Annotated in this window: 104 protein-coding genes, 1 pseudogene and 1 riboswitch (2 of these 106 only partly in view); of the genes and pseudogenes, 46 read left to right on the forward strand and 59 right to left on the reverse strand. The window is 60.7% G+C overall.

Going from position 1 to position 112,582, the window contains the following annotated elements; translation table 11 throughout:
- From pilW to ACYF6X_RS01875, 9 genes are all read left to right on the forward strand, one after another.
- Nucleotides 1–719, forward strand: the 3' portion of a protein-coding gene (gene pilW, locus ACYF6X_RS01835) for a type IV pilus biogenesis/stability protein PilW (RefSeq protein WP_063990649.1). It extends 31 nt beyond the left edge of the window; only the last 719 of its 750 coding nucleotides appear in the window; its start codon lies beyond the left edge, outside the window; the stop codon is at nt 717–719.
- Nucleotides 709–1,683 (forward strand): cytoskeleton protein RodZ, encoded by a 975-nt coding sequence (gene rodZ, locus ACYF6X_RS01840; RefSeq protein ID WP_063990535.1) that lies wholly within the window; start codon nt 709–711, stop codon nt 1,681–1,683. The genes pilW and rodZ overlap by 11 nt, the downstream gene beginning before the upstream one ends.
- A 45-nt stretch (nt 1,684–1,728) precedes the next feature.
- On the forward strand, nt 1,729–2,850 hold the full coding sequence (ispG, locus tag ACYF6X_RS01845; protein ID WP_016929756.1) for a flavodoxin-dependent (E)-4-hydroxy-3-methylbut-2-enyl-diphosphate synthase: 1,122 nt from the start codon (nt 1,729–1,731) through the stop codon (nt 2,848–2,850).
- Between the two features lie 139 nt (nt 2,851–2,989).
- On the forward strand, nt 2,990–4,264 hold the full coding sequence (gene hisS / locus ACYF6X_RS01850; RefSeq protein WP_025159556.1) for a histidine--tRNA ligase: 1,275 nt from the start codon (nt 2,990–2,992) through the stop codon (nt 4,262–4,264).
- A gap of 13 nt (nt 4,265–4,277) precedes the next feature.
- The gene (locus tag ACYF6X_RS01855) at nt 4,278–4,898 is read left to right on the forward strand and encodes a YfgM family protein (protein ID WP_033635592.1); all 621 of its coding nucleotides are present in this window, start codon (nt 4,278–4,280) and stop codon (nt 4,896–4,898) included.
- Nucleotides 4,899–4,909: 11 nt separating this feature from the next.
- The gene (bamB, locus tag ACYF6X_RS01860; protein WP_033635590.1) at nt 4,910–6,091 is read left to right on the forward strand and encodes an outer membrane protein assembly factor BamB; all 1,182 of its coding nucleotides are present in this window, start codon (nt 4,910–4,912) and stop codon (nt 6,089–6,091) included.
- 255 nt (nt 6,092–6,346) lie between these two features.
- A complete protein-coding gene (gene der, locus ACYF6X_RS01865) occupies nt 6,347–7,837 on the forward strand; it encodes a ribosome biogenesis GTPase Der (protein WP_019452357.1) in 1,491 nt (496 codons plus the stop codon).
- Between the two features lie 98 nt (nt 7,838–7,935).
- Nucleotides 7,936–8,892 carry an AEC family transporter gene (locus ACYF6X_RS01870; protein WP_047730075.1) on the forward strand — a complete coding sequence of 319 codons (957 nt, stop codon included), beginning with the start codon at nt 7,936–7,938 and terminating at the stop codon, nt 8,890–8,892.
- A 12-nt stretch (nt 8,893–8,904) separates the two neighbouring features.
- The gene (locus ACYF6X_RS01875) at nt 8,905–9,126 is read left to right on the forward strand and encodes a zinc ribbon domain-containing protein (protein WP_130018142.1); all 222 of its coding nucleotides are present in this window, start codon (nt 8,905–8,907) and stop codon (nt 9,124–9,126) included.
- 4 nt (nt 9,127–9,130) lie between these two features.
- On the opposite strand, the gene ACYF6X_RS01880 is transcribed toward ACYF6X_RS01875, so the two are convergent.
- From ACYF6X_RS01880 to ACYF6X_RS01890, 3 genes are all read right to left on the reverse strand, one after another.
- Nucleotides 9,131–9,472, reverse strand: coding sequence for a protealysin inhibitor emfourin (locus tag ACYF6X_RS01880; RefSeq protein ID WP_033635587.1), 342 nt, complete (start codon nt 9,470–9,472; stop codon nt 9,131–9,133).
- Nucleotides 9,472–10,497 carry a M4 family metallopeptidase gene (locus ACYF6X_RS01885; RefSeq protein ID WP_130018143.1) on the reverse strand — a complete coding sequence of 342 codons (1,026 nt, stop codon included), beginning with the start codon at nt 10,495–10,497 and terminating at the stop codon, nt 9,472–9,474. Before ACYF6X_RS01885 ends, ACYF6X_RS01880 begins: the two co-directional genes overlap by 1 nt.
- 62 nt (nt 10,498–10,559) lie before the next feature.
- Nucleotides 10,560–11,642 (reverse strand): LacI family DNA-binding transcriptional regulator, encoded by a 1,083-nt coding sequence (locus ACYF6X_RS01890; RefSeq protein ID WP_130018144.1) that lies wholly within the window; start codon nt 11,640–11,642, stop codon nt 10,560–10,562.
- A gap of 359 nt (nt 11,643–12,001) precedes the next feature.
- On the opposite strand from ACYF6X_RS01890, the gene ACYF6X_RS01895 reads away from it, so the two are divergent.
- Both ACYF6X_RS01895 and ACYF6X_RS01900 read left to right on the forward strand, forming a co-directional pair.
- Entirely contained in the window at nt 12,002–13,312 is a 1,311-nt protein-coding gene (locus tag ACYF6X_RS01895; RefSeq protein WP_063990531.1) for an MFS transporter, read from the forward strand.
- 11 nt (nt 13,313–13,323) lie between these two features.
- Nucleotides 13,324–15,690 carry a glycoside hydrolase family 31 protein gene (locus ACYF6X_RS01900; RefSeq protein ID WP_130018145.1) on the forward strand — a complete coding sequence of 789 codons (2,367 nt, stop codon included), beginning with the start codon at nt 13,324–13,326 and terminating at the stop codon, nt 15,688–15,690.
- A gap of 3 nt (nt 15,691–15,693) precedes the next feature.
- On the opposite strand, the gene xseA is transcribed toward ACYF6X_RS01900, so the two are convergent.
- Entirely contained in the window at nt 15,694–17,070 is a 1,377-nt protein-coding gene (gene xseA, locus ACYF6X_RS01905) for an exodeoxyribonuclease VII large subunit (protein ID WP_055312720.1), read from the reverse strand.
- A gap of 170 nt (nt 17,071–17,240) precedes the next feature.
- On the opposite strand from xseA, the gene guaB reads away from it, so the two are divergent.
- The 3 genes and pseudogenes from guaB to ACYF6X_RS01920 all read left to right on the forward strand — a co-directional run.
- A complete protein-coding gene (gene guaB, locus ACYF6X_RS01910) occupies nt 17,241–18,704 on the forward strand; it encodes an IMP dehydrogenase (RefSeq protein WP_033635581.1) in 1,464 nt (487 codons plus the stop codon).
- A gap of 102 nt (nt 18,705–18,806) precedes the next feature.
- On the forward strand, nt 18,807–20,384 hold the full coding sequence (gene guaA / locus ACYF6X_RS01915; protein WP_130018146.1) for a glutamine-hydrolyzing GMP synthase: 1,578 nt from the start codon (nt 18,807–18,809) through the stop codon (nt 20,382–20,384).
- A gap of 225 nt (nt 20,385–20,609) precedes the next feature.
- Nucleotides 20,610–20,741: pseudogene (locus ACYF6X_RS01920) on the forward strand (type II toxin-antitoxin system Phd/YefM family antitoxin); the annotation flags it as partial.
- A gap of 205 nt (nt 20,742–20,946) precedes the next feature.
- On the opposite strand, the gene ACYF6X_RS01925 reads toward ACYF6X_RS01920, so the two are convergent.
- Nucleotides 20,947–21,309, reverse strand: a complete 363-nt coding sequence (locus tag ACYF6X_RS01925; protein WP_060388328.1) for a winged helix-turn-helix transcriptional regulator — start codon at nt 21,307–21,309, stop codon at nt 20,947–20,949.
- Between the two features lie 122 nt (nt 21,310–21,431).
- On the opposite strand from ACYF6X_RS01925, the gene ACYF6X_RS01930 reads away from it, so the two are divergent.
- On the forward strand, nt 21,432–22,265 hold the full coding sequence (locus ACYF6X_RS01930; RefSeq protein ID WP_130018147.1) for an enoyl-CoA hydratase/isomerase family protein: 834 nt from the start codon (nt 21,432–21,434) through the stop codon (nt 22,263–22,265).
- A 14-nt stretch (nt 22,266–22,279) separates the two neighbouring features.
- Here the strand turns inward: ACYF6X_RS01930 and ACYF6X_RS01935 are convergent, their stop codons facing one another.
- Both ACYF6X_RS01935 and ACYF6X_RS01940 read right to left on the reverse strand, forming a co-directional pair.
- On the reverse strand, nt 22,280–24,061 hold the full coding sequence (locus tag ACYF6X_RS01935) for a hybrid sensor histidine kinase/response regulator (RefSeq protein WP_063990527.1): 1,782 nt from the start codon (nt 24,059–24,061) through the stop codon (nt 22,280–22,282).
- The gene (locus ACYF6X_RS01940) at nt 24,058–24,690 is read right to left on the reverse strand and encodes a response regulator transcription factor (RefSeq protein ID WP_130018148.1); all 633 of its coding nucleotides are present in this window, start codon (nt 24,688–24,690) and stop codon (nt 24,058–24,060) included. Before ACYF6X_RS01940 ends, ACYF6X_RS01935 begins: the two co-directional genes overlap by 4 nt.
- A 175-nt stretch (nt 24,691–24,865) precedes the next feature.
- Here ACYF6X_RS01940 and ACYF6X_RS01945 point away from each other — a divergent pair, with 175 nt between their 5' ends.
- Nucleotides 24,866–25,180, forward strand: a complete 315-nt coding sequence (locus ACYF6X_RS01945) for a putative periplasmic lipoprotein (protein ID WP_025303891.1) — start codon at nt 24,866–24,868, stop codon at nt 25,178–25,180.
- A gap of 196 nt (nt 25,181–25,376) precedes the next feature.
- On the forward strand, nt 25,377–28,439 hold the full coding sequence (locus ACYF6X_RS01950; RefSeq protein WP_406880158.1) for an autotransporter outer membrane beta-barrel domain-containing protein: 3,063 nt from the start codon (nt 25,377–25,379) through the stop codon (nt 28,437–28,439).
- Nucleotides 28,440–28,580: 141 nt separating this feature from the next.
- Here ACYF6X_RS01950 and rluF read toward each other — a convergent pair whose 3' ends face one another.
- Nucleotides 28,581–29,450, reverse strand: coding sequence for a 23S rRNA pseudouridine(2604) synthase RluF (gene rluF / locus ACYF6X_RS01955; RefSeq protein ID WP_074026985.1), 870 nt, complete (start codon nt 29,448–29,450; stop codon nt 28,581–28,583).
- A 212-nt stretch (nt 29,451–29,662) separates the two neighbouring features.
- On the opposite strand from rluF, the gene ACYF6X_RS01960 reads away from it, so the two are divergent.
- Together ACYF6X_RS01960 and ACYF6X_RS01965 are read left to right on the forward strand one after the other, a co-directional pair.
- Nucleotides 29,663–30,043 (forward strand): putative T6SS immunity periplasmic lipoprotein, encoded by a 381-nt coding sequence (locus ACYF6X_RS01960; RefSeq protein WP_063990523.1) that lies wholly within the window; start codon nt 29,663–29,665, stop codon nt 30,041–30,043.
- 55 nt (nt 30,044–30,098) lie between these two features.
- Nucleotides 30,099–30,359: a DUF1158 family protein gene (locus tag ACYF6X_RS01965; protein WP_107227820.1), complete on the forward strand. Its 261-nt coding sequence runs from the start codon at nt 30,099–30,101 to the stop codon at nt 30,357–30,359.
- A gap of 6 nt (nt 30,360–30,365) precedes the next feature.
- Here the strand turns inward: ACYF6X_RS01965 and ACYF6X_RS01970 are convergent, their stop codons facing one another.
- Entirely contained in the window at nt 30,366–30,815 is a 450-nt protein-coding gene (locus ACYF6X_RS01970) for a winged helix-turn-helix transcriptional regulator (protein WP_033648951.1), read from the reverse strand.
- Between the two features lie 95 nt (nt 30,816–30,910).
- On the opposite strand from ACYF6X_RS01970, the gene ACYF6X_RS01975 reads away from it, so the two are divergent.
- Nucleotides 30,911–32,140 (forward strand): MFS transporter, encoded by a 1,230-nt coding sequence (locus ACYF6X_RS01975; protein ID WP_130018150.1) that lies wholly within the window; start codon nt 30,911–30,913, stop codon nt 32,138–32,140.
- Here the strand turns inward: ACYF6X_RS01975 and ACYF6X_RS01980 are convergent.
- Entirely contained in the window at nt 32,117–32,797 is a 681-nt protein-coding gene (locus ACYF6X_RS01980) for a methyltransferase (protein WP_130018151.1), read from the reverse strand. The genes ACYF6X_RS01975 and ACYF6X_RS01980 overlap by 24 nt on opposite strands.
- Nucleotides 32,798–32,898: 101 nt before the next feature.
- Nucleotides 32,899–33,324: a GNAT family N-acetyltransferase gene (locus ACYF6X_RS01985; protein ID WP_060424902.1), complete on the reverse strand. Its 426-nt coding sequence runs from the start codon at nt 33,322–33,324 to the stop codon at nt 32,899–32,901.
- A gap of 142 nt (nt 33,325–33,466) precedes the next feature.
- A riboswitch (TPP riboswitch) is annotated at nt 33,467–33,563 on the forward strand.
- A 35-nt stretch (nt 33,564–33,598) separates the two neighbouring features.
- Here ACYF6X_RS01985 and thiM point away from each other — a divergent pair.
- The 3 genes from thiM (at nt 33,599) to ACYF6X_RS02000 (ending at nt 35,733) form a co-directional block, all read left to right on the forward strand.
- Entirely contained in the window at nt 33,599–34,390 is a 792-nt protein-coding gene (gene thiM, locus ACYF6X_RS01990) for a hydroxyethylthiazole kinase (RefSeq protein ID WP_060423150.1), read from the forward strand.
- On the forward strand, nt 34,390–35,190 hold the full coding sequence (thiD, locus tag ACYF6X_RS01995; RefSeq protein ID WP_033635564.1) for a bifunctional hydroxymethylpyrimidine kinase/phosphomethylpyrimidine kinase: 801 nt from the start codon (nt 34,390–34,392) through the stop codon (nt 35,188–35,190). The genes thiM and thiD overlap by 1 nt, the downstream gene beginning before the upstream one ends.
- A gap of 84 nt (nt 35,191–35,274) precedes the next feature.
- On the forward strand, nt 35,275–35,733 hold the full coding sequence (locus ACYF6X_RS02000; protein WP_084827272.1) for an inhibitor of vertebrate lysozyme family protein: 459 nt from the start codon (nt 35,275–35,277) through the stop codon (nt 35,731–35,733).
- A 39-nt stretch (nt 35,734–35,772) separates the two neighbouring features.
- On the opposite strand, the gene gutQ is transcribed toward ACYF6X_RS02000, so the two are convergent.
- From gutQ to ACYF6X_RS02090, 18 genes are all read right to left on the reverse strand, one after another.
- A complete protein-coding gene (gene gutQ / locus ACYF6X_RS02005; RefSeq protein WP_107227825.1) occupies nt 35,773–36,744 on the reverse strand; it encodes an arabinose-5-phosphate isomerase GutQ in 972 nt (323 codons plus the stop codon).
- The gene (gene srlR / locus ACYF6X_RS02010) at nt 36,737–37,510 is read right to left on the reverse strand and encodes a glucitol operon DNA-binding transcriptional repressor SrlR (protein WP_033635559.1); all 774 of its coding nucleotides are present in this window, start codon (nt 37,508–37,510) and stop codon (nt 36,737–36,739) included. The genes gutQ and srlR overlap by 8 nt, the downstream gene beginning before the upstream one ends.
- Nucleotides 37,511–37,593: 83 nt before the next feature.
- A complete protein-coding gene (gutM, locus tag ACYF6X_RS02015; protein ID WP_033648849.1) occupies nt 37,594–37,950 on the reverse strand; it encodes a transcriptional regulator GutM in 357 nt (118 codons plus the stop codon).
- A gap of 46 nt (nt 37,951–37,996) precedes the next feature.
- The gene (gene srlD, locus ACYF6X_RS02020) at nt 37,997–38,776 is read right to left on the reverse strand and encodes a sorbitol-6-phosphate dehydrogenase (RefSeq protein WP_033648848.1); all 780 of its coding nucleotides are present in this window, start codon (nt 38,774–38,776) and stop codon (nt 37,997–37,999) included.
- 10 nt (nt 38,777–38,786) lie between these two features.
- Nucleotides 38,787–39,149, reverse strand: a complete 363-nt coding sequence (srlB, locus tag ACYF6X_RS02025; protein ID WP_004941520.1) for a PTS glucitol/sorbitol transporter subunit IIA — start codon at nt 39,147–39,149, stop codon at nt 38,787–38,789.
- 22 nt (nt 39,150–39,171) lie between these two features.
- Entirely contained in the window at nt 39,172–40,152 is a 981-nt protein-coding gene (srlE, locus tag ACYF6X_RS02030) for a PTS glucitol/sorbitol transporter subunit IIB (protein WP_130018152.1), read from the reverse strand.
- A gap of 15 nt (nt 40,153–40,167) precedes the next feature.
- Nucleotides 40,168–40,716, reverse strand: coding sequence for a PTS glucitol/sorbitol transporter subunit IIC (gene srlA / locus ACYF6X_RS02035; RefSeq protein WP_004941528.1), 549 nt, complete (start codon nt 40,714–40,716; stop codon nt 40,168–40,170).
- A 261-nt stretch (nt 40,717–40,977) separates the two neighbouring features.
- Complete coding sequence (locus ACYF6X_RS02040) at nt 40,978–41,505, reverse strand: hypothetical protein (RefSeq protein WP_130018153.1); 528 nt, start codon at nt 41,503–41,505, stop codon at nt 40,978–40,980.
- Nucleotides 41,506–41,842: 337 nt separating this feature from the next.
- Complete coding sequence (gene fbaB / locus ACYF6X_RS02045) at nt 41,843–42,892, reverse strand: class I fructose-bisphosphate aldolase (RefSeq protein WP_033635553.1); 1,050 nt, start codon at nt 42,890–42,892, stop codon at nt 41,843–41,845.
- Nucleotides 42,893–43,098: 206 nt separating this feature from the next.
- A complete protein-coding gene (locus ACYF6X_RS02050) occupies nt 43,099–43,785 on the reverse strand; it encodes a GntR family transcriptional regulator (RefSeq protein ID WP_025303872.1) in 687 nt (228 codons plus the stop codon).
- Nucleotides 43,786–43,883: 98 nt separating this feature from the next.
- Entirely contained in the window at nt 43,884–45,215 is a 1,332-nt protein-coding gene (locus tag ACYF6X_RS02055) for an MFS transporter (RefSeq protein WP_060441146.1), read from the reverse strand.
- Nucleotides 45,196–46,701 carry a mannitol dehydrogenase family protein gene (locus tag ACYF6X_RS02060; RefSeq protein ID WP_130018154.1) on the reverse strand — a complete coding sequence of 502 codons (1,506 nt, stop codon included), beginning with the start codon at nt 46,699–46,701 and terminating at the stop codon, nt 45,196–45,198. The genes ACYF6X_RS02055 and ACYF6X_RS02060 overlap by 20 nt, the downstream gene beginning before the upstream one ends.
- A gap of 52 nt (nt 46,702–46,753) precedes the next feature.
- Complete coding sequence (locus ACYF6X_RS02065) at nt 46,754–48,043, reverse strand: MFS transporter (protein WP_130018155.1); 1,290 nt, start codon at nt 48,041–48,043, stop codon at nt 46,754–46,756.
- Nucleotides 48,044–48,134: 91 nt separating this feature from the next.
- On the reverse strand, nt 48,135–49,151 hold the full coding sequence (locus tag ACYF6X_RS02070) for a Zn-dependent oxidoreductase (protein ID WP_130018180.1): 1,017 nt from the start codon (nt 49,149–49,151) through the stop codon (nt 48,135–48,137).
- A gap of 5 nt (nt 49,152–49,156) precedes the next feature.
- Entirely contained in the window at nt 49,157–50,371 is a 1,215-nt protein-coding gene (gene manD / locus ACYF6X_RS02075) for a D-mannonate dehydratase ManD (protein ID WP_130018156.1), read from the reverse strand.
- A gap of 169 nt (nt 50,372–50,540) precedes the next feature.
- On the reverse strand, nt 50,541–51,446 hold the full coding sequence (gene yegS, locus ACYF6X_RS02080) for a lipid kinase YegS (protein WP_063990506.1): 906 nt from the start codon (nt 51,444–51,446) through the stop codon (nt 50,541–50,543).
- 466 nt (nt 51,447–51,912) lie between these two features.
- A complete protein-coding gene (gene trhP / locus ACYF6X_RS02085; protein ID WP_063990505.1) occupies nt 51,913–53,265 on the reverse strand; it encodes a prephenate-dependent tRNA uridine(34) hydroxylase TrhP in 1,353 nt (450 codons plus the stop codon).
- 300 nt (nt 53,266–53,565) lie between these two features.
- The gene (locus tag ACYF6X_RS02090) at nt 53,566–53,904 is read right to left on the reverse strand and encodes a YegP family protein (protein ID WP_016926703.1); all 339 of its coding nucleotides are present in this window, start codon (nt 53,902–53,904) and stop codon (nt 53,566–53,568) included.
- Nucleotides 53,905–54,242: 338 nt separating this feature from the next.
- Between ACYF6X_RS02090 and ACYF6X_RS02095 the strand changes: the two genes are divergently transcribed.
- Together ACYF6X_RS02095 and ACYF6X_RS02100 are read left to right on the forward strand one after the other, a co-directional pair.
- Nucleotides 54,243–54,506, forward strand: coding sequence for an antitoxin (locus tag ACYF6X_RS02095; RefSeq protein ID WP_063990504.1), 264 nt, complete (start codon nt 54,243–54,245; stop codon nt 54,504–54,506).
- A gap of 3 nt (nt 54,507–54,509) precedes the next feature.
- The gene (locus tag ACYF6X_RS02100) at nt 54,510–54,899 is read left to right on the forward strand and encodes a type II toxin-antitoxin system VapC family toxin (RefSeq protein WP_130018157.1); all 390 of its coding nucleotides are present in this window, start codon (nt 54,510–54,512) and stop codon (nt 54,897–54,899) included.
- A gap of 7 nt (nt 54,900–54,906) precedes the next feature.
- Here the strand turns inward: ACYF6X_RS02100 and baeR are convergent, their stop codons facing one another.
- The 6 genes from baeR to ACYF6X_RS02130 are packed head-to-tail and all read right to left on the reverse strand — an operon-like array spanning nt 54,907 to nt 65,892.
- Nucleotides 54,907–55,623: an envelope stress response regulator BaeR gene (gene baeR / locus ACYF6X_RS02105; protein ID WP_130018158.1), complete on the reverse strand. Its 717-nt coding sequence runs from the start codon at nt 55,621–55,623 to the stop codon at nt 54,907–54,909.
- Nucleotides 55,623–57,005 (reverse strand): envelope stress sensor histidine kinase BaeS, encoded by a 1,383-nt coding sequence (baeS, locus tag ACYF6X_RS02110; RefSeq protein ID WP_107227832.1) that lies wholly within the window; start codon nt 57,003–57,005, stop codon nt 55,623–55,625. The genes baeR and baeS overlap by 1 nt, the downstream gene beginning before the upstream one ends.
- Nucleotides 57,002–58,432: a multidrug transporter subunit MdtD gene (mdtD, locus tag ACYF6X_RS02115; protein WP_165384386.1), complete on the reverse strand. Its 1,431-nt coding sequence runs from the start codon at nt 58,430–58,432 to the stop codon at nt 57,002–57,004. The genes baeS and mdtD overlap by 4 nt, the downstream gene beginning before the upstream one ends.
- 10 nt (nt 58,433–58,442) lie before the next feature.
- Nucleotides 58,443–61,523, reverse strand: a complete 3,081-nt coding sequence (gene mdtC, locus ACYF6X_RS02120; protein ID WP_130018159.1) for a multidrug efflux RND transporter permease subunit MdtC — start codon at nt 61,521–61,523, stop codon at nt 58,443–58,445.
- On the reverse strand, nt 61,520–64,639 hold the full coding sequence (locus tag ACYF6X_RS02125) for an MdtB/MuxB family multidrug efflux RND transporter permease subunit (protein ID WP_130018160.1): 3,120 nt from the start codon (nt 64,637–64,639) through the stop codon (nt 61,520–61,522). The genes mdtC and ACYF6X_RS02125 overlap by 4 nt, the downstream gene beginning before the upstream one ends.
- Nucleotides 64,639–65,892 carry an MdtA/MuxA family multidrug efflux RND transporter periplasmic adaptor subunit gene (locus ACYF6X_RS02130; RefSeq protein ID WP_130018161.1) on the reverse strand — a complete coding sequence of 418 codons (1,254 nt, stop codon included), beginning with the start codon at nt 65,890–65,892 and terminating at the stop codon, nt 64,639–64,641. Before ACYF6X_RS02130 ends, ACYF6X_RS02125 begins: the two co-directional genes overlap by 1 nt.
- Nucleotides 65,893–66,164: 272 nt before the next feature.
- On the opposite strand from ACYF6X_RS02130, the gene ACYF6X_RS02135 reads away from it, so the two are divergent.
- Both ACYF6X_RS02135 and ACYF6X_RS02140 read left to right on the forward strand, forming a co-directional pair.
- Nucleotides 66,165–67,118 carry an aldo/keto reductase gene (locus ACYF6X_RS02135; protein ID WP_107227836.1) on the forward strand — a complete coding sequence of 318 codons (954 nt, stop codon included), beginning with the start codon at nt 66,165–66,167 and terminating at the stop codon, nt 67,116–67,118.
- A 68-nt stretch (nt 67,119–67,186) separates the two neighbouring features.
- A complete protein-coding gene (locus tag ACYF6X_RS02140; RefSeq protein WP_063990495.1) occupies nt 67,187–67,804 on the forward strand; it encodes a pyridoxamine 5'-phosphate oxidase family protein in 618 nt (205 codons plus the stop codon).
- On the opposite strand, the gene ACYF6X_RS02145 is transcribed toward ACYF6X_RS02140, so the two are convergent.
- Both ACYF6X_RS02145 and yegD read right to left on the reverse strand, forming a co-directional pair.
- Nucleotides 67,801–68,367 (reverse strand): GNAT family N-acetyltransferase, encoded by a 567-nt coding sequence (locus ACYF6X_RS02145; protein WP_130018162.1) that lies wholly within the window; start codon nt 68,365–68,367, stop codon nt 67,801–67,803. The genes ACYF6X_RS02140 and ACYF6X_RS02145 overlap by 4 nt on opposite strands.
- Nucleotides 68,368–68,418: 51 nt before the next feature.
- Nucleotides 68,419–69,771, reverse strand: coding sequence for a molecular chaperone (gene yegD / locus ACYF6X_RS02150; RefSeq protein ID WP_130018163.1), 1,353 nt, complete (start codon nt 69,769–69,771; stop codon nt 68,419–68,421).
- Between the two features lie 164 nt (nt 69,772–69,935).
- Here yegD and alkA point away from each other — a divergent pair, with 164 nt between their 5' ends.
- Nucleotides 69,936–71,426, forward strand: a complete 1,491-nt coding sequence (gene alkA, locus ACYF6X_RS02155; RefSeq protein WP_130018164.1) for a DNA-3-methyladenine glycosylase 2 — start codon at nt 69,936–69,938, stop codon at nt 71,424–71,426.
- 9 nt (nt 71,427–71,435) lie between these two features.
- Here alkA and ACYF6X_RS02160 read toward each other — a convergent pair whose 3' ends face one another.
- The 6 genes from ACYF6X_RS02160 to ppk1 all read right to left on the reverse strand — a co-directional run bounded on the left by ACYF6X_RS02160 (nt 71,436) and on the right by ppk1 (nt 81,019).
- Complete coding sequence (locus tag ACYF6X_RS02160; RefSeq protein ID WP_107227864.1) at nt 71,436–71,789, reverse strand: DNA-binding protein; 354 nt, start codon at nt 71,787–71,789, stop codon at nt 71,436–71,438.
- Between the two features lie 192 nt (nt 71,790–71,981).
- On the reverse strand, nt 71,982–75,308 hold the full coding sequence (locus tag ACYF6X_RS02165) for a diguanylate cyclase (RefSeq protein WP_130018165.1): 3,327 nt from the start codon (nt 75,306–75,308) through the stop codon (nt 71,982–71,984).
- 185 nt (nt 75,309–75,493) lie between these two features.
- Complete coding sequence (gene mgtE, locus ACYF6X_RS02170) at nt 75,494–76,927, reverse strand: magnesium transporter (protein WP_025303851.1); 1,434 nt, start codon at nt 76,925–76,927, stop codon at nt 75,494–75,496.
- Nucleotides 76,928–77,030: 103 nt separating this feature from the next.
- A complete protein-coding gene (locus ACYF6X_RS02175) occupies nt 77,031–77,213 on the reverse strand; it encodes a YfgG family protein (protein WP_004941600.1) in 183 nt (60 codons plus the stop codon).
- Between the two features lie 181 nt (nt 77,214–77,394).
- A complete protein-coding gene (ppx, locus tag ACYF6X_RS02180) occupies nt 77,395–78,945 on the reverse strand; it encodes an exopolyphosphatase (RefSeq protein ID WP_063990488.1) in 1,551 nt (516 codons plus the stop codon).
- A gap of 10 nt (nt 78,946–78,955) precedes the next feature.
- Nucleotides 78,956–81,019, reverse strand: coding sequence for a polyphosphate kinase 1 (gene ppk1 / locus ACYF6X_RS02185; RefSeq protein WP_130018166.1), 2,064 nt, complete (start codon nt 81,017–81,019; stop codon nt 78,956–78,958).
- A gap of 396 nt (nt 81,020–81,415) precedes the next feature.
- On the opposite strand from ppk1, the gene ACYF6X_RS02190 reads away from it, so the two are divergent.
- From ACYF6X_RS02190 to ACYF6X_RS02205, 4 genes are all read left to right on the forward strand, one after another.
- Nucleotides 81,416–83,587: an ABC transporter permease subunit gene (locus ACYF6X_RS02190; protein WP_130018167.1), complete on the forward strand. Its 2,172-nt coding sequence runs from the start codon at nt 81,416–81,418 to the stop codon at nt 83,585–83,587.
- Entirely contained in the window at nt 83,584–85,233 is a 1,650-nt protein-coding gene (pstA, locus tag ACYF6X_RS02195; RefSeq protein ID WP_107227867.1) for a phosphate ABC transporter permease PstA, read from the forward strand. Before ACYF6X_RS02190 ends, pstA begins: the two co-directional genes overlap by 4 nt.
- Before the next feature lie 28 nt (nt 85,234–85,261).
- Nucleotides 85,262–86,074: a phosphate ABC transporter ATP-binding protein PstB gene (gene pstB, locus ACYF6X_RS02200; RefSeq protein WP_130018168.1), complete on the forward strand. Its 813-nt coding sequence runs from the start codon at nt 85,262–85,264 to the stop codon at nt 86,072–86,074.
- 228 nt (nt 86,075–86,302) lie between these two features.
- Nucleotides 86,303–87,124, forward strand: a complete 822-nt coding sequence (locus tag ACYF6X_RS02205; RefSeq protein WP_130018169.1) for a hypothetical protein — start codon at nt 86,303–86,305, stop codon at nt 87,122–87,124.
- Between the two features lie 29 nt (nt 87,125–87,153).
- Here ACYF6X_RS02205 and ACYF6X_RS02210 read toward each other — a convergent pair whose 3' ends face one another.
- The 4 genes from ACYF6X_RS02210 to purM form a co-directional block, all read right to left on the reverse strand.
- Entirely contained in the window at nt 87,154–87,369 is a 216-nt protein-coding gene (locus tag ACYF6X_RS02210) for a hypothetical protein (protein WP_063990482.1), read from the reverse strand.
- 203 nt (nt 87,370–87,572) lie between these two features.
- The gene (gene speG / locus ACYF6X_RS02215; RefSeq protein ID WP_004941631.1) at nt 87,573–88,124 is read right to left on the reverse strand and encodes a spermidine N1-acetyltransferase; all 552 of its coding nucleotides are present in this window, start codon (nt 88,122–88,124) and stop codon (nt 87,573–87,575) included.
- A gap of 113 nt (nt 88,125–88,237) precedes the next feature.
- The gene (gene purN / locus ACYF6X_RS02220) at nt 88,238–88,876 is read right to left on the reverse strand and encodes a phosphoribosylglycinamide formyltransferase (RefSeq protein WP_063990481.1); all 639 of its coding nucleotides are present in this window, start codon (nt 88,874–88,876) and stop codon (nt 88,238–88,240) included.
- Nucleotides 88,876–89,913, reverse strand: a complete 1,038-nt coding sequence (gene purM / locus ACYF6X_RS02225; RefSeq protein ID WP_130018170.1) for a phosphoribosylformylglycinamidine cyclo-ligase — start codon at nt 89,911–89,913, stop codon at nt 88,876–88,878. The genes purN and purM overlap by 1 nt, the downstream gene beginning before the upstream one ends.
- 255 nt (nt 89,914–90,168) lie before the next feature.
- On the opposite strand from purM, the gene upp reads away from it, so the two are divergent.
- From upp to ACYF6X_RS02240, 3 genes are all read left to right on the forward strand, one after another.
- Entirely contained in the window at nt 90,169–90,795 is a 627-nt protein-coding gene (upp, locus tag ACYF6X_RS02230) for a uracil phosphoribosyltransferase (RefSeq protein WP_038873707.1), read from the forward strand.
- 76 nt (nt 90,796–90,871) lie between these two features.
- Nucleotides 90,872–92,161, forward strand: coding sequence for a uracil permease (uraA, locus tag ACYF6X_RS02235; RefSeq protein ID WP_107227868.1), 1,290 nt, complete (start codon nt 90,872–90,874; stop codon nt 92,159–92,161).
- A gap of 108 nt (nt 92,162–92,269) precedes the next feature.
- The gene (locus tag ACYF6X_RS02240; protein ID WP_019452427.1) at nt 92,270–92,920 is read left to right on the forward strand and encodes a DUF421 domain-containing protein; all 651 of its coding nucleotides are present in this window, start codon (nt 92,270–92,272) and stop codon (nt 92,918–92,920) included.
- A gap of 34 nt (nt 92,921–92,954) precedes the next feature.
- Here the strand turns inward: ACYF6X_RS02240 and ACYF6X_RS02245 are convergent, their stop codons facing one another.
- Nucleotides 92,955–93,203 carry a GlsB/YeaQ/YmgE family stress response membrane protein gene (locus ACYF6X_RS02245; protein WP_016926728.1) on the reverse strand — a complete coding sequence of 83 codons (249 nt, stop codon included), beginning with the start codon at nt 93,201–93,203 and terminating at the stop codon, nt 92,955–92,957.
- A gap of 33 nt (nt 93,204–93,236) precedes the next feature.
- The gene (locus tag ACYF6X_RS02250) at nt 93,237–93,752 is read right to left on the reverse strand and encodes a hypothetical protein (RefSeq protein WP_063990478.1); all 516 of its coding nucleotides are present in this window, start codon (nt 93,750–93,752) and stop codon (nt 93,237–93,239) included.
- Nucleotides 93,753–94,024: 272 nt separating this feature from the next.
- Here ACYF6X_RS02250 and hda point away from each other — a divergent pair, with 272 nt between their 5' ends.
- Nucleotides 94,025–94,726: a DnaA inactivator Hda gene (gene hda, locus ACYF6X_RS02255; RefSeq protein ID WP_025159568.1), complete on the forward strand. Its 702-nt coding sequence runs from the start codon at nt 94,025–94,027 to the stop codon at nt 94,724–94,726.
- 7 nt (nt 94,727–94,733) lie between these two features.
- Here the strand turns inward: hda and ACYF6X_RS02260 are convergent, their stop codons facing one another.
- From ACYF6X_RS02260 to bepA, 4 genes are all read right to left on the reverse strand, one after another.
- Nucleotides 94,734–95,279, reverse strand: a complete 546-nt coding sequence (locus ACYF6X_RS02260) for a helix-turn-helix transcriptional regulator (RefSeq protein WP_063990477.1) — start codon at nt 95,277–95,279, stop codon at nt 94,734–94,736.
- Nucleotides 95,280–95,292: 13 nt separating this feature from the next.
- Nucleotides 95,293–95,523 (reverse strand): hypothetical protein, encoded by a 231-nt coding sequence (locus tag ACYF6X_RS02265; protein ID WP_074181238.1) that lies wholly within the window; start codon nt 95,521–95,523, stop codon nt 95,293–95,295.
- Nucleotides 95,524–95,723: 200 nt separating this feature from the next.
- Nucleotides 95,724–96,077 (reverse strand): arsenate reductase (glutaredoxin), encoded by a 354-nt coding sequence (gene arsC, locus ACYF6X_RS02270; protein ID WP_033648817.1) that lies wholly within the window; start codon nt 96,075–96,077, stop codon nt 95,724–95,726.
- Nucleotides 96,078–96,097: 20 nt separating this feature from the next.
- Nucleotides 96,098–97,567 (reverse strand): beta-barrel assembly-enhancing protease, encoded by a 1,470-nt coding sequence (bepA, locus tag ACYF6X_RS02275; protein ID WP_038873698.1) that lies wholly within the window; start codon nt 97,565–97,567, stop codon nt 96,098–96,100.
- Nucleotides 97,568–97,906: 339 nt separating this feature from the next.
- Between bepA and ACYF6X_RS02280 the strand changes: the two genes are divergently transcribed.
- Both ACYF6X_RS02280 and ACYF6X_RS02285 read left to right on the forward strand, forming a co-directional pair.
- Complete coding sequence (locus tag ACYF6X_RS02280; protein WP_025303838.1) at nt 97,907–98,446, forward strand: RrF2 family transcriptional regulator; 540 nt, start codon at nt 97,907–97,909, stop codon at nt 98,444–98,446.
- Nucleotides 98,447–98,605: 159 nt separating this feature from the next.
- Nucleotides 98,606–99,814 carry an NAD(P)/FAD-dependent oxidoreductase gene (locus ACYF6X_RS02285; protein WP_130018171.1) on the forward strand — a complete coding sequence of 403 codons (1,209 nt, stop codon included), beginning with the start codon at nt 98,606–98,608 and terminating at the stop codon, nt 99,812–99,814.
- Between the two features lie 34 nt (nt 99,815–99,848).
- Here the strand turns inward: ACYF6X_RS02285 and ACYF6X_RS02290 are convergent, their stop codons facing one another.
- Nucleotides 99,849–100,310, reverse strand: coding sequence for an Lrp/AsnC family transcriptional regulator (locus tag ACYF6X_RS02290; RefSeq protein WP_063990473.1), 462 nt, complete (start codon nt 100,308–100,310; stop codon nt 99,849–99,851).
- 195 nt (nt 100,311–100,505) lie between these two features.
- Here ACYF6X_RS02290 and ACYF6X_RS02295 point away from each other — a divergent pair, with 195 nt between their 5' ends.
- On the forward strand, nt 100,506–101,123 hold the full coding sequence (locus ACYF6X_RS02295; RefSeq protein ID WP_004941674.1) for a LysE family translocator: 618 nt from the start codon (nt 100,506–100,508) through the stop codon (nt 101,121–101,123).
- Nucleotides 101,124–101,158: 35 nt separating this feature from the next.
- Here ACYF6X_RS02295 and ACYF6X_RS02300 read toward each other — a convergent pair whose 3' ends face one another.
- Nucleotides 101,159–101,587, reverse strand: a complete 429-nt coding sequence (locus ACYF6X_RS02300) for a TOBE domain-containing protein (RefSeq protein ID WP_063990472.1) — start codon at nt 101,585–101,587, stop codon at nt 101,159–101,161.
- A 113-nt stretch (nt 101,588–101,700) separates the two neighbouring features.
- Nucleotides 101,701–102,153, reverse strand: a complete 453-nt coding sequence (locus tag ACYF6X_RS02305; RefSeq protein ID WP_130018172.1) for a GNAT family N-acetyltransferase — start codon at nt 102,151–102,153, stop codon at nt 101,701–101,703.
- 391 nt (nt 102,154–102,544) lie between these two features.
- Here ACYF6X_RS02305 and ACYF6X_RS02310 point away from each other — a divergent pair, with 391 nt between their 5' ends.
- Nucleotides 102,545–103,627, forward strand: a complete 1,083-nt coding sequence (locus tag ACYF6X_RS02310; RefSeq protein ID WP_107227872.1) for a YncE family protein — start codon at nt 102,545–102,547, stop codon at nt 103,625–103,627.
- A 56-nt stretch (nt 103,628–103,683) separates the two neighbouring features.
- Nucleotides 103,684–105,879, forward strand: a complete 2,196-nt coding sequence (locus ACYF6X_RS02315; protein ID WP_130018173.1) for a TonB-dependent receptor — start codon at nt 103,684–103,686, stop codon at nt 105,877–105,879.
- A 68-nt stretch (nt 105,880–105,947) separates the two neighbouring features.
- Here ACYF6X_RS02315 and ACYF6X_RS02320 read toward each other — a convergent pair whose 3' ends face one another.
- A complete protein-coding gene (locus tag ACYF6X_RS02320) occupies nt 105,948–106,163 on the reverse strand; it encodes a hypothetical protein (RefSeq protein ID WP_063990468.1) in 216 nt (71 codons plus the stop codon).
- A gap of 854 nt (nt 106,164–107,017) precedes the next feature.
- On the opposite strand from ACYF6X_RS02320, the gene ACYF6X_RS02325 reads away from it, so the two are divergent.
- Nucleotides 107,018–108,094 (forward strand): AI-2E family transporter, encoded by a 1,077-nt coding sequence (locus tag ACYF6X_RS02325; protein WP_063990467.1) that lies wholly within the window; start codon nt 107,018–107,020, stop codon nt 108,092–108,094.
- 44 nt (nt 108,095–108,138) lie between these two features.
- Here the strand turns inward: ACYF6X_RS02325 and bcp are convergent, their stop codons facing one another.
- Both bcp and ACYF6X_RS02335 read right to left on the reverse strand, forming a co-directional pair.
- Entirely contained in the window at nt 108,139–108,603 is a 465-nt protein-coding gene (gene bcp / locus ACYF6X_RS02330) for a thioredoxin-dependent thiol peroxidase (RefSeq protein WP_049271993.1), read from the reverse strand.
- Nucleotides 108,604–108,605: 2 nt separating this feature from the next.
- A complete protein-coding gene (locus ACYF6X_RS02335) occupies nt 108,606–109,211 on the reverse strand; it encodes a glycine cleavage system transcriptional repressor (RefSeq protein ID WP_369919484.1) in 606 nt (201 codons plus the stop codon).
- A 110-nt stretch (nt 109,212–109,321) separates the two neighbouring features.
- Here ACYF6X_RS02335 and dapA point away from each other — a divergent pair, with 110 nt between their 5' ends.
- The 4 genes from dapA to ypfJ all read left to right on the forward strand — a co-directional run.
- Nucleotides 109,322–110,203 (forward strand): 4-hydroxy-tetrahydrodipicolinate synthase, encoded by an 882-nt coding sequence (gene dapA / locus ACYF6X_RS02340; protein WP_130018174.1) that lies wholly within the window; start codon nt 109,322–109,324, stop codon nt 110,201–110,203.
- Between the two features lie 16 nt (nt 110,204–110,219).
- Nucleotides 110,220–111,272, forward strand: coding sequence for an outer membrane protein assembly factor BamC (gene bamC, locus ACYF6X_RS02345; RefSeq protein ID WP_033648812.1), 1,053 nt, complete (start codon nt 110,220–110,222; stop codon nt 111,270–111,272).
- 170 nt (nt 111,273–111,442) lie between these two features.
- Nucleotides 111,443–112,156, forward strand: a complete 714-nt coding sequence (gene purC / locus ACYF6X_RS02350; protein WP_004941708.1) for a phosphoribosylaminoimidazolesuccinocarboxamide synthase — start codon at nt 111,443–111,445, stop codon at nt 112,154–112,156.
- 209 nt (nt 112,157–112,365) lie between these two features.
- Nucleotides 112,366–112,582: the beginning of a KPN_02809 family neutral zinc metallopeptidase gene (gene ypfJ / locus ACYF6X_RS02355; RefSeq protein ID WP_060428635.1), read on the forward strand. Its footprint extends 653 nt past the window's final position; 217 of the gene's 870 nt are visible here — the first part of the coding sequence; its start codon is at nt 112,366–112,368; its stop codon lies off the right edge, out of view.

The following is a 112,582-nucleotide window of genomic DNA, read 5'->3' on the forward strand; positions in this document are numbered from 1 at the left end:
CGGCCGGGTTGTTGGCCGGGTGTTCCGGTTCAGCGCCGGAAAAGGAAGCACAAGTCTCTGAGGCGGGCCAGACGCGGTTGCAGCTGGGCCTGGAGTACCTGCAGCAAGGCGACATGGACGCCGCGCGCCAGAACCTGGAAAAGGCGCTGGATGCGGCCCCGCAGGATTACCGCACGCAGTTGGGCATGGCGCTCTACGCGCAGCGGATCGGTGAAAATGCCGCAGCCGAACAGCGTTATCGGCAAGCGCTCAAACTTGCGCCAGGCAATGGCACCGTGTTGAATAATTACGGTGCGTTTCTTTGCGGTTTAGGGCAGTATGTACCGGCGCAACAGCAGTTTAGCGCTGCGGCGCTGGCGCCCGATTATGGCCAGGTCGCCGACAGCCTGGAAAACGCAGGTTACTGTTTTCTCAAGGCCGGACAAAACGATGAAGCGCGCACGCTGTTGAGCCGCGCGCTGAAGGTCGATCCGGACAAAGGCACTCCGCTGTTGGCGGAGGCCGAAAAGCAATTTGGAGAAGGGAAGCGCGCCCAGTCGCAACTTTTATTGGATGTTTATCAGCATGTTCTGCCGGCCAGCGCCAGCAGCTTATGGTTACAGATTCGTTTCGCCGCGTTAGCCGGCCGTCAGGATAGCGTTCAACGCTATGGCAAGCAGCTAGCGCGAAGTTTTCCACAATCCAAACAGTACCAGCAGTTCTTAGCTAATGAATACTGAAGCCTCCCAAGATAAAACCGAATCCATGACGACAGGCCAGCGCCTGCGTCAGGCCCGTGAGCAACTCGGGCTGAGCCAACAGACCGTTGCAGAACGCCTGTGTCTCAAAATGTCCACCGTGCGCGATATCGAGGAAGACAGCGTGTCTGCTGACCTCGCGTCCACCTTCGTGCGCGGCTACATCCGTTCCTACGCCAAGCTGGTGCATTTGCCGGAAGACGAACTGTTGCCGATGTTGGCCAAGCAGGCGCCGTTGAAGATGGCGAAAGTGGCGCCGATGCAAAGCTTCTCGCTGGGCAAGCGCCGCAAGAAACGCGACGGCTGGCTGATGAGCTTCACTTGGCTTATCGTGTTCGTGGTGATCGGCCTGACCGGCGCCTGGTGGTGGCAAAACCACAAGGCCCAGCAGGAAGAGATCGCCACCATGGCCGATCAGTCTTCCGCGCAGCTTTCGCAGAATAACGAAGGGCAGTCCGTGCCGCTGACCGACGGCAACGCCGACGCCGGCACTAACGTGCCGTTGACTGACAACAGCGCAGCGCCGGCCGATGCCGGCGCTGCGGCTCAGGCGCCGGCGGCTACCGCTCAGGCGCCGAGTGCGGCTCAGCAGCAGCCTGCCGTGGTGTCGCCAAGCCAGACAACCCTGCCGGAAACCGCGCCGGCGGCACAAGCGCCGTTGCCGACCGCCGATGCGGGCGTGGCTGCGCCGGTGGCCGATCCGAATGCGCTGGTGATGGATTTCTCCGCCGACTGCTGGCTGCAGGTGACCGACGCGAGCGGTAAGACGCTGTTCAGCGGCACCCAGAAGCAGGGTGGCAAGCTGAACCTGGCCGGCACTGCGCCGTATAAACTGACCATCGGCGCGCCGGCGGCAGTACAGATCCAGTATCAGGGTAAGCCGGTTGATTTAAGCCGGTTCGTTAAGTCAAACCGTGTTGCTCGCCTGACCGTCGCCGCGCAGTAATCGCGCGGCTGGTCGTGATGTCAGAGCAGCAATGGAGAGTAAGTAATGCATAACCAAGCGCCCATCAACCGTCGAAAATCTACACGCATTTACGTCGGCAAGGTGCCTATTGGTGATGGTGCGCCGATTGCTGTGCAGTCGATGACCAACACCCGTACCACCGATGTTGAAGCAACGGTTAATCAGATTAAAGCGCTGGAGCGCGTGGGCGTCGACATCGTCCGCGTTTCGGTTCCTACCATGGACGCCGCAGAGGCGTTCAAGCTGATCAAGCAGCAGGTCAACGTGCCGCTGGTCGCCGATATCCACTTCGATTATCGCATCGCGCTGCAGGTTGCCGAATACGGCGTAGACTGCCTGCGCATCAACCCGGGCAACATCGGCAACGAATCGCGCATTCGCTCGGTGGTGGACTGCGCCCGCGATAAGAACATCCCGATTCGCATCGGCGTCAACGGCGGCTCGCTGGAGAAAGACCTGCAGGAAAAGTACGGTGAACCTACGCCGGAAGCGCTGCTGGAATCCGCCATGCGCCACGTGGACATCCTCGATCGCCTCAACTTCGACCAGTTCAAGGTCAGCGTCAAGGCGTCGGACGTGTTTCTGGCGGTGCAATCTTACCGCCTGCTGGCGTCGCGCATCGATCAGCCGCTGCATCTGGGCATCACCGAAGCCGGCGGCGCGCGCAGCGGGTCGGTCAAATCGGCCATCGGCCTGGGCATGTTGCTGTCTGAAGGCATCGGCGACACCCTGCGCATCTCGCTGGCGGCGGATCCGGTCGAAGAAGTGAAGGTCGGTTTCGATATCCTGAAGTCGCTGCGCATCCGCGCGCGCGGTATCAACTTTATCGCCTGTCCGACCTGTTCGCGTCAGGAGTTCGACGTGATCGGCACGGTGAACGCGCTGGAGCAGCGTCTGGAAGATATCATCACGCCGATGGACGTTTCGATCATCGGCTGCGTGGTGAACGGTCCGGGCGAAGCGCTGGTGTCCACCATGGGCGTGACCGGCGGCCACAAGAAGAGCGGCTTCTATGAAGACGGCGTGCGCCAGAAAGAGCGTTTCGACAACGAACAGATGATCGACCAGCTGGAAGCGAAAATTCGCGCCAAGGCCGCGATGATGGATGAAAGCAACCGCATCACGGTCAACCTGCTGGAAAAATAAGCGTTATTGCTACATGGCGGGCCTGTTGGCCCGCTTGTTTATGAGCCTGAAGGGCAGAAAACCGCATCCGCGTTGAATACCGGGCGGCAAAGTCCCTATAATCAGGTTCATTTTTACAGACAACGGACAGAGAACTCACGTGGCAAAGAACATTCAAGCCATTCGCGGCATGAACGACTACCTGCCGGAAGAAACGGCATTATGGCAGCGTATTGAAGGCACCCTCAAGCAGGTGCTGGGCAGCTACGGTTACAGCGAAATCCGGTTGCCGATTGTAGAGCAGACCCCGTTATTCAAACGCGCGATCGGCGAAGTGACCGACGTCGTGGAAAAAGAGATGTATACCTTCGAAGACCGCAACGGCGAAAGCCTGACGCTGCGTCCGGAAGGGACGGCTGGCTGCGTGCGCGCCGGCATCGAACATGGTCTGCTGTACAATCAGGAACAGCGTCTGTGGTACATCGGCCCGATGTTCCGCTACGAGCGCCCGCAGAAGGGCCGCTACCGTCAGTTCCATCAGCTGGGCGCGGAAGTGTTCGGCCTGCAAGGCCCGGACATCGACGCCGAGCTGATCCTGCTGACGGCCCGCTGGTGGAAAGCGCTGGGCATCGCCGAGCACGTCAAGCTGGAGCTGAACTCCATCGGTTCGCTGGAGGCGCGCGCCAACTACCGCGACGCGCTGGTGGCGTTCCTGGAGCAGCACGTTGAGGTGCTGGACGAAGACTGCAAACGCCGCATGTACAGCAACCCGCTGCGCGTGCTGGACTCCAAGAATCCTGAGGTGCAGGCGCTGCTGAACGACGCGCCGCGCCTGTCCGAGTACCTGGATGAAGAATCCCGTGCTCACTTCGCCGGTCTGTGTGAACTTTTGGCGCAGGCAGGTATCCCATATACCGTTAACGAGCGCCTGGTGCGCGGTCTGGATTACTACAACCGCACCGTGTTTGAGTGGGTGACCACCAGCCTGGGCGCGCAGGGCACCGTCTGCGCGGGCGGCCGTTACGACGGCCTGGTCGAGCAATTGGGCGGCCGTGCCACCCCGGCGGTCGGTTTCGCCATGGGCCTCGAGCGTCTGGTGTTGCTGGTGCAGGCGGTTAACCCGGAATTCAAGGCGCCGTCGGCTATCGACGTGTACGTCATCTCTTCCGGCGCGGGCACCCAGAGCGCGGCGATGCAGTTGGCTGAACAGGTGCGCGATGCGGCGCCTCAGCTGAAGCTGATGACCAATTACGGCGGCGGCAACTTCAAGAAGCAGATCACCCGTGCGGACAAATGGGGCGCGCGCATCGCGCTGATCCTGGGTGAGAGCGAAGTGGCGGCGCAGCAGGTGGTGGTGAAAGACCTGCGCAGTGGTGAACAAGAAACGCTGGCGCAAAGCGAAGTCGCTGCGCGTCTGGCTTTGATGTTAGGTTAAGGAGAAGGACACCGTGGAAGTCTATACCACTGAAAACGAACAAGTCGACGCACTGCGTCGGTTCTTTGCCGAGAACGGCAAAGCGCTGGCGGTGGGCGTGGTGCTCGGAATTGGTGCCCTGGTTGGCTGGCGTTACTGGCAGAGCCATGAAAACTCCAACATGATGGCGGCATCGCAATCCTATCAGGAAGCCAGCGATCGTCTGGCGGCCGGCAAGCCGGATGACGTGGCTGCCGCGGAGAAATTTGTCCAGGCTAACGGCAACAGCTACGGCGTATTGGCCGCGCTGCAGTTGGCCAAGCACTTTGTCGAACAGAATGATTTCGCCAAGGCGGAACAGCAATTGGCGCTGGCGCAGGGCCAGACCAAAGACGACAACCTGTTGGCGATGATCGACCTGCGTCTGGCGCGCGTCCAGCTGCAGGAGAAAAAGCTGGATGAAGCGCTGAAAACGCTGGATGGCGTGAAAGGCGAAGGCTGGGCGGCGATGATGCAGGATGTGCGCGGCGATGTGTTGCTGGCCAAGGGTGACGCCAAGGGCGCGCGCGAAGCTTACAGCAAAGGCATTGAGTCCAACGCTTCTCAGGCGCTGCAGGTTCTGCTGCGCATGAAATTGAATAACTTGTCCAGCTAAGGGGAATTCCCATGCAATTGCGTAAAACACTCTTGGTCGGACTGGTTTCCGCTGCCTTGCTGAGTGGTTGCTCGCTGTTTAACAGCGAAGAAGACGTGGTTACCATGTCGCCGTTGCCGAAAGTTGAAAATCAGTTTACGCCGAGCAAGGCGTGGAGCACCTCGGTAGGCGACGGCATCGGTGAGTATTACTCCCACCTGCGTCCGGCCTATCAGGACAGCACCATTTACGCCGCCGATCGCTTCGGCATCGTGAAAGCGATGGACGCCGACAGCGGCAACGAGAAGTGGAAGGTGAATCTCTCCGAGAAGACCGGTTTCTTCTCCAGCAACCTGTCTGCGCTGCTGTCGGGCGGCCTGACGGTCGCGGGTGACAAGGTTTACGTCGGCAGCGAAAAAGCGGTGGTTTACGCATTGAACACCGCCGACGGCGCCATCGCCTGGCAGACCAAAGTGGCCGGCGAAGCGATCTCCCGTCCGGTTGTCAGCGACGGCATGGTGTTGGTGCACACCTCCAACGGCATGCTGCAGGCGCTGAACGAAGCCGACGGCGCGGTGAAGTGGACGGTTAACCTGGACATGCCTTCGCTGTCGCTGCGCGGTGAATCCGCGCCGGCTGTCGCCTTTGGCGCCGCCATCGTCGGCGGTGACAACGGCCGCGTCAGCGCCGTGCTGATGCAGCAGGGCCAACTGATCTGGCAACAGCGTATTTCTCAGCCGAGCGGCGCGACCGAAATCGATCGCCTGAACGACGTGGATACGACGCCGGTGATCGTTGACGGCGTAGTCTACGCACTGGGTTACAACGGCAACCTGACGGCGCTGGATCTGCGTTCCGGCCAGATCATCTGGAAACGCGAGCTGGGTTCGGTGAACGATTTCATCGTCGACGCGGGCCGTATCTATCTGATCGACCAGAACGATCGCGTGGTGGCACTCAGCACCGAAGGCGGCGTGACCGTGTGGACGCAGAGCGATCTGCTGCACCGCAACCTGACGCCGCCGGTGATGTATAATGGTTATCTGGTGACCGGTGACGCCGAAGGCTATCTGCACTGGATCAACACCACCGATGGCCGTTTTGTCGCCCAGCAGGAAGTGGACAGCTCCGGCTTCCTGTCTGCGCCGATGGTGGCCGGCGACAAGCTGATCATCCAGGCTCGCGGCGGGAAAGTTTACGCTTTCACCCGCTAACGCCGCTCGTCGTGACCCTTCTTGCACCCGAAAGATTTCGGGTTGCAGCCAGGCGGCAAGCGCATGAGCCCTCGGGAGCTTAGTGAGCTAAGTGACCGAGGCGAAGGTGCGCAGACAACGCCGCTGTGGCGCGAAAGATGAAGGGGAAAACGGCTCCTGAATGTTCAGGGGCCGTTTCGTATTTTATAAGCTGCACCGCTGGTGTCTATCCACAGTGTAGTAACGCATTGATTATTAAGTAATGAGGCTTCAACAATGATACCTGTCGTCGCGCTGGTCGGGCGCCCGAATGTGGGTAAATCCACCTTGTTCAACCGTTTAACCCATACGCGTGATGCGCTGGTGGCGGATTTCCCGGGGCTGACGCGTGACCGCAAGTATGGTCGTGCTGAAATCGAAGGCAATGAGTTCATCATCGTCGATACCGGCGGTATCGACGGCACCGAAGACGGCGTCGAAACGCGCATGGCCGGTCAGTCGCTGCTGGCGATCGAAGAGGCGGACATCGTGCTGTTCATGGTCGACGCCCGCGCCGGCCTGATGCCGGCGGATCAGGGCATCGCCCAGCACCTGCGCAGCCGACAGAAGGCGACTTTCCTGGTGGCCAACAAGACCGACGGCCTGGATCCGGACACCGCTACCGCCGATTTCTACTCGCTCGGCCTGGGTGAAGTGTTCGCTATCGCCGCTTCCCACGGCCGCGGCGTGACCCAGCTGATCGAACACGTGCTGGTGCCGTTCGTGCCGGAAAAACCGGAAGACGTCGAACTGACCGAGGAAGAGGCCAACGCCGCTTACTGGGCCGAGCAAAACGGTGAAACGCTGGAAGGCGAAGAAGACGAAGAGCCGGAAGAAGAGTTCAACCCGCAGGATCTGCCGATCAAACTGGCGATCGTCGGTCGTCCTAACGTTGGTAAGTCTACGCTCACTAACCGCATCCTCGGCGAGGAGCGTGTGGTGGTGTACGACATGCCGGGCACCACCCGCGACAGCATCTACATTCCGATGGTGCGCGACGAACGCGAATACGTGCTGATCGACACCGCCGGGGTGCGCAAACGCGGCAAGGTGACCGAAACCGTCGAGAAGTTCTCGGTGATCAAGACCCTGCAGGCGATTGAAGACGCCAACGTCGTGCTGCTGGTGATCGACGCGCGTGAAGGCATCTCCGATCAGGATCTCTCGCTGCTCGGCTTTATTCTCAATAGTGGGCGCTCACTGGTGATTGCGGTCAACAAGTGGGACGGCATGAGCGAAGAAGATCGCGAGCACGTGAAAGAGATGCTTGACCTGCGTCTGGGCTTTGTCGACTTCGCGCGCGTGCACTTCATTTCCGCGCTGCACGGCAGCGGCGTCGGCAACCTGTTCGAATCGGTACAGGAAGCCTACGAGTGCGCAACCCGCCGCGTAAACACCTCGATGCTGACCAAAATCATGCAGATGGCGGTTGACGATCACCAGCCGCCGTTGGTGCGCGGCCGCCGCGTGAAGCTGAAATATGCTCACGCCGGCGGTTACAACCCGCCGATCGTGGTGATCCACGGCAACCAGGTCAGCGATCTCGCTGATTCGTACAAGCGCTACCTGATGAACTACTTCCGCCGCTCGCTGAACGTAATGGGGACGCCGATCCGCATCCAGTTCAAAGAGGGTGACAACCCGTTCGCCGGCAAACGCAACCTGCTGACGCCGACCCAGATGCGTAAGCGCAAGCGCCTGATGAGCCACCTGAAAAAGAGCAAGTAATCGCTCATGAGGGGCGCGGCAGTGATGCCGCGCCCTTTTTTATTGGCCCGAAATCGTTTTATTATCTGAAGATTACCTCGCCTGCCTGAAGGAACACCATGTCCTGGGAAACCTGGAGTTTTGCATTTAACGTCACCGTGCCGAATCTGCTGATGATGCTGCTGGGGATCCTGCTGCGCCATTGGCGCCTGATGGATGACCGCTTCGTCGACGGCGCGACCCGCCTGGTGTTCAATCTGGCGCTGCCGTGCCTGCTGTTTTTCAGCATCGCCACCAACCACCCGCAGCTGCTCGGCAACCTGCCGCTGGTGCTGTTCGGCGCGGTCGGCACGCTGGCGACCTTCCTGCTCTTGGAGCTGGCCGCCAAGTGGCTGGTGAAAGAACCGCGTGAGCGCGGGGTGTTCGTGCAGGGCGGTTTCCGCGCCAATACCGCCATCGTCGGCCTGGCCTACGCCATGACCGCCTACGGCAGCGAAGGCATTGCGCTCGCCTCGCTGTACCTGACGGTGACGGTGATCCTGTTCAACGTGCTGTCGGTCATCACCCTCACGCGCAGCCTGCAGGGCGGGCAGGGCAAGAAAATCAGCCACCTGTCGCTGCTGCGTAGCATCGTTACCAACCCGCTGATCATTGGCCTGGTGTGCGGGCTGCTGTATGCGCAAACCGGGCTGGGCATCCCGACCGTGATCCGCCAGACCGGCAGCTATATTTCCGCGCTGTCGCTGCCGCTGGCGCTGCTGTGCACCGGCGCCAGCCTGGATTTTCGCGCCATGTTCCGCTCGTCCAACGTGGCGGCGCTGTCGTCGGCGGCCAAGCTGTTTCTGGTGCCGTGCCTGATGACGCTGGCCGGCTGGCTGTGCGGGTTTCAGGGGGCGGCGCTGGGCATTATCTTCCTGTTTTCCGCCACGCCGACCGCTTCGGGCAGCTATGTAATGACGCGCGCCATGGGCGGCAACGCCACGCTGGCGGCCAACATTATCGCCATCACCACCGTCGGTTCGTTCTTCACCACCGCGTTGGGGATCTATTTCTTGCGCTCATGGGGCGCGATTTAGCCTGGAGTCGTTATGGAAGCGCACTGTCCGCACTGCCGTCAGACCATGAAGTGGGTAGCGGGTCACTACCATTGTGAAGCCTGCCAGCGCGATTATCTGCAGCTGGCGAGCTGCCCGGAGTGCGGGCAGCCGCTGCAAGAATTGAAAGCCTGCGGGGCGGTGGATTACCTGTGCCAGAACGGGCACGGGCTGATCTCCAAGAAACGGGTGAATTTCAGCTATCAGCCGCTGTAAGCCCTCACTCATCCACCTGTCCGGTTTTCCACAGATCCACCAGCGCCTGCGGCGCGCTGCTTTCCGGGATTAACAGCACGATCTCAGTGCTCAGGGTGGGGCTGGTGTAGTTGATTTGCACGCGGTAGTAGCGCTGGTCGCCGCAGCCGGGGGAGGTGGGCTGGCCTTCTTCCTGCGCATAGGGCAGCGTCTGGTTCAGCAACTGATTCAGGCGCTGCCGCTGCTCCGGCGTGATATCGGCCAGCGCGATGCGGCGCTGGCCCGCCAGTTTGGGAATGTAGGCGAAGCCTCCCTCGCGCGCCAGCTCAATGACCGTATCCTGATTGAGCGTCGGCAGCGGTTTCATTATTCCACCCCCACCTGATGCCAGGCTTGCTGCACCTTGTCCGCTACGCTCTGGTCGAAACGCGCTAGCGCATGTTTCACCGTGGTGCGGGCGAAGGTGGCGAAGTCGGCGTTTTGCGGCAGCGCTTTGTCGCACACCGTGTCATACCAGACATAGCCGGCTTTCTCCCAGGCGAAGCCGCCCAGCGCCGTCGCCGCCAGGTAGAAGGCGCGGTTGGGGATGCCGGAGTTGAGGTGCACGCCGCCGTTGTCTTCCTTGGTTTGGATATAATCCTTCATGCTGGCGGGCTGGGGGTCTTTGCCCAGCAGCGGATCGTCGTAGGCGGTGCCGGGTGCCGACATCGAGCGCAGCCCATCGCCTTTGATGCCCTTGGCGAGCAGCCCGGCACCGATCAGCCAGTCGGCTTTATCGGCGGTTTGCTGCAGGTGGAACTGCTTGACCAACGAGCCGAACACGTCGGACAACGACTCGTTGAGCGCCCCTGACTGCTGGTAGTAGATCAGCCCGGCTTCGCTCTCGGTCACGCCGTGCGCCAGCTCGTGGCCGACCACGTCGATGGCGATGGTGAAACGGTTGAAAATCTCGCCGTCGCCGTCGCCGAACACCATCTGCTGGCCGTTCCAGAAGGCGTTCTGGTACTCCTTGCCGTAGTGTACGCTGCCGACCAGCGGCAGCCCCTGGTTATCCAGTGAATTGCGGCGGTAGGCCTGCCAGAAGAAATCGTAGGTGACGCCGAGATAGTCGTAGGCCTCGTCCACCGTCACGTCGTGGTTGCTGGGCTGGCCTTCTTTGCGTACCTGTTTGCCGGGCAGCTGGGTGCCGTTCTGGGCGTCGTAGATATCGCGGAGCGCTTCGCCGGCTCGGGCGTTTTTCTCGGTCGGCGAACGCAGCGGCTTGTTGCCGAGCAGGCTTTGCACGTGGTTCAGCGTGTGCAGCGCGCAGTCGCGCTGCGGGGCATTGCCGTGTTCAATGATGCGGCGCAGCATGTAGGGAGGAATGACGGAACGCATGCGCTGGGCTGGCATAGTGGCTCTCCTTAGGCAAAAATTTTACCTCATCGAATGAATGCACTGTGCCTAAGTGTAGCCTACTCGTCATAAAGCCTGTGGTCATGCGTGCTCACCGCCGGCGCGGTCTTGTGCGGGCTGATGCGCCGCACCGAGGCGCGCACCGCCAGCCGGCCGTGCAGCAGCAGGTTGCACGGCGGCGCGTCGGCGCGCAGCATGCGCCGCTGCAGCAGTTGGATCGCCTCGTAGCCCAACTCGTCGCGCGGAACCTGCACCGAGGTCAGCGGCACATCGTGGATTTCCGCCAGGTTGAAGCCGTCGGTGCTCATCACCGAGACGTCGCCCGGCACGCTCAGCCCCCGCTTGTTGAGCGCCTTGACCGCCCCGACCGCCATGTAGTCGCCGCCGGCCAGGATCGCCGTCGGCAGCGGGGCGTGGCCGTGGATACCATCGAGATAGGTGGTCAGCGCCTGCTCGGCCTCTTCGCCGCCGAAGCCCGAGGTGGTGACCAGATGGCGGCCGTCGTCGAACGGCAAATGATGCCGGGCGTAGGCCTGCCGGATGCCCGCCAGCCGCAGCTCCATGGTGTGGCGGCGCAGACACTGCAAATTGAGGATATGGCTGTGCCCCTGCTGGAACAGGTAGCTGGCGGAGTAATCACCGATCAGCTGATGATCCGGTGAGACGCTGTCCAGCCGCATCTGCCGATCGCTGCAGTTGATCAGCACGCAGGGCTTGTGCAGATCGGCGGCCAGGGTGTGGATATGCTCGTCGTCGATGCCGATGATCAGCGCCGCTTCGGTGTGCGGGTCGCTCATCTTTTCCAGAAACAGCGCGCCGTCGCTGTGTTGCTCTTCCAGCCCGCAGTAGCGGATGCGCACCTCGTGCTCCATCAGCGCGGCAGCGATACCCTGAATGACCTTGTAGTAGAAGATGTCGGTGCGCACGTCGAACGCGCGCTGCGGCGCGAACACCATCACGTTGTTCAGCATCAGCCGGCCGCTGGAAATACCCTGCAGAATGCCGTTTTGCTGCGCACAGTCCAGCACCTTGCGGCGCGCCTCGGCGCTGGTGTTGGCCTTGCCCGCCAGCACGCGGGAAACGGTGCTGATCGACAACCCGGTTTGGCGAGCGATCTCCTGAATTTTCAGCTTTCCGTTCATTCTGTGATCTCCTTCAAATTCGTCCATGAGAATATTTTCACCGCGGATTTTCAGCGTCTTGACCGGCTTTTATGCCCATTATGACTATTTTTTCACCCGCCTGTGAAAATCTTTGCAAAAAACCCCGTTTCGCTGCGCGCTCTCGCTGGGTAGTCTGCATTGGTACACCAATTTTAGCGACCTGTCAGTCCAATTTTAACGGTGTGCGAAAAAGAAAACAAAAAATAAATCATGGGGTTGTGATTGTCTGTCGGCCAATGCTACCGCGCCGACCCGTTTTCACCGCCCCGTGTTTGATAGCACAACGTACCCTACCAAAACGCGCGTCGCCGTCGCCGGCGGCCGCGGGGAGAGAACCGATGAGTGTGGAGATCAATCAGGCGGTCGCGCAGAGCGGCCGGCGCAAGTTCAAATCGCTGCGCTGGTGGATGCTGGCGCTGTTCTTGCTGGGCGTCACGGTCAACTACATCACCCGTAACTCGCTGGGCATTCTGGCGCCGGAGCTGAAAACCAGCCTGAACATGAGCACCGAGCAATATGCCTGGGTGGTGGCGTCGTTCCAGCTGGCCTACACGGTGTTTCAGCCGATCTGCGGCTGGCTGATCGATGTTATCGGCCTGAAGATGGGCTTTCTGATCTGCGCCGGCATTTGGGCGGTGGTATGTATGCTGCACGCCGGCGCCGGCAGCTGGCTGCAACTGGCCATTCTGCGCTTCTTCATGGGGGGCGCGGAGGCGGCGGCCACCCCGGCCAACGCCAAGGCGATCTCCGACTGGTTCCCGAAGAAGGAGCGGCCGATCGCCGCCGGTTGGGCGGGCGTCGGTTTCTCCATCGGCGCCATGCTGGCGCCGCCGATCATCGTCATTGCTCACGTCTCCTTCGGCTGGCAGGGCGCCTTCCTGTTCTCCGGCGGGCTGGCGCTGATCTGGGTGGTGCTGTGGTGGCTGTTCTACCACTCGCCGCAGCAGCACCCGAACCTCAGCCAGCAAGAGTTGGATCTGATCCGCGAAGACAACGAGCCGGTGCTGCCGAAGCTGCCGTTCCTCACCTCGCTGGCCAGCCTGTGCAAGAACAAGAAGTTCTACGGCATCGCCATCCCGGCTTTTCTCGCCGAGCCGGCCTGGGCGGTCTTCAGCTTCTGGGTGCCGCTGTATCTGGCCACCGAACGCGGCATGGATCTGAAACAGATCGCGATGTTTGCCTGGCTGCCGTTCCTGGCGGCGGATATCGGCAGCGTCGCCAGCGGCTATCTCACCACCCTGTACCGCAAATGGTTCGGCTGCAGCCGCGTCAACTCGGTGGTCGCCAGCTCGGTGACCGGCGCTTTCCTGATGGTGTCGCTGGCGTTCGTGGCGATCACTCAAGATCCCTATGTGGCGATCGCGCTGATCTCGATCGGCGGCTTCGGCCACCAGGTGATCTCCTGCATGCTCAGCGCCTTGGTGGTGGAATCGTTCGATAAAAACCAGATGGCGACGGTCAACGGCATGCGCGGTTCCAGCGCCTGGATCGCCAGCTTCCTGTTCACGCTCCTGATCGGCGCGGTATCCGACACCATTGGCTTCAACCCGCTGTTTATCGCCATGGGCTTCTTCGATCTGATCGGCGCTGTGTTCCTGATTGCCCTGATCGCCGAGCGCGGCGGTAAGAAAACACCTTCACACAGCTAAGTGAGATATTTATGAAAACCTTGAAAAACTGGGCGCTGGCGGCGCAGCATGCGGACCACGTCGAGCTGTTGGTCGATGAACGCCACCGTTTCTGCCTGTACGTGCTGGAAAACGATCTGTTCCGCGTGCTGATCAAACGTGAGGGCGAACTGGCGCTGGATCGCACCTGGAGCATCGCGCCGCAAGAGGATGTGCCCTGGGAGGGGCGCGATCGGCTCAGCGTCGCCGGTTTCAGCCTGCCGGGCTATCAGCTGCGCCAGGAGGGCGATCGGCTGGTGGTCAGCACGCCGCGGCTGCGCGTGACGGTGCATCAGCCGCTGTGGTTGGCGTGGGAGTATTGCAATACCGCCGGCGAGTGGCGGCCCTTGGCGGCGGATCGGCCGACCAGCGCCTACCTGCTCAATGCGCACGGCGACGGCGTGGCGCATTACCAGCGCCGTTTCGCCGATGAGCGCTATTACGGCCTGGGAGAGAAAGCCGGCGATCTGGAGCGCACCGGCCGCCGCTTCGAGATGCGTAACCTGGACGCCATGGGCTACAACGCCGCCAGCACCGATCCGCTGTACAAGCACATTCCGTTCACCATTACCCGCGGGCCGGAGGCGAGCTTTGGCCTGTTCTACGACAACCTGAGCAGCTGTTGGCTGGATCTGGGCAACGAGATCGACAACTACCATACGGCCTATCGCCGCTATCAGGCTGAAGCGGGCGATCTGGATTACTACCTGTTCCTCGGGCCGAAGGTAGTGGACGTCACCAAGGCCTTCGTGCGCCTGACCGGCCGCACCCACTTCGGGCCGAAGTGGAGCCTGGGCTACAGCGGCTCGACCATGCACTACACCGACGCGCCGGATGCCCAGCAGCAGCTGCAGCAGTTCATCGCGCTGTGTCGCCAACACGCCATTCCCTGCGACTCCTTCCAGCTGTCGTCGGGCTACACCTCAATCAACAACAAGCGCTACGTGTTCAACTGGAATTACGACAAGGTGCCGCAGCCCAAGCAATTGAGCCAGGCGTTTCACGACGCCGGCCTCAGGCTGGCGGCCAACATCAAGCCGTGCCTGCTGCAGGATCACCCGCAGTATCAGGCGGTGGCGGCGCAGGGGCTGTTTATCCGCGATTCGCAAAGCGACGCGCCCGAGCGCTCCAGCTTCTGGGACGACGAGGGATCGCACCTCGACTTCACCAACCCGGCGGCGGTGCGCTGGTGGCAGCAGGGTGTCACGCAGCAGCTGCTGGAGATGGGCATCGATTCGACCTGGAACGACAACAACGAGTACGAAGTGTGGGACGGCGAAGCGCGCTGCCACGGCTTCGGGCGGCCGATCGCCATCAAGCACATCCGCCCGGTGATGCCGCTGCTGATGATGCGCGCCTCGATGGAGGCCCAGCAGCGCTTCGCGCCGCAGAAGCGGCCGTACCTGATCTCGCGCTCCGGCTGCGCCGGCATGCAGCGCTACGTGCAGACCTGGAGCGGCGACAACCGCACCAGCTGGCAAACGCTGCGCTACAACATCCGCATGGGGCTGGGCATGAGCCTGTCCGGGCTGTATAACCTCGGCCACGACGTCGGCGGCTTCTCCGGCGACAAGCCGGACGCGGAGCTGCTGGTGCGCTGGGTGCAAAACGGCGTGATGCATCCGCGTTTCACTATCCACTCCTGGAACGACGACGCCACGGTCAACGAGCCCTGGATGTACCCGGCCGCCACCCCGGCGGTGCGCGAGGCGATCAACCTGCGTTACCGGCTGCTGCCGTATTTCTACACCCTGCTATGGCAGGCCTGCGCCGACGATGAGCCGATGCTGCGCCCGACCTTTCTCGATCATGAACAGGATGCGCGCACCTTCGGCGAGAACGACGATTTTCTGATCGGCCGCGATCTGCTGGTGGCCAGCATAGTGGAACCGGGGCAGCGCCGGCGTTCGGTGTATCTGCCGGACAACGGCGAAGGCTGGTACTGCTTCTACAGCGGCCAGTGGTTCGGCGGCGGCCAGACGGTGACGCTGGCGGCGCCGCTGGAGCGCCTGCCGCTGCTGGTGCGCGCCGGGGCGGCGATGCCGCTGTCGCAGCGGCTGGCGCATGTGGACGTGGCCGCCGACGATCGGCGCGAGCTGCGGCTGTTTCCGCTCAAGGGCTGCGGCGCAAGTAGCGGGCTGCTGTTTGAGGACGACGGTGAAAGCGAAGGCTGGCGGCAGGGCGATGCGCTGTGGCTGCGCTGGGAAATGCGCTGCGACCCTCAGCGCATCATGCTGGATATCACGACGGAAGGGCGTTTCCGCCCGGCCTGGCGCACGCTGACGCTCAGCCTGCCGGAAGGCGAGACGCGCGCGCTGTGGGTGAACGGCGAACCGGGCGAGCGTTTTACGCTGGAGTAGGGGCTACTCGGCCGCGCGTTTCTTGCGCGGCTTCTTGGCGACGGTGATGGTTTTCACCTCGCTTTCCACCCAGCCATCCTGCAGGCGGGTTTTCAGCAGTTCGCCGACCTGCGCCTGTTTGGTGGTTTTCAGCAGCTCGCCGCGCGGGGTTTGCGTCACGCTGTAGCCGCGCGCCAGCGTCGCCAGCGGGCTGACGGTTTCCAGTTGGCTGCAGGCCACGCCGAAGCGCTGGCGGTAGGCGTTGAGCTGCCGCTCCATCGCCTGCTGCAGGCGGTATTCCTGCTGCTGCACGCGCTGTTGGTAGCGGTGAATGCGGCCCTGCGGCTGCACCTGTGCCAGCCGCTGCTGGGCGCGTTCGCTGCGGCGGGCGGCCAGGCGCAGCTGTTGCTGCATGCCGTCTTCCATACGGCGCTGCAGCTTGAACAGCAGCGTCTGCTGGCGCGCCAGGCGCAGATGCGGATGCTGCTGCTGTAAACGGTGGTGAATGCGGGTGAACTGCTGCTGGCGCTGCGCCAGGTAGTAATCCATCGCCATCTCCAGCCGCTGCTGCTGCGACTGCAGCTGGCGCAACAGCTCAAGCTGATTGCGGCTGACCAGTTCGGCGGCGGCGGATGGGGTCGGCGCGCGCAGATCGGCGACGAAATCGGCGATGGTGACGTCGGTTTCATGGCCGACGGCGCTGACGATCGGAATGCGGCTGGCGAAGATTGCCCGCGCCACGCGTTCGTCGTTGAAGCTCCACAGATCTTCCAGCGAACCGCCGCCGCGGCCGACGATCAGCACGTCGCATTCGTCGCGGCGGTTGGCGGTCTCGATGGCGCGCACGATCTGCATCGGCGCTTCCGCGCCCTGCACCGAGGTGGGGTAGATGACGATCGGCAGCGACGGATCGCGGCGCTGCAAGACCTGCAGAATATCGTGCAGCGCCGCGCCGCTGGCGGAGGTGATCACCCCGACGCGTTTGGCCGGGGCGGGCAGCGGCTGCTTGAATTGCTGATCGAACAGCCCTTCGGCGCTCAGGCGCTGTTTCAGCTGCTCGAACTGTTGCTGCAGCAGGCCGTCGCCGGCGGGCTGCATGCTCTCGGCGATCAGCTGGTAGTCGCCGCGCGGTTCATACAGCGTGATGCTGGCGCGCACCAAAACCTGCTGGCCGTTTTGCGGCCGGAAGGTGACGCGGCGGTTGCTGTTGCGGAACATCGCGCAGCGCACCTGAGCGCGGTCGTCTTTCAGCGTGAAATACCAGTGGCCGGAGGCGGGCTGGGAGAGGTTGGAGATCTCGGCGGAGAGCCAAATCTGCCCCATTTCCATTTCCAGCAGTTGGCGAACCGTCTGATTGAGGCGGCTTACGGTAAAAATGGAAGGCGAAACAGGTAGCGACATGTGACCCAGATCAAATTTCAAAACAATCACTTAATTGGTCGATACTACATGGCTGAAAAAGGTAATCAAGACTTTTTGCAAGAAAGTGCTGGAGGCAACCGATTCCGCTCTGTATAATGCCGCGGCAATATTTTATCTTTTTCACAGCCCACCCTGGTGAGATATTGCCCATGCTACGTATCGCTAAAGAAGCTCTGACGTTTGACGACGTCCTCCTGGTTCCAGCCCACTCCACGGTTCTGCCTAACACCGCAGAGCTCGGCACTCAACTGACCAAAACCATCCGCCTGAACATCCCTATGCTGTCCGCAGCCATGGATACCGTTACCGAATCCGGCCTGGCCATCGCGCTGGCGCAGGAAGGCGGCCTGGGCTTCATCCACAAAAACATGTCCATCGAGCGCCAGGCTGAAGAAGTCAGCCGCGTGAAGAAACATGAAAGCGGCGTAGTTACCGACCCGCAGACCGTTACCCCATCCACCACGCTGCAGGAAGTGAAAGAGCTGACCGCCCGCAACGGCTTCGCCGGTTACCCGGTCGTGACCGAAGACAACGAGCTGGTCGGCATCATCACCGGCCGCGACGTGCGCTTCGTGACCGATCTGACCCAGCCGGTCACCGCGGTCATGACGCCAAAAGATCGCCTGGTCACCGTGAAAGAAGGTGAAGCGCGCGACGTGGTGCTGCAGAAAATGCACGAAAAGCGCGTAGAAAAAGCGCTGGTGGTGGACGACAGCTTCCACCTGTTGGGCATGATCACCGTTAAAGACTTCCAGAAAGCGGAACGCAAACCGAACGCCTGTAAAGACGAGCACGGCCGTCTGCGCGTAGGTGCGGCGGTCGGCGCCGGCGCCGGCAACGAAGAGCGCGTTGACGCGCTGGTGGCGGCAGGCGTTGACGTCCTGCTGATCGACTCCTCGCACGGCCACTCCGAAGGCGTGCTGCAGCGCATCCGCGAAACCCGCGCCAAATACCCGGATCTGCAGATCGTCGGCGGCAACGTTGCGACCGCAGCGGGCGCCAAAGCGCTGGCTGAAGCCGGCGTGAGCGCGGTGAAAGTGGGTATCGGCCCTGGCTCCATCTGCACCACCCGCATCGTGACCGGCGTGGGCGTACCGCAGATCACCGCCATCGCCGACGCGGTGGAAGCGCTGGAAGGCACCGGCATTCCGGTTATCGCCGACGGCGGCATCCGCTTCTCCGGCGATATTGCCAAAGCGATCGCCGCAGGCGCATCCTGCGTGATGGTCGGTTCCATGCTGGCGGGCACCGAAGAATCCCCGGGCGAAATCGAGCTGTATCAGGGCCGTTCGTTCAAGTCTTACCGCGGCATGGGCTCGCTGGGCGCGATGTCCAAAGGCTCTTCCGACCGTTACTTCCAGACCGATAACGCCGCCGACAAACTGGTGCCGGAAGGTATCGAAGGCCGCGTTGCCTATAAAGGCATGCTGAAAGCCATCGTGCACCAGCAGATGGGCGGCCTGCGCTCCTGCATGGGCCTGACCGGCTGCGCCACCATCGACGATCTGCGCACCAAGGCGGAGTTCGTGCGCATCAGCGGCGCCGGCATTCAGGAAAGCCACGTGCACGACGTGACCATCACCAAAGAGTCGCCGAACTACCGCATGGGCTAATGCCTTAACCTCTCCTGAGTGAGAGGCCGGAGTGGGGCGTTAAGCCCCATCCCGAAACACACATTTTCGCTCTTTTTCTCTTGTTGCTGGAATTCGCCTCACATGACACAAAATATCCATAAGCATCGCATCCTGATACTGGACTTCGGTTCGCAATACACCCAACTGGTCGCCCGCCGCGTGCGCGAAATCGGCGTTTACTGCGAACTGTGGGCGTGGGACGTTAGCGAAGAGCAGATCCGCGAATTCAACCCAAGCGGCATCATCCTCTCCGGCGGCCCGGAAAGCACCACCGAAGCCGGCAGCCCGCGCGCCCCGGACTACGTGTTCAACGCCGGCGTGCCGGTGCTGGGCGTGTGCTACGGCATGCAGACCATGGCGATGCAGCTGGGTGGCCATGTGCAGGGCTCCAACGAACGCGAGTTCGGCTATGCGCAGGTGGAAATCGTCAAAGAGAGCGCGCTGCTGCGTGATATCGAAGACGCCATCAGCCCGGCCGGCAAACCGCTGCTGGACGTGTGGATGAGCCACGGCGATAAAGTGACCGCGATCCCGTCCGACTTCGTGACCATCGCCAGCACCGACACCTGCCCGTTCGCCATTATGGCCAACGAAGAAAAACGCTTCTACGGCGTGCAGTTCCACCCGGAAGTGACCCACACCCGCCAGGGCCAGCGCATGCTGGAGCGTTTCGTACTGGACATCTGCCAGTGTGAAGCCCTGTGGACCCCGGCCACCATCATCGAAGATGCGGTCGAGCGCATCCGCGAGCAGGTGGGTGAAGACCACGTGATCCTCGGCCTGTCCGGCGGCGTAGACTCCTCCGTGACCGCGATGCTGCTGCACCGCGCCATCGGCAAACGCCTGACCTGCGTGTTCGTCGACAACGGCCTGCTGCGCCTGAACGAAGCCAACCAGGTGATGGAAATGTTCGGCGACCACTTCGGCCTGAACATCGTGCACGTCGAGGCGGAAAACCGCTTCCTGACCGCACTGGCGGGCGTGGACGAGCCGGAAGCCAAGCGCAAGATCATCGGCCGCGTGTTCGTTGAAGTGTTCGACGAAGAAGCCTGCAAGCAAGAGCAGGTGAAATGGCTGGCGCAGGGCACCATCTACCCGGACGTGATCGAATCCGCCGCTTCCGCCACCGGCAAAGCGCACGTGATCAAGTCGCACCACAACGTGGGCGGCCTGCCGAAAGAGATGAAGCTGGGCCTGGTCGAGCCGCTGAAAGAGCTGTTCAAAGACGAAGTGCGCAAGATCGGCCTGGAGCTGGGCCTGCCGTACGACATGCTGTTCCGTCACCCGTTCCCGGGCCCGGGTCTGGGCGTGCGCGTGCTGGGCGAAGTGAAGAAGGAGTACTGCGACCTGCTGCGCCGCGCCGACGCCATCTTCATCGAAGAGCTGCACAAAGCCGACCTGTACAACAAAGTCAGCCAGGCGTTCACCGTGTTCCTGCCGGTGCGTTCGGTCGGCGTAATGGGCGACGGCCGCAAATACGACTGGGTGGTCTCCCTGCGTGCGGTAGAAACCATCGACTTCATGACCGCGCACTGGGCGCACCTGCCGTATGACTTCCTCGGCCGCGTCTCCAACCGCATCATCAACGAAGTGGACGGCATCTCCCGCGTGGTGTACGACATCAGCGGCAAGCCGCCGGCGACGATTGAGTGGGAGTGATTTGACACTTCCCGCAGCCTGTTCGTAACTAGGTCTTAGTGACTAAAACCCTCTGTTTTTACAGAGGGTTTTTCTTTGTATGGCCATGTCTTTTCTGCCTGTTGTCAGCCATGAGGTAAGTTATGGGTAAAGCCGAACATTGTTTGTGGTCGAAATATGGCCTATGTTCAGACCTTGGTATGATTGATAGCGCCTGGGGATACGATGAAAGTAGAGACCATCAACTACGTTATAGAATCCTATGAGCAGCAGAAGCGAGAGAACGCCGTTGCTCTACTGAAATTGCTGACGCTGTCAGAGAAGGATAAAGCGGAAGGGCGCGTGTTCTCAAAGGAACAGCTGTTGGATGAGCTTTAAGCTTTACAGTGCGCAACATTAAGGGATTGCAGTGGAGCGGCAGGTGGCCTTTGAGTACACGCGTACCGTAAGGCACTGTATTGACTCCATTGTCACATCAGTAGGACATCCAGCAGCTGCTGTTTAAGCGAATCATCATGGCCTGATAGCCCGCTGGGCTGCCTAATCCTTGTTTTCCTGCAAGTGAAAGACTATAGGGATCGCATCACCCGTCCTGCTCATCATACTTGCGCTGGCACTCCTGAATCGCCTCAATATTCCCTAACGTCCAGTCGAACAGTATCGAGAACGGCCCCTGCAGGGATTTGCCGAGCGGCGTCAGCGAATACTCGACGCCAAGCACCCGCCCATCCAACACTTTGCGATGCACCATGCCGTTGCGTTCCAATTTGCGTAGGGTCTGGGTCAGCACGCGTTGCGTGACGCCATCCAGACGGCGCTTGATGGCGTTGAAACGCTGCGGCTCACGCAGCACTTCCAGCACCATCATGGACCATTTATCGGCAATCTGATCGAGCACGATGCGGCTCGGGCAGTCGGCGCGGTAAACAACATCGGTCTTATCCATCGGTATCTTCCTGCATCCCTGGGATGCTTAAGGTGCGTAATTGACGCCAGGTATGCAAAGTATACCATTCGAAACACGGCGCGAATAACCCGCACTTGGACCCCAGGTAAAAGGACATTGAGATGACAGATACAGATTTCAGCAAACTCAGGCTGTCTCATGCGCACGGCGTGATGACGATCGCTATCGATAACCCACCGGTAAACGTACTCGATGTGGCGCTGATGTCGGAAATCAGCCGTTTATTGCTCGCGGTGCGTGACGATCCGGATACGCGGGTGTTGGTATTCCAGAGCGCGAACCCAGCGTTCTTTATTGCTCACGTCGACATGACCTTGATCGATGAGCCGCACGCTTTCGACGAACTGGCGAGCAACGCGCCGGAGGGGCTTAATCCGTTCCAGGCGTTTGGCGAACTGCTGCGCAGCCAGCCGCAGGTCACTCTCGTTAAGCTGGCTGGGCTGGCGCGCGGCGGCGGCGCCGAGTTTGTGGCGGCGGCCGATATGGCTTTCGCTGCACGGGAAGCGGCGGGGCTGGCCCAGTGCGAGGCCTTGATGGGCATTACGCCCGGCGGCGGCGCGACGCAGTATCTGACGAGTCGAATGACGCGCGGCCGCGCTCTGGAAGTGATCTTGGGCGCCGATCTCATCGATGCCGCTACCGCAGAACGCTACGGCTGGATTAACCGTGCCTTGCCTGCCGCCGAGCTCGATGATTTCGTCGAGCGGTTAGCGCGCAATATCGCGGCATTGCCAGAGGGCGTGATTGTGGCGGCCAAGCAGGCGATGCCTGTACCGGATCTGCAGGCCGGTTTTTATCGCGAGCACGACGCCTGGGCGGGATTGTTCGCACGCCCGGCCGCGGAGCGGTTGATCCGCGGCGGGCTGAAGGCCGGTGCGCAAACCCCGGAGGGGGAGCGCAACCTTGAAGGCCTGCTGCGGCATCTTGCCCGCTAAGGCGCCGCCGCGCGCTAGCCGGCCCCCCACTGCGTCAGCAGCGCATGCAGCCTGGCCGGCTCCAGCGGTTTGCGCAGCACCAGATAGCCTTCCTGTTCGGCCTCTTGCAATATCTGCGAGTTGAACTCGCCGCTGACCATCGCGCCGCTCACGTCCGGCAGGCGTTCGAACAGCGCTTTCAGGATGTCGAAACCGCTCTCGCCGGAACGCAGGCGCTGGTCGCACAGCACGGCGAACGGCGTAAAACCGTCGTCGACGATGGCGAAGGCTTCCTCGGCGGAGGCCGCGCAGCGCACGGTGATGCCCCAGGTGCTCATCAGGCTCTCCCAGGCAGAGGTCACCAAAGGATCGTCGTCCACCACCAGGCAGGCGCCGCGCAGCGGTGCATAGCGGGTAGGCGTGGCGGTGTTGTCGTAGGCGGCCGCGGTTTCCGGCGCTTTGTCTTCGCCGACGTATTGCGTGAAGCGCATCCAGAAGCGCGAGCCTTTGCCTTCGACGGAGTGCATGCCGTACTTCACCTTCATCAGCTTGGCGCAGCGTGCCACCACTGCCAGCCCCAGTCCGTGGCCGGCGCTGTCGATTTTCCATGCCAGCTCGGGGCGGTAGTAAGGGGAGAAGATTTTGCTTTTCTCTTCGTCGGCGATGCCCACGCCGGTGTCCCACACTTCCACCAGGCACTCGGCGCCGCGCGGGCGGATGGCGATCAGCACGCCGCCCCGTTGCGTGTAGCGCAAGGCGTTTTGGATCAGGTTGATCAGCGATTGCCGCACCAGCAGCGGATCGCCCATCACGCTGATGCGCCGTTTGGGCCGCCAGGTGCGCAGCGCCAGGGCGCGGCTGTTGGCCTCTTCGCGGAACAGGGTGATCACCGAGTCGAGCAGGGCGCCGATATCCACATGGGTGGCGGCGGTGCGCACGTTGCCGGATTCGATCTTGCTGAGATCGAGCAATGAATTGAACATCAAATGCACCGAACGCACGCTCTGCTGCAGATCCAGCAGCTGCGGCGTCAGGCTGTCGTCGCGGTTTTTGTGGATGATGGCTTCGATCAGAAAGCCCATGGCGTGCACTGGTTGGCGCAGATCGTGGCTGGCGGTGGTCAGGAACTGGTTCTTGTCCAGCAGCGCCTGTTCCGCCTCCTCTTTAGCCTGGCGGAACTGCTCCGCCAAGCGCGAGCTTTGTTCTTCGAGCAACGCCTGCTGGATAAAGAACGCATGCGAGGTTAACGCGTGGCGGTAAATGGCAAAGCCGTACAGCAAGTTCAGCATCAGCACGATGAACATCACGTCTTCCAGCCGCCAGATGATGCCGAGGTTCAGCAGCCCCCAGGAGGCGAAGAAAAAACGCGTAAAGGTGCTGATAACCGGCGTCAGATGCGTTGCGTTGGCGGCAACGATCGCGGCGATGCTGATATTGAGCAGCAGAAAAAAGTCAAAGTTATGGGTCTGCGGGGTAATTAAATAGAGTGATGAGATCCCCAGCCCGTGAATAAAAGCCACCTTATTAATGCGCGGCAGCCAGCGGCGCAGCACGGTGTCTTCATCATTTTCCTTGGCCTCACGCAGGTAGCGACGATGTCCTATTCGGATCGCCACGGCACATAGCAGGTAAACGATGATCCAGGTAATGGTTGGGCCGAGTTTGTCGCCCAGCAAATAAATCCAGATGGCGAACGGGATGCCGACGAAAGGCACGGCGGTGAAACTGAACACCAACCGCATGAAGGTGTTGTCCAGCAGGCGGATCTGTGCGCGTGGGGAGATGCCATCATTTTGTAAATTCTGGAAAAACCTCATGGCGACGGATCCCGTTTGCCGTGCAGCAGCGTGATGGCTTCCACCCGGCTGTTGACGCCGATCTTTTTCAAGATATTGCTGATATGCTCTTTCACGGTCGGCTCGGAAATAGACAGTTGCGTTGCGATTCTTTTATTTGGTAGACCGCGCAACATCATAGTTAATACGTCGATTTGCCTTGGCGTTAAATTGAACCTATTTAAATGGTCATGGTTGTTTTTAATGGCGGATTCATTTCCTTCCGGGAACCACTCCTGATTATTATTTAGCGCAAAAACCGCCCTGGCGAATAATTCAGGTGGCTCGTTTTTTAATACGAAACCGTGCCCGCCGGCATTGTGCACTTTCTGCCAGATATCGTTATTCTCGTCGCCGCTGACCACCAAAATCCGTACCTGCGGATAACGTTGTTTTACTTCTTTGAGTAATTTCAACGCCGTACCGGAAGAGAGCCAAAAATCGATCACCAGTAAACGCGGCGGGCCATTTTCCCTAATATGGCGGTAGCAATTCTCTTCATTGGTCACCACATGCGCCTGTTTGAATCGGCAATGCGTGCTGAGAAAATTGGCGATGCCGCTTGCTACCAATGGATGGTCATCAACGACCAACGCATAATCCTGCCCCAAAGGATTCTCCTTTCGCTTTCACAGTTCAGATAGGTCTGATGAATTATTATCAACCCTCCCTACTTTAGGAGGGTTTTTTCGTTTAGGAAAGGGAAATATATTATTCGAGGATTTGGATAAGAGAAAACATAAAGCCAATCGATAATTTTAACTGATTGGTTATAAAGGATAATTTATGAAGAAACCACTTATCGCTTTAACCGTTACGATGATGATAGCCGGTTGTTCCACCCTGAAAACCGATCAGGCCATTCCATTACTGCAGGCGGAAACCGCCAAAATGCTGGGCCTGGGCTCATCGGACGAAATTACCGTGACCAATGTCAATGGCGCACAGCCAGATGCGCTGGGCGGCCAAAAACTTTCTTATCGCGCCACCACGGAAAAAGGCCGTATTTTCGATTGTTCATCGCTGATGATGCCGGGAATTTTAGGTTCGTCACCGTCGCTGAGCGCGCCGACCTGTACGCCGGTGGTCACGCATAAATAATTCGCTTTGGGGGGCGGCATTGCCGCTTCCTGGTTTTCCATCGTCGGAGCGTCAGCGCCGGGGGGCAATAAGCTTTTGCTTCGACGATCACTAAACCGGCGTGCGCGAAATAACGCCTCACACCTCCTCTAGTGTATTGAGTTTTCCTATAACAATAAATTTCGCGCCATCACGCTAACGAGTACGGAGATAGCCCGTGAATGACAAGACATCGCACCCTTTAGCGGTTAAAACACCGCTTTCCAAACTTTACCTCGCTCTATTTTCTGCGCCGCTGCTGATGCTGGCGCCCGCCGATATCGCTCGCGCAGACGATGCCATTTTTGATGGCGACTCAAAAATTACCGAATCATTGGCCTACACCGGGGACGTTTACGTCGGCCGTAATCAAAGCGGCAACCTGCTGATCGAGAATGGCAAGATCAGCGCCTATAACATCAATATCGGCCGGATGTTCAACGGCCAAATTCATGAGAGCGTAGTCACGGTCCGCGGGCCGAATGCCGAGCTGAATGCGGTGAACGATCAGTTCGTGCTGCGCGGCGGCCTGAATCTGGGGCGGGGCACCTTGCGCGTTGAAGACGGTGCGCTGGCCAGCGCGAAAGAGATCGTGGTCGGCACCACGCGCGGCTATGACAGCCACCTGATCGCCACCGGCGCCGGTTCTCGCGTCACCAGCAATTTTCTCAGCGTCGGCACCGACTTAGGGGCGCGATCCACGCTGGCGATTGAAGACGGCGCGGTGCTGAACACCGCCTTTGACGCACGCATCGGCAATGGCAGCGGGCCGGGCGAGACCGATACGCTGAGCCCGAAAGCCACGGTCACGGGGGCCAATTCCCAATGGAACGTCGGCCGCGCGCTCACGCTTTACGGCGATCTGGACGTGCTGAACGGCGGGGCGGTCAACGTCGGCGGCATTCAGGTGGCGGGCGTCTCCGGCGCGCGTAAAACTGCCGAATTGACGATCGCCGGCAACGGTTCACGCGTGACCAGCGGCAGCAGCGTCAACGTCGGCGATTACGGCAATGGCGTGTTGGCGGTCATGGACGGCGGGACATTCTCCGCCGGCGGCAACGAAGTGGTGCTGGGTGAGACCGGCTCCGGCTCGAACCGCGGCGCGCTGATTATTGGCAGCCGCGGCAACATGGACACCGGCACCGGGTTGACCGAGCCGACGCTCGGCACGGCGGGTGCCGCAGGCACTATCGATGCCCAGACGGCGATCGCCCTGCGGGGCGGGCTGTTCGGCAGCTATGTGTACTTTAACCATACCGACGGCAATTACGTCTTCAGCAACAAGATGAGCGGCGAAGGTGAGGTGATCAACACCGCCGGGCAGACGACGCTGAACGGCGATCTCACTGAGTTGCAGGCCAACGTCACCGCGCGCGGCGGTAAGCTCATCATCGCCAGCGACATCAATACCCAGAAAGAAGACGATATCTTCGAGATCCAAACCCTCAGCGCCGAGAACGGCGGCACGCTGATCCTCAACGCGACGGCGGGTTCCGACGTCAATAACGGGCAGGGCTACAGCAGCGCCGCGTCGATCAAGGCCGGCGGCACGCTGGGCGGCAACGGCACGCTGGGCCAGACCGAGATCCAGTCCGGCGGCCATATCTCGCCCGGCGACGGCAATATCGGCACGCTGACGCTAAAACGCTACCTGAATTTTATCGGCGAATCCTTCTATGACGTCGATATCGCCGGTGACGGCCGCAGCGACCAGCTGCTGGTGGCGGGCAAGACCACCATCAGCGATCGGGCCAAGGTGCAGGTGACGGCGCTGGATCCGCAAACCAGCTATAAAACCGGCCAAAGCTACCGCATTCTGACCTCGGACGGCGGCATTGACGGCCAGTTCGCGGCGGCGGTCTCCAAGTCTGCCTTCCTCGATGTGGCGTTGAACCACAGCGCCAACGCCGTGGATCTGACCATTGCGCAGAAAGACACGGGCGGTGAAAATCCAGGCGGCGAAAATCCGGGTGGAGAAAACCCAGGCGGTGAGAATCCAGGGGGCGAGAATCCGGGCGGGGAAAACCCAGGTGGTGAAAATCCGGGGGGCGAGAATCCGGGCGGGGAAAACCCAGGCGGTGAAAATCCGGGGGGCGAGAATCCAGGCGGCGGCAAGCCGGGCATTTTCCAAACGGTGGCCGAAAGCGGCAACCAGTGGAATACCGCTGGCGCGCTCTCGACGCTGACGCAGAGCGGCCCTTCGCTGGCGCTGTACAACTCGCTGCTGCTGCTGAGTGCGCCGGAAGCGCGCGAGGCGTTCAATCAGCTGTCCGGCGAAGTCTATCCGTCGATGCAGTCTAACCTGATCGCCGGCAGCACCCAGCTGTTCAACGTGCTGAACCAGCGCATGCTGCGCCTGTTCGACAACGACAGCCTGCCGATACCGCCGTTGGCGATGTCGCTGGTGCAACCGGCGCAGGCGCAAAACAGCGGCGTCTGGGGGCAGACCTTCAGTTCCTGGAGCAAAAACAGCGGCAACGGCAACGTGGGCAAGCTGGATGGCAACACCACCGGCTTCCTGTTGGGCGCGGATCGCAAGCTGACTGATCATAACGTACGCATCGGCGGCTACTTCGGTTACAGCCGCGGCGACTACGACGTCGACAGCCGCCGTTCCAAGGCCGATACCGACAACTACCACCTCGGCCTGTATGCGGCGGGGCAGCAGGATGCGTTCTCGCTGCGCGGCGCGCTGGGTTACACCTGGCACAAGATTGAAGGCAAGCGCAACGTCGATTTCAGCGGCTTCTCGGATCGGCTGAAGTCGGATTACGACGCGAACTCGCTGCTGGCGTTCACCGAAGCGGGTTACCGTTTCGGCCAGCCGGAGATGAACGTCGAACCGTTCATTAACCTGAGCTATATCCGCCTGCATACCGACAGCTTCCAGGAGTCGGGTGGCGCGGCGGCGCTGAGCGTGCGCAATGAAACGATGAACACCTTCTACTCCACGCTCGGAGTGCGCGGCGTGACCGAACTGCCGAAGAATGTCAGCCTCTACGGCTCGCTCGGCTGGCAGCACGCCTACGGCGATAAGAACACCTCATCGCGCATGGCGTTTGCCGGCAGCGACGCGTTCGTCACTCAGGGCCAGGCCGTGGATGACAACGTGATGGTGGGCGATATCGGCGTGAGCGTGAAACTGTCGCGCGCCGCGACGCTGGATGTTGGCTATCAGGGGCAATTCGGTGCCGATACCCGCGTTAATTCGGTCAACGCCAACCTGCGCTGGTCGTTCTGATTTTTCCTCTAGACTTCTCTGGTACTTGCAGGCCCGCTTGATGCGGGCCTTTTTTATGGTGAGGGCTCAGTGGCGGCCTGTGGCTGACTTTTATGATGAAAAAGCCCGCGCAACGGCGGGCTTGGCGCGGGTAAAAGGGGGTTAACGCCCTTTTTTCTTGCGCCCTGGCTGGGTAAAGCGCTTACGGCCGGCCGGCGCAGCGGCTTTGTCGGCGTTTTTGGGGCCGCCGGCACTCGGTTTTTTCGCCGCGGCGGATTTGGCCGGGGCCTTCTTCGCCGGCTTGGCCTCGGACGAGGAGCCTTCAATCAGTTTGAACAGTTCAATCAGCTCGTCATCGGTCAGATCGCGCCATTCGCCCAGCGGCAAGCCTTTCAGGCTGACGTTCATGATGCGCGTGCGTTCCAGCTTGGTGACCTCGTAGCCGAAGTGTTCGCACATGCGGCGGATCTGGCGGTTCAGCCCCTGCACCAGCGTGATGCGGAACACGAAAGGCGCCTCTTTCTTCACCTTGCACTTTTTGGTCACGGTGCCCAGCATCGGCACGCCGGCGCCCATGCCGCGAATAAACTCGTCGGTCACCGGCTTGTTGACCGTCACCAGATACTCTTTCTCGTGATTGTTGCCGGCGCGCAGGATCTTGTTGACCAGGTCACCGTGGTTGGTCAGAAAGATCAGCCCCTGTGAATCCTTGTCCAAACGGCCGATCGGGAAGATGCGTTTGCTGTGGTTGACGAAGTCAGCGATGTTGTCGCGCTCGCCGTCTTCGGTGGTTGTGACGATGCCGACCGGCTTGTTCAGCGCGATCAGCACCAGATCTTCTTCATTGCGCGGTTCGATCAACTGACCGTTAACCTTCACCACATCCCCGGCAAATACCTGAGCGCCAACGGTGGCGCGTTTACCGTTGATGAAAACGTTGCCCTGTTCGATGTATCGATCGGCGTCGCGGCGTGAGCAGATACCGCTCTCGCTAATGTATTTGTTCAGACGAATGGATGAGTTAGTCAGCATGGGATCTCCGTAAAACGCGGACTATACATTACCCGGATGACGCTGCGAAGCGAATCGTTAAGGCTTCCGGCCGTGATTCACGTTAGACGTTAAGGTATAGATTCTTTTTTTAAGCGGGTTAGGATAATAAAACAATTCAGACAGCGATGAGTGAGCATTAGTCGATAGGGAGCCTCTGCGGTATACAGAGCCGCGTATAAGGAATGGGTAGCATGAAAAAATATGTGGTTCTATTCACGGCTTGCTTCCTGGTCGGCTGTCCGGGGCCTGGCGATAAGCTGATTCCGCGCTTCCCCGCCGTCGTCACTGCCAAAGATAACCATGTCTGCATTCTTTCTTCTATGAAGGCGGGGGATAATATCCGCTTCGTTCAGATTTATAGCGAATCAGGCGTTAAGCTCATTAAAGCTATCGATAATGACGTTTTCTTCGTTGAGCCGGGGAGGTGCATGCCGGTATTCGACTATGCTTTTCGGCCAGGGAAGCGCTATTCCGTCGCCTACGATATACAGACACCCGAAGGTTCGCATTTGATTACCGCCGTATTTATGGTTGTCTCCGACGAACGGGGCAACCTGAGGGTTAACCATTAACGCATGTTCTTAGGTTCAGTTTGTTGGACTGCGTTAGGTTGTAGAATGAAAGGTTATGAAAAAATTTGCCCTGTTGCTCGCTAACGCATTGGCTGTTGTTGGGCTGGCTGTGCTGACAATAAAGTTTTTTCCTGTACCCAGGCTAAACCAGAACCAAACCGCTTGGCTGATTGACGCCAGTGGGTTTTTCCATTTTAACGATACGGAATGGTTTGGTGCGCTCGTTTTTGGCGCGGTTTATCTGCTGGCCGGGTGTCTGGAATGGCTCTTTATCCGCCAGGTTTTTCAGCGGGTGAGCTGTGGGTACCGCCACTAACTCTCATCACCGTTCCTCCACCTTCACCACCCGGGTATTCAGCGGAGTGAGCGTCTGCCCGGCGCTGCCGATCGGCGTCAGGCGCGGAACGGGGCGGCCGCTGTCGCTTTCCACCAGCGTTGAGTGCGCCTCTCCCTCGGCGAACAGATGATCTTCCCCCCACTGGCGCAGGCCAACGATCACTGGAAACAGCGCGCGGCCTTTCTCGGTCAGCACATATTCCTGATAGGCGCTGCCGTCTGCGGCGGGCACGATTTCCAGCACGCCGTGCGTCACCAGTGCGCGAAGGCGGGTGGCAAGGATGTTCTTCGCCATCCCCAGCCCTTTTTGAAATTCGCTGAAGCGGGTGACGCCGTCGAAGGCGTCGCGCACGATCAGCAGCGACCACCAGTCGCCAATCACATCCAGCGTGCGCGCCACCGGGCACGGCGCGTCTTCCAGGCTTTTACGTTTCACGACGGTTATCTCCAGTTGCATATTCTGGTTGCATTATAAAACCTCCACGCCTAAAGTTCATTGGGTTTAATAATGAAACCAGATTGAGGTGTGCAATGAGCGACAAACTGCTGGATCCCCCCTATGCGGTGCTGGGGCGCCTGCCGTCCCCCCTGGTGCTGCTGTTGGCCGCCGCCAGCGCCTTCAGCGTGGCCAACGTTTACTATGCGCAGCCGCTGCTGGACGCCATCGCCCATAATTTTTCCATCAGCCTGGCGGCGGTCGGCATGGTGATCACCGTGACCCAACTGGGCTGCGCGCTAGCGCTGCTGTTGGTGGTGCCGTTGGGGGATCGTCTGAACCGGCATCGGTTGCTGGCGGGGCAACAGCTGGGGCTGATCGGCGCGCTGCTATTGGTGGGCTGGGCGCACAGCGCGCCCTGGCTGCTGGTAGGGATGTTGCTGGTAGGCTTATTGGGCACCGCCATGACGCAGGGGCTGATCGCTTACGCCGCCGCCCTGGCGGCGCCGCAGGAGCGTGGGCGGGTGGTTGGTGCTGCGCAGGGCGGAGTGGTGCTGGGATTGCTGCTGGCGCGCACCCTGTCCGGCACGCTGGCTGACGTTGGCGGCTGGCGCACGGTGTACTTCTTCTCTGCCGGAGTGACGCTGGTATTGCTGCCGATCTTGTCGCGCCTGCTGCCTGCGCCGCGTACCGCTCCCAGCGCGCTGAGTTATCCCGCGCTGCTGCGTTCAATGCTGACCCTGCTGCTGCATGACCGCACGCTGCAAATTCGTGGCATGCTGGCGCTGCTGATGTTCGGCGCTTTCAGCCTCTTTTGGAGTTCGCTGGTGTTGCCGCTGAGTCAGGCGCCGTTCAACTTCACCCATGCCGCGGTGGGGGCGTTCGGCCTGGTCGGCGCGGTGGGCGCACTGGCGGCGGTGCGCGCCGGGCATCTGGCGGATCGCGGGCTGGGGCAGGCGGCCAGCGGCGTGTGTCTGCTGCTGTTGACGCTGGCCTGGCTGCCGCTCGGTTTGCTCGGCAGCGGCCTGGTTTGGCTGGTGGTGGGCATCGTGTTGCTGGATCTGGCGGGCCAGGCGATCCACGTGCTGAACCAGAGCATGATCTTCAGCGCGCACCCGCAGTCACACAGCAGGCTGGTGGGCTGTTACATGCTGTTTTACGCCGTCGGCAGCGGGCTGGGCGCCTTTGCCGGCACCCATATGTATGCCTGGGCGGGCTGGAGCGGCGTCTGCTGGCTGGGGGCGGGCGTCAGCCTGAGCGCGCTGCTGTTTTGGCGGCTGACGCTGCGCGGGATGCCGGGATCAACGGCGGCGGTGGAGCAGTGAAAGCTGGAAGCCCAGCGCACCGCACAAGTGCTGAGGCGCGGTGAAGCCGCTTTCCGCCAGGAGGAGACGGCTGCGCGCCGCCGCCATCGGGTGCCAGTTGCGGCGGGTGCGTTCGATCACCTCCTGCGCCTGCGCCGCCGAATGCCCGGCGCTTTGCAGCCAGTGTTGGTAATGGCTGGCGGGCAGGCCATCCGGTTGATAGTCGAACAGCAGCAGCGGTGCGGCGGGGGAGAGGCGCTGCGCCAGCTGCTGCAGGAATTCCAGTTTGGCGCCATCGTCGGCGATAAAATGCAGCACCAATGAGCACACCGCCGCGTCGTGGCGGGTTTGCGGCGCTTGTTGCAGCAAGGTGGGCTGGAAGCTCACCCGTTGTGCGTAATCCGCGGCTTCAGCCTTGGCGCGCGCGGCCGCCAGCATGCCGGCGGAGGGTTCCACGGCGCTGAAACGCCAGCTGGCGTTGGCGGCGGCCAGCGCCGACAGTTCGCTGCCGGTGCCGCAACCGGCCAGCAACAGCGTGGCGTCATTCGGCAGCGTCTGCGCGAGCGTCGCCGTCAGCAGCGCCTGAGCAAACTGATAGCCGGGCACCAGGGTCAGAATACGGCGATCGTAGTCCGCCGCCGCGGCATCGGGGAAGCGAGTATCCGTTTGATGTTGCATAACCTTCCTTGCAGAGTTCATCGAGAGAGACAAGGAAGGGTATGCTTAACTGATAATGAAATCCATTATCATTAATGAGTTCTGTGACGGGAAAGGCGGCGTTAGCGGGCCGGCGAATGCATCAGGTAATAATCTTCTTCGCCATCGTTGCCGGTAGAGATGATGCGCCAGCCGTGTTTGCGGTAGAACGCCAGCGCCTTTTCATTCTTCACCAGGCATTTCAGCGAGCCGGTGGCGGTGAAGGTAGCTTCCGCCGCCTGCAGCAGCGCACTGCCGACGCCGCGCGGCGGCTGATGGGGATCGACATACAGGTTATGAATGAAGTTGTCCTCGCGGTAGACGGAGACGAATCCCAGCAGCACGCCGCCGTCTTCCGCCACCCAAATCGCTTCGCCCAGCGTCGCGCCGTCGAAATCTTCCAACTGATAGTTTGAGGTATCGCGCCAGCCGAACGCCGCCTTGCGCGACGCCAGGTACAGCGTGCGCAGGAAAGGGCGATCGGTCTCTTGGTAGGGTCTTATCTGCATGGCATCTCCCGGTGGTTTGTGCTCACTATAGCGCATTGCGCGGCGTATGCTTGCCGGGCCAATTTATTCGCTTGTTTGTCCACGCCGCCGCTGGCATGATCCCCTGCAGGGATTAACGCAACGTTGATCACAACCTATTGATTTTCATGACTCGGGGTGCCCTTCTACGTGAAGGCTGAGAAATACCCGTATTACCTGATCTGGATAATGCCAGCGTAGGGAAGTCACGGCCGCCCAGCCGGCGCCGCCTTCTTGAACGCCGGTTGGGAGGAATATGATCGCTCGACCTGATGCACTACCCGGCGCGCGCGCCGCGGCCTGTCTGACCCAATTCCAACAGCGGCCTCCGCTGATCCACTGCCTGACCAACGAAGTGGTGCAATCGCTGACCGCCAACGTGCTGCTGGCGCTCGGCGCCTCCCCGGCGATGGTGGTGGAGCCGCAAGAGGCGGCGCAGTTCAGCGCGCTGGCCGACGGCCTGCTGATCAACGTCGGCACCCTCAATGCGCTGCGCGCCGAATCGATGCGGGCGGCGGTGGCCGCCGCCAATCAGGCCGGCAAGCCCTGGACGCTGGATCCGGTGGCGGTCGGCGCGCTCTCCTACCGCACCGCCTTCGCCAAACAGCTGCTGGACGAGAAACCGGCGGCGATACGCGGCAACGCCTCGGAAATCATGGCGCTCAGCGGGTTGCTGGCCAGCGGCCGCGGCGTGGACAGCGGCGACGATTCGCTGGCGGCATTGCCCGCCGCGCGTGAGCTGGCGCAGCGCAGCGGCGCGGTGGTGGCGGTCACCGGCGCGGTGGATTACGTCACCGACGGCCAACGTGACTGGGCGATCGAAGGCGGTTCCCCGCTGATGACGCGGGTGGTGGGCACCGGCTGCGCGCTGTCGGCGGTCGTGGCGGCGTTTTGCGCCCTGCCGGGCGATCGCCTGGACAACGTGGCGACTGCCTGCCGGGTGATGTCCCACTGCGGCGGTCTCGCGGCCAGACAGGCCGGCGGGCCGGGCAGCTTTACGCCGGCGTTCCTCGATGCCCTGTATCAGTTGCGCGGGGAGGATCTGTGATGAAACGCATTAACGCCCTGACCATCGCCGGCACCGATCCCAGCGGCGGTGCCGGCATTCAGGCCGATCTGAAGGCTTTCTCGGCGCTTGGCGCCTACGGCACCTCGGTGATCACCGCGCTGGTGGCGCAGAATACCCGTGGCGTGCAGTCGGTGTATTACATCGATCCGGCGTTCGTCGCCGCGCAGCTGGACTCGGTGTTCAGCGACGTGCGCATCGACAGCGTCAAGATCGGCATGCTGGCCAACGCCGACATCGTGCAGGCGGTGGCCGAACGGCTGCGCCATTACCGGCCGGAGTTCGTGGTGCTGGACACCGTGATGCTGGCGAAAAGCGGCGATCCGTTGCTGGCGCCGGAGGCGGTGGCGTCTATTCGACGCGAGCTGTTGCCGCGGGTGTCGATCATTACGCCGAACCTGCCGGAAGCAGCGGCGCTGCTGGCGTGCGCGCCGGCAGAAGATGAAGCGCAGATGCGCGAGCAGGGGCGGGCGCTGCTGGCGATGGGCTGCCGGGCGGTGCTGATGAAGGGCGGCCACCTGAGCGAAAGCGAGAGCCCGGACTGGCTGTTTACCGCCGAAGGCGAGCAGCGCTTTACCGCGCCGCGCGTCGCCACCCGCCACACCCACGGCACCGGTTGCACGCTCTCGGCCGCGCTGGCGGCGCTGCGCCCGCGCCATGCCGACTGGGCGGCTACGGTGGCCGCCGCCAAGGACTACCTGCAACAAGCGTTGCAACAGGCGGACACGCTGGAGGTGGGGCACGGCATCGGGCCGGTGCATCATTTCCATGCCTGGTGGTGAGTCAACTTTTTGTCGCAACCGTGGTCTGACTAGTTCAGGCCCGGTTTTATGGGCGAAACCTGATTTAACCTAGGGAGAAGGACTATGACGGGACACCAGGCGCTGCGTTGCGCCCTCTTCGGCGCACTGCTCAGCTTCAGCGCGGGCAGCTTTGCCCAGCAGATCGTCACCACGTCGGATTTGATTCAGCAGCCGGGGTATCAGGCCAGCTGGCAAAACATGGTGAAAGGCCAGGCGCGGATGCCGGGTTGGGCGCGTAAGGGCGTCGGCACCTCAACGCCGGCGCAGAATCTGAACTGGAAGGGCAAAGAGTATCTGGTCGGCAACCTGTGCAAGCCGCACGACTGCGGCAACAACTTTTTGATCGTGGCGTTCAGCGCGGACAAATCCCAGGCCTGGGGCGTGCGGGTGGCAGTGGAAGATCGGCCGGAAGCCGTCGATCATCCGAAGAAGTATGCCAAGTACCAGTGGCTCGGCAAGCCGAATGACGACATGAAGGCGCTGCTGAAGCAGCAGTTCGAGAACAATCCCGACTGGAAATGATCTGACCGGGGGCGCCGGTGATGGCGCCCCCGGCGTTGATCAGCCGATGCCGGCCTGATGCAGATCGTGCAGGTTGAGCGCCCCCACCAGCACGCCGTCCATATCGACCACCGGGGCCGCGCTGATGTGCTGTTCGTGCAGTGCTTCCAGCGCCTCGCCGGCGCGCCACTGCTCCGGCAGCCGATAGCCGGGGCGGGTGATCGCCGGGCTGAGCGGATCCTGCAGGCTGTTGCCCTTCACCAGCCAGCGGCGCAGGTCGCCGTCGGTAAACACGCCCACCACCCGCTGCTGTGCGTCGCAGACCGCCACTAACCCGAGCCCGGTGCGGCTCAGCTCCAGCATCGCCTCCATCACGTTGGCGCTTTCGCTCACGCGCGGCAGGCGATCGCCGGTGCGCATCAGGTGATGCACGCGGTTCAGCAGGCGCGCCCCCAGGCTGCCACCCGGGTGCGAGCGGGCGAAATCTTCCGCGTTGAAACCGCGCTGGCGCATCAGCGCCATCGCCAGGGCATCGCCCATCATCAGGGTGTTGACCGCGCTGGAGGTCGGCGCCAGCCCCATCGGGCAGGCTTCGCGCTCGACGCCGATATCTAACATGCAGGCCGCGGCCAGCGCCAGCGGTGACTCCTTGCCGCCGGTGATGGCGATCACCGGAATGCCGTTCTCCGCCAGCAGCGGCAGGATCAGATCCAGCTCTTTGGCGCGGCCGGAGTAGGAGATGAACACCACCACGTCGTCGGCGCCGATCATGCCGAGATCGCCGTGCAGCGCCTCGGCCGGGTGCACGAAGAACGACGGCGTGCCCGTGCTGGCCAGCGACGCGGCGATCTTCTTGCCGATATGGCCGGATTTGCCGATGCCGGAAATCACCGCTTTGCCACGGCAGTTCAGCAGCAGTTCGCAGGCGCAGACGAAGTTGTCGTCCAGGCGCGCCAGCAGGCGTTGCGCTTCGGTCAGCTCGATCTCCAGCGTTTCGCGGGCGAAGGCGAGCAGGGCGTTGGCGTTACTCATCGGGGTCTCCTACCAGAAGGATATTGATGCCTTTCGCCTGCAGGGCGGCGAGGTAATCGGGGTTGATGTCTCGGTCGGTGATCAGCGTGTCGACGGCGCTGAGTTCGCACACCACGTTCGGGCTCTTGCGGCCGAATTTCGAGGAGTCTACCAACAGAATAATGCGGCCGGCGGCTTCGCACATCGCTTTGCTGACGTTGTGCACTTCGTTGAAGGTGGTGACGCCGGCGTTGAGATCGACGCCGTCCGCGCCGATAAACAGCTTGTCGAAGCTGAACTGCTGAAACGCCGATTCGGCCAGGCTGCCGTGGAACGAGGCCGATTTTTTGCGGTAGGTGCCGCCGGGCATCAGGATGGTCTGATCGTTGTCCAGCTCCACCAGCGCGTTGACGATGGTCAGGCTGTTGGTCATCACCGTGATGTTATTGAACTGCGCCAGATGCGGCACCATCTGCAGCACCGTGCTGCCGGCGTCGAAGATCAGCGAGTCGCCGTCGGCGATCAGCGCCACGGCGGCGCTGGCAATGTGGCGTTTTTTCTCGGTATTGATATGGGTTTTGCGGTCGATCGGCTGATCGCCGTCGTCGCGGCTGAGCACCACGCCGCCGTAGGTGCGGATCACCTCGCCTTCTTCTTCCAGCAGGGTGAGATCCTTGCGGATGGTGGTGCCGGTGGTGGAGAAATGCTCGGCCAGGGCGTCCACTGCCGTTTTGCCATGCCGCTGCAGATATTCAAGGATAGCGGCCTGCCGCTGCTTTGGTTTCATCGCGATTCCCGTTCACAAGAGTTGGGCATTTCCCCTCGCTGAATAATTCACTATGAAAGGTAATGTCTTTTAATGTGAAAATATCACGATTTGGGTTCAATCGCTAACGATAGTGCAGACTGGCATGCGCGATCCTCGGGGAAGATCACATCCGGGCGCAAATCCCGCTGATGCAAACCGTGCAATCGAGGCAGTGGGCGGGGCCGGGCGAAGACGGTCAGGCCGCGCAGCAACAGGCTGCCGCACACCCGCCGATCGGCGTCGAAGGCCAGCGCCAGCACCACTCGCGGGCGGAAACGGCCGCCGGAACGGCCGACGCCGACGGCGCCCAGCCGGCACAGGCCGTCGAAGGCACGGTTGAAGCGCTGCAGTTGCCACCAGCCGAAGGCGATTTGCAGCAGCCAGGCCAGCAGCGCGAAGGCGATCAGAGCTTGAGTCATGGGGTTCTCCTTAGGCCCCCTTCCGCCGAAGGGGGCGTCGATGGCGTCAGAACATCACCTGACCGCCGGTGATATTGATCGACTGGCCGGTGCAGTAAGAGGCCTTGTCGCTGGCGTAGAACAGCAGGGTGTTCAGCACGTCCTGGTAGTCGCAGCCGCGCTTCAGCGGCACCTTGTCGATGTAGTACTGCTCCACCTGGTCCGGCGCGATGCCCAGTTTTTGCGCGTACTGCGGCAGCAGCGACTGGAACATCGGCGACTTCAGCAGGTTGCCGAGCATCAGCGAATGCACGGTAATGCCGTACTCCGCCAGATCGAGCGCCAGCGACTGGGTCAGCCCCACACCGCCGAACTTGGCGGCGCTGTAACCGGAGTTGTGCTTGCTGCCGACCTTGCCGGACTTGGAGTTGATCTGAATGATGCGCCCGGCGATGCCGTCGCGGATCATCAGGCGCGAAAACTCGCGGGCGCAGAGGAAATAACCCACCAGGTTCACCTGCAGCGAACGATCGAAGTCGCCCAGCGGGAAATCGGTGATTGGCGCCGCCTTGGCGATGCCGGCGCTGTACACCAGCAGATTAGCCTGGCCGAACGCCCGGTCAACCGCCGCCGCCAGCGCGATCACGCTCTGCTCGTCGGTGGCGTCGGCCTGAAAACCGCAGGCGCTGCCTGCGCCAAACGCTTCGTTGATCTGCTGTGCCACCTGATTGGCATTGTCGGCGTTAAGATCGGCCACCGCTACCCGATAACCGGCCTGCGCCAGCCCGTGGGACAAAAAGGCGCCTAACGTTTGGCCGCCGCCAATCACTACAGCTACTTCAGACATGGTCTACTCCTTATGCGATAAATGACAGCGTGCTGCCCAACGGGATATCGGTCGGCGTCGGGCCGGATACATGGATCGAGCCGGGGAATTCGGCTTCGGCTTCGCCGTCGAAGCGTACGGTGATGTGGCCCAGCTCGCGCAGGTTCTGCGTGGCGACGCTGCCAACGGCGGTGATGGCGTAGCGCTGCTGCGCCAGCTCCATCACGCCGCCGACCTGCAGCTCACCGGCGGTCGCGCCGTGGCGGTGGATGAAGCAGAACTCTTCGATATCCGCCGGCGCGCCTTCACGGAAGGTGATCAGCATGTTGTCCAGCAGCGCGTCGCGGGCGCAGCCACCGATCTGCGTGATGGTGGTGTGAAAAATGGTGTGCATAAACGTCTCCCTGGAAATCAGCTTATTGATAAATGAAGGCCGAGGCGGCCCAGGCGATCAACACCGTCGGCGCGCCGGTCAGGAAGCGGCCGACCAGCACCGAGGGCACGCCGACCCGCACAGTGTCCTGCTTGGCTTCCGCCAGCGACAGGCCGACCGGAATGAAGTCGCAGGCGGCCTGCGCGTTGATGGCGAACAGCGCGGGCAGCGCCAGCTGCGGCGGAATATGGCCGAGGCCGATCTGCACCCCGACCAGCACGCCGATCACCTGGGCGATAACCGCGCCGGGGCCGAGGAACGGCGACAGCAGCGGGAATGAGCAGATCAGCGCCAGCGTCACCAGGCCGATCGGGCTGTTGGCGAGCGGCGTCAGGCCGTGAGCGATAAAGTCCCCGAGGCCGGAGGCCATGATGATGCCGATCAAGGCCGAGACGAACGCCATAAACGGCAGGATGGTCTTCAGCACGGTGTCGATGGTGTCGCGCCCGGCCTGGAAGAACACCGCCACTACCGATCCCATGCCCATGCCGACCTTCGCCAGCAGCCCGTCGCTTTGCTCGGTGATCTTCTTGCTGGTGTCGTAGTCGCGCGCCTTGGGCGGCGCTGCAACGGTGGCGACGGGTTGGCTATCTGCCGCTTCGATTCGACTGATGTTGTGGTCGCGTACGCCGGAGACATAGATGTCTTCGAGGATAAACTGCGCCAGCGGGCCGGACTGGCCGGTGGCGTGGATGTTGACCGTCGGAATGCGGCGTTTCGGATACAGGCCGCAGCGCAGGGTGCCGCCGCAGTCGATCACCGCCACCCCGATCTCTTCCGCCGGCGGCTCACCCTCTTTGAAGCCGTCGACGGCCGGCCAGCCGGTCAATTCGCTGAGGCGATCGACGATGGAAGGCCGGGTGCCGGCGGTGATGTACACCACTTTCTTGCCGGGCTCTATCGGCAGCTCCAGGGGGCCACCCCAGCCGCTGGCGCCTTTTTCAATACGGATATAAGCACTCATGCTGCACTCCACGAATTAAAGTTGCACCTGGCGATCCAGACGGATGCCCATCTTGCGTTCGAACAGGCTGGTGGTCAGATCGGTGACCCAGCCGCGGAAGAAGTTGGTGAACAGCCCCACCAGGAAATAGCTCACCGCCAGCGGGCCGAGCGGCAGGCCGAGGGTGGTCAGGCCGCTGGCGATGCCGAGGTAAACGAACAGCTCGCCGGGATTGATGTGCGGGAACAGGCCGTTCATCGAGTGGCAGCTGTAGGAGGCCGCCGCGTAGTAGCTCGGCTTGTATTTCTCCGGCATGAAGCGCCCCAGGCTGAGGGTCATCGGGTTGCAGAAGACAAAGGTGCCGATCAGCGGCAGCAGCAGATAACGCGACACGGGGTTGCCCGCGCAGCGCTGCGCCAATCGTTCGATACGTTCCTGGCCAACAAATTTGATCAGCGCGTTCATGATAACCAACAGGCTGATCAACAAAGGTAAAATGCCGGTCACCATGCCGACAAACACTTCACCGCCTTTCTGAAACAGGCCGATAAACCACTCGGCGCCGTGGGTGATTAGCTCAATCATTATGTTCTCCTGTAATGGACTGATATGGCCTGGAGCGAACGGCGGCTCTGTCGCCATGGGCCTTACAGTAGTCACTTTGTTGGGCCATTTGTTTTAAATAGATCACAATTTGAAAGATAAATATTTTATTTTGAAAGTTTAAAGTGAAAGAAAGAGAAGGTTGTCGGCGTCGGGTTTTAGGGGGGCGGGCATAAAAAAGCCCGGCGAACCGGGCTTTGGGTAGGGTGATTGACGGAAATCGCCGTTGTTAGTTTGTTTCTGTTACTGCTCGAGAATCTTTTGTATTGTCTGTACGGAAGCACCGTTTCTTTCGGCCGTTTGGGCCAGTTCTTGCTTTTGTTTGTCTTTTTCAGCGATTGCCATATCTTTGGCGGCGGCTATCGCGGCCAGGAAAATTTCTTTTTCCGCAGCGGTGAGCGGGCCTTGTAGTCTGGCTTCGCAGACGCGATACAACGTATCGCGGATAAAGTTTACCGTGGTGGTGCGCCGAGCCAGATCGACTACGGCGGTGCTGAACCCTGCATCTCCACTGACTTTTTGAATTTGTTCCGTGCTCATTTCAGCTTTCAGCGCGGCAATAACGGACTGCGCGACATCAGGCGGTGGAGCCACGCAGTACTTGATATTTGAGTCTGCGGGAATATAAATGGCGCTGCTTCTTGTTGAGTCATAGTCAAACCAATACGTTTCTCCAGGTTTCAACTCATGCTTAGAGGCCGGAGATTTAAAGAGCGCGCAAGACGATAGCGAAAGGATGAGCAGGGAGATGATGACAATATTGACTTTCATGACAGCACCACCATAAAAACGTGGATTAATTAGCGTAAAACTTAGTCAAAAGTCCATAAATAACAATAGACTATAATAATTATTAATGCGCTAACCTTTTGTGTTTTCGGAAAAGGTGGGAAATTTGAAATTTGATAAGGCTAACTTTCAATCTTTAATGATTTATGTCGTTCTCTTTCGCATATTTGGAATAAAAAAAGCCCAGGGATATTAAATAAAAACTAATTCTTATTTTTGCTTATAAAATACATTCGGTTGCATTATTTCCTTGTCAAGACCTCCCTTGATGCACAAAAAAGCCCGGCGAGCCGGGCTTTGGGACAGGTGGTCCGTCACATCAGGCGATGGTGACCTTCTTGTCCAGGTAGGCGTCTTGCACGGCGTTGATCAGCGCCACGCCGTCTTTCATCGATTTCTTGAACGCCTTGCGCCCCAGGATCAGACCCATGCCGCCGGCGCGCTTGTTGATCACCGCGGTGCGCACCGATTCCTGCAGATCGTTCTCACCGGCGGCGCCGCCGGAGTTGATCAGCCCGGCGCGGCCCATATAGCAGTTGGCCAACTGGTAGCGCACCAGATCGATCGGGTGATCGGTGGTCAGCTTGGTGTAGACGCGATCATCGGTATAGCCGAATTTCACCGCGCGGTAGCCGCCGTTGTTTTCCGCCATTTTCTGTTTGACGATGTCGGCGCCGATGGTGGCGGCGATGTGGTTGGCCTGGCCGGTCAGATCGGCGCTGGAGTGGTAGTCCACGCCGTCCTTGTTGAATGCCGGGTTGCGCAGATAGGCCCACAACACGGTGACCATGCCCAACTCATGCGCGCGCTCGAAGGCGATCGAGATCTCTTCGATCTGGCGGCGTGACTGCTCGGAGCCGAAGTAAATGGTGGCGCCGACCGCTACCGCACCCATGTTGAACGCCTGCTCGACGCTGGCATACAGGGTCTGGTCGTACTGGGTCGGGTAGCTCAGCGTTTCGTTGTGGTTGAGTTTGACCAGGAACGGAATTTTATGCGCGTAGCGGCGCGATACCGACGCCAGCACGCCGTAGGTGGAGGCGACGCAGTTACAGCCGGCTTCAATCGCCAGCTCGACGATGTTCTTCGGATCGAAATACAGCGGGTTGGCGGCAAACGAGGCGGCGGCGGAGTGCTCGATGCCCTGATCGACCGGCAGGATCGACAGGTAGCCGGTGCCGGCCAGGCGGCCGTGGTTGAACAGGGTTTGCATCGAGCGCAGTACGCTGTTGGGGCGGTTGTTATCGATCATTACGCGGTCGACGAAGTCGTCGCCCGGCAGGTAGAGATTCTCGGCGGGGATAGTGGTACAGCGGTGTTGCAGCAGATCTTCCGCTTCCTTTCCTAGCAACTGCACAATATCAGTCATGATTCACTCCCGATTAAGCTTCTTCATACACCGGCAATGCAAGGGTTTTTGACCACCGGCGCAGTAAAAAAGCGGTGATTGAAGCTGTAAAGCGATACTACCGAACTGGATCCGGCAAGGACAAACAATAGATGCGATTGAGAGGAAATGCCATTGGCGAGGCCAAATACGCGGGGACGATCGCCCCCGGCGTGCTAAACGATTGATTATTCGATCTCGAACCACTCGGTGTTTTGCAGGGCGATCGGGGTGATGGAGTAGATCATCTCCTGCAGGTGATCGTGGATGGCGCGCTCCGCCGCCTCGGCATCGCGCGCTTTCAGCGCCTCGTAGATGCGGTAGTGCTGCTTGATCAGGCTCTCCGGCGGCGAGACTTCGCTCAGGCTGAGGAAACGCACCCGATCCATGGTGGCCTTGATGGTTTCGATGGTCTCCCACGCCAGCGGGCAGTCGGCGAACTGGGTCAGCAGCTGGTGGAATTCGTCGTCCAGCGCCAGAAATTCGCGTGTCTGTCCGTTCTGCGCCGCCAGCGCCTGGCGGTGCAGGTTATGCTCCAGCGTCATCAGCTGCGCCGGGGTGGCGCGCTCCGCCGCGCGGCGCACGATGGCGCATTCCACCGCCTGGCGGATAAAGCGCCCGTCGGCCACGCGCTTGGCGGAGATTTTCATCACGAAGGTGCCGCGCTGCGGCAGGATCTGCACCAGGCCGGCCTCCGCCAGCTTGATAAAGGCTTCGCGCACCGGCTGGCGCGAAACGCAAAAGCGCGTGGAAATCTCTTTCTCGGACAACAGGGTGCCGGGGGGGATGGTGCAGTCGACGATATCCTTGCGCAGGAAGCGATAGATCTGCTGGTTGACCGGGACGTTGTTGGTGAGACTGTACGTTTCAGACATGGCGACAATCAGGCATCTGGCTGGAATTCGAATGCCACCATACTAGCAGATTATTGGTTGAGGGCGGGGGGATAAATCCACCCGCCGGGTAGGGTAACTCAGTGATGCCAATCCTGATATTCCTGCTTGCGCCGCCCAGGCGCGGTTTCCGGCATCAGGCTCAGGCCGATGGCCGACACCACGCCCAGCACCATCATGTAACCCGCCAGCCCGTAGTAGTGGCCGCCGGTCACCTGCAGGATCTTCACCGCCAACAGCCCGAGAATGCCGCTGCCGATCAGCGAGCCGATCTGCCAGATCAGCGCGATGCCGCTGCAGCGCACACGGGTGGGGAACAGCTCCGGGAAGTAGGAGGCTTGCGGCGCGTAGCACATGCTGTGGCCGAAGGTCAGCACCACGATCATGGCGATCTGCGTCACCCAGAAACTATCGAGGTTGATCGCCATAAAGAACGGCACGATGCACACCACCTGCAGCAGCGCGCCGGCGATGTATACCGGTTTGCGCCCCAGCCGATCGGAGAGGCGGCCCATCAGCGGAATGGCGAAAATCTCCAGCAGCACCGCCACGATCATCGCCTCCAGAAGAATGGTCTCGTTGAGGTGGTTGGCTTTGCCGTAGGCCAGCACGATCACCGTGAACATGGCGAAGGCGCAGGCTTCAATCAGCTTGGCGCACACCCCTTTGCCGATAAGGCCGGGGTAGCGGCGGGCCACTTCCACCACCGGCCGGCTCTCCACCGCCTTGGTGGCGCGGATTTGGGTAAACACCGGCGACTCGTCGATCTTCAGGCGAATAAACAGCCCGACGATCACCAGCAGCAGGCTGAGCAGGAACGGAATGCGCCAGCCCCAGTCCAGCATTTGCGCCGGCGACAGCACGGCGGTCAGCAGCGCGAACAACCCCGATGGCAGCAGGAAACCGGCGGGCGCGCCGATCTGTACCCAGCTGGCGTAGAAGCCGCGCCGTGGCGGCGGCGCGTATTCGGCGGTCATCAGCACCGCGCCGGCCTGCTCGCCGCCGACGCCAAAACCCTGCAGCACGCGGATAAAGATCAGCGCGAGCGGCGCCCAGATGCCGATCTGCTCATAGGTGGGCAGCAGGCCGATGCAGAAGGTGCCGAGGCCGACGATCAGGATGGTGATCACCAGCGCCTTTTTGCGGCCGACCTTGTCGCCGATGTGGCCGAACACGATGCCGCCCAGCGGACGCGCCAGGAAACCGACCGCGTAGGTGGCGAAGGCCGCCAGCGTGCTGATCAGCGGATCGGCGCTGGGGAAAAACAGCTGGCCGAAGAACAGCACCGCGGCGGTGCCGTAGGCGAAGAAATCATAGTATTCGGCGGCGGTGCCGATGGCCGAAGCGCTGGCGACGCGCCGCAGCAGCGGTTGATTGCCGGTATTGACGGCGTTATGCGTGGTGACGGTCATCGGAAACCTCCCGGTCGGTAAGCGGCAGAGCGGCGACGGCGGCTTTGGCCCCCAGGCTCAGCAGTTGATGATAAGCGTGGCTGACGGCGCGGACGAAGTCAGGCGAGTCGGGCAGATCCTGGCCGAAGACGCTGTCGAGCTGCAGCAGCGCCAGAACGCGGGGCCGGCCTTCCTCGCTGCCGGCGACCAACGCGGCGATGGGGTCGCGCAGTGGATCGCTGATGTCGATCGGCGCGCCTTGCTCATCGCGGCCGCCGACGTAGCGCATCCAGCCGGCGACGCCCAGCGCCAGGCAGTCGAAGCGGCTGCCGCGCGCCAGATGCCAGCGGATCGCGTCCAGTAGCCGCTGCGGCAGCTTTTGCGTGCCGTCCATGGCGATCTGCGCGGTGCGGTGCTTCAGCGCGCGGTTGCGGTAACGCCGCAGCAGCGAGTCGGCATACTGCGCCAAATCGACGTTCGGCACCTGCAGGGTCGGCGCCTGTTCCGCCAGCATCAGGTGACGGGCGGCGCGGACAAAATCCGCGTCCTGCATGCAGTCGCCGACGTGCTGATAACCGGCCAGATAGCCGAGATAGGCGAGGAACGAATGGCTGCCGTTCAGCATGCGCAGCTTCATCTCCTCATACGGCAGCACGTCGCTCACCAGCTCGGCGCCGACCTTTTCCCAGGCCGGTCGCCCCTGGGGAAAGCGGTCTTCAATGACCCACTGGCTGAACGGCTCGCAGGCCACGCCGACCTCATCCTCGACGCCTCCCAGCCAGGCAAGCAGTTGCCCGCGGGCTTCCTGCGTCATCGCCGGCACGATGCGATCCACCATGGTGGAAGGGAAGGCGACCTCTTGACGCACCCAGTCGGCCAGCGCCGGATCCTGCCGCTGCGCCAGCTCGAGCAGCACCTGGCGCGTGACCCGGCCGTTGGCCGGCATGTTGTCGCAGGACATCACGGCGAACGGCGGCAGCCCGCGTTCGCGGCGCAGGCGCAGCGCCGCCAGCAGCAGCCCCGGCGCCGACTGTGGCTGTGCCGGGTGGGCGATATCATGCGCGATCGCCGGGTGTTCCGCCATCAGCCGGCCGCTGGCAGGGTGGTGGCAATAGCCCTTTTCGCTGATGGTCAGCGAGACGATGGCGATCTCAGGCTGCGTCAGGGCCGCCAGCACCGCCGCCAGCCCGTCGGTTTGCAGGTGCAGCGCCTGGCGCACCACGCCGATGACCCGGCCCCGCCAGCCGTCGTCGTCCATCTCCGCCACCGAGAACAGCAGGTCCTGTTGCCGTAGGTCGGCGATCTTTTGCTGGCCGTGCTGCATGCTAATTTCGCAGTAGCCCCAATCGCTGCCGTGCTCGCTGGCCAGCCTGTCGGCGTACATCGCCTGGTGCGCTCGGTGAAACGCGCCGAAGCCGATATGCACCATGCGCAGTTTCACGCGCTCACGTGCGTAGCCGGGCCGAATAATGGCGGCCGGCAGCACGCGGTGGTCGGAAAGTCTCATGTTCAATGTCCCTGGAGAGGTAAGCAAAGGGGCGAAGCCGCCCCGCCTGGCGTTATGGTTTTAAGATTTGCACGCCCGCCGCTGCGCGCGGCGCCTTGATCACCAGCAGCACCAGCAGCGCGCCCAGCGCGGCGACGCCGCCCGCCAGCATAAAGGCGCTGTCGAATTTGCCGGTGTTCTGCACGATGTAGCCGGTGACGATCGGCCCGATGATGCCGGAGACGCTGCCGATCAAATGAATGAACCCGCTGGCGCCGCCGACCCGGGATTTATGCACCACGTCCTGGATGATCGCCCAGTAGAGGGCGCCGGTAATGTAGAGGAAGAAGATCGACACTGACATCAGCATCACCGCCGGCACCACGCTGCTGACAGTGCCTGCTAACGCTACGCACACCGCCGCCGCCAGCAGGCTGGTGACCAGCACGATCTTGCGCGACAGCAGCAATTTTCCGGTGATGTTGAAGATTTTGTCGGAAATATAGCCGCCGAGCGCCAGCCCGACGAAGCCGACGATCCACGGGATCATCGTGGTCAGACTCATCTCCTTGATGTTCAGGTTGTGCGCCTGCACCAGATACGAGGGGAACCAGCTCAGGAAGAAGAACAGAATGTAGTTGTAGCAGAAGAAAGCGAAGGCGGTGACCAGAATGATCGGCTGCTTCAGGTAGTAACCCAGCCCGTGGGCGGCGTCGCTCAGCGCGCTTCCCTCGCCGAGGTTTTCCTGTTTCAACCGCGCGATCAGCGCCCGTTCTTCGGCGCTGACGCGCTGGCTCTTCGCCGGGTTATCCGCCACCACGAAGAACCACACCAGCATCCAGACGATGCCGATGGCGCAGATGATCATAAACGCCGGCCGCCAGCCGAACGCCAGCGCCAGATAGCCGACGATCGGCCCGGCCACCGCGCCGCCCAACGGCGAACCGGCGCTGAGCAGGCCCATGGCGGTCGCCGCCTGCTTCTTCGGGAACCAGCCGTTGATCATCTTGTTGGCCGAGGCGCAGATCGGCCCTTCGGCCATGCCGAACAGGACGCGCAGGATCAGCATCGAGTAAAAACCGGTGGCGATCGCCGTCATGCCGCAGAAAATGGACCACAGACCGACCGCTACGCCCAGCACCAGCGTCGGGCCGAAACGATCGACCGCCAGCCCGCCGATGAAGTTGAAGATGGCGTAGCCGAAAAAGAAGCTGCCGAAGATCAGGCCGAACTGTTCGGCGTTCAGCATCAGATCCTGTTCGATCATCGGCACGGTGATCGACAGCGCTACGCGATCGAGGTAGTTGATCATGTAGACCATGAACAGCAGGAACACGATGGTCCAACGCAGGTTTTTAAACATAAAGCACTCCACTGGGTGTCGTTTTAATCGTGATGCTTCGTTGTTTGCACGGGCGGCGGGTGCCGCCCAATGCCCCGATGCGGCCTTGGCGTTACTCGAACTGCAGCAGCACCTTGCAGCAGGTGCGCTGATCCCGCTCGAACATCAGCATCGCCCGTTCGACGTCGTCGGCGGGCACGCAGTGGGTGAGCAGCCGCTGCGGGTCTAGCTTGCCGTCCGCCATCCAGCCGATCACCTGCGGGAAGCGCGCGCTGTTCAGGCGCGAGGAGAAGATCGACAGCTCCTTGCTGGTGATACTCTGCTGGGTCAGGGTGCAGGCGTCGCCGGAAAAGCCCATGATGCCGATGCGCGCCGCCGGCGAGGCAAGATTGATCGCCTCCGGCAAAATGGTGGGGTGACAGGCGGCATCGACGATCAGCGTCGGCTGAATGCCACGCTGCTGCAGCGCCTGCGGCAATGCGGCTTCGGCGTTGTTGAACGTCTCGTCGGCGCCGTTGGCGCGCGCCATGTCCAGCCGCTCGGCGATGCGATCGACGACCCACACCTGCTTGACGCCGTACACGCCTTTCAGCGTCTGGATCACCGTGAGCCCCATCGGCCCGGCGCCGTAGATCAGCGCGATGTCGTCGGGGCGCGGTTGCAGATGGGCGGTGATGTTGGCGGCGATGGTGAAGGGTTCGATCATCGCGGCGTGGCGATCGCTGATGGCGGGCGGAACCGGATAGGCGTTGCGAGCCGGCACGCAGGCGTAGTCGCTGAAGCCGCCGTCGCGGTGCACGCCGATCACCTGCAGCGAGGTGCAGACGTTAGGGCGGCCGACCGAACAGGGATAGCAGTGGCCGCAGCTCACCACCGGGTCTACCGAGACGCGTTCGCCGAGGCGCGCCGGATCGACGCCTTCGCCCAGCGCCTCGATCAGGCCGAAGAACTCGTGGCCGATCACCCGTGGGTAGCGGGCGAACGGGTTATGGCCGTGATAGATATGGACGTCGGAGCCGCAGATGCCGGCGAATTTCACCTTGACCCGCACTTCGCCGGCCGCCGGCTGCGGCAGCGCGCGCGTCTGCAGCGCCAGGCGCCCGGGCTGTTCGATCACGACGCTGCGCATGGTGTTTACCAGTTCCATAAGGTGCCATCCTCCAGACGCGCGACCGGCAGGTAGGCCGGTTCATACGGGTAACGGGCCGCCAGCTTCTCATCGAACTCGATGCCGATGCCCGGCTTGTCGCCCGGATGCATATAGCCGTCGTCGAACGTCCAGCTGTGCGGGAACACCTCGAGCATCTGCTCGGAATAGCCCATGTATTCCTGCACGCCGAAGTTCGGCACCCACAGATCGAAATGCAGCGCCGCCGCCATGCAGATCGGCGACAGATCGGAAGGGCCGTGGGAGCCGGTGCGCACCTGATACAGCGAGGCGAAGTCGGCGATGCGCCGCATGCCGGTAATGCCGCCCGCGTGCGTCAGAGTGGTGCGGATATAGTCGATCAGCTGCTCCTCAATCAGCTGTTTGCAGTCCCAGATGCTGTTGAACACCTCGCCGACGGCGATCGGCGTGACGGTATGCTGGCGGATCAGGCGGAAACAGGCCTGGTTTTCCGCCGGCGTCGGATCTTCCATCCAGAACAGGCGATACGGTTCGGCGCTTTTGCCGAAGCGCGCCGCTTCGATCGGCGTCAGGCGGTGGTGCATGTCGTGCAGCAGGTGCTCGTTGAAGCCGAACCTGTTGCGCACCGCGTCGAACAATTTGGGGGTGAAATCGAGGTATTTTTCCGTCGACCACAGCTGCTCTTCCGGCCCGTCGCCCTTGGTGGCCGGCTCATAGGCCAGGCCTTTGCCCTTGGCCATGCCGTAGGTGGTTTTCATGCCCGGTACGCCGCATTGAACGCGGATCGCCTTGAAGCCTTGCTCTTTATGTTTGGCGTAGTCGTCGAGCACCTCGTCGATCGAGTGGCCGGTGGTGTGGCAATACACCATCACTCCCGAGCGCGACGCGCCGCCCAACAGCTGATACAGCGGCATGTTGGCGGCCTTGGCCTTGATGTCCCACAGCGCCATGTCGACGGCGGAAATGGCCGACATGGTCACCGGGCCGCGCCGCCAGTAAGCGCCTTTGTAGAAGAATTGCCAGAGGTCTTCGATCCGCTGCGCGTCGCGGCCGATCAGCTGCGGGCAGAGGTGATCTTTCAGGTAAGAGGCCACCGACAGTTCACGCCCGTTCAGCGTGGCGTCACCGAGGCCGACGATGCCGTCATCGGTGGTGATCTTCAGCGTGACAAAGTTGCGCCCCGGGCAGGTGACGAACACCTCGGCGTTGACGATTTTCATAACCTTCACATCCTGTAGCTGCGGAGAGATAGCGCGAAAATACGTCATGAACTAACTACCATACAAGTATGAATTAATGATTTTGCCGGAGAGGATCACATTTGATCGCGAGTGGAAGCGGATAAGCGGAGGGGGGAAAAGCGGGGCGCAGCGGCTGCGCCCGACAAGGTCAGCCCAGCAGGGCGCAGTTAGGCGGCAGGCGACATTCGATGGCCTGCGGCAACACTTCGATGCGGAAATGGCGGCCTTTGAGCGGCTCGCCGTCGAGGTTGAAGGTCATCTCATGCGGCGCGTCGATCTCGAGCCACGGCAGCGCCGCGCTGAGGATGCTGTTGCTCTCTTCGTCGTTGAACAGGGCGGCGACCAGCGCCGGCAGCAGTTCATCGGCGATCAGCAGGCGCAGCTGCAGCAGGCCGTCGTTGATCAGCGCGCTGGGGCACAGTTCCTGGCCGCCGCCGGCCTGTTTGCCGTTGCCGATGCCGATCACCAGCGCTTCGCCCGCCCAGCGGAAGTCCGGCCCGCGGATTTCACAGCGGTCGGCCTGCAGCGTATCCATGCGCAGCAAGCCATGCACGAAGTAGGATACGCCGCCCAGTGCCGCCTTCAGCTTCTCCGGCGTTTCGGTGGTGATGCGGGTGCCGAAGCCGCCGGTGGCCATGTTGATGAAGTAGCGTTCGCCGTTGACCTTCGCCAGATCGATAGGCACCGAGCGGCCCTTGATCGCCAGCTGCAGCGCCTGTTCCGGCGAAGGGGGAATGTTGCAGGCCATGGCGAAGTCGTTGGCGGTGCCGAGCGGCAGAATACCGAGCGCCGGCCGGCCGTGCGCCGGCAACTGCACCAGCGCGGCGGCCACTTCGTTGATGGTGCCGTCACCGCCGCCGGCGACGACGGTGCCGACGCCGAGCTGTGCAGCTTCCGCGACATAGCGCGCGGCGTCGCCGTGCTCCCAGGTTACGCGCACGTGCAGCGTGATTTGCTCTGCGCGCAGGCGTTTGACCGCCTGACGCAGCTCTTCGTTACCTGCGCCTTTGCCGTTGATGATAAGCAGGGCTGGGGCATGTGAGTGTTGAGGCATTGCCGATCTCCTCCGGCGGAAAACCAAGAATGCCTCAAGATAAACCAGCCGCCGCCACCAGGCCATCAGAATATTCAACTAATTCCGGTTATTTCCCGGCGTTCAGTGAATATGAAGCAAGGCGAATTTATCTGGATCTTACGCGGAAATAAGCCAGGTTTTAAAGACGGGAGGATTAATCGCTGTAGCGTTATTTATATATCGAAGCGGCGTGATTATTATTATTAAAACGGATAACGGGAATAAGTTATGGAAATAGGCGCGGCAAAAAAAATAGGCGTGCCCATAAAGAAAAAGCCAGCCCAAGGGAGATTGGGCCGGCTAAGGAGGTGGTTCCTAGTATTGCTATGCAAATATTTTCGTTGTTCGTTTTAAGCAGCGTGATAGTAACCAAGCTGCGCGCACATTGATGTGATCCAATTCTAATATTTGCTAAAAATCGCCGCCGAATGGCGGCGATTCATTTTTATGCCCCGGCGCTATTTTCTTCCGCCAAATTGCGGATCAGCAACGCATAATTGAGATCGATATCCTGCGGGATCGGCAAATAAACGATATGGCCGTTGCCCGGCGCCACCTCAATCGGTTCGCCTTTCTTATTTTGCATGCTTTCGAGGGTGAACACCACGTTGCCGCCGGGCGTCATCATCTCGACGCTGTCGCCGAGCGCGAACTTATTCTTCACGTCAACTTCCGCCCAGCCATCGCGGCGCACGCCGGTGAATTCGCCGACGAACTGCTGGCGTTCGGAGAGCGAGGAGCCGTAGTCGTAATTCTGCTGCGCTTCGTGCACGTGGCGGCGCAGGAAACCCTCGGTATAGCCGCGGTGCGCCAGGCCTTCCAGCGTGGTGAGCAGGGTCGGATCGAAGGGTTTGCCGGCGGCCGCGTCGTCGATGGCGCGGCGGTAGACCTGGGCGGTGCGTGCGCAGTAGTAGAAGGACTTGGTGCGGCCTTCGATCTTCAGCGAGTGCACGCCGAGCTGCGTCAGGCGCTCCACGTGCTGGATGGCGCGCAGATCCTTGGAGTTCATGATGTAGGTGCCGTGTTCGTCTTCGAAGGCGCTCATATATTCGCCTGGCTTTTGCGCTTCAGACAGCATGAACACCTTGTCGGTCGGCGCGCCGATGCCCAACGTCGGCTCGACGGTCTGCACCGGGATCGGTTCGTGCAGGTGCACGATATTGCCGGTGTCGTCCTCTTTGCCTTCCTCCGCTTTGTACTGCCAGCGGCAAGCATTGGTGCAGGTACCCTGGTTAGGATCGCGCTTGTTGATGTAGCCGGACAGCAGGCAGCGGCCGGAGTAGGCCATGCACAGCGCGCCGTGGACGAAGATCTCCAGCTCCATGTCCGGCACTTCGGCGCGGATTTCGGCAATCTCTTCCAGCGACAGCTCGCGCGAGAGGATCACGCGGGTCAGGCCCATTTGCTTCCAGAACTTCACCGTCGCCCAGTTAACGGCGTTGGCCTGCACCGACAGGTGGATGTCCATCTGCGGGAAGGCCTCGCGCACCATCATGATAAGGCCAGGATCGGACATGATCAGCGCATCCGGACCCATATCGATAACCGGCTTCAGATCGCGCAGGAAGGTTTTCAACTTGGCGTTGTGCGGGGCGATGTTCACCACCACGTAGAATTTTTTGCCCAGCGCATGGGCTTCGTTGATGCCCTGCGCCAGATTCTCGTGGTTGAACTCGTTGTTGCGCACCCGCAGGCTGTAGCGCGGCTGGCCGGCGTAAACCGCATCGGCGCCGTAGGCGAAGGCGTAACGCATGTTTTTCAGCGTTCCGGCCGGGGAGAGAAGTTCCGGTGTAAACATAGTGTGTCTCGGTCTGATTTCAGGTCAGTATACCTCTGTCTTTCGAATTGCAGCGTTGTTGGCTGCATTCGCTCACTCCAGTCACTTGATTGACCAAGCGCCTGAAGACTCACGAACTTGCCGCCTAGCTGCCGTATGAAAGCCAGTGGGTATATCGCGCCCCAGATGGCGCAGTAAAAGCGGGGGATTGTAGCCGCAGCGCGGCAAGAAATCAGCAGTTAACCGGATTTATTCAGGGGAGATTGATCCCGGTCAAACGGAAAACGCGCGGTGGCCGCCACCGCGCGGGCGAAACGGGGATCAGGCGCTCAAATCGCGGATATCGGTGGTCGGGCCGTTTTTCGTCACCGACTGGATACCGTTTTTGGCCGCGCTTTCGGAGCTGTACATTTCGCTGACGCCGATTACCTGATGGTTCTTGGCTTTCAGCACAAAATAGGGCTGATTGCTGGCGCTGTGCTTCAGTTCGTACTGCGCTTCATGCGGCGAGTTGGTCTGCACCGAGGCGATGCCGTTCTCCGCCGAGGCTTTGCTGGCATACATCTCGCTGGCCAGAATGATCTCGCCGTTACTGGCTTTCAGGTTGAAGTGGTACTGTCCGTTCTTTGCTTTTTTCAGCTCGTAATGACCGATTGCCATGGTTCTTCTCCTGTAGGTTCCGATTCGTGATGTAAGTGTAGCCAATCGCTTGAAAATCGGCGGCTAAACCTCACAGCAGCTTAGTCGAAAAAATGCGCAGTTTTTTTGCGCCGGCGCGGAGTTTTCATTCGGTGAGCCCGCCGCCGCACGGGAAGCTAAGGAAAGGCGCGATGATTGCGCAGTGCGCCGCATAACGAGGGGAACAGGGTTTCAACCCGTGAGATAGCACGTTACTGTTTGGCCGTTTCGTGAATGTGGATAAAAAATGAGCGGTACATCTTGGCATCGACACGCTACAGGCATATGCTTTGGCCTATGCCTGCTGTGGAGGTGTCTGGATGGAAAGAATCGCAAAGCTGTTTAAAAACGGCAGAAATCAGGCGGTGAGGTTACCGGTGGAATTTGAGTTTGATACGGATCGTGTCTATATCCGTCGCGATCGGGAGGGCAACGTGATTTTATCCAAGTATCCGGCAAAGCCGGACAGCTGGGCACCGCTGCTGAGCATTATCGCTCAAACGCCGGTGCCGCAAGAGTTTCTTGGCGTGGAGGATCGTCAGCAAGGGGTTGCAGGCCGCGATCCATTCTCAGAGGAAGAGTAGGCGATGTACATGTTTGATACCAATACCGTCAGCCACTTGTTTCGGCAGCATCCGCAGGTGCTTAACATCATGGAAAAGCACCCGCCTTCTGCAGTATGCATTTCCAGCGTAACGGAGGCGGAACTGCTTTACGGTGTCGCTAAACGGCGGAACAAGGCGTTGCAAAGCGCGGTCGAGGCCTTTCTTGCCGCGGTGACGGTCTATGCATGGGATAGCGAGGCCGCCCGCTGCTACGGTGAAATGCGGGCAAACATGGAGAGAAGGGGCAAAATCATGGGCGCGCTGGATCAACTGATCGCCGCTCACGCGCAGAGCCGTGGCGCGACGCTGGTGACCAACGATCGCGCTTTTACCCTGGTGCCCGGGTTGGCGGTTGAAGACTGGACGCGCTAATTATCCTCTAAATCCCATTCATCAGCCGGCAGGGCTCGGCTTCCCAGCGGTAGCCCACGCCGTATACCGAGCGGATAAAGGATTTTTCCCCGTCGATCAGTTCCAGCTTGCGGCGCAGGTTTTTGATGTGGCTGTCAATGGTGCGATCGGTGACCACCCGGTAGTCGTCGTACAGGTTGTTCAGCAGCTGCTCGCGAGAAAATACGTTGCCCGGCTGGCTGGCCAGCGTTTTCAGCAGGCGGAATTCCGCCGGCGTCAGATCCAGCAACTGCCCCTGATAGCTGGCCTGGAAGCGCGGTTCATCGATGTGCAGCAGGTCATCTTCCCGCGCGTTCTCCTGCGGCCGATAGCTGCGGCGTAGAATGGTTTTCACCCGTGCCACCACTTCGCGCGGGCTGTAGGGTTTGCAGATGTAATCGTCGGCGCCGTTCTCCAGCCCCAACAGGCGGTCAATCTCTTCGATTTTCGCCGTCACCATCACGATGGGCACGTCGCTGAAGCGGCGCAGCTCGCGGCACACCGTCAGCCCGTCGGCGCCCGGCAACATCAGGTCGAGCAAGATCAGCGCCGGTGGATGCTGGTGCACGGTCGGCACCACCTCGTTGCCGTTGGTCAGCCAGCGGGTGGCGTAGCCCGCCGCCTGCAGATAATCCACCAGCAGCTGGCCCAGCTTGGGCTCATCTTCAACAATCATGATCTGCACGGGTTGATTCTGAATGTCCATCAGGGCGCCTTATTTTTTATCGGGGTAGCAAATTCTACTGTAATGCGCACGCCGCCTAAAGGCGAATGCTCGGCGCGGATTTTCCCGTCGTGCGCTTCCACGATGTTGTGGCAGATCGCCAGCCCCAGCCCGGAACCGCCGCTGGCGCGGTTGCGTGAACCCTCCGCCCGGTAGAAACGTTCGAAAATGCGCTTCAGCTGCTGATCGCTGATGCCCGGCGCGCTGTCCTGCCAGTAGAGGATCAGGCGCCCCGGCTGCAGCTCGGCGCCGATCTCCAGCCGGCCGCCGGCGTCGGTGTAACGCAGGCTGTTTTCCAACAGGTTATTGAACAGCTGGTTCAGGCGATCGGGATCGCCGAACAGCGGCGCTTGGGCCGGCAGATGGGTGACGATATCCAGCCCTTTGGCGCGGAAGCGTTCACGGAAGGCAGCGACGGCGATCTGCACCAGGTGCACGCAGTCCACCGACGACTTGCGATAGGCCAGCGCGCCGAGATCGGAGAGCGACAGCTGATGCAGATCGTCGACCAGTTTGGTCAAGGTGGATACCTCGGCCTGCAGCGAGCTGAGCGACGCCGGCGTCGGCTGGCGCACGCCGTCCTGCAGCGCTTCCAGTTCGCCGCGCAGCACCGCCAGCGGCGTGCGCAACTCATGCGATACGTCGGCCATAAAGGCGCGGCGCATCTGTTCGTTTTTTTCCAGCGAGGTGGCCAACTGGTTGAAGTCGTGCGCCAGCCGGCCCAGTTCATCCTGGCTGCTGACCGCCACGCGGGTGGTGAAATCGCCCGCCGCCAGGCGGTGGGTGCCGGCCACCAGGCGCTTGACCGGAGCCAGCATGCCGCGCGACAGCAACCAGGTCACCGCCGCCGCCAACAGGGTGGAGAGCGCGACGATAATCCAACTGGTGCGCCGCTGCTGGCGATCGAAGTTGATGTCGGTATTGCGCGTCAGACGCTCGACCGGGGTGGTGAGCACCCAGCCGACGATCTCGTTGTTGTAGCGGATTGGGTGGCGTGGCCCCTCCTTCGGCAAGGGGCCCGAATGCCCGACCAAGCGATTGAACTGGCTGTCCACCACCCAAAACTGGGTGCGCCAGCCCTTGGGCGGCAGATTGTGACTGCTGTCGCTGTTTTGCTCGAACGAACGCATGATTTGGTAGACCACCTGATCGTTGTTGCGCAGGAATATCCAGTTGCCATGATGGCTGTACTGTTCCTCCAGCGCTTCGCTCAGCATGTTGATGCGCTGCTCGTTGCTGCTCTTGATGTAATCGATAAAGCCGCGCTCAAAGCTGACGCGCACCCCCCAATGCATGGTGATCAACACCAGCATGCAGGTAGCGAAAATGGCCAGGAACAGTTTCCCGGTAATGCCTATCCTCATTGCAACCTCGTTGAGCCGGTACCCGGCTCTTTGGTCAGCGTGCGGTTGGGCGCGCTATCGGCCGGCACGCGCGCGAAGGCCAGCGCGGGCAGAGCGATAATCAACGCCATACAGCAGTAACTGTAAATAAATGCGCCGTGAATGGCCGGGCTATCGGCCACCACCTGATGATGGGCGAAGCTGCCGATCAAGATGCCGGCGACGCTGACGCCAAGGCTCATCGACAGCTGCATGACCATCGACAACAGGCTGTTGCCGCTGCTGGCCAGCCGGTCCGGCAGATCTTTCAGCGTCAGGGTGTTCATCGCCGAGAAGCGCAGTGAGTTGACCATCCCCTGGAAAAACAGCACCACCGGCAGCAGCCACAGCCAGCCGAGCATCGCCGCCAGCAGGAAGCTCAGGCTGACCAGCGCCAGCAGCAGCGTGGCGGCCACCAGCACGTTGCGATAGCCGAAGCGGTTGATCACCTGCACCACGATGCGCTTCATGCCCATGCTGCCGATGATCATCGGGATCATCATCAGCCCGGCGTGGAACGGCGTAAAGCCCATGCCCACCTGCAGAAACAGCGGCGTCATGAACGGCAGCATGCCGCTGCCGATGCGCCCCAGCAGGCTGGCCAGCAGCCCGATCTTGTAAGTCGGGGTGCGCAGCAGCCGCAGTGAGAACAGGGCGCGGCTATTGCCGTAGGCATGCCAAACATACCCCAACAGCGCCGCCACGCCCAGCGCCACCAGACCGGCGATGGCGCCGCCGGAGAGCCCCATGCCTTTGTGGCCGTCGAGCGCCAGCGTCAGCGACGCCATGCCGATCGCCAGCAGGATAAAGCCGCTGAGATCGAAGCGGCGGGTCTGCATTTGGTAGTTGGGCATCAGCAGCAGCGTGGCTATGGCGCCCACGATGCCCACCGGAATGTTGATCAGGAAAATCCAATGCCAGCTGGCATATTGTACCAGGAAGCCACCCAGCGCCGGCCCCATCAGCGGGCCGATCTGGCCCGGCAGCGTCACGAAGGTCATCGCCGCCATGTACTGCTCGCGCGGCACGATCTTCATCACCGTCAGGCGCCCGACCGGCACCATCATCGCGCCGCCGATGCCCTGAATCACGCGCGAGGCGATCAGTTCGTTCAGGGTTTCCGAACGGGCGCAAAGGAGGGAGCCGAGGGTGAACAGCAGGATGGCGCTGAAAAACACCCGCTGTACGCCGACCTTGTCCGCCAGCCAGCCGCTGGCCGGCAGCGTCACCGCCACCGTCAGCACATAGGAGACGATCACCGACTGCATGCGCAGCGGGTTCTCCCCCAGGCTGGCGGCCATCGAGGGCAGGGCGGTGTTGACGATAGTGGTATCCAGCGTCTGCATAAAGAAGCCGAATGCCACTATCCAGAGTTGCCAGCGTACCGTGGCGGCGTGTTTCATCAGCATCGGTCGGCCATTAATGGGGCAGCGGGGCCAGTTGCTTGTTGCGGCGGAACTTCGCCTGCAGCCGGTCGAAGTAAAGGTAGACCACCGGGGTGGTGTACAGCGTCAGCAGCTGGCTCATCACCAGGCCACCGGCGATGGTGATGCCGAGCGGCTGGCGCAGCTCCGCGCCGTCGCCGCTGGTCAGCACCAGCGGCAGCGCGCCGAACAACGCCGCCAGCGTGGTCATCATGATCGGCCGGAACCGCAGCAGGCTGGCCTGGAAAATCGCCTCGCGGGCGCTGATGCCGCCGTTGCGCTGCGCCTCGAGCGCGAAGTCGACCATCATGATGGCGTTTTTCTTCACGATGCCGATCAACAGCATGATGCCTATCAGCGCGATCAGGCTGAACGGCGCGCCGAACAGCTCGAGTGCCAGCAGCGCCCCCACGCCGGCGGAAGGCAGCGTGGAAAGGATGGTCAGCGGATGGATATAGCTCTCATACAGCACGCCGAGCACGATATACACCGTGGCGATCGCCGCCAGGATCAGGATGAGCTGCGACTTCAGGGTGTCCTGGAACACCTGGGCGGTGCCGGCGAACGCGCCGCGCACCGTAGACGGCACGCCGAGCTGAGTCATGGTGCGCTCTACCGCAGCGGTGGCGTCCGACAGGCTGCCGCCGTCCGGCAGGTTAAAGGAGATGGTCGAGGCGGCGGACAGCCCCTGATGGTTGACCGACAGCGGCGCGTTGGCCGGCCGCCAACTGGCGAAGTAGGAGAGCGGTATCGCCTTGCCTTCGTTGTTGATGATGAACATTTTGTCCAGCGAGCTCACGTCCTGGGTGTAGGGCGGCGCCACTTCCATCACGACTTTGTATTGGTTGAGCGGTTGATAGATGGTCGAAATCTGCCGCTGGCCGAAGGCGTTGTTCAGCAGGTTGTTAGCGTCGGATACCGAAATGCCGAGGCGCGCCATGGTTTCGCGATCGTAGACCAGATCCATTTCCGAGCCTTTATCCTGCTGATCCGAGTTGACGTCCGCCAGCTCGGGCAATGCGGCCAGCGCGGTGCGGATCTTCGGCTCCCATTCGCGCAGCGCGGCGAGATCGTCCGCCAGCAGCGTATATTGGTAGCTGGCGTTGGCCTGCCGGCCGCCGACGCGGATATCCTGCACCGCCATCAGAAACAGGCTGGCACCCGGTTCTTTGGCCAGGCGAGCGCGCAGGCGGGCGATCACTTTCTGCGCGTCGTCGCTGCGTACCGACAGGGGTTTCAGTGAGATGAACATCGAACCACTGTTGGTGCGCGAGCCGCCGGTAAAACCGGTGACGTTTTCCACGTCCGGATCTTCGCGCACGATTTTCATGAAGTCTTCCAGTTTGCCGCGCATCGCCTGGAACGAAATGCTTTGGTCGGCCTGGATAAAGCCCATCAGGCGCCCGGTATCCTGTTCCGGGAAGAAGGTTTTCGGAATGCTGATATACAGCCAGACGTTGAGCGCAAGGGTGGCGAGGAACACCGCCAGCACCCAGCGCGAGTGGCCGAGCACCCAGTTCAGCGAGCGTCCGTAGCCCTGCTGCAGCGCCAGCAGCATTTTGCCGAAGCCGCGCGCCCGCCGCTGCGAACGCGGCGGCTGGTGGCGCAGCAGGTAGGCGCACATCATCGGCGTGAGCGTCAGCGAGACGATGAGCGACAGCCCGATCGATACCGACAGGGTGACGGCGAACTCGCGGAACAGGCGCCCCGGCAGGCCTTCCATCAACAGCAGTGGGATAAACACCGCCACCAGCGAAACGCTCATCGACAGCACGGTGAAGCCGACTTCCCGCGCGCCCAGCAGCGCGGCGTTGATCGGTTTCATGCCGGCCTCGACGTGGCGGGAAATGTTTTCCAGCACCACGATGGCGTCGTCCACCACAAAGCCGGTGGCGATGGTCAGCGCCATCAGCGACAGGTTATTGAGGCTGAACCCGCACAGATACATGGCGGCGAACGAGCCGATCAGCGACACCGGCACGGCGACCGCCGGGATCAGCGTGGCGCGCCCGGAGCGCAGGAAGATGAACACCACCAGGATCACCAACCCGATGGCGATCGCCAGCGACTGTTCGACCTCGGCCAGCGACGCGCGAATGGTCGGCGAACGATCCTGCGCGACGTTGAGTTTTATTGAGGCCGGGATATTTTCCTGCAGGGCGGGCAGCTCGGCGCGAATGCGATCGACGGTTTCGATGATGTTGGCGTCCGGCGCACGGCTGATGGCCAGAATGATCGCCGGTTTGGCGTCGGTCATCCCGGCGTTGCGCACGTCTTGCACCGAGTCTTTAACCTCGGCCACGTCGGCTAAACGCACCGCCGAGCCGTTGTTGTAATGAATGATCAGTGGACGGTAGGCATCGGCGGTTTTCAGCGCATCGTTGGCCTGGATCTGCCAGCGCTGCTGCGGGTTTTCCACGGCGCCCTGCGGGCGGCGCACGTTGGCGTTGGCGATGGCTTGCCGTACGGTATCCAGCGACACGCCCTGATTGAACAGCGCCGAAGGGTTCAGCTCGACCCGCACCGCCGGCAGCGAGCTGCCGCCCACGGAAACGTCGCCGACGCCCTCGGTCTGGCTGATCTTCTGCGCCAACTGGGTGGAGGCGAAATCGTACAGCTGCCCCTGGCTGTAGGTGTCCGAGGTCAGCGTCAGGATCATGATCGGCGCGTCGGAAGGGTTGACCTTGCGGTAGCTGGGGCGGCTCGGCATGCCGGTCGGCAGCAGGCTTTGTGCGGCGTTGATCGCCGCCTGCACATCGCGCGCGGCGCCGTTGATGTCGCGATCGAGATCGAACTGCAAAATGACCCGGGTACTGCCGAGCGAACTCATCGAGGTCATTTCGTTAACCCCGGCGATGCGGCCCAGCGCGCGCTCCAGTGGCGTCGCCACCGAGGATGCCATGGTTTCCGGCGAGGCGCCCGGCAGCGACGCGCTGATCGAAATCACCGGAAAGTCCACCTGCGGCAGCGGCGACACCGGCAGCAGGCGAAAGCCGATCGCGCCGCTGATGGCGATGGCCAGCGTCAGCAGGGTAGTGGCCACCGGCCGGTGAATGAACAGGGCGAAGAATTTCACGGCAGCTCCTGCGTATTCGGCTGGCGATGCGTGTTGCGCGCCAGTTTGTCAAACAGCAGGTAGATCACCGGCGTGGTGAACAGCGTCAGGATCTGGCTCATGATCAAACCGCCGACCATACAGACGCCAAGCGGATGCCGCAGCTCCGCGCCGACGCCGGTGCTCAGCATCAGCGGCAGCGCGCCGAGCAAGGCCGCCAGCGTGGTCATCAGGATCGGCCTAAAACGCAGCAGGCAGGCCTGATAGATGGCGTCGCGCGGCGATAAACCCTGTTCGCGTTCCGCCGCCAGCGCGAAGTCGATCATCATGATGGCGTTTTTCTTCACGATGCCGATCAGCAGGATGATGCCGATGATGGCGATCACGTCCAGCTCGCTGCCGGCCATCATGAGCGCGAGCAGCGCGCCGACCCCGGCGGTCGGCAGGGTAGAGAGGATGGTGACCGGATGAATGAAGCTTTCATACAGCACGCCCAGCACGATGTACATCGCCACCACCGCCGCCAAAATCAGCCACAGCGTGCTGCCGAGCGCCGCCTGGAAGGCCAGGGTCGCTCCCTGGAATTGGGTGGTGATGTCCCTTGGCATGTTGAGATTTTTTTCCGCCTGGGTGACTGCGTCCACCGCCTCGCCGAGCGAGTAGCCGTCGGCGACGTTGAACGAAACGGTGGCTGACGGGAACTGATCGAGATGGTTGACCGACAGCGGGCCGAAGCGCTCTTCGATTTTGGCGATGGCGCTCAGCGGTACCACGGCGCCGTCGTTGCCGCTCAGACGGATCTCATTGAGCGCCGCCAGCCCCGGCGTCGCGCTGACGTCGTGCTCCAGCACCACGCGGTATTGGTTGGCCTGAGTGTAGATGGTGGAGATCAGGCGCTGGCCGAACGCGTTGTACAGCGCATTGTCCACGTCGCTCATGGTGACGCCAAGGCGGGAGGCCGAATCGCGATCGACGTTGACGTAGGCCACCAGCCCCTGATCCTGCCAGTCGCTGGTGACGTCCGCCAACTGCGGGGTTTGCTTCAGCTCATCCATCAGCTGCGGCACCCACAGGCTGAGATCGTCCAGCGACATCGCCTGCAGGGTGAATTGGTACTGGGTGCGGCTGACTTGGGTATCGATGGTCAGATCCTGCACCGGCTGCAGATACAGCTTCACGCCGGGGAACTGCGCCGTTTGCTGCTGCAGGCGGTTGATGATCGCCGGAATGCGGTCGCTGCGTTCGCTCAGCGGCTTCAGGTTGATCTGCAGCCGGCCGCTGTTGAGCGTGGCGTTGCTGCCGTCGATGCCGACGAACGACGTCAGGCTCTCCACCGCCGGATCTTTGAGGATCTGCGCCGCGACCTGCTGCTGGCGCTCGGCCATATTGCTGAACGAGACGCTCTGCGGCGCCTCCAGCGTGCCCTGAATGATGCCGTTGTCCTGCACCGGGAAGAAACCTTTCGGGATCAGCAGGTACAGCAATACCGTCAGCGCCAGGGTGCCCACGGCCACGCCGAGCGTCAGCCAGGGATGGTTAAGCACCGTTTTCAACCACTTGCCGTATTGCGCGATCACCCGGTCGAAAAAGCGTTCGGAGGCGGCGGAAAAACGGTTCTGCTTGCGCAGCGATTCGTGGCTGAGCATGCGTGCGCACATCATCGGCGTCAGCGTCAGCGACACCACGGCGGAGATCAATATCGCCACCGCCAGCGTGACGGCGAACTCGCGGAACAGGCGGCCGACGATGTCGCCCATGAACAGCAGCGGGATCAGCACCGCCACCAGCGAGAAGGTCAGCGAGATGATGGTGAAGCCGATCTCGCCGGCGCCTTTCAGTGCGGCGTCGAGCGGTTTTTCCCCTTTCTCGATATAGCGCGAGATGTTCTCGATCACCACGATGGCGTCGTCCACCACGAAGCCGGTGGCGATGGTCAGCGCCATCAGCGTCAGGTTGTTGATGGAGAAGCCGAGGAAGTACATGGCGGCGAAGGTGCCGACCAGCGACAGCGGCACCGCCACGCTGGGGATAATGGTCGCTGGCACGTTGCGCAGGAACACGTAGATCACCATCACCACCAGCGCGATCGCCAGCAGCAGCTCGAACTGCACGTCGCTGACCGAGGCGCGGATGGTGGTGGTGCGATCGGTCAACACCTTGACGTCGACCGACTTGGGCAGGCTTTTAATCAGCGTCGGCAGCATTTCGCGGATACTGTCGGCGGTGGTGATGACGTTGACGCCGGGCTGGCGTTGGATGTTCAGCACGATCGCCTGTTGCTTGTTGGCCCAGGCCGCCAGCCGGGTGTTTTCCGCCCCTTGTTCAATGGTGGCGATATCCTGCAGGCGGATCGCCGCGCCGTTCTGATAGGCGACGATCAGCTGGCGATAGTCGTCGGCAGATTTCATTTGGTCGTTGGCGGACAGGGTGACCGATCGGGTCGGGCCGTCAAGGCTGCCTTTCGCCGAGTTGACGTTGGCGTTGCTGATGGCGGCGCGGATGGCTTCACTGTTCAGGCCATAGGCGGCGACCGCCGCGGCGTTCAATTTTACGCGCACCGCCGGGCGTTGGCCGCCGGCCAGCGTCACCAGGCCGACGCCGGTCACCTGAGAAATTTTTTGCGCCACGCGGGTTTCCACCATGTCTTCCACCTGCGTCATCGGCATGGCGGTGGAGGTCACGGCCAGCGTCAGGATCGGCGGATCGGCGGGGTTAACCTTGCTGTAGATCGGCGGGTAGGGCAGATCGGTCGGCAGCAGGTTGGTGGCGGAGTTAATCGCCGCCTGCACTTCCTGCTCCGCGACGTCGAGCGGCAGCGCCAACTGGAACTGCAGGGTGACCACCGAGGCGCCGCCGGAGCTTTGCGACGCCATTTGCTTCAGGCCGGACATCTGGCCGAACTGGCGTTCCAGCGGCGCGGTAATAGCGGAGGTCACCACGTCCGGGCTGGCGCCGGGGTACAGCGTCACCACCTGGATGGTGGGGTAATCCACCTCCGGCAGGGCGGACACTGGCAGCGCGCGATAGCCGATAATCCCCGCCAGCAATATCGCCATCATCAGCAACGTGGTGGCGACCGGACGCAGAATAAACAGGCGGGACGGACCGCCGCCGGCGTTGGGAGGCATCACCTGCATCAGGACTTCCTCTGAACGTCAGGTTCGCGCTTGGCGTTGGCCGCCGCCGGCGCTTCGCTCGGCGCGAGCACTTCTACCTGCATGCCATCGGTCAGGCGATCGATGCCGTCGGTCACCACCCGATCGCCGGCGTTGAGGCCGGCGCTGATCACCACCTGCCGGCTGTCCTGCACGCCGGCGGTGACCCGATGTTTGCTGACCTTGTTGTCTTCACCGAGCGTCCAGACGAAGTTGCCCTCGTTGCCCATCTGCAGCGCGGCGGTCGGGATCACCACCGCATCGTGCAGGGTATCCACCTGCAGCCGCGCGTTGACGAACTGGTTGGGGAACAGCGCGTCATCTTCGTTGGTGAAGCGCGCTTTCAGCTTGATGGTGCCGGTGGTGGTATCAATTTGGTTGTCCAGGCTCAGCAGCGAACCGGTCGTCAGCTTGTTCTGGTTGGTGCGGTCCCAGGCTTCGACGCTCACCGGCCCAGCTTTTTGCGCCTTGAGCAGATCGGCGATGTTGCCTTCGGGCAGCGTGAACACCACGTCGATCGGGTGCGTCTGCGTGATCACCACCAGACCGGTGGTGCTGCCGCTGGTGACATAGTTGCCGACGTCGACCAGTTTCAGGCCGACGCGGCCGTCGATTGGCGCAGTGATGCGGCTGTAGGTGATCTGCAGTTTGGCGCTGTCGACCGCGCCCTGATCGGCCTTGATCGCGCCTTCGGTCTGCTGCACCAGCGAGGCCTGCGTATCCAGCTCCTGGCGGGAAACCAGATTGGTTTTCACCAGTTGTTGATAGCGCGACAGGTCGCGCCGGGCGTTGGCCAGCGTGGCCTGATCTTTTGCCAACTGCCCCTGAGCCTGGGTCAACTGAACCTGGAACGGCCGGGGATCGATTTCCGCCAGCAGATCGCCGGCTTTGACCTGCTGGCCTTCGGTAAAGTGGATCGCCATCAGTTGGCCATCGACCCGGCTGGTGACGGTCACGGTATTGGCGGCGGTGGCGGTGCCCAAGCCGGAAAGATAGCGTGGCACCGTCTGGCGGGTGGCGGTCGCCACCTGCACCGGCGACATCGGCGCGCCGCGTCTGCCGCCCGCGGCGCGGCCGGCTCCCGTTTTACCGGCGGCCTGGTGCGCACCCGGCGTCGTCCCGGCGGTCGGTTGGGCGGCGCTGAAATGGCGCCAGACCAGAACGGCGACGATGATCGCAATCGCCGCAACCAGCAGGCGCAGCAGCAGGGAACGACGTTGGGGTTTTGCATTCATGGTGGTGAAAATTCTCTCCAAAAGGCAGGGGTGCGGGCACTCATTGCCACAAAAATGACACTCCTTACAGGATACTAGTTTAGCCAGCGAAGACGGCATAAAAATGAAGGAAATATGGAGGAACCGTCAGCATTGTCTTAATAAGTGGGTGATTTGAGCGTGCTATGTTTATAAGTGATTTATTCCGGCTTATAGCCAATACGTTTTAACGATTTCCTGTATTTGGCGCTAATAATTAACAGGCAAATCATTTAACCCATGGAGTCTTTGTCATGAGCAAGAAACAACTGGGCCGTTCGGGCATTCAGGTGCCGGCGTTGACCTTTGGCGGCAACGTGTTCGGCTGGACGGCGGATCAGGCGACCTCTTTCAGCCTGCTGGATGCGCTGGTGGACAATCAACTTAACTTTATCGATACCGCCGATGTCTATTCCAGCTGGGTGCCGGGCAACCGGGGCGGCGAATCGGAAACCGTCATCGGCGAATGGCTCAAGAAGAGCGGCAAGCGCGACCAGGTGATCATCGCCACCAAGGTGGGCAAACCGATGGGCGAAGGCAAACAGGGGCTGTCGCCGCGCTATATTCAGCAGGCGGTGGAGGACTCGCTGCGCCGCCTGCAAACCGACTACATCGACCTCTATCAGTCGCACGACGACGACCGCGATACGCCGTTGGAAGAGACGTTGGCGGCGTTCGATGCGCTGATTAAGGCCGGCAAGGTGCGGGCGATCGGCGCCTCCAACTATCAGGCGGACCGTCTGGAAGAGGCGCTGCGGGTGAGCGAAAGCAACGGGCTGGCGCGTTACGAAACCCTGCAGCCGGAATATAACCTGTACGCGCGTGAAGGCTATGAAGCCGAGTTGGAAGGCGTGGCGCAGCGCCATGGGCTCGGGGTGATCAACTTCTTCGCGCTGGCCAGCGGCTTCCTGACCGGCAAATACCGCAGCAAAGCGGACGAGGGCAAAAGCCAGCGCGGCGATCGCATCGTCGAACGTTACCTTAACCCGCGCGGTTTCCGCATTCTGGCGGCGCTGGATCAGGTGGCCGGCAAGCACGGCACCTCCCCGGCACAGGTCTCGCTGGCCTGGCTGATTGCGCGCCCGAGCATCACCGCGCCGATCGTCAGTGCTACCTCGTTGCCGCAGCTGGATGAGTTGGTCAGCGCCACCCGCCTGACGCTGGATGCGGACGACATCCAGGCGCTGAACCACGCCAGCGCCGAGTAGGGTATGTTACCCGGCGGCGATTTTGCTCTATGCTGAAGGGGTCAACATGGCCCATTCAGGAACCCGCAATGTCTGGTGATATCATTAACGACCTCGCGACGCTGGAACAGCTTTACGGCAAACCCGCCGCTCCCTCGGTTTTTAAAGAAGTCAGCTATATCCACCCGGCGTACCGCCCATTTATCGAGGCGGCGCCGTTTGCCGCCCTCTCGACGGTCGGCCCGGACGGCATGGATGTCTCCCCGCGCGGCGATCCGGCCGGTTTTATCCATATCGAAGACGAGAAAACCCTGCTGCTGCCGGACCGGCGCGGCAATAACCGCATCGACAGCCTGCGCAATATCCTGCACGACAACCGGGTGGCGCTGCTGCTGCTGATCCCCGGCATCGGCGAAACGCTGCGGATTAACGGGCGGGCGGATATCGTGGTGGCGCCGGCGGTGCTGCAGCGCTTCGCCCACCGCAACCAGCTGCCGCGTTCGGTGCTGCGCATTCGGGTAGAGGCGGTGTTCTTTCAGTGCAGCCGGGCGATCTTGCGTTCGGGACTCTGGGAAGAGGGTAGCCGCCTCGAACGTTCGGCGCTGCCCAGCCCCGGCCATATTTTGGCCGCGGTGAGCCAAACGCGCTTCGACGGTGAGGAGTACGACAGCGCGCTGCCGCAGCGACTGAAGGATACGCTGTATTAATCGCCGTGGCGTTCGCGCCACCTTTGTCGGTTCAGCCGGTACAAGACGTGCTTTTGCAGCGGATGGCCCGCCGGCAGCCGTGGATGAATGAAGGTTTCGCCGTCAAACTGCATGCCGATGCGTGTCATCACCCGGCGCGACGGCTGATTCTCTTCGGCGGTGAAGGACACCACTTCCGGCAAGTGAAGCGTGTCGAAGGCGCACGCCAGCGCCGCGCGCGCCGCTTCAGCGGCGTAGCCGTTGCCCCAGTGGGCCGCCGCCAGCCGCCAGCCAATCTCCACGCAGGGGGAGCAAGGCAGATCGTCGCCCGGCCGCGCCAGCCCGACAAACCCGATAAAGGGCGCACCGTTTTTCACTTCCACCGCCCACAGCCCCCAGCCGTGTTGTTCCATGAATGCGCGGATGCGTTCGGCCTGCGCGCGACTTTCCTCGGCCGTCATCGTCGCCGGGAAATAACGCATCACCTGCGGATCGGCGTTAAGCGCGGCGAAGGCCGGCAGGTCGTCGTCGCGCCAGAGGCGCAGCCGCAGCCTGGCGCTGTCGAGGGTAAGGATGGTTGACATGATGCATAGCCTCCAATGAACAAGGGCGCGGCGAGCCGCGCCCTTGGGCCGTCAACGGAACAGCGTTTGCGCCCAGCGCGCCAGCCCGGCGGTGACCGAGCCGAAGTCGTTGCCGCCGACGATCGGAATGCCCGGCAACTGCTGTTGCAGCGCGGCGCGCAGCAGGGGGGAGCGCGCGCTGCCGCCGGTCAGATAGATCACCTGCGGCGCGGTCTGGCTGCTGGCCAGCGCGGCGCTGACCTGCTCCTGAATGCGCATCAACGGCTGCGAGATGGCGTCGGCGAGCTGAGCCTGGCTAATGCTCTCCGCCAGATCGGCCTGCACGAAATTGAGCGGCGCGCTGATGGCCGTTTGACCGGACAGGGCTATCTTACTCTCTTCGGCCGCACGCACCAGTCGGTAGCTCAGGCGCTGCTGATACACTTTCAGCAGGCGTTTGACCTTTTCCGGCTCCGCCGCGTCGAGGATCAGATCGCGTAGCACGCGGCCGTTGGCGGCGCTGTAGAAGTCGTTTTGCGCCGGCACGTCGTTGGTCGCCACCGCGTTCCAGTAAGGCAGCGCCGGCAGGGCAATGCCTTTCGCGGTTTCACCGCCCAGGCCGAACAGGGGCATCAGCTGTTTGAAGGCCAGCATGATGTCCAGATCGTTACCGCCGACTCGGCAGCCGCTGTGGCCCAGCAGGCTCTGCTGGCGATCGGCGCGGTCGCGCCACTGCGGCCCCATCAGCAGTACCGAGCAGTCGGTGGTGCCGCCGCCGATGTCTACCACCAGCACGGTTTGCTCTTCGTTCAGCGTTGCCTCGAAGTCCAGCCCAGCCGCGACCGGCTCGAACTGGAATTCAATGGCTTTGAAACCGGCGCGTTCGGCGGCGCGCTGCAAAATGCCCTGCGCCTGCCGGTTGGCCTCTTCGCCGCCGATGCCCTGGAAGTTGATCGGCCGGCCGATCACCGCCTGCTCGATATCGGTCTGCAGCACGTTTTCCGCCTGGCGTTTGATGTGGAACATCATGGCGCACACCAGGTCTTCGAACAGGGCGATCTGCTGCGGCTTCAGGCCGTTGGCGCCGAGGAAGGATTTCGGCGAGCGCACGAAGTACACCTCTTCCGGATCTTCCATGTAGTGCGCCAGCGCCTGCAGGCCGAACAGCACGCTGTCGCCGTTGACCGGAATGTCTTCTTCGCGGTTGTAACTGATGGCGCGGCGCAGCAGCTGCTGGTTTTCTTCGCTGCCGGTCGGCACCTGCCAGTGGCGGTGCAGGCATTCGCTCACCGCTTCGCGGGTCGGCGCGCACAGCATCGAAGGCAGATACGGTTCGTTGTTTTCCAGCGTCAACAGCTCGGGGCCGTGGTCGCGCATCACCGCGACGGAACAGTTGGCTGTCCCGTAGTCGAATCCAATAAACATCTCTTTTTTGTCCCCATGCCAATGAAGGGGGGCGACTTTACCCGAGACGGAGCCGGCGGGCAATGCGCCGATGCGCGAGTGTCGAAAAATTTAGCGGGCGCGGCGGCGGCGTGCTTAACTTAATGTCCGAATTCCGCACGTCAGCGCGCCAGCCGAGCCCCATAATGCAGAAAAAACCGAACCCGAGCGTTGCCATGAATACCCAACAGCAAGCGTTGTACGACGCGCTGCGCGCGCGTGACCGCAAATTCGACGGCCGCTTTTTCGTCGGCGTCTCTTCCACCGGCATTTATTGCCGCCCGGTGTGCAGCGCCCGCACGCCGAAGCTGGAAAACTGCACCTTCTATCCGAGCGCGGCGGCAGCCGAGCTGGCGGGCTTTCGCCCCTGCCTTAAATGTCGGCCGGAGCTGGCGCCCGGCCTGGCGCTGATCGATCTGGGCAACCGCTATGCGCAGGTGGCGGTACAGCTCATTGAGCAGGGCTATCTGTCCGAACACAGCTGCGAAGCGCTGGCGGCGCGGCTGGGCATTTCCGATCGCCACCTGCGGCGCATCTTCGCCGAACAGTTTGGCGCTTCGCCGATCGATTACGCGCAGTCGCATCGGCTGCTGCAGGCCAAACGCCTGCTGGCGGATACCGACCTGCCGCTCAGCGAGGTGGCGTTCGCCGCCGGTTTCGGCAGCCTGCGGCGTTTCAACGAGCTGTTCAAGGCGCGCTATCGCCTGATTCCGTCGGCGCTGCGCAGCGGCGGCGCGCGCGGTGAACGGGCGGCCGCCAGCGGCCTGGTGTTTCACCTGGGTTATCGGCCGCCCTATGACTGGGATCGCATGCTGAACTTCTTGCAGGCGCGCGCCGTGCAGGGCGTCGAGCGGATCGAGGGCCGGCGCTATCTGCGTTCGATCGCCGTCAACCAGGGCGGTACGGAGTATTGCGGCTGGCTCAGCGTGCAGCCGGAAGAAGCGCGCAACCGGGTCAGGGTCGAGATCGCGCCGGCGCTCAGTTTGGTGACGACGGAGGTGCTGCGCCGCGTACGCTTGCTGTTCGATTTGGACGCCGCGCCGGATCGCATCAATGAGGCGCTGGGTTCGCTGGCGGCCGATGCGCCGGGGCTGCGCCTGCCGGGCTGCGTGAACAGCTTCGAGCAGGCGGCGCGTGCGGTGCTGGGTCAGTTGGTCAGCGTGAAAATGGCGGCAACCTTCGCCGGGCGGATGGCCGAACGTTGGGGAGAACCGCTGGCGGCGCCGCACGAGGGCATCACCCATGTTTTCCCCACCGCAGAACGGGTGGCACAGCTGCAGCCCGAAGCACTGCGCCCGCTCGGGGTGCAGCTGAAGCGCGCGGCGGCGTTGATCGAGATCGCCCGGGCGCTGGGCGAAGGGCGGCTGCAGCTCGATAACGTGCTGGATATCGAACAGGGCATCAAGGCGCTGACCGCGCTGCCGGGTATCGGCAACTGGACCGCCAGCTATATCGCGATGCGCGCCTGGTCGTGGCCGGATGTGTTCCTGGCCGGCGACTACCTGATCAAACAGCGTTTTCCCGGCATGACGCCGCGCCAGATCGAACGCTACGCCGAACGTTGGCGCCCGTGGCGTTCTTACGCCACGCTGCATCTGTGGCACAACGGCGGCTGGGCGCCGGAAGGGGAGATTTGAGCATTCGGCCTAGCGGGGAGACTCGATCAACTGCAACAGGCGGCTCATGCCCTCGCGCATCAGGAACGCCAGCAGCTTTTCCCGCTCGGCCGGCGTCAGGTGGTAGTAATACTCGATCCAGACCCGTATCGGATCCTGGCGTTTGACGTCGTAGTCCGGATGGTCTGCCTCGCGCAAGGCCGACAGGCTGCGCGCGCCGTACGGCAAGCTGTCGATATGGTATTCCAGCGCTTTGCCCTGCACGCCGCTGCGACGGCGGCTGAGCCAGCCTTCGCGTCGGGCCATCAAATTGACCCCTTGCGGGGTTGAAGGCAACCCCGCCTTGCCCATCAGTTCCCTGGCGGAAAACCATTTCTTTTCCATAGTCCCTTATCCCTGAGCCATCACATGTCGAGGAAAATCAACGTATACGCTGATGTTCGCATGGGAGTTTCATCTTACTTAATCGTTTAAGCTTCAGGTGTTATTTATATCACTAATCTCGTATGGGTTAACACAATGTGAATAACGGGAGTGCGGCGCCGCCCGCGAGACGGCGCCGGTAAGGGGGAGGGGTTAGCGAATGCCGAAGTAGCCGTCGCTGAGCAATACCGCCAGCGGTTGCTCCAGCGCTACCTGATCGCCATCCGCCAGATCGATGCCGATATCGCGCAGCGCCTGCAGCGTCACCGGCTGGTGTGCCGGCCCGGCGAGCGTCTGCGCCTTGATCCGATGCGCCGCGCCGTTGAGCATCGAGACCATCAATTCATCCATCTGGTTGCAGTGCACGTTGGTGATAAAGCGTTCATCGACGCGAATGATGTCTATTTTCTGATCGCCCAACTCATCGAAGGCATTGATGTTATGCCCGAAGCCATTGACGATCAGCCGGCAGCCCAACTGCTGCAGTTCGCGAAGACACGCCCGGCACTGCGCGGCGTGTTCCAGCACCACGGTCTCATCGACGCTAAACAGCAGTGCCCGTGGCGGCAGCGAGGAAGCGCGCACCGTTTCCGTTAGCTCGCGCTGGAAGTCGGTGTTCAGCAGGCTGTCGGTGGCCAGCGGCAACGCGAGCGACAGCCCCTTGCGTTTGATGTCGTCGGCGCAGCGTACCAGCAGCTGCGTCACCGTCCACCGGTCGATGTCCGGCATCAGGCCATACAGCTGCGCGGCGGCGATGAAAGCCTCGTGCGGCAGCGGCCGATCGTCCGGCGCCATCACCTGCAGTTTCACCTGGTGGAAAGCGGCCGACAGCGGCGTCGCCGGCGGCGCGACCGCGCGGGTCAGCAGCCGCAGCTGCCCCTCGCTGATGATCGTCTGTACCTCCTGTGGGCTCAGTAATTCATGCTGTCGCTCCAACAGCTGTTTTTGCCGTGCTTCATACAGATACACCTGGCCGCGCCCGTGGTGCTTGGCGGTGTAGCAGGCGATGTCGGCCTGGGCCAGCAGTTCGCTGCTTTTGGCGTCGCCGCCGATGCGCGTGATGCCGGCGCTGGCGCCGACGCGGTAAATTTTCCCTTCCCAGTAGAACGGGTGTTGGCTGATTTGGTTGACCACCTGTTGCATCAGCGATTTGGCCTGCTCCAGCCGGCAGTCGAACAGGATCAGGCCGAACTCGTCGCCGCCCAGCCGGGCCAGGCAGTCGCTGTTGCGCAGATGGTGACGCATCAGTTGGGCGATGTCCCGCAGCAAGGCATCGCCCGCCGCGTGGCCGGCGGTGTCGTTCACCGCCTTGAACCGATCCAGATCGAGGAACACCAGCGAATGCGGCGGCGACGGTTCCCCGGCGGCGGCGATTGCCGCTTTCAGCTGCTTCTCGAAGCGGGTACGGTTCGGCAGGCCGGTCAGCGCGTCGTGTGAGGCGCTGTAGCTGAGCTTTTTCATCAGTTCGCGCGAGGCGGTGACATCCTGCAGCACCATCACCGCGCCCATGGTTTCGCCGTCGAGGGTTTTCAGCGGTGAGACCGACTGCTGCACGTCGAAATAACGCCCGTCGCGGCTGTGCAGCACCAGTGCGTAATCCGCCGGCCACTGCCGCGGGTATTGCGTGAGGTTTTCGATTTCCGGGCCGTCTTTGCCGTTGGTCAGGCGCACCACGCCGGCGATGGGCATACCGATCGCCAGCTCGAGTGGCCAGCCGCACATCTGCTCGGCCACCGGATTCATAAAGGTAATGCGCAGGTGGCCGTCGGTGGAAATCACCCCTTCGCCGATGGCGTCGAGGGTGATGTGCAAACGCTCTTTCTCCTCGTGCAGCGCCTCGGCGAGGATCTTGAGCTCGGTCATGTCGATATTGGTGCCGATCATGCGCAGCGGCTGGCCCTGGTCGTCGAGGATCACGTTGCCCTGGCCGCGAATATGGCGCAATTTACCGCCGCGCGTGATGATGCGAAATTCCATGACGAACGGCCGTGGCTGCGCCTGAATCTCGGCCAGCTCGCGATCGGTGCGGTCGCGATCTTCCGGCACCAACAGCGTGCGCCACAGCGCCAGCGTCGGCGTTTGGTCGGGATTGAGATCGTAGAGTTCGAACATGCGCTGATCCCAGGTGAAGTTTTCCTGGCTCATCACCCATTCCCAGATGCCGACGCCGCCCACCTGATTGGCCAGCGTAATGCGCTCCACCAGCCGGTTGTTTTCCGCCTGGCTGCGCTTCAAATCGCTGATGTCCTCCACCTGCGAGATGAAGTACAGCGGCAGCCCTTCGGCGTCGCGCACCAGCGAGACCGCCAGCAGCGCCCAGACGGTCTGGCCGTCGCTGCGGATGTAGCGTTTCTCCAGGGTATAGCTGCTGATATGGCCATCGAGCAGGTCGTGCAACTGGCTGAGATCGGCGTTGAGATCGTCGGGATGCGTAATTTCTTGAAAGGTCAGCTTGTGCAGCGCCTCAGGGGGATAGCCGAGCAGCGTACACAGCGCCTGATTGACCTGCAACCACTTCCCCTGCGGCGACACCAGCGCCATGCCGATGGCGGAATATTCCAGCGCGCTGCGAAAGCGGCTTTCACTTTCGACGATGTGCTGTTTTTCCACCCGGAAGGCGTGCATTACCACCGCCATCGCGTGCGCCGGGATTAAAATCAGCAGCATCGGCAAGTACAGACCGAGATCGCCAAGGTGCTTGCCGGAAGCCTGAAAATGCAGCAACCCCAGCGAAATCATCACGGTGATCAGCAAGAGGGTGCAGAAGCAAACGGTGAATGCCTCAAAACGAGGCAGTGCGATGGCGGCCCATAGCAGCGGCAAAATCACGAACGTGAATGGAAAAGGCAGATAGGTCAGCGCCATAAAGCTGAAAGCCAGCGTAACCATCAGCGTCAGCAATAATGGAAACGGATTCAGCGCCGTCAGGGTGCGACGGTTGTAAGAGAGGCCGATCGGCGCCAGCGACAGCACCCCTATCGCTTCGGAAATGAACCAGGTACCGAACGGCTGCCAAAAAGGCTGGTCTGGCGCGGGCACCAGGCCGGCGGCCAGCAGCGCGCTGAACAGCGGGGTAAAAATCACTGCGCAGACCACAAAACGCAACCAACTGGCGAGATCATTCAACGGATCGTACGGGTGTAGCATGCGGCGCAGCAGCAGGGCGCAAACCGCCGCTTCCAGCAGGTTGATGGCGGCCAGCTTGACGGGAGTGGCGCTGACGCCGAACAGCAAGAAGCTGGCGAGTACGATGCCGAGGCCGCTGGCCAACATCGGCAGGCCCCAGTGGCGCGGGGCGTGGCGGTACAGTACCGCGATCGCGGCGGCGGTCGGGAACCACAGCGGCGTGAAGTGGCGGGCTTCGCTGGACAGCGACAGGCTCAGCAAGGCGAGCAGAAACGTCGCCAGGGCCACTAACAGGGAATGCGTCAGCACGACGCCTTTGTGGGTGCCGAACGTGTTCGGCGCGCTGATCTCCATAGACACCCTTACCGATGGCCTCTGTCAGTGATTGGATTCATGACGTGGATGAATTAAGACGATTTATTGGCAAAGGGTAGTACAGCGCGAGAGGAAAACCTACCGGGAAGGCCGACTTTACTGCGTTAACGCAAGCCCGGCGACAGAATGACGAAAAAGCCGGCGCGGGGCCGGCTTTTGGCGTATTACAGCAGGAACAGGGTGGCAAGGCCGAGGAAGATGAAAAAGCCGCCGGTATCGGTCAGCGCGGTGATGAGCACGCTGGAGCCGACCGCTGGATCGCGACCCAGTTTGAGCATGGTCATCGGGATCACTACGCCCATCAGCGCCGCCAGCAGCAGGTTGAGCAGCATCGCCAGCGTCATCACCCCGCCCATCGCCGCGTCGCCGTACAGCAGCCAGGTGATCACGCCCATGATGCCGCCCCACACCACGCCGTTGATGATGGCCACCCCCAGCTCCCTGAGCATCAGGCGCGAGATGTTGCCGACTTCAATCTGGTGCAGCGCCAGCGCGCGCACGATCATGGTGATGGTCTGGTTGCCGGTGTTGCCGCCGATGCCGGCGACGATCGGCATCAGCGCCGCCAGCGCCACCAACTGGGAAATGGTGTGTTCGAACAGACCGATCACTCGGGAGGCGATGAATGCGGTGCAGAGGTTGATCGCCAGCCAGGCCCAGCGGGTTTTGACCGCCTTGCTGACCGGGGCGAACACGTCTTCTTCCGGGCTCAAACCGCCCATGCGGCGCAGGTTGGTGTCGCTCTCTTCGTTGACGGCGTCGACGATCTCTTCGATGGTCAGGCGGCCCATCAGTTTGCCTTTGGCATCAACCACCGGGGCGCTGATCAGGTCGTAACGTTCGAACGCGCCGGCCGCATCATCGGCCTTGTCTTCGGGTTGAAAGGTGGCGGGATCGCTGTCCATCACGTCACGCACCGGGATTTCCGGATCGTTCAGCAGCACTGCGGTCAGCGGCAGCTCGCCCAGCAGGGTGTTTTTGCGGTCGGTGACGAACAGTTTATCGGTGGCGTCGGGAATGGTTTTGCGCATGCGCAAGAAGCGGTGTACCGCGCCGAGCGTGACGTCCGGCCGCACCGTCACCAGTTCGAAATCCATCATCCAGCCGACGCTGTCTTTGGCGTACTGGCTCATCTCGCGCACCTGGGCGCGCTGCTCCGGCTCCAGCGAGGTCAGCAACCGGCCCATCAGATTTCGCGGCAGGTATTGCGCCAGGTAGGCCTGTTCGTCGACGTCCAGCGTTTTGATCGCCTTGAGCAGGTCTTTGTCGCTCATTTCCTCGATCAGGCTGTCCCAGACCGGCTCGGCGACCTCCACCAGCGTCTGGCCGCGCTTGCTGTTGCCCACCAGCCGCCACAGCGCCATACGTTCGTCCTGTGGCAGCGCTTCCAGCAGGTCCGCCAGGTCGGCGGCGTGCATGTCGTCCAACAGGCCGGTGATTTCCGCCGTCTGGTTCAGCCGTTCGCTTTGGCTGAGGGCGTGTTCATCGCCTGGTCGGCCGAGAATGCCATCGACCAATTCCTTATTGTTCAACAGCAGAGTGAGAATGCGCTGGCGGTGTTCAGCGACTTTTTTGACGTTATGGGTTGCGGCTGACATGGTGTTCCTTAACGGGCGCTCGGCGTTCCTGACGCAGGCTCATTAAAAGATAGAGCATAGCGAGTGCCGGAGTCATTTTTATGAAACGGACGGGGCGCAGCGGTTATTCAGAGGAGGCGTCCTGTTGCGGCGCGCTGACTTCGGCGGCGTTTTGCGCAGCGGCCTGCTTTTTTTCCTGATGATGAGGCACCGCCACCACGGCGGCGTACAGCAGTCGGCCGACTAAAATGATAAAGCTGATAAACAACACTATCTTCGTCATCTGTCCGGTGGTTTTCTTGCGCATATATCACCCGGTATGCCGGTGTCCTGTGTTATTCGCTCGAGAATTTGTAACCGGATTTTAGGCGCTGATGACAAAAGTTGTCCATTTTTTTCCGGCGTGCGGCACGGCGCATTAGGGTTTCGTTTAGGTTGACGGGGCGAGGGCGGAAAGAAAAACCCCCTGGCAGGCAGGGGGCGGGGGATCAGGCGGAGCGTTGTTCGTCTTGCGAGCCTTCTTCGTCGATCAGCAGCTTCCAGCCGACGACGTCGTTCCAGTAGGCCTGCTCGCGTTCGAAATCGAGCTGCACCAGGTTGTTCTGCGCCAGGTAGCCGGCCGGGAAGCGCAGCGTCCAGTGATTGTCGTCGGTGGTCAGGCGCAGCGTTTCCGGCGTGGTGGTCGACTGACGCTGGTTGTTGAGCAGGGTGCTCAGGCGTAGCAGCTGGATCAGCGGCAGGTAGTGTTTCTTTTTGAACAGGTTGAGGCGCGGCAGCTCTTCGAGCTTGATCGCCTTGCGGTGGAAACGCACCAGCGCCGACAGCAGCAGCTGCTGTTCCTGGTTGAAGCCAGGCAGATTGGAGTTTTGCAGAATGTAGGCCGAATGGCGGTGCATGCCGCTGTGGTTGATGCTCAGCCCCACTTCGTGCAGCATGGCGGCCCATTTCAGCAGGGCCTCCAGCTGTGGATGCACCAGCTTGGTGTTTTGCGCCATCCACTGCGAGTAGAGCAGCTCGGTGGTTTCCAGCACCCGCTTGGCCTGTTCGCGGTCGATGTTGTAGTGATCGGCCAGGCTTTTGGCGGTGCGGCTGCGGATGTCCTGGTGGCGGAAACGGCCTTCCATTTCATACAGCACGCCTTCGCGCAGCGCGCCATCGGACAGGCGCAGATCGCGGATCGCCAGCGCGTCGAACACGCCGCACAGAATAGCCAACCCCGGCACGAACACCGATTGGCGGTCTTCCGACAGCCCCGGCAGGCTCAGCGAGCCGAAGCTTTTGAACTGCAGCACCTGTTCGGCGAGCATTTCCAGGCGATCCAGGGTGATGAGGCCGTCTTTTTCTCCCATCGCCACCAGCACTTCGTGGGCGGCTTTGATGGTGCCCGAGGCGCCCAGCGCGTACTGCCAGCCTTGAATGCGGTACTGCCAGGCCAGCGTTTCCAGCTTCTGCGCCGCCGCCAGCCGCGCGCGGCGGAAGTTGTTTTTGCTGATCTCGCCGCCCGGGAAGAACAGCTGGGCGAAGCTGACGCAGCCCATGCGGCGGCTTTCCGCCAGCAGCGGCTCGAAGTCTTCGCCGATCACCAGTTCGGTGGAGCCGCCGCCGATGTCGATCACCAGCTTGCGGCCTTTCTCCGGCTGAGTGTGCTCCACGCCCATGAAGATCAGACGTGCTTCTTCCTGACCGGCGATGATTTCGATCGGGTAGGGGATCACTTTGGCGGCGCGCTTGAGGAACACTTCGGCGTTCACCGCCTGACGCAGGGTGTGAGTCCCAACGATGGTGACGTTATCCGCCGGGAAGCCCTGCAGCCGTTCGGCAAACAGGGCCAGGCAGGCCAGGCCGCGCTCTATCGCCTCTTCACTGAGTACGTTGTTGCTGTCCAATCCGTCGGCGAGATGCACTCGCTGTTTTAAACGGCCCAATACCTGTAAGGCGCCGTTGACGACGCGGGCGATCACCATGTGGAAACTGTTCGACCCGAGGTCGATGGCGGCGATTTCCTGCGGTTTGTTCGTTGCAGTGTTTTTTAGCGGCATAGTTGCTGGCCTACTGTCCTGGTTGTTCCAGAGCTTTTAAATACTCGTAAATAGCCACCTGGGCACGCACTTTGCGGCGGTTGCCGCGCGGCACGTACTGGTTGCTCAGTTCTTTATCCACATAACGGGCCTTGACCGTATCGCTGAACAGGATCTCCAGAATGTCCAGAACGCGCTGTTTCAGCGCCGGATCCAGCAGCGATACCGCCACTTCGATACGGTAATCTATGTTGCGGGTCATCCAGTCGGCGGAGGACAGATACACCCGTTTGTCACCTTTGTTGTCGAAAACGTAAACCCGATCGTGTTCCAAAAAGCGATCGACGATGCTGATCACCTGAATATTGTCGCTGATCCCCGGCAGGTTGGGAATCAGGGAACACATGCCCCGCACCAGCAGGCGGATCTTCACGCCGGCGCCGGACGCGGTATATAACCGATCTACCAGCCCTTTATCCACCAGATTATTAATTTTCAACATAATGCCGGCCTGTTCCCCGGCCTGGGCGTTGGCGATTTCGTTGTCGATCAGCTCATACAGCTTCAGGCGCGAGTTCTGCGGCGACACCATCAGGTTGTCGAAGGTGACCGGCCGGTAGGGGTTCTCGATAAAGTTGAATACCCGGCGCACCTCGTTGGTGATGCGTGAGTCGGCGGTCAACAGCGAATAGTCGGTGTAGATGCGCGCGGTTTTTTCGTTAAAGTTGCCGGTACCGATATGAGCATAGCGCACAATTTCATCGCCTTCACGGCGCGAAATCAGGAACAGTTTGGCGTGGATTTTCAGGCCCGGCGCCGAGAAGATCACGTGCACGCCGGCCTCGGTCAGGCGCTTCGCCCAGTGAATGTTGGCCTCTTCGTCGAAGCGTGCCTGCAGCTCGACCACCACCGTGACCTTTTTGCCGTTGTGCGCGGCGTGGATCATCGATTCGATGATGCGCGAATCTTTCGCCACCCGGTAGATGTTGATCTTGATCGCCAACACGCTCGGATCGAACGACGCCTGGCGCAGCAATTCCAGTACGTGCTCGAAGGTGTGGTACGGGTAGTAGAGCAGCACGTCTTTTTCGCGAATGGCGTCGAAGCCGTTGCGGAAACCGTCGAACCAAATGTGGCGCAGGCGCGGCAGCGGCTTGTTGACCAGATTGGCCTTGCCGACGTTCGGGAAACTGATGAAATCTTTGAAGTTGTGGTAGCGGCCGCCGGCGATCACCGAATCGTAGTTGGAGATGCCCAGTTTGCCGCGCAGCAGTTCCACCATTTCGTTCGGCATGTCGCGCTGATACACGAAGCGCACCGGCTCGGCGGTCAGGCGCTGTTTCAGGCTGGAGGACATCAGTTCCAACAGGCTGGATTCCATTTCGGTGACCAGATCGTACTCCGCGTCGCGGGTCATTTTCATCGAGTAGGCGTTGAGCGCGTCGTAGTCGAAGAAGCCCTTGAAGATATCGTCCAGGCAGTAACGCAGAATGTTATCCAGTAGGATCATCGGCTTACGGCGGCGCGGCGCTTCCGGCGGCAGATTAACGAAGCGCGGCACCTTGTCGGACGGGATCTCCAGCAGCGCATAGTCGATGCGCGCGCCGCGAATGATCTCCACCGCCAGATAGGTGTAATCGTCTTTCAAGAACTGCACCAGGTTGGTGTCGTGGTTGATCAGGATCGGTGTGATGTGCTGGCGCAGATGCTGTTTGAAATATTGCCGCAGCCAGATTTGCTGGTTCTCGGACACCTGGCGTTCGTTGATCAGGAAGATCTGGTTACGCGCCATTTCAAGCAGCAGATCGTTGTACAGGCTGTCGAACTCCTGATCGGTTTTCAGCACCTTGGCCTGGATCTTTTTCAGCAGGTGGCGCGAGGCGCCGGCGGAGCCTTGCTCTTCGCTGATCAGGATGCGCCGTTTGAGATCGGCGAAGCGGACTTTATAGAACTCGTCGAGGTTGTTGGAGTAAATGCCCAGAAAACGCATACGTTCAATCAGGGGATTGCTCTTATCTGCGGCTTCCTGCAACACGCGTTCATTAAAGGATAACCAGCTTAGTTCTTTTTCGATGTAGAGCTTTTCCTGACCCATTGCCACTCCAGTTCAAATTTAGAATAGGATCCGGGACGCAGCGCCCGGATGCCGCTCTAGTGTCCTTCATCATTATTGCGAGAGATTGACAGGAAAGTCCAACATATCCATTGCGTTGGCGCGCGACGTTTTTCGGCGGCAATAAATTTTCGCCGAGGCGGGATGCCCGGCAGTGGAATGAGTAGCATGAAATGACGATTAGCGGGCTCATTTTTGGAGATATCAAGCGTGTTTACGTTCATTTTTCAGCAATATACCCACGCCATATTGTCTTTTTGCAGTGTAAAAAACCTGGGTTGTGGCGGGCAACTTTGTCATGCAAACGTCATAAAACTGACATAAGATGCCCGGTTATCTTACGGCGCAAGTCCGATTACATCAGCGACAGCGAGACACATGACACAGACGACAGCAAACCAACATCCCCGAGATCGCCTGCGCGGGCGCATCGACCGCGGCGTGCAGGCGGCAGTAACCGCCAGCGGGCTGATGGTGCTGATGACGTTGATGCTGATCTTCGTTTATCTGCTGTTTGCGGTGCTGCAGCTGTTCAAACCGGCCTCGCTTGGGCAGGCGCAGCCGTTGCCGATCGCGGCGTCGGCCCCGGCGCTGGCGCTGGGTATGGACGTGCAGCAGCGCGTAGGTTATCGCATCGACGCGCAGGGCGCGGGGCAATTTTATCGTCTGACGCCGGCGCCGAGCGGCCAGGCCCAGACGCCGCTGGCGCAGCAGACGCTGCTGGCCAAACCGGCGCTGCTCGCGCAGGCTGCCGGAGAGCGCGATCTGTTTGCGCTGGCGCAGGCCGACGGCCGGTTGGTGGTGGCGCGTGCGGATTTCGCGACGGCGGAAAACGGCCGGCCGCAGTGGTTGTTCCCGCTCGGGCAGCAGCCATTGGCGTTGGATCCACAGCGCAAGCCGCTGAAACTGCTGTCGCTGGCGGATGCGCATCGCGGGCAGTATTTGCTGGCTGGAGTGACCGACGATCGGCGGCTGGTGTTCGGCCGTTTCAGCCCTGACCGGCCGCCGCAGTTCAGCGAGCGGCCGCTGGAACAGGATGCAGAGCAACAGGTGCTGACGCCGGATGGCCGCCAGCTTTACCTGCTGACCGGCAACCGGCTGGCGCGTTATGAAATCGACGGCGTGCAGCTGCAGCTGCGTGAAACGCGTACCCTTGGCGAACATGCCCCGTATCAGATGACGGCGCTGCCCGGCGGCAGCGCGCTGCTGATCAAGGGCGCCGACGGCAATCTGCGCGAGTGGTTCGAAGTAGAAAAAGAGCAGCGCTGGCGCCTGACGCCGGTGCAGCATTTCGACCATGGTGCCGACGGGCAGGAGCTGACGGTGGCTGAGCCCTATCGCCGGGTGTTCGCCACCCTGCGGCCCGATGGCGGCTTCTCGCTGTTCTCCACTATTCAACCGCAGCCGCTGCTGAATACCCGTTTGGGCGCCGAGGTGCGGCAGATGGCGTTCGCGCCGCGTGGCGATGGCCTGCTGCTGGAGAGCGCACAGGGCTGGCAGCGCTATGCGCTCGACAACCCGTATCCGGACGTCACCTGGCGTTCGCTGTGGGGCAAGGTGTGGTATGAGAACTACCCGCAGCCGGCCTACGTCTGGCAGTCCACCTCCGGCGAAGACAGCTACCAACCCAAATTCAGTTTGATGCCGGTGATCTTCGGCACCTTCAAGGCGGCGGCTTACGCGATGCTGTTCGCCATTCCCTTGGCGCTGGCCGGCGCCATTTACACGGCTTACTTTATGACGCCGGGGCTGCGGCGGGTGATCAAACCGGCTATCGAAGTGATGGGCGCGCTGCCGACGGTGGTGATCGGGTTGGTGGCCGGCATTTGGCTGGCGCCGATCATCGAGCAGTATCTGTTGGCGGTGCTGGCGTTACCGCTGCTGCTGGCGGCGGCGGTGCTGCTGTGCGGCGCGTTGACCCATTGCTTTATGCCGCGCTGCCGGCCGGGTGTCGATCTGCTGTTGCTGTTGCCGCTGCTGGCGTTGACGGTGTGGCTGGCGCTTAGCCTGGGGCCGCAGCTGGAGGTGGCGCTGTTCGGTGAGCCGTTGCATTTCTGGCTGGGGGATAATTACGACCAGCGCAATGCGCTGGTGGTGGGCGTGGCGATGGGCTTCGCGCTGGTGCCGATCATCTTCTCGCTGGCGGAGGACGCGCTGTTCAGCGTGCCGGCCACCCTGAGCCAGGGCTCTTTGGCGCTGGGCGCCACCCAATGGCAGACGGTGATCAAGGTGGTGCTGCCTTCCGCCAGCGCCGGCATTTTCTCCGCGCTGATGATCGGCTTTGGCCGCGCGGTGGGGGAAACCATGATCGTGCTGATGGCCACCGGCAATACGCCGATTATCGACGGCAGCCTGTTCCAGGGGCTGCGGGCGTTGGCGGCCAATATCGCCATTGAAATGCCGGAGGCGGTCTCCGGCAGCAGCCATTACCGCGTGCTGTTCCTGACCGCGCTGGTGTTGTTTGTCTTCACCTTCGTGTTCAACACGCTGGCGGAGGCGGTGCGCCTGCGGCTGCGCAAGCGCTACACGCCGAATCAGGAGGCGCCATGAAGAACTGGGTGAAGAGCGGGTCGCCGTGGATTTGGCTGACCGCCGGTTCGGTGGCCGTCAGCCTGTTGGCGCTGATCGGCATTCTGTTGCTGCTGGCCGGACAAGGGATGCGTTATTTCTGGCCGAGCCCGGTTTATCAGTTTGAGTTGAATCAGAACGGCGCCGGGCCGGTGACGGTGATCGGCGAGCTGTACCAGCAGCAAAGCATTTCGCGCCGCCAGCTGACGGAGGCGGGCGTGGCGCCGCCGGGCGAGGCGCAGAGCGTCGAACGCTATCTGATCAAGGTCGGTAACCGCGAGCGCGAGGGGCAGGATTTTCGCACGCTGCTGGCCAGCGACATCCGCAGCCAAAGCACGCCGCGCAGCCTGCTGGTGCTGGAGCGCGACAGCCACGGTACCGCCTACGGCTATCTGGCGGGGCTGCTGGAGGATGGGCAACCACTGACCGGCCGCAATCTGGGGCAGGCGTTGCAGCAGCGGCTGCCACAAATCGCCGCGCTCTCGCGCCAGGCGCACGACATTCAATTCCTCGATATGGCGCGCATCAATCAGCAGTTTGACGCGCTGCGGCTGCGGGAAAAGCGCCTGCAGCGCGACGATAAGCTGGATGCCCGCGCGCAGGACGCCATCAAGGCCGAGCGGCTGGAGTTGCAGCGGCAATACCAGCTGCTGTCCGAACGCCTGGCGGGGCTAAACCGCGATCGCCAGCGCGATGCGTTGCTGCTGCGCGACATGCACGGCCAGACGTTGACCATTCCGCTCAGCCAGGTGCGTGATGCCTGGTACCCGAACGCCATGAACACCACCGAGAAGCTGGCACACTGGGGCGAACAGGTGAAGAAATTCCTCACCGACAGCCCGCGCGAAGCGAATACCGAAGGCGGGGTGTTCCCGGCCATTTTCGGCACGGTATTGATGGTGATCCTGATGTCGATCGTGGTGATGCCGTTTGGCGTGATCGCGGCGGTGTATCTGCACGAGTATGCCGGCAACAATCTGCTGACGCGGGTGATTCGCATTGCGGTGGTCAACCTGGCCGGCGTGCCCTCGATCGTCTACGGCGTCTTCGGCCTCGGCTTTTTCGTTTATATGATAGGCGGCACGCTCGATCAGCTGTTCTATCCTGAATCCTTGCCCAACCCGACCTTCGGCACGCCCGGCGTGCTGTGGGCGGCGCTGACGCTGGCGCTGCTGACGCTGCCGGTGGTGATCGTCGCCACCGAGGAAGGGCTGTCGCGCATTCCCACCTCGCTGCGGCAGGGTTCGATGGCGCTGGGTGCCAGCCGGGCCGAGACGCTGTGGCGCATCGTGCTGCCGATGGCGGCGCCGGCGATGATGACCGGCCTGATTCTGGCGGTGGCGCGCGCCGCCGGGGAGACCGCGCCGCTGATGCTGGTGGGGGTCGTGAAGTCGGTGCCGGTGCTGCCGGTGGACGAGATTTTCCCGTATCTGCACCTGGAACGGAAGTTCATGCATTTGAGCTTTCAGATCTACGATATGGCATTCCAGAGCCCGAGCGTGGAGGCGGCGCGGCCGCTGGTGTTCGCCACCGCCTTCCTGCTGGTGACGATCGTGGTGAGTTTGAATCTGGCGGCGATGGGTATCCGCCATTCGTTGAGGGAGCGGTACCGAGCATGGTCGCAGTAACAATGACGCTATTTTTGGGGAGTGCGTAATGGGTTTGATGACGCCAGGCAGTTTGCCCCGGCTGGATGTCCAGCATCTCGACGATGAACAGACCGCGCTGGCGGTCAACGGACTGAACCTGTTTTATGGTGACAAACAGGTGCTGCACGATATTTCGCTGCGCATTCCGAAGCACCGGGTGACGGCCCTGATCGGCCCTTCGGGCTGCGGCAAATCGACGCTGCTGCGCTGTTTCAACCGCATGAACGATCTGGTGGATAACTGCCGCATCGAGGGCGAGCTGCAGCTGAACGGCGCGCCGATCTCCGGCGCGCAGATCGACGTGGCGGCGCTACGGCGGCGAGTGGGCATGGTGTTCCAGCGGCCGAACCCGTTCCCGAAATCGATCTATGAAAACGTGGTGTACGGTCTGCGGCTGCAGGGCGTGCGCGACCGGCGTTTGCTGGATGAAGCGGTGGAGCGTTCGCTGCGCGCCGCCGCGCTGTGGCATGAGGTGAAGGATCGGCTGCGCGAAAATGCATTCCGCTTGTCCAGCGGCCAGCAGCAGCGCCTGGTGATCGCGCGCGCCATCGCCATCGAGCCGGAGGTATTGCTGCTCGACGAGCCGACCTCGGCGCTCGATCCGATCTCCACGCTAACCATCGAAGAGCTGATTTCCGCGCTGAAACAGCGTTACAGCGTGGTGCTGGTGACGCACAACATGCAGCAGGCGGCGCGCGTCTCCGACTACACCGCCTTTATTCATCAGGGGCGGCTGGTGGAGTACAACGACACCGACGCGATTTTCACCTCGCCGCGCCAGCGCCGCACCGAGGATTATATTACCGGGCGGTATGGGTGAGGGATGAGCGACGGAGGTTTTTGTTCTCCGTCGCATCGATATGCCGGCGTTGTTATGCCGTGTCTATGACTTTTTATTCCATCTGGATTTACAGACGCATTGAGACGATATAGATTACATTTTTGGCATAAATCTCACAGTCTGCGAGCTTGCTTTATCCAATCATTCATTATTGATTACATTATCCCTAATAAATGATCTGCAATTTATATATAAGGACATATATGCATGACTATTGATACGAATTATATCAAAGATATTGTTATTCCCACGCTAACGTTATTATTTCCTGTTTTTATTTCAGTGGTAAAATGGTGGTATTCACGCTGGTCAAAGAATTACGACAGTCGCCGCAATAACCAGTTTGACCGAGTCAGCGATGTTAAACGTCAGTCTGTTCTGTCACGCATTCAGGGGTTGCGGGATGGGCCACAGAACGGAATGGTGCCGCTGCGAACCAAAGCACTCTATGAAAGTATCGGCATCCGTTTACCAGTCTGGGTGGCGCACCAACTGGTAGATTATCTGGGCCGTGCACCAGTGGCATTGAGCGATCTTGCGCTGAACTGTTTCTTGCGCCGCACCTCCCTCACTTCGAACAAAAACGACGTTTTTTCCTTGGATGGCTGCCGGCTGCTACACCAGCGTGTTTCGCTGTTTGTGTTCCTAATCATTAGCGCGTTGGCTATCACTTGGGGATTCTACATCAGCGTGTTTCCATTGGCGGAAAGCGGAGCCAGCGCGACAGATAACAGCCCCTTGTGGGGAGTATTCTTCTTCTTTGCCTATCTGATGATGGCGATTTTCGTCGTGGCCTGGTCGATTAATGAATGGGAGTCCCTGCGGCATGCCAAGGCTTTCTGGCTGAAGTGGCAGCCCCACCTGTATCAAACCGAAGCGGAGTATCAGGCGCATTGTCAGCATGCGCGCAATGTTGCGGCGCAGGAAAACGTACCGGATATCGCTTCGGACACCGCTGCCGATTTGTCACCGGCCGAAAAGCCACTGCGTGGATGGCTGATGCGTAGGCTGGGCAAGAAAGATAATTAACCTCTAAGCGTCATATCATCACATGACTCTTAACGTGTTTTATCGGCTAGCCTCAACACGCCCCCCACCAGCAGCAACGCAGCCCCCGAGGCATAGAGCGGGAACCAGCGTGTCCACCAGAGCGGGGAAAATAGCGGGGTGCTATTGGGATCTGCGGAGGCGTAGCCGCTATAGGTATTTAGGCCGGCGGTTATGGCGAACATGACCAGACCGATAAAAATCAGCAGGTTTGAGACGGTCATCATGGTTTTTTTCCTTTGTAGAGGCAGAGGGTAACTCTTACTATCACTATTAATTATTGCTCGATTAATTATCGCGGATTAATATTATTTATTTCCGCATTCATCAGGCTATTTACTGACGATAAAATAGCATCCATTAATACTAGTCACTTATTTTCCAATAAAAAACCCGCCTGCGCGGGTTTTCACTTTTTTCTCGCTCAGCGTCACTTCACCAGCGGCTTATCATTGGGCGTTTTGAACTTCGCCAGGTATTGCGGCTGGAAGATGCACATGCGCAGCACGGTGCGGTATTCGCCGTTGACGAAGAACTCGTCGATCAGCTCGCCTTCCACGTTGAAGCCCAGCTTGCTGTAGATGTGGATCGCCTTCGGGTTCTCCTTGTCGACGATCAGGTACAGCTTGTACAGGTTCAACACCGAGAAGCCGTAGTCCATTGCCAAGCGGGCGGCGGTGCTGGCGTAACCTTTGCCCTGGTGGGCAGGGTCGATGATGATCTGGAACTCTGCGCGGCGATGGATGTGATCGATCTCCACCAGCTCCACCAGGCCGACCTTGGCGCCTTCGTGTTCGATGATGAAGCGGCGCTCGCTCTGATCGTGGATGTGTTTATCGTAGAGATCGGAAAGCTCGACAAAGGCTTCGTAGGGTTCTTCAAACCAATAGCGCATAACGCTGGCGTTGTTGTCCATCTGGTGGACGAACGACAGATCGTCCCGTTCCAATGGGCGTAACCTGACGCTGGCAGTGCTGGACATGTGGGCTCCTCTGTGCCGTGAAATTGTGCAAAGTATAACTTCACAGAATGGATGAAGGCGAAAAAAAACGGCGCCGCGTGGGCGCCGTTTAGGCAAGGTTCAGGCTGCGCGCATCAGTCGGCGGCGTGACCCTGCTCAGGCAGGCGTTCGCCGTCCAGCCAGGCGGCGCCATCGCGCATCGCCAGGCGGCCGTCGACGAACCAGCTCACCACCAGTGGATAGATCGTGTGTTCCTGGGTTTGCACCCGTTCAACCACGTCATCTTCTTCGTCGTCAGCGAAAATCGGCACCTTGGCCTGCAAAATCACCGGGCCGCCGTCGAGCTGTTCGGTCACGAAGTGTACCGAGGTGCCGTGTTCGCTGTCGCCGTTGTCGATGGCCTGACGATGCGTATGCAGCCCCGGGTATTTCGGCAGCAGGGAAGGGTGGATGTTCAGCATGCGGCCGGCATAGCGCTGCACGAACTGCGGGCTGAGGATACGCATGTAGCCGGCCAGCACCACCAGATCGGGCTGGTGTTGGTCGATAGCGTCCGCCAACGCGGCGTCGAACGCCGCGCGATCGGCGTAGGCTTTGGCATCCAGCGCCTGAGCGGCGATGCCGGCCGCCTCGGCGCGCTGCAGGCCGTAAGCCTGCGCCTTGTTGCTGAACACCGCCACGATCTCGGCGGCGATGCGGCCCTGCTGGCAGGCGTCAATCAGCGCCTGGAGATTGCTCCCCTGGCCGGAGACCAACACCACGATCTTTTTCATCAGTTGATGACCACTTGTTGTTCGTCGGAAGAGGCGGTCAGTTTACCGATTTTCCACGCTTTTTCACCTGCCGCGGTCAGCAGCGCGATGGCCGCTTCCACTTCGGCTTCCGGCAGGGCGATGATCATGCCTACGCCGCAGTTGAAGGTGCGGTACATTTCATGACGGCTGACGTTGCCGGCCTGCTGCAGCCAGGTGAACACCGCCGGCCACTGCCAGCTGGCTTCGTCGATCACCGCCTGCATGCCTTCCGGCAGCACGCGTGGAATGTTTTCCCAGAAGCCGCCGCCGGTGAGGTGAGCGATGGCGTGTACGTCCGCCTTCTCGATCAGCTCCAGCACGGACTTCACGTAAATCTTGGTCGGCGCCAGCAGGTGGTCGGCCAGCGGTTTGCCTTCCAGCTGGGTGGCGGTCGGATCGGTGTTGCTCACTTCCAGGATTTTGCGCACCAGCGAGTAGCCGTTGGAGTGCGGGCCGGAAGCGCCCAGAGCGATCAGCGCGTCGCCGGACTGCACTTTGCTGCCGTCGATGATCTCGGATTTTTCGACCACGCCGACGCAGAAACCGGCCACGTCGTAATCTTCGCCGTGGTACATGCCCGGCATTTCAGCGGTTTCGCCGCCCACCAGCGCACAGCCGGACTGTTTGCAGCCCTCGGCGATGCCGGTGATCACGCTGGCCGCGGTGTCTACATCCAGCTTGCCGGTCGCGTAGTAGTCGAGGAAGAACAATGGCTCGGCGCCCTGAACCACCAGATCGTTGACGCACATCGCCACCAGATCGATGCCGATGGTGTCGTGGCGTTTCAGATCCATCGCCAGACGCAGCTTGGTGCCCACGCCGTCGGTACCGGAAACCAGCACCGGCTCGCGGTATTTCTGCGGCAACGCACACAGGGCGCCAAACCCGCCCAGACCGCCCATCACTTCCGGGCGACGGGTCTGTTTAACTACACCTTTGATGCGATCTACCAATGCGTTGCCTGCATCGATATCGACACCTGCGTCTTTATAGCTGAGAGAGGTTTTGTCGGTCACTGCGCGATTCCCCACGACGGTTTGCGGTTTGAAAACTGTGCTTCCGATGTTGATTCCGGAATAAGGCGCGGCAATTCTAACAGCGCAGGCAAACGTTTGCGAGCGGCTTGTGAACCGGCTCTGCTTTTTCGTCATCTATACTGATATTCAAACTTTTGTTGATCCCGATCGGGCTATTGTGGGTGGCGCGGCGAAAAAAAGGCGGTATAATCCCGCGATTTTTTTGGCCGCAACCACCTTAATAGGAGAAAAATGATGAAGATCGTTGAGGTGAAACACCCGCTGGTAAAACACAAGCTTGGCCTGATGCGCGAAAATGACATCAGCACCAAACGCTTCCGTGAGCTGGCCTCAGAAGTGGGTAGTTTACTGACCTATGAAGCGACCGCCGATCTGGAGACGGAAAAAGTCACCATCGAAGGCTGGTGCGGGCCAGTTGAAGTGGAGCAGATCAAAGGGAAAAAGATTACCGTAGTACCGATCCTGCGCGCAGGCCTGGGCATGATGGAAGGGGTGCTGGAGCACGTGCCGAGTGCGCGCATCAGCGTGGTGGGCGTATACCGCGACGAAGAAACTCTGGAGCCGGTGCCGTACTTCCAGAAGCTGGTTTCCAACATCGAAGAGCGCATGGCGCTGGTCGTCGACCCAATGCTGGCCACCGGCGGTTCGATGATCGCCACTATCGATCTGCTGAAGAAAGCCGGCTGCCACAGTATCAAGGTGCTGGTTCTGGTGGCGGCGCCGGAAGGCATCGCCGCGCTGGAGAAAGCGCACCCGGACGTCGAGCTGTACACCGCCTCCATCGATCAGTGCCTGAACGACAAGGGTTACATCGTGCCTGGCCTGGGTGATGCGGGCGACAAGATATTTGGTACCAAGTAAACATTTAAGCCGACTTAACGAGTCGGCTTTTTTTTGACTAAAACCTATAAAACCAATAAACCGAGGAAAAGCACACATGACCCGTCGCGCCATCGGCGTCAGCGAGCGCCCGCCGCTGCTCCAGACCATTCCGCTCAGCTTCCAGCACCTGTTCGCCATGTTCGGCGCTACGGTGCTGGTGCCTATCCTGTTCAAGATCAACCCGGCGACCGTGCTGCTGTTCAACGGCATCGGCACGCTGCTGTATCTGTTCATCTGTAAAGGCAAAATCCCGGCCTACCTCGGTTCCAGCTTCGCGTTTATCTCGCCGGTGCTGCTGCTGTTGCCGCTCGGTTATGAAGTGGCGTTGGGCGGTTTCATCATGTGCGGCGTGCTGTTCTGCCTGGTGGCGCTGATCGTGAAAAAAGCCGGCACCGGCTGGCTGGACGTGATGTTCCCGCCGGCGGCGATGGGGGCGATCGTCGCCGTCATCGGGCTGGAGCTGGCGGGCGTGGCGGCCAACATGGCGGGGCTGCTGCCGGCGGAAGGCACCAGCGCCGACTCGACCACCATCACCATTTCGCTGGTGACGCTGGGGGTCACGGTGCTCGGCTCGGTGCTGTTCCGCGGCTTCCTGGCGATTATCCCGATCCTGATCGGCGTGCTGGTGGGCTATGCGCTGTCGTTCTTCATGGGCGTGGTGGATTTGACCCCGATCCGCGAGGCGCACTGGTTCGCGCTGCCGACCTTCTACACCCCGCGCTTTGAGTGGTTCGCCATCTTCACCATTCTGCCGGCGGCGCTGGTGGTGATCGCTGAGCACGTCGGCCACCTGGTGGTGACCGCCAACATCGTGAAAAAAGACCTGATCCGCGATCCGGGCCTGCACCGCTCGATGTTCGCCAACGGTATCTCGACGGTGTTCTCCGGCTTCTTCGGCTCTACGCCGAACACCACCTACGGCGAGAATATCGGCGTGATGGCTATCACCAAGGTCTACAGCACTTGGGTGATCGGCGGCGCGGCGGTGCTGGCGATCCTGCTGTCCTGCATCGGCAAGCTGGCGGCGGCGATCCAGGCGGTGCCGGTGCCGGTAATGGGGGGCGTTTCCCTGCTGCTGTACGGCGTGATCGGCGCCTCGGGCATTCGCGTGCTGATCGAGTCCAAAGTGGATTACAACAAGGCGCAAAACCTGATTTTGACCTCGGTGATCCTGATCATCGGCGTGAGCGGCGCCAAGGTGCATATCGGCGCGGCGGAGCTGAAAGGCATGGCGCTGGCGACCATCGTCGGCATTGGCCTGAGCCTGCTGTTCAAGGTCATCAGCCTGTTCCGCAAGGAAGAAGAGGTGCTTGACGCGCCGGACGAACCGGCGGAGCAGAAGTAACGAAAAGGGCAGCCCAGTGGCTGCCCTTTTTATTCGTGTTTCTGCATTATATCCGTTGGGATAAAGTAGCTGATAGCATTAACAACATCGGTTAAAAGGAAAGAGGGTATGGAGTACTACGGATATATTTTGCTCAAATTTGTGATTGGCTTTGTCATTGTTATCACCCACCTGAACCTGTCGGGAAAGACCCAGCTATCGCAGATGACCCCAGTGGATTTTATCGGTAACTTTGTGCTCGGGGGCATTATTGGAGGCGTTATCTATAGCGACAGCATCCCCTTGTACCAGTATGTCGTTGTATTACTTATCGGAGTAGGACTAATTTCTCTGTTGAATGCAATCAGTAAACACTGCAACTTCTTTCGTTCGGTCACTATAGGCAACCCGATACCAATTATAAAAAACGGCCGCTTTTTGATGGAAAATATTTTAGCCAAGAAAAATAAAATCGACATCTTGAACGTTTCCTCACAGCTGCATGCGCAGGGGATTCACGCCTTTCAGGAGATTGTCTATGCGCAAATTGAGCCGGGCGGTCAGATCACTGCGGTATGTGAGGGAAATGAACTGCCTTCAGTTATCATTATGAAAAATGGCAGGGCCAGACCTTATGAGCTGCAGGAGATTAGTAAAGATGAGGAGTGGTTGAACCAAACTATCCGTGAACACGGCATAGAACCGAAAGATATTTTTATTGCTGAGTTTTGGGACGGTAGGACAGCATTCATTCTTAATGACGGACGTATAGTTAAATAGTGAAAAAGGGGAGCCTCAGCTCCCCAATGTCATATTAGCTGCGAATTTTGCGGTACACGAACAGCACCACGATGGCGCCGATAACCGCTACCACGAAGCTGCCGAAGTTGAAGCCGTCAACCTTGCCGTAGCCGAAGAAGGTGCTGATATAGCCGCCGACCACGGCGCCGATGATCCCCAGCACGACGGTCAGAATAAAGCCGCCGCCGTCTTTGCCGGGCATGATCCACTTAGCCAAAATACCGGCGATCAGGCCGAAGATAATCCAGGAAATAATCCCCATTTACTGCTCCTTTCTTTTGTGGCTGAGAATAGCTTACTGCTGGGTGGCCGGCTGCGTATTGCCGTTCACCGCCGCATCGGTCTCTTGTTTCAACTCTTGCGCTTTGTTTTCGGCGCTGTTCTTGATGGCTTCGGTCTTCGCCTTGGCCTGCTCGGTCAGATCGTTGGCACCGTTGATGGCGTCGTTCTTGATGGCCTTGGCCTGATCCACCAACTGCTGGCTTTGTTTGCCGGCGTCATCCTTAATCGCGGCGGCCTTGGCCTTGGCGTCGTTGGTGATGGCGTCGGCTTGCTTGGCGGCTTCATCTTTAATCGCCGAGGCTTTGTCCTTCAGCTGGTCTGCCTGCGTGGCGGCCTCTTTTTTGATGTCATCTGCCGTCGCTTTCGCTTTGTCCGTCAGATCGTCCGCTTTTTTCTGGGCGGCGTCTTTCATCTGCTCGGCACTGTCTTTGGCTTTATCCAGGTTGGCGTCAACCTTGGAAGAGTCATCACAGCCGGCAACCAACAACCCGATAAAGGAGGCTAACAGCACTTTATTCCATACTTTCATCGTCTATATCCTTGCAGAAACCTTGTTGATGGTGATTGCGTTTTGCCTACCTATACTAGGTCAGATTTTACTTAAATTACAAATTTAACCTGCGTGGGCATGGGGTTAGGGTTTGATATCAGACTATTCTTGCCGGTTAGGGAGCCGCAATCGATTAAACGGTGCTAAGGCATTGCTCACTATTGCGGCATAAGATCCTGCCGGTTCAACAGCGCCCGTTTTCTGTGTTAAACTGCCCGCGTTTTTCTGCCAGTTTTGGTTGAGGTGCTTCTCTGAATACGCCGGCACAGCTTTCACTGCCACTTTATCTTCCCGATGATGAAACTTTCGCCAGTTTTTATCCGGGCGAGAACCCATCCCTATTAGCCGCGATCCAATCCGCCGTCCGTCAGGAACATGGCAGCTATATCTATTTTTGGTCGCGTGAAGGCGGCGGGCGCAGCCATTTGCTGCATGCGGCCTGCGCCGAGCTTTCGCAGAAGGGGGAAGCGGTGGGCTATGTGCCGCTCGACAAGCGCGCTTACTTCGTGCCTGAAGTGTTGGACGGCATGGAGCAGCTGGCGCTGGTCTGCATCGACAATATCGAATGCATCGCCGGCGACGAAGAGTGGGAGATGGCGATCTTCAACCTTTACAACCGCATCCTGGAAACCGGTCGCACCCGTTTGTTCATCACCGGGGATCGCCCGCCGCGCCAGCTGAACCTGCGTTTACCGGATCTGGCTTCGCGCCTGGACTGGGGTCAGATATACAAGCTGCAGCCGCTGTCGGACGAAGAGAAACTGCTGGCGCTGCAGCTGCGCGGCAAACTGCGCGGTTTCGAGCTGCCGGAAGACGTGGGCCGCTTCCTGTTGAAACGGTTGGATCGCGAGATGCGCACGCTGTTTATGACCCTCGATCAGCTAGATCGCGCCTCGATCACCGCCCAGCGCAAGCTGACCATTCCGTTCGTTAAAGAGATCCTGGGGCTGTAGCGAGCCATCAAGCCTGTTTTTCCGCGTGTTCCAGCAGGGAGCAGTAGTGCTCAACCTGCTGGCGTTGCCGATCGCTTCGCAGTTGCAAAGCGAGATTGATATGTTCCAGACACTGCGCATTGTCTGCAAGGTGCAGGTCGATTTTCCCCTGCCGTGCCAACCAGGCCGCCACGTCAGCCCAGCGCCATAACGGTGAGGTGCCGCCGAGCCGTTGAATAGGGGAAGGGAAGCCGCCGGGGCCGCGAGTCCCGTCTTTTAGCATGGCGATCGCCTGACGCGACAGTTCAGTGAGCTCGGCAATATCGCTTAATCCCACCAGGCTGGAGTCTACCGATATCACCTTGGCGCCAATATTTGCAGACTCAATATCACTGATGGCGCTGCAAATCGCGTGCGCAAAGTTATCGCTTTCTCTATCGAACTCCAGGTAGACGGCTTTACCGTAGAAACAGATCAGCGCGTCATCGCATCCCGCCGCATACAGCGCATCCTCCAACCCGGCGGTATCGGCGGTCACCCCATCCAGCGTCAATGAGAAATGATAGAGCGTCATGGTGATTCTCCGGTTATTTTTTCTGCGACAGCGCCAGGCAGTGATCGACTTTGCGTCGGATCTGTTTGGCATGCAGCTCGGGATTTTTCGGCGTGCTCCAGATGCTCATCATATGTTCTTGATGCCCGACAAAGGCGCAATGCAGTCGGCCAAAAGCATGCCCCTTGCTGGGACGAAAATGCCAGCCCTGAGAAAGGGCGTAATCTAACGCCGCCTGGATGTGCTTGTCTGGGTGTTTTTTCATCGCTCGTCCAGTGATGCGATCAGAGTAGATGGGGTGTTGACGGTTGTCAACGCTTGTCTTGCTGTGAGGCTCGGCATTTGTGCAGCATAGCAGCAGGAGAAGAGGGAGATGATGAAAAGTATTTGTATAACAAACAATTAAAAATAGCCCTGTTCAGGGCTATTGGTATTTTGCGGTTCAATAAGAGACTTGCCGGACGATTACAAAATCTCCAGCACCTGCTCCGGCGGCCGGCCGATACGCGCTTTGCTGCCTTTTACCACGATCGGGCGTTCGATCAGTTTCGGGTTCGCCGTCATCGCCGCCAGCAGCTGTTCTTCGCTCAGGCTGTCGTCCGCCAGCTTCAACTCCTTGTACAGATCTTCTTTTTTGCGCATCAGATCGCGCGCTGATGTGAAGCCCAGTTCCTTCAACAGCTTTTTCAGCTCATCGGCCGACGGGGGCGTTTCAAGATACAGCACCACCTTGGGATCGACACCGTGCTGCTCCAGCAGCGCCAGGGTTTCACGGCTCTTGGAGCAGCGAGGGTTGTGGTAAATCGTGACGTTTTTCATGGCGTTCATTCCTTGTTGAATCAGCTGCGCTGGTATTGGCGGAAACGCTGTTGCAGTTGGCGCAGCTGGTCGATGCGCGCATCGTAGCGCGCCTGTTTCAGGCTGCCGAGTTTCTGCAGCGAGCTGGCATTGCTGAGCAGGCCGATGGCCTGATCGAGCCGGCCGGTCAGCGCCAGGCTTTCGGCGCGGGCCGACAGCTCTTCATCGCGCAGCCCTTGGGCGGCGCTGGCCTGCGCCAGCAGATCCCAGCCGTTCGGATCGTCCGGATGGGCAAAGGTATAGCGGTTCAGGATCTTCGAGGCTTGCGCCGGCTGGTTGCCTTCGACATAGGCGTTGGCCAGGTTGAGCTGCAGCACCGGGTTGTTGTTCTGGGCGGCGTTGGCCGCCTGCAGGCGGGCGATGGCCTGCGGCGCGCGTTTCTGGCCGAGATCGATGTCGGTCATCAGGTCGATCAGCCAGACGTTTTTCGCATCCTGCGCCAGCATCGGTTGAATGATGTTGCGCGCGTCGTCGTATTTTTTCGCTTCATAGAACAGGATGGCGCGGCCGTATTTGGCGGCCGCCTGTTCGCGCACGTTGCCCTTGCTGAGCGAGCCGAGCAGTTCTTCGTTCAGGCCATAGCCTTCCGAACTGTACATGCCCAGTGCGCGCACCTTGGCCATCAGGTAATCCTGCGAGGACTGCACGATGTGTTTCGGCATTTGGTTGGCGCGGTTGCGCGCGTCGGAAAGGCGGCTGTCCGGCAACGGGTGCGTCAGCAGCATTTCCGGTGGTTTGGAGGCGTAGCGCGACTGATCCGAGAGTTTTTGCAGGAAGTCAGGCATCGCTTCCGGATCGAAACCGGCGCGCTGCAGCACCTGAATGCCGATGCGGTCGGCTTCCTGTTCGTTCGACTGGGTAAAGCTGATCATGCCCTGCTGGGTACCAGCCAGGGTGCCGCTCAGCGCCGCCATGCCCATGGTCGGGTTGGCCATCGCCAGCAGGATCGAGCCGAGCGCGCCCACCCAGGTCAGCGGGGCGTTGCGCTGTTGATCTTCCATTGCGCGCGCCAGGTGGCGTTGGGTGACGTGCGAGATTTCGTGCGCCAGCACTGAAGCCAGCTGGCTTTCGTTGTCGCTGACGCGGAACAGCGCCGAGTGCAGCACCACGTTGCCGCCGAAGAAGGCGAAGGCGTTGATCTCGTCGTTGCGCACCAGATAGAAATGGAATGGCGTGCGCACCGAATAAGCGCTGGCCACCAGCCGGTTGCCCAGTTGGTTGATGTACTGGCTCAGCAGCGGATCGTTGATCAGCGGGGCGCTGGCGCGCAGTTGGCGCACGTAGAAATCGCCCATCGCCAGTTCTTGTCCAATGCTCAGGGTGCCGCCGGCCGAGGTGCCCATATCCGGCAACTGGTCCTGGCTTTCCGCCTGTGCTGGCGCCAGGGCGGTGGCGTTCAGCGTGCCGAGCAGCAGCACCGCTAACGCGGTTTTGGTCAACCGGTTGGTCATAGTCAGGCGTTTCCCTTAAATAATCATTTCTAAGACGTCAGCAGCAGACAAGAGTTCTTTATTCCCGCGGCGCAATCCGCGTGAAAGTGCGGCGGCTCACAAACCGCGGCGGCGGCACCCATCACATCATAGTCAGCCGCAGGCGACAAGGAAACGTTAGCCGGGCGCGGATCGGGCAAAAAAGTTTTATTTTTCATTTTGAAGGGCGTTTTTTCGTCGCTGGCGATATGCATTTCGAATAAAACGCGGATAAAGTTGATCCGTGTTTTATTGACAAGATAAACGCAGACTCATATAGTCTGCGTTATTGAAGATTCATTGACGGTCGAAAACGGACATATGGCGTACATCACAACCAGCGTTGAATATGGCATCCACTGCCTGCTGTGGCTGGTCGGCGATAACCAACGCGCGCTCAGCAGCCGCGAGCTCGCCGAACTACAGGGGATCTCTCCCAGCTTTCTGGCCAAGATTTTCCCCAAGCTGGAAAAGGCGGGGATCGTCGCCGCCAGCGAAGGGGTGCGCGGCGGCTACCGGCTGGCGCGCCCGGCGGATGAGATCAGTTTTCTGGCGATCATCGACGCCATCGAAGGGCACAAGCCGCTGTTCGATTGCCAGGAGGTGCGCGGGCGCTGTGCGGTGTTTGATGACTCCCCACCGGACTGGGCAGTCTCCGGCAAATGCGCTATCCATGCGGTGATGCTGCAGGCGGAGAAGGCGATGCGCGATGCGCTGGCGGCGCAGACCCTCGGCGCCGTCGCGGCCCGCTTTGGCCGCAAAGCGCCGCAAGGCTTCTTCGGCGAGGTCAACCTCTGGCTCGACGAGCGCATGACGGAACGCACCGCGCGCAGCGGCAAAACGGCGCGCGCCAAGACCTAAGCGCCACTTTTCCTTAAAGCGAAACACACTTTTCCCGCCTCTTCGGAAGGGGCGGGCGAGCCTTCTGCACCCTGTTACGGGAGCGGAACGGCATCGTTCATCCGAAAAAACTGCGGGCAGTCTTATCGCCCGGTTAACCCTGTATGAAGGAGTCATCCCATGACGCAGAAAATAGTGATTGCCGGTTCCGGTTTTGCCGGTTTTTGGGCCGCCGTGTCCGCCATGCGCGCCATTACCCTTGCCGGTAAGCATGACGACATCGAGGTGCTGATGGTTTCGCCGACGCCAACGGTCACCATCCGGCCGCGCCTGTATGAAGCGGTGTTGGAAAACATGAATCCGGACATTTCCGCGCAGCTTGCCGCCGTCGGCGTGCGGCACCTGGCCGGGGCGGTAGAGCGCATCGATGCCGCCGCCAAGACGCTCACGGTGGCGCAGGCGACGGGGGAAACCCTTGAATTGGCCTATGACCGCCTGGTGTGGGCCACCGGCAGTCGGCTCTCCGTACCTGCGGTGCCGGGCTTTGCCGAATACGGTTTCAACGTCGATACGCTGGAAAGCGCGCAGCGTTTGGATGCCCATATCAAAGCGCTGGCGGCCAAACCGTCGACGCCGGCGCGCAACACTGCCGTGGTGGTGGGCGCAGGGCTGACCGGGCTGGAGAGCGCGGCGGAGATGCCGCAGCGGCTGCGGGATGCGCTGGGTAAAGACGAGAACGTGCGCGTGGTGATCGTCGATACCGCGCCGGAAGTGGGCGCCGGGATGGGGGCGGAGCCGGGGGCGGTGATACGCCAGGCGTTGGCGGAGTGCGGTGTGGAAGCGCGGGCCGGCCTGCGCGTCTCGGCCATCGACGACGAGGGGGTCATGCTGTCGAACGGTGAGCGCATCGCCGCCAACACGGTGATCCTGGCGGCGGGCGTGCGGGCGCATCCGCTGACCGAGCAGATCCCTGGCGAGCGCGACGGCAGCGGCCGGGTGATCGGCGACGCCTTCCTGCGCGCGCCGGCGGCGACGGGCATTTTCGTGACCGGTGACACGGTGAAAGCCGCTACGGACGATCTCGGCAATCATAACCTGATGACCTGCCAGCATGCGATGAGCCTCGGCCGCGTCGCCGGTCACAATGCGGCGGCGGAACTCGTGGGCTTGCCGACGCATCCGTACAGCCAGCCGAAGTATGTGACCTGTTTGGATCTGGGGCCGTGGGGGGCGCTATATACCGAAGGCTGGGAGCGCCAGGTGCGCTTTACCCGTCAGGAAGGCAAAAAGATTAAGCAGGAAATCAACACGCAGTGGATTTATCCACCGGCGGCGGATCGCGAGGCGCTGTTTGCAGTCGCCAATCCGGATTTCGTGATTGTGCCTTAAGGAAGTCAAAACGGGAGCGGCAACGCTCCCGTCGTCATTTTCCCAGCGGCAGGAACGAGCGCTCCGGCACTACGGTTTTCATCACCAGCGTGGAGCTCAGGCGCTGCACGCCCGGCAAAGCGGAGAGTTTCTCGTCGTAAAGCTGTTGAAAGGCGGGCAGATCGCGGGCGATCACGTGCAACAGGTAGTCGGGATCGCCAAACAGCCGCTGCGCCTGCACCACCTGGGGAATATCCATCATGGCGTTTTCGAAAGTTTCAACGGCGCGGCGATCGCCTTCGCGCATGGTGACGAACACCAGGGCGGAGAAGTTATAGCCCAGGCTGCCGGGATCGAGCTGGGCGCGATAACCCCTGATCACCCCGGACTCCTCTAACGCCCGCACCCGGCGGTGGCAGGGAGAAACGCTCAACCCGATACGATCGGCCAGCTCGGTCACCGACAAACGGCCGTCGACCTGCAGTTCAGCAAGAATCTTGCGATCAATCTTATCCATTTAGAAGAATTTCCCCGCTTATGCCGATTTCAGGCAAGTAATTGAAAGCACATTTTAACGTCTTGAGGATATTCTTGCCATCTGTTGAACGGTTTTGACGGCCGCCGCGGCAGGCGGGCGGCCGTTCTTCTTCCACGAGGAAAGCGCAATGGTTCTCTGTTCGGTGTGGCGCGGTGCGTTTGAGAGGGCGCCGGCATGACGCTCGCTCTGTTCGCCGCTTTTTGGGCGGTGTCGATTTTGTTGGTGATCACGCCGGGTATGGATTGGGCCTATGTGATCTCGGCGGGCATTCGCGGCCGGGTGGTGGTGCCCGCCGTCGCCGGCTTGCTGTTTGGCCACCTGCTGATGATTGCGATCGTGGTGGCGGGCGTCGGCGCGCTGCTGGTCGGCAACCCGCTGGCGCTGACGGCGCTCACCCTGTTGGGGGCGGCTTACCTCTTGTGGATCGGTTTCAACATGCTGCTGCACCCGCCGGTGCCTGGCGCCGGTGAAGATCAGCGTTCCGATTCCTGGCTGCGCTGGGCCGGCAAGGGCGTGTGCGTCAGCGGGCTGAACCCCAAGGTGTTTCTGCTGTTTTTGGCGCTGCTGCCGCAGTTTACCGACGCCCGGGCCGAATGGTCGGTGCCGATGCAGATGCTGGCGTTGGGCGTCGTGCATTTGATCAGCTGCGGCCTGGTGTATCTGCTGGTGGGATTCGGTTCGCAGTCGGTGCTGCGCACGCGCCCACAGGCTGCGAAGGTCGTGGGGCGCATCTCCGGCGCGGCGATGATCGTCATCGCCCTCGGGCTGCTGGCCGAACAGGCGCTGAAATAGGGCACGGAAGGCCCGCCTGCGCGGGCCAAGCGGTATCAGGCTCTGACGGCGAGCAGCACCGATGAGGCTTTGATCAGGGCGATGGCGCGCGAACCGTTCTTCAGCGCCATCTCCTGCAGGCTTTCATTGGTGATTACCGACGTCAGCACAAAACCGGCATCCGCTTTGAGGTGTACGGTGCTGTTGACCGCGCCGTGTTCAACCGCAATCACTTCCCCGGCAAACTGGTTGCGGGCGGAAAAACGCAAACCGCAATCCTCCGTCGCCAGGATCACCCACGGCGCTTTAATCAGCGCGACGGCCTCTTTGCCGACGCTTAAACCCAGCGACTGCTGGCTTTGTACCGTGACGATGGCCACCAGTTTTTCACCGCCTTGCAAAGTGATCTCCACTTCGTCATTGACGGCCCCTTTAGCGACGGCGGACACGGTACCGGCTAACTGGTTACGGGCTGAAACGGGCATAGACTCTCCTTGAAAAGGGAAAACGGTAAAATTTTTCGCCAGCATGAACCCTAACCGCCGCGATTGCCAATGCCGCGGGGAAAGAGTGTGAGCAGAGCGAGCTTACTTAAAAATTAACGCCGATAGATGTCCGGCCGGGCGATCTGCCAGACAAAATCGGGACGGTTAATGGCGCTATAGCCCACTTTTTCATAGAGCCAAGGGGCGGTGCTGGTGACCAGCATGACTCGCCGCAGCGTCGCCATCAGCGGATGGGCCTGGCAACATTCTGCCAGCCACAGGCCCAGTCCGCTTTTTTGATGCGTCTCCAGCACGTACACGTCGCACAGATAGCCGAAGGTGGCGTAATCGGTGACCAGCCGGGCGAAACCGATTTGCCTGGCATCGTGATACAAACCGAAACACAGGCTGTGGGCGAGGGACTGGCGAACGGTCTCTTTATCAATGCCTTCTGCCCAGGATGAACGGGTCAGAAACGCATGAATGGCATCGAGATCCAGCAGGGCGGGATCGGTGCTGACGAGATAGTCCGCACGCTGCCACTCCCGTGGGGCAGGCGTTGTCATGAGGGTTCTTCTCCTGTTGTCTGCTCGTTTGCCGTTAATTGCCTGTACGCAGGGTGAGGCAGTCTATCCACGGTGTAAGGCGAGATAATCATGCCCGGCACCGCGATCGATAGCTGACGTATTGGCTTTGATAATACGAGATACCGCCATGACTTTTAGAGAGGGAAGGAAAATATTTACGCTTGATTGCGTAAATAATAATGAGTATGTTTCTCATTCTCTTTGTTGTTCGCGGGCGCATGAAGGAGTTATTAGCCTGCATTAGCGTGATAGTTGATTCACAGGGAAACACTGAGACGCGCGGTGGCGCTCATTTCTCGTTATGAGAAAGCTCAAAACTAAACTGCAGAGCCCCCGTTAACGCCGTTTTAAATGGTCAAGGATTTCCCCGATGAAAATGAAAATCTCTGTGCTCGCCCTGCTGACGGGTATGGCGCTCAGCGGCTGCGCGCCGCACCAAACCACGTCCTCTTCTCCTGCTGTGCAACCTCTCGCGCAAGCGGCGCAATCCGACAGCGTCGTCAAACGCCAACTGGCTTATGGCTTGTATGAAATGGCGCTGACGCCAGGGGGAGATGCGCTGTACGTCGCCAGCGCCGAAAGTTTTAAAGCTGTGCAGGGCGGCGTGGTCTATAAGCTGGACGCCAAGACTCTGAAAACCCTTGGCACGACGCATACCGATCTGAAAAATTTCGCCATGCAGGCCTCTGAGGATGGGAAAACCCTTTATGTCAGCAATTCGCTGGACGGCGGTATCAGCGCAATCGGCGCTGCCGACGGTAAGGTGAAAGGGCGTTTGCTGTTCAGCGAGCGCAATGAGAAAGGGTTGCCGTATGGTGCGCGCCAAATCCTGGCTCACAACAACACGCTGTATGTGGGGGCGGTGGCCGATCCGGCGCAAATTTGGGTGGTTGATGCCGAATCGCTCAAGCTGAAAACGCGCATTAAAAATACCGGAAAATGGATGACCGGCCTGCATTACTCCGAACAGACCCAACGCGTGTATGCCGCCAATGGCAGCGGCGAGATCCTGGTGATCAACCCGCGTTCCAACCGCATCGAAAAACGCTGGAAACCGTTGGGAGACCAACCGGCACTGCTGCTCAATATGGCGGAGGACGAGGCTACCGGTCGTTTGTTCGTCACTGACAACTCCAAGGCGAAGACCACGCTGGTCTTGGATATTCACACCGGAAAGTTATTGAAGCGGCTTGATGTGGGCGACTCTTTGGCTGTCGTTTTCAATTCACGGCGCAACGAAATTTATATCTCGCAGCGTGAATCCGGCAATGTACTGAGCCTGGATGCGACGACCTATGCGGTGAAACAGCGCTGGGCGCTGCCGCCGAATCCAAACAGCTTGTTGTTGTCGGCAGACGGCCAGACATTGTTCGTTACGGTCAAACAACCGTTTAACAAAGATCATTCCACTCAGGGGCCGGACAGCGTGGTTCGCATCGCGTTGAATAAATAAGCCCCATCGGCCCGGCGACGGGCCATTTAACTTTTATCCTCATTCATGAGTGAATTATGCACAACACCAGTACAACGAATTTCCCTTTACGTAAAACGCTGCTGGCGCTGACTATCGGCGCGCTGAGCCAGGGCGCACTGGCCGCAGACGGCGACGCCAAGAAAAACCGGGAGGACACCCTGGTCGTCCGGGCCGAAAAACACGCCGATTTCAACTCCGGCGGCAATGATTTGGTCCCCGCCTACCTGGATGGACAGGTCGCCCACGGCGGCCGCCTGGGGATGCTGGGTGAACAGAAAGCGATGGACGTTCCGTTCAACGTCATAGGCTATACCGCAAAGCTGGTACAGGATCAGCAGGCGAAGACCATCGCCGACGTGGTCAGCAACGATGCGGGAGTGCAGGCGGTGCAGGGATACGGTAACTTCGCCGAAACCTATCGCATCCGCGGTTTCCAACTGGACGGCGACGACATGACGATGGGCGGGCTGCCGGGCGTAGTGCCGCGTCAGGTAGTGGATACCCAGATGCTGGAGCGGGTTGAGATCTTCAAAGGGGCGAACGCCTTGCTGAACGGCCTGGCTTCCAGCGGCGTTGGCGGCATGATCAATCTTGAACCGAAGCGGGCGGAAGAAACGCCGACCACTCAGATCGGTATCGACTACACCTCCGACTCTCAGGTGGGCGGCAAGCTGGATCTGGGCCGCCGTTTCGGTGACGACAACCAGTTTGGCGCTCGCGTCAACCTGGTGCACCGAGAGGGGGAAACGGCGGTTGAGGATGATAAGCGGCGCACCACGCTGGCATCGGTCGGGCTGGACTATCGCGGCGATCGTTTCCGTTCATCGTTGGACTTCGGTTATCAGAAAAAGACCTTCCATGGCGGAACGATGGGGGTAAACATCAGCGGCATCGATGTGGTACCCGCGGTGCCTGACACCCGTAAAAATTACAGTCAGCAGTGGGGCTACAGCGATATCGAGAACGAATTCGGCATGGCGAAAGCGGAATATGATTTAACCCGCGGCTGGAAGGCCTATGCCGGGTTGGGCGCGCAGCACGGCCATGAAACCGGTGTTTACAGCGCGCCGAAGCTCATCAACGCCAACGGCGACGCCACGGTTGGGCGCCTGGACACCAATCGCATCATCGACGCTTTCAGCGGCATGGCGGGGCTTGAGGGCAAGTTCACGACCTGGGCGGTTTCGCATCGGGTCAACGTCGGCTATTCCGCACAGATTAAACGCGACAAAACCGCGTGGCGCATGTCCGCCAACAATCCGACGACCAATATCTACGATAACCATGATGTCGCAATACCGGACAACGCCTATTTCGGCGGCAACTACAGCGATCCGCTGACCACGGCGCGCAACCGGACGCAGGGCTGGTTATTCAGCGATACGTTGGGCTTTTTCGGCGACCGGGTGTTGTTAACGGCGGCCGCGCGCCATCAGAAAGTGGTGGTGCGTAATTACAGCAACGCCACCGGCCTGGAGGATACCGCCTCCCGTTATACGCAAAGCCGCTGGATGCCGACGTTCGGGCTGGTCTACAAGCCGTGGGAAACGGTGTCGCTTTATGCCAACCATACCGAGGCGTTACAGCCTGGCGGCATCGCGCCGAAAGAGGCGGCTAACTTCGGGCAGAGTACCGGTATCGCCCGTTCCAAGCAAAATGAAATGGGCGTGAAAGTTGATTTCGAACGCGTGGGCGGCTCGTTGGCGCTGTTTGAAATCAAAAAGCCGGCCACCCTGATCGACAGTAACAACTACTACACGTTGAACGGCGAACAACGCAACCGCGGCGTGGAATTGAATGTGTTCGGCGAACCGGCATTCGGCCTGCGCCTCAACGGCAGCGCTACCTGGCTTTCGCCCGAGCTGACCAAAACCCAGGGCGGTCGTAACGATGGCAAAGACGCTATCGGCGTAGCGCACTTCTACGCGGTGCTGGGAGCGGAGTACGATATCAAGCCGGTAGATGGCCTGACGGCAACGGCGAAAGTGCGGCATACCGGTTCGCAATATGCCGACTCCGCCAATACCAAAAAGCTCGATAGTTTCACGACCCTGGATCTCGGCCTTCGCTATCGCATGCGTTTGAATGAGGATCAAAATACGCTGGTATGGCGTGTGGGGTTGGACAACGTCACGAATGAGAAGTATTGGTCTGGCGTAGAAAGCAATGGCACTTACGTCTTCCAGGGACAGGCGAGGACGCTGAAAGCGTCGGTAACTTACGACTTCTAATCGATACAGAAACGACGGCGGCCCACATGCGATGGGTCGCCGGTTCCTTCGCCACCGGGGGGCGTTTTTCAGCATGACCGATGGGTGAGGACGCTGATCAAATCCAGCGCGTCGTCCGCCGCCGCGATTTCGCTTTCGCTGAGCGCCTGCCGTTCGATGAAGCACTCGATAGCTTCCAGCAGGGAGAAGACGCTGATTTCATCCCCTATCTTCACGACTTCGCAAATGCCACGCCCGATCGCCAGGCAGATGGCTTCATCAAATTCACACGGTTTGCTGTTCATCTTTTTTCCCCTACGGCGTTTGGGATTTTATCGGCCATGCTACCGGTTTTTGCCCGGCGACTGTCTGACGAAAATCCCATTTTTTCGTTGATGCTGACTGGCGTACGATCGCGGACATTGGCGAAATTCTGATTTCCTGACCGTGGCCAAATTTCCCTTGTGACCACCGTGTCGGCGCGGTATTGTCGCCAAATGACGACAATACCGCCTCATTGTCTGCATAAAAAATTCATGACGTTATCATCCCTTCATCCCGCTGCCGTGCGGGATTTTTTTATGAGGTTTATCTCAAAGTGCGGATAACCTCGACGCGATCGCTTGCCATGCTCTGAGAATAATCCTAGCTTGAAATAGTCATTTAGGGTTAGCAATCCCTCATGACCTCCTTGTAACACTTGATGCACCAGAACGTTTTCTCCCCCGCTTAGGCGGGGGTTTTTAATGACGTGCATCGGCAAAGGCTTTCAACGTAGAACCGACAGAGTTCGTGACGATAACCAGTTTAAGCATCAGGGGACGGGACAATGAAAAATGATCTGGCGGCGGCGATCGCGATTGGCTGTGTGTTGTTGTTCGCATTGGCGGTCGGTTCGCCCCTTTCCATCGGTACCTCGCTGTAATCTTCCGCGGCCCCGCTCGGGGCCGCTCACCGCGCCTGTCGCCGCGTCTGCGGTTTTTTGCGTCGATCGCCTGCCCGCGCGATAAAATCAGCCAAATCGCTGTTGATGTATGGCGAACTTTGAGTACTCTGAGTGCTTTGCACACCTCGCGTGCGTCCGTTGTATCTATGCTTTAATCAGGCCCATCACAGGAATCGCCATGCCCGCCCGCCAAATCTCGAGGAGCCCGCTCTGATGCTGGAGATGTTATTACAGTGGTACCGCCGCCGCTTCACCGATCCGCAGGCTATCGCGCTGCTGGTGATCCTGGTCGCCGGGTTCCTTATTCTCTATTTTCTGCACGGCATTCTGACCCCGTTGCTGGTCGCCATCGTGCTGGCCTATCTGCTGGAGTGGCCGACCGCACGCCTGCAGCGCATCGGCTGTTCGCGCACCTGGGCGGCGAGCATCATGCTGCTGGTGTTCGCGGGCATCGCCATGCTGCTGGTGTTCGTCGTCGCACCGACCGCCTGGCAACAGGGCATCAATCTGATGAGCGATCTGCCGGGTATGCTCAACCAGTTCTATAACTTCGCCGCGACGCTGCCGAAGCGTTATCCGGCGCTGGTAGATGCCGGCATCATCGACATGATGGCGGAAAATCTGCGCAGCCGGCTGTCCGGCATGGGTGAGTCGGTGGTGAAATTCTCGCTGGCGTCGCTGGTCGGCCTGCTGACGCTGGCTATCTACCTGATCCTGGTGCCGATGATGATGTTCTTCCTGTTGAAGGACAAAGAACAGCTGCTGAACGCGGTGCGCCGCGTGCTGCCGCGCAATCGCGGCCTGGCGGGGCAGGTCTGGAACGAAATGAATCAGCAGATCACCAACTACATTCGTGGCAAGGTGCTGGAGATGGTGATTGTCGGCGTGGCGACCTACCTGGTGTTCGCCGTGCTGGACATGCGCTACTCGCTGCTGCTGGCGGTGCTGGTGGGCTTCTCGGTGTTGATCCCTTACATCGGCGCGGTGCTGGTCACCATACCGGTGGTGGTGGTGGCGCTGTTCCAGTGGGGCGTCGGCGCCGATTTCTGGACGCTGATCGTCGCCTATCTGGTGGTGCAGGGGCTGGACGGCAACCTGCTGGTGCCCATTTTGTTCTCCGAAGCGGTCAACCTGCATCCGCTGGTGATTATCCTGTCGGTGATCGTGTTCGGCGGGATGTGGGGCTTTTGGGGCGTGTTTTTCGCCATACCGCTGGCGACGCTGGTGAAGGCGGTGATCCACGCCTGGCCGGATGAACTGCGGGTCGAAGTGGAAGACAAGGCCGGTTGACAGGGAAGAAACGAAGCGCAGCAGGCCGCTGCGCTTCGTGAGAATTACTGCTGCAGGTAGCTCAGAACGATGTCGTGGTGATTGGTGGTTTTGAAATCATCAAACACTTTTTCAATCTTGCCTTTGCCATCGATCAGGAAGCTGATGCGGTGAATGCCGTCGTAGGTCTTGCCCATGAAGGTTTTCTCGCCCCACACGCCAAACTGTTGCGACACCTGATGATCTTCATCAGACAACAGCGTGAAGTTGAGCAGCTCCTTTTCGGCGAAGCGCGACAGTTTTTCCGGCTTGTCGGTGCTGATGCCCAGCACTTCGACGCCGACCTTTTTCAATTCGTCCATGTTGTCCCGCAGGCCGCAGGCTTGCACGGTGCAGCCCGGCGTCATCGCCTTCGGATAGAAATAGACCAATACTCGCTGTCCCTGGAAGTCGGCCAAATTAATTTCCTCACCGTCCTGGTCAGGCAAACTAAATTTCGGCGCTGTGTCACCGGCTTTCAATGGGCTCATCACTACTCTCCATCTTTCTCGTCATGCTGTGGATAGTTCACCACGCTAATACTGCCTTGCGCGTTCAATTCTGTACATAGGCGATGGAAGGCTTGCTCAATATTTGAGGCGTCCCGATCGCCGGAGCTGTGGGCGGTGATTTGGATATACAGCTGCGGCGGCAGGTCGCCCTCCGCTGGCTGCGTGCGCGAGACCAGTTCGGCGATATTCATCTGGCTGGAGTCGAACAGATCGGTAAAGCGTTCGATGATGTGCGGCGAGTCCTTCACTTCCACCTGCACCCACACCGTGGCCGGCATCGGCGGCCTTTCGTGCGAGTTTGTGCGCTTCATCACGATCAGCAGATCCAGCTCCGCGCCTTTTTGCGGCAGGGTGGATTCGATCAGGGTGATGGCGTTCCAACTGCCGGACAGCAGCATGATGAACGTGAACTCCTCTCCCAGCATGGCCAGACGGCTATCTTCGATATTGCATCCGCAACTGCTGACGTGGCGGGTGATGGTATTGACGATTCCGGGGCGGTCGGCGCCGAGCGCGGTAATCACGAGATAGTGTTCGTCTGACTGAGGCAAAATAGCGCTTCCTGTCGTGCTTAATGGGGTTACCATGGTAAACATAAAAAAAACCGCCTGCCAAGCGCTTACAACGCGGTTGTGCGCTTGCTTTTGGATAGGCAGCAAAAGTACCATGAGTGACTTGTTTGTGGAGGGGACGGCCAATGTTTACGGGAAGTATTGTTGCACTGGTTACGCCGATGGACGACAAAGGTGCTGTCGATCGCGCGAGCCTGAAAAAATTGATCGATTATCATGTAGCCAGTGGCACCGCGGCGATCGTTTCCGTAGGGACCACCGGCGAGTCCGCAACGCTTGCCCATGACGAGCACGTTGACGTGGTGCTGCAGACGCTGGAGCTGGCCGACGGCCGCATTCCGGTGATCGCTGGCACCGGCGCCAACGCCACCGCCGAAGCCATCGCGCTCACCACCCGCTTCGCCAATACCGGCGTAGTGGGCTGCCTGACGGTGACGCCGTACTACAATAAGCCGACGCAGGAAGGGCTGTATCAGCACTTCAAGGCGATCGCCGAGAGCACCGATCTGCCGCAGATCCTGTACAACGTGCCTTCGCGCACCGGCTGCGACTTGCTGCCGCCGACCATCGCTCGGCTGGCAAAAATCAAGAATATTGTTGCTGTAAAAGAAGCGACGGGGAACTTAAGTCGCGTTAGTCAGATCCAAGTGCTGGTTGACGATGAAGACTTCATCTTGCTGAGCGGCGACGACGCCAGCGGGCTGGACTTCATGCAACTGGGCGGCAAAGGGGTGATTTCCGTGACGGCCAACGTGGCCGCCCGCGAAATGGCGGAACTTTGCGCGCTGGCGGCGCAGGGCAAGTTTGCCGACGCGCGCCGCTTAAATCAGCGCTTGATGCCGTTGCATCAGGATCTATTTGTAGAAGCAAACCCAATTCCGGTGAAGTGGGCCTGTAAGGCGTTGGGATTGATGGCAACCGATACGCTGCGTCTGCCGATGACGCCGTTGAGCGAAGCCGCCCGCCCGGTGGTGGAGCGCGCGCTGAAAAGCGTCGGTTTGCTGTAACTCTAAGGGAAATTTGATGGCTTATTCATTGCAAAAGTCGACGGTAGCAAAAGTAGTGGGCATCTCTTTGGTGATGATGCTGGCAGCCTGCAGCAGCGATCAGCGCTACAAGCGCCAGGTCAGCGGCGACGAGGCCTACCTCGACGCGGCTCCGCTCAAGGCGCTGAACGCGCCGTCCGGCATGATCCTGCCGGTGCAGAGCGGCAACTATGACGTTCCCGCCACGACGCTGCAAGGCAACGTCGGCAAGCAGCTGGACATTCGTCCGCCGGTGCAGCCGCTGGCGCTGCTGAGCGGTTCACGCGCGCAATACGCCGGCGACAGCGGCACGCTGCTGCTGGAAAACAGCCCGCAGAACCAGAACCTGTGGTCGCGCGTGGTCAGCCTGCTGCAGGCGAAGAACATCGCGATCGCTTCCCGCCAGGACGCCGGTCAGACCCTGACCACCGACTGGGTGAAGTGGAACCGTCTGGACGAAGACAACCAGTACGAAGGCCGTTATCAGATCAGCGTGCAGCAGCAGGGCTACCAGCAGGCGCTGGTGGTGAAAAGCGTTGGCCTGCAGCAGCAGGGCAAGACCGAGCAGGTGACCGATCAGTCTGAGATCCAGCGCTACAACGGCATGATGATCAACACCCTGATCGAAGGCCTGGACAAGCAGGACAACCTGGCGAGCAGCCAGACCGCCAGCCGCTTCGGCGCGCTGGATGTGCAGAGCGGCGCCGATGACACCGGCCTGCCGATGCTGGTGGTGCGCGGCCCGTACACCGTCGTGTGGGATCGCCTGCCGCCGGCGCTCGAAAAACTGGGGATGAAAGTGGGTGACCGCAGCCGTCCGCAGGGCACCGTCGCCGTGACCTACAAGTCCCTGAGCAGCAGCGATTGGGATGCGTTGGGCGTCAAGGATCCTGAACTGGCGGAAGGCGATTACAAACTGCAGGTCGGCGATCTTAACAACCGCACCAGCCTGCAATTTATCGATCCGAAAGGCAAACCGCTGACCCAGTCGAAAAACGACGCACTGGTGGCGGCATTCCAGTCTGCCTTCAGTAAAACCAGCGTTAACTAATCAAAAAGGGGCTTCGGCCCCTTTTTGTTTTATCGATACGGTATCGTTTGCGTCGCAGGTTTGGCACAATAGTGTCCGGCACGCCAAAGAATTCATTAGGTCAATTCTATACCCCCTAATTTCGGGCCGCGCTCGGGAGACATCGGGGATACATCACTGGAGTAAGTAAGATGCAAAAGCTAGCTGAGCTGTATCGCGGAAAGGCAAAAACCGTTTACACCACCGAGAATCCCGATCTGTTGGTGTTGGAGTTCCGCAACGATACGTCAGCACTGGATGGTCAGCGCATTGAGCAGTTCGATCGCAAAGGCATGGTGAACAACAAGTTCAACCATTTCATCATGAGCAAACTGGAAGAAGCCGGCATCCCGACCCAGATGGAGCGTCTGCTGTCCGACAACGAAGTGCTGGTGAAGAAGCTGGACATGGTGCCGGTGGAATGCGTGATCCGCAACCGCGCCGCCGGTTCGCTGGTGAAGCGTCTGGGCATCGAAGAAGGCCTGGTGCTGAACCCGCCGCTGTTCGATCTGTTCCTGAAAAACGACGCCATGCACGATCCGATGGTCAACGAATCCTACTGCGAAACCTTCGGCTGGGTGAGCAAAGAACATCTGGCGCGCATGCGTGAGCTGAGTTACCGCGCTAACGACGTGTTGACCCAGCTGTTCGACGACGCGGGCCTGATCCTGGTCGACTTCAAACTGGAGTTCGGCCTGTTCAACGGCGAAGTGGTGCTGGGCGATGAGTTCTCGCCGGACGGCAGCCGCCTGTGGGACAAAAACACTCTGGACAAGATGGACAAAGACCGTTTCCGTCAAAGCCTGGGCGGCCTGATCGAAGCCTACGAAGAAGTAGCGCGCCGCATCGGCGTGAAACTCGACTAAGCGTCGGCACCGCCATTCGGGGCGATCCGGCCGGATCGTCCCGCTATTCTGCGTTTTTCCAGAAAATTTCTACATTTCCTCCGCGGCAGACCATTTATAATGATGGATGCGAGATGACTAAAACCTATCCCACTCAGGCTTGAAGCTGCCTTTGCGCTTACGATCGCGGCGCAACTTCAACGAGCAGGGGAAATATCTGGAGTATATTTATGCGTTGGCAAGGGCGTCGGGAAAGTGACAATGTTGAGGATCGTCGCGGGCAGTCTTCAGGTTTGGGCGGCGGTGGCGGCGGTTTCCGCGTGCCGGTGCGCGGCAAGGGCGGCATCGTCATTCTGGTGGTGGTGCTGGTGGCCGGCTATTACGGCATCGATCTGTCGCCGCTATTGAACGGCGGTAACGTCGCACCGCAGGGTCAACAACAGAGCG

Source organism: Serratia sp. ID 25-353 (assembly GCF_054792795.1).

What these genes read in the sequence shown, in the direction of transcription:
- rodZ (WP_063990535.1), top strand. Translation starts at nt 709, where the DNA reads ATGAATACTGAAGCCTCCCAAGATAAAACCGAATCCATGACGACAGGC.
- ispG (WP_016929756.1), top strand. Translation starts at nt 1,729, where the DNA reads ATGCATAACCAAGCGCCCATCAACCGTCGAAAATCTACACGCATTTAC.
- bamB (WP_033635590.1), top strand. Translation starts at nt 4,910, where the DNA reads ATGCAATTGCGTAAAACACTCTTGGTCGGACTGGTTTCCGCTGCCTTG.
- der (WP_019452357.1), top strand. Translation starts at nt 6,347, where the DNA reads ATGATACCTGTCGTCGCGCTGGTCGGGCGCCCGAATGTGGGTAAATCC.
- ACYF6X_RS01870 (WP_047730075.1), top strand. Translation starts at nt 7,936, where the DNA reads ATGTCCTGGGAAACCTGGAGTTTTGCATTTAACGTCACCGTGCCGAAT.
- ACYF6X_RS01875 (WP_130018142.1), top strand. Translation starts at nt 8,905, where the DNA reads ATGGAAGCGCACTGTCCGCACTGCCGTCAGACCATGAAGTGGGTAGCG.
- ACYF6X_RS01880 (WP_033635587.1), bottom strand. Translation starts at nt 9,472, where the DNA reads ATGAAACCGCTGCCGACGCTCAATCAGGATACGGTCATTGAGCTGGCG.
- ACYF6X_RS01885 (WP_130018143.1), bottom strand. Translation starts at nt 10,497, where the DNA reads ATGCCAGCCCAGCGCATGCGTTCCGTCATTCCTCCCTACATGCTGCGC.
- ACYF6X_RS01890 (WP_130018144.1), bottom strand. Translation starts at nt 11,642, where the DNA reads ATGAACGGAAAGCTGAAAATTCAGGAGATCGCTCGCCAAACCGGGTTG.
- ACYF6X_RS01895 (WP_063990531.1), top strand. Translation starts at nt 12,002, where the DNA reads ATGAGTGTGGAGATCAATCAGGCGGTCGCGCAGAGCGGCCGGCGCAAG.
- ACYF6X_RS01900 (WP_130018145.1), top strand. Translation starts at nt 13,324, where the DNA reads ATGAAAACCTTGAAAAACTGGGCGCTGGCGGCGCAGCATGCGGACCAC.
- xseA (WP_055312720.1), bottom strand. Translation starts at nt 17,070, where the DNA reads ATGTCGCTACCTGTTTCGCCTTCCATTTTTACCGTAAGCCGCCTCAAT.
- guaB (WP_033635581.1), top strand. Translation starts at nt 17,241, where the DNA reads ATGCTACGTATCGCTAAAGAAGCTCTGACGTTTGACGACGTCCTCCTG.
- guaA (WP_130018146.1), top strand. Translation starts at nt 18,807, where the DNA reads ATGACACAAAATATCCATAAGCATCGCATCCTGATACTGGACTTCGGT.
- ACYF6X_RS01925 (WP_060388328.1), bottom strand. Translation starts at nt 21,309, where the DNA reads ATGGATAAGACCGATGTTGTTTACCGCGCCGACTGCCCGAGCCGCATC.
- ACYF6X_RS01930 (WP_130018147.1), top strand. Translation starts at nt 21,432, where the DNA reads ATGACAGATACAGATTTCAGCAAACTCAGGCTGTCTCATGCGCACGGC.
- ACYF6X_RS01935 (WP_063990527.1), bottom strand. Translation starts at nt 24,061, where the DNA reads ATGAGGTTTTTCCAGAATTTACAAAATGATGGCATCTCCCCACGCGCA.
- ACYF6X_RS01945 (WP_025303891.1), top strand. Translation starts at nt 24,866, where the DNA reads ATGAAGAAACCACTTATCGCTTTAACCGTTACGATGATGATAGCCGGT.
- rluF (WP_074026985.1), bottom strand. Translation starts at nt 29,450, where the DNA reads ATGCTGACTAACTCATCCATTCGTCTGAACAAATACATTAGCGAGAGC.
- ACYF6X_RS01960 (WP_063990523.1), top strand. Translation starts at nt 29,663, where the DNA reads ATGAAAAAATATGTGGTTCTATTCACGGCTTGCTTCCTGGTCGGCTGT.
- ACYF6X_RS01965 (WP_107227820.1), top strand. Translation starts at nt 30,099, where the DNA reads ATGAAAAAATTTGCCCTGTTGCTCGCTAACGCATTGGCTGTTGTTGGG.
- ACYF6X_RS01975 (WP_130018150.1), top strand. Translation starts at nt 30,911, where the DNA reads ATGAGCGACAAACTGCTGGATCCCCCCTATGCGGTGCTGGGGCGCCTG.
- ACYF6X_RS01980 (WP_130018151.1), bottom strand. Translation starts at nt 32,797, where the DNA reads ATGCAACATCAAACGGATACTCGCTTCCCCGATGCCGCGGCGGCGGAC.
- ACYF6X_RS01985 (WP_060424902.1), bottom strand. Translation starts at nt 33,324, where the DNA reads ATGCAGATAAGACCCTACCAAGAGACCGATCGCCCTTTCCTGCGCACG.
- thiM (WP_060423150.1), top strand. Translation starts at nt 33,599, where the DNA reads ATGATCGCTCGACCTGATGCACTACCCGGCGCGCGCGCCGCGGCCTGT.
- thiD (WP_033635564.1), top strand. Translation starts at nt 34,390, where the DNA reads ATGAAACGCATTAACGCCCTGACCATCGCCGGCACCGATCCCAGCGGC.
- ACYF6X_RS02000 (WP_084827272.1), top strand. Translation starts at nt 35,275, where the DNA reads ATGACGGGACACCAGGCGCTGCGTTGCGCCCTCTTCGGCGCACTGCTC.
- gutQ (WP_107227825.1), bottom strand. Translation starts at nt 36,744, where the DNA reads ATGAGTAACGCCAACGCCCTGCTCGCCTTCGCCCGCGAAACGCTGGAG.
- srlR (WP_033635559.1), bottom strand. Translation starts at nt 37,510, where the DNA reads ATGAAACCAAAGCAGCGGCAGGCCGCTATCCTTGAATATCTGCAGCGG.
- gutM (WP_033648849.1), bottom strand. Translation starts at nt 37,950, where the DNA reads ATGACTCAAGCTCTGATCGCCTTCGCGCTGCTGGCCTGGCTGCTGCAA.
- srlD (WP_033648848.1), bottom strand. Translation starts at nt 38,776, where the DNA reads ATGTCTGAAGTAGCTGTAGTGATTGGCGGCGGCCAAACGTTAGGCGCC.
- srlB (WP_004941520.1), bottom strand. Translation starts at nt 39,149, where the DNA reads ATGCACACCATTTTTCACACCACCATCACGCAGATCGGTGGCTGCGCC.
- srlE (WP_130018152.1), bottom strand. Translation starts at nt 40,152, where the DNA reads ATGAGTGCTTATATCCGTATTGAAAAAGGCGCCAGCGGCTGGGGTGGC.
- srlA (WP_004941528.1), bottom strand. Translation starts at nt 40,716, where the DNA reads ATGATTGAGCTAATCACCCACGGCGCCGAGTGGTTTATCGGCCTGTTT.
- ACYF6X_RS02040 (WP_130018153.1), bottom strand. Translation starts at nt 41,505, where the DNA reads ATGAAAGTCAATATTGTCATCATCTCCCTGCTCATCCTTTCGCTATCG.
- fbaB (WP_033635553.1), bottom strand. Translation starts at nt 42,892, where the DNA reads ATGACTGATATTGTGCAGTTGCTAGGAAAGGAAGCGGAAGATCTGCTG.
- ACYF6X_RS02050 (WP_025303872.1), bottom strand. Translation starts at nt 43,785, where the DNA reads ATGTCTGAAACGTACAGTCTCACCAACAACGTCCCGGTCAACCAGCAG.
- ACYF6X_RS02055 (WP_060441146.1), bottom strand. Translation starts at nt 45,215, where the DNA reads ATGACCGTCACCACGCATAACGCCGTCAATACCGGCAATCAACCGCTG.
- ACYF6X_RS02060 (WP_130018154.1), bottom strand. Translation starts at nt 46,701, where the DNA reads ATGAGACTTTCCGACCACCGCGTGCTGCCGGCCGCCATTATTCGGCCC.
- ACYF6X_RS02065 (WP_130018155.1), bottom strand. Translation starts at nt 48,043, where the DNA reads ATGTTTAAAAACCTGCGTTGGACCATCGTGTTCCTGCTGTTCATGGTC.
- ACYF6X_RS02070 (WP_130018180.1), bottom strand. Translation starts at nt 49,151, where the DNA reads ATGCGCAGCGTCGTGATCGAACAGCCCGGGCGCCTGGCGCTGCAGACG.
- manD (WP_130018156.1), bottom strand. Translation starts at nt 50,371, where the DNA reads ATGAAAATCGTCAACGCCGAGGTGTTCGTCACCTGCCCGGGGCGCAAC.
- yegS (WP_063990506.1), bottom strand. Translation starts at nt 51,446, where the DNA reads ATGCCTCAACACTCACATGCCCCAGCCCTGCTTATCATCAACGGCAAA.
- trhP (WP_063990505.1), bottom strand. Translation starts at nt 53,265, where the DNA reads ATGTTTACACCGGAACTTCTCTCCCCGGCCGGAACGCTGAAAAACATG.
- ACYF6X_RS02090 (WP_016926703.1), bottom strand. Translation starts at nt 53,904, where the DNA reads ATGGCAATCGGTCATTACGAGCTGAAAAAAGCAAAGAACGGACAGTAC.
- ACYF6X_RS02095 (WP_063990504.1), top strand. Translation starts at nt 54,243, where the DNA reads ATGGAAAGAATCGCAAAGCTGTTTAAAAACGGCAGAAATCAGGCGGTG.
- ACYF6X_RS02100 (WP_130018157.1), top strand. Translation starts at nt 54,510, where the DNA reads ATGTACATGTTTGATACCAATACCGTCAGCCACTTGTTTCGGCAGCAT.
- baeR (WP_130018158.1), bottom strand. Translation starts at nt 55,623, where the DNA reads ATGGACATTCAGAATCAACCCGTGCAGATCATGATTGTTGAAGATGAG.
- baeS (WP_107227832.1), bottom strand. Translation starts at nt 57,005, where the DNA reads ATGAGGATAGGCATTACCGGGAAACTGTTCCTGGCCATTTTCGCTACC.
- mdtD (WP_165384386.1), bottom strand. Translation starts at nt 58,432, where the DNA reads ATGCTGATGAAACACGCCGCCACGGTACGCTGGCAACTCTGGATAGTG.
- ACYF6X_RS02125 (WP_130018160.1), bottom strand. Translation starts at nt 64,639, where the DNA reads ATGCAGGTGATGCCTCCCAACGCCGGCGGCGGTCCGTCCCGCCTGTTT.
- ACYF6X_RS02130 (WP_130018161.1), bottom strand. Translation starts at nt 65,892, where the DNA reads ATGAATGCAAAACCCCAACGTCGTTCCCTGCTGCTGCGCCTGCTGGTT.
- ACYF6X_RS02135 (WP_107227836.1), top strand. Translation starts at nt 66,165, where the DNA reads ATGAGCAAGAAACAACTGGGCCGTTCGGGCATTCAGGTGCCGGCGTTG.
- ACYF6X_RS02140 (WP_063990495.1), top strand. Translation starts at nt 67,187, where the DNA reads ATGTCTGGTGATATCATTAACGACCTCGCGACGCTGGAACAGCTTTAC.
- ACYF6X_RS02145 (WP_130018162.1), bottom strand. Translation starts at nt 68,367, where the DNA reads ATGTCAACCATCCTTACCCTCGACAGCGCCAGGCTGCGGCTGCGCCTC.
- yegD (WP_130018163.1), bottom strand. Translation starts at nt 69,771, where the DNA reads ATGTTTATTGGATTCGACTACGGGACAGCCAACTGTTCCGTCGCGGTG.
- alkA (WP_130018164.1), top strand. Translation starts at nt 69,936, where the DNA reads ATGCAGAAAAAACCGAACCCGAGCGTTGCCATGAATACCCAACAGCAA.
- ACYF6X_RS02160 (WP_107227864.1), bottom strand. Translation starts at nt 71,789, where the DNA reads ATGGAAAAGAAATGGTTTTCCGCCAGGGAACTGATGGGCAAGGCGGGG.
- ACYF6X_RS02165 (WP_130018165.1), bottom strand. Translation starts at nt 75,308, where the DNA reads ATGGAGATCAGCGCGCCGAACACGTTCGGCACCCACAAAGGCGTCGTG.
- mgtE (WP_025303851.1), bottom strand. Translation starts at nt 76,927, where the DNA reads ATGTCAGCCGCAACCCATAACGTCAAAAAAGTCGCTGAACACCGCCAG.
- ACYF6X_RS02175 (WP_004941600.1), bottom strand. Translation starts at nt 77,213, where the DNA reads ATGCGCAAGAAAACCACCGGACAGATGACGAAGATAGTGTTGTTTATC.
- ppx (WP_063990488.1), bottom strand. Translation starts at nt 78,945, where the DNA reads ATGCCGCTAAAAAACACTGCAACGAACAAACCGCAGGAAATCGCCGCC.
- ppk1 (WP_130018166.1), bottom strand. Translation starts at nt 81,019, where the DNA reads ATGGGTCAGGAAAAGCTCTACATCGAAAAAGAACTAAGCTGGTTATCC.
- ACYF6X_RS02190 (WP_130018167.1), top strand. Translation starts at nt 81,416, where the DNA reads ATGACACAGACGACAGCAAACCAACATCCCCGAGATCGCCTGCGCGGG.
- pstA (WP_107227867.1), top strand. Translation starts at nt 83,584, where the DNA reads ATGAAGAACTGGGTGAAGAGCGGGTCGCCGTGGATTTGGCTGACCGCC.
- pstB (WP_130018168.1), top strand. Translation starts at nt 85,262, where the DNA reads ATGGGTTTGATGACGCCAGGCAGTTTGCCCCGGCTGGATGTCCAGCAT.
- ACYF6X_RS02205 (WP_130018169.1), top strand. Translation starts at nt 86,303, where the DNA reads ATGACTATTGATACGAATTATATCAAAGATATTGTTATTCCCACGCTA.
- ACYF6X_RS02210 (WP_063990482.1), bottom strand. Translation starts at nt 87,369, where the DNA reads ATGATGACCGTCTCAAACCTGCTGATTTTTATCGGTCTGGTCATGTTC.
- speG (WP_004941631.1), bottom strand. Translation starts at nt 88,124, where the DNA reads ATGTCCAGCACTGCCAGCGTCAGGTTACGCCCATTGGAACGGGACGAT.
- purN (WP_063990481.1), bottom strand. Translation starts at nt 88,876, where the DNA reads ATGAAAAAGATCGTGGTGTTGGTCTCCGGCCAGGGGAGCAATCTCCAG.
- upp (WP_038873707.1), top strand. Translation starts at nt 90,169, where the DNA reads ATGAAGATCGTTGAGGTGAAACACCCGCTGGTAAAACACAAGCTTGGC.
- uraA (WP_107227868.1), top strand. Translation starts at nt 90,872, where the DNA reads ATGACCCGTCGCGCCATCGGCGTCAGCGAGCGCCCGCCGCTGCTCCAG.
- ACYF6X_RS02240 (WP_019452427.1), top strand. Translation starts at nt 92,270, where the DNA reads ATGGAGTACTACGGATATATTTTGCTCAAATTTGTGATTGGCTTTGTC.
- ACYF6X_RS02245 (WP_016926728.1), bottom strand. Translation starts at nt 93,203, where the DNA reads ATGGGGATTATTTCCTGGATTATCTTCGGCCTGATCGCCGGTATTTTG.
- ACYF6X_RS02250 (WP_063990478.1), bottom strand. Translation starts at nt 93,752, where the DNA reads ATGAAAGTATGGAATAAAGTGCTGTTAGCCTCCTTTATCGGGTTGTTG.
- ACYF6X_RS02260 (WP_063990477.1), bottom strand. Translation starts at nt 95,279, where the DNA reads ATGACGCTCTATCATTTCTCATTGACGCTGGATGGGGTGACCGCCGAT.
- ACYF6X_RS02265 (WP_074181238.1), bottom strand. Translation starts at nt 95,523, where the DNA reads ATGAAAAAACACCCAGACAAGCACATCCAGGCGGCGTTAGATTACGCC.
- arsC (WP_033648817.1), bottom strand. Translation starts at nt 96,077, where the DNA reads ATGAAAAACGTCACGATTTACCACAACCCTCGCTGCTCCAAGAGCCGT.
- bepA (WP_038873698.1), bottom strand. Translation starts at nt 97,567, where the DNA reads ATGACCAACCGGTTGACCAAAACCGCGTTAGCGGTGCTGCTGCTCGGC.
- ACYF6X_RS02280 (WP_025303838.1), top strand. Translation starts at nt 97,907, where the DNA reads ATGGCGTACATCACAACCAGCGTTGAATATGGCATCCACTGCCTGCTG.
- ACYF6X_RS02285 (WP_130018171.1), top strand. Translation starts at nt 98,606, where the DNA reads ATGACGCAGAAAATAGTGATTGCCGGTTCCGGTTTTGCCGGTTTTTGG.
- ACYF6X_RS02290 (WP_063990473.1), bottom strand. Translation starts at nt 100,310, where the DNA reads ATGGATAAGATTGATCGCAAGATTCTTGCTGAACTGCAGGTCGACGGC.
- ACYF6X_RS02295 (WP_004941674.1), top strand. Translation starts at nt 100,506, where the DNA reads ATGACGCTCGCTCTGTTCGCCGCTTTTTGGGCGGTGTCGATTTTGTTG.
- ACYF6X_RS02300 (WP_063990472.1), bottom strand. Translation starts at nt 101,587, where the DNA reads ATGCCCGTTTCAGCCCGTAACCAGTTAGCCGGTACCGTGTCCGCCGTC.
- ACYF6X_RS02305 (WP_130018172.1), bottom strand. Translation starts at nt 102,153, where the DNA reads ATGACAACGCCTGCCCCACGGGAGTGGCAGCGTGCGGACTATCTCGTC.
- ACYF6X_RS02310 (WP_107227872.1), top strand. Translation starts at nt 102,545, where the DNA reads ATGAAAATGAAAATCTCTGTGCTCGCCCTGCTGACGGGTATGGCGCTC.
- ACYF6X_RS02315 (WP_130018173.1), top strand. Translation starts at nt 103,684, where the DNA reads ATGCACAACACCAGTACAACGAATTTCCCTTTACGTAAAACGCTGCTG.
- ACYF6X_RS02320 (WP_063990468.1), bottom strand. Translation starts at nt 106,163, where the DNA reads ATGAACAGCAAACCGTGTGAATTTGATGAAGCCATCTGCCTGGCGATC.
- ACYF6X_RS02325 (WP_063990467.1), top strand. Translation starts at nt 107,018, where the DNA reads ATGCTGGAGATGTTATTACAGTGGTACCGCCGCCGCTTCACCGATCCG.
- bcp (WP_049271993.1), bottom strand. Translation starts at nt 108,603, where the DNA reads ATGAGCCCATTGAAAGCCGGTGACACAGCGCCGAAATTTAGTTTGCCT.
- ACYF6X_RS02335 (WP_369919484.1), bottom strand. Translation starts at nt 109,211, where the DNA reads ATGGTAACCCCATTAAGCACGACAGGAAGCGCTATTTTGCCTCAGTCA.
- dapA (WP_130018174.1), top strand. Translation starts at nt 109,322, where the DNA reads ATGTTTACGGGAAGTATTGTTGCACTGGTTACGCCGATGGACGACAAA.
- bamC (WP_033648812.1), top strand. Translation starts at nt 110,220, where the DNA reads ATGGCTTATTCATTGCAAAAGTCGACGGTAGCAAAAGTAGTGGGCATC.
- purC (WP_004941708.1), top strand. Translation starts at nt 111,443, where the DNA reads ATGCAAAAGCTAGCTGAGCTGTATCGCGGAAAGGCAAAAACCGTTTAC.